The sequence below is a fragment of the Bacillus cereus group sp. BceL291 genome (genome assembly GCF_051776705.1).
In the GTDB taxonomy this organism is placed as follows: domain Bacteria; phylum Bacillota; class Bacilli; order Bacillales; family Bacillaceae_G; genus Bacillus_A; species Bacillus_A cereus.
The window spans coordinates 57,672-173,014 of the sequence record NZ_JBPWAP010000001.1 but is presented as its reverse complement, the minus strand read 5'-3'; the positions used below and the strand labels follow the sequence as shown (position 1 = coordinate 173,014).

The window sequence follows — 115,343 nt, the reverse complement described above, 5'->3', positions numbered from 1 at the left end:
ACAGAATTAATGGCTCTTACCCAATTGGCTGCGCAAGGTATGTTAGACAAATTGCCTAAAGATGCGAAAGTACAATTACAGATCAAGTCCGAAAGTAAAATCGAGGCTGTGATTATAAAAGAGAAAAACAGTGATAAACCGTTTGTTTCCTTCTTGTAAAAAAGACAGTATGTAAACTGTCTTTTTTTATTTTAAATGAAAATATACAACGTTTTTTGATGGTAATTCATTGCTGTATATCGTGTGACAATCGTATATGTATCAGCTATAATAAGTTATCTTAAAAAAGTAACATATAGGAATTTGAAAGAGGTGGCTTTCTTATGGCATCACAACAATTAGGTCGTTTACGTTCTGAAATTGATCAACTTAATTTACAAATATTAGAGTTACTAAACGAAAGAGGTCGTCTCGTACAAGAAGTTGGTAATTTAAAAGAAGTACAAGGTGTGAAACGTTTTGATCCTGTACGTGAAAGAAATATGCTGGATTTAATTGCAGAGAATAATAATGGTCCATTTGAAACTTCGACTTTACAACATATTTTCAAACAAATTTTTCAAGCTGGTTTAGAATTACAAGAAGATGATCATCGTAAAGCATTACTTGTTTCTCGTAAGAAAAAAACAGAAAATACGATTGTTGAAATTAATGGTGAAAAAATTGGTGACGGAAATCAGCATTTTATTATGGGGCCGTGTGCAGTGGAAAGTTATGAACAAGTACGTCAAGTTGCTGAAGCAATGAAAGAACAAGGTCTGAAATTAATGCGTGGTGGTGCGTTCAAACCACGTACTTCACCGTATGATTTTCAAGGTCTTGGATTAGAGGGATTACAAATTTTGCGCCAGGTAGCAGATGAATATGATTTGGCTGTTATTAGTGAAATTTTAAATCCGAATGATATTGAGATGTCATTAGATTACGTTGATGTTATTCAAATTGGCGCTCGCAATATGCAAAACTTTGATTTGCTAAGGGCAGCTGGTGCTGTAAATAAACCAGTATTATTAAAACGTGGTCTATCAGCAACGATTGAAGAATTCATTAATGCGGCAGAATATATTATGGCAAAGGGAAATGGGAACATTATTTTATGTGAACGAGGTATTCGCACGTATGAAAGAGCGACGCGTAATACGCTTGATATTTCCGCTGTGCCGATTTTAAAGAAAGAAACACATTTACCTGTCGTTGTCGATGTAACGCATTCTACAGGGCGACGTGACCTTCTTTTACCAACTGCAAAAGCAGCGATGGCAATTGGTGCAGACGCAATTATGGCTGAAGTACATCCAGATCCAGCTGTAGCTTTATCTGATGCAGCGCAACAAATGAATATACCGCAGTTCAATGATTTTATGAATGAATTAAAATCATTTGGAAGTAAATTATAAAAACTTTTAATGGGCTGTTCCAAAAAGGCATTTTGGAACAGCTTTCTCTTATTGTATAGCGACTGTCATTGTCGATTTTTGTTGGTAAGTTGATATATTTAAAAAATCGCTGATATAATTAGAGTTGCGGTCGATATATTTGGAAAATCGCTGATATATTTCGAGTTACAGTCGATATATTCGAAAAATCGCCGATATAAATTTCATTTACTATCGTACTGCTTAAAATAAGATTTCTACTTAGGAAACATCTATTTTTTTACAAAAAATGCCCTTTTTTCATAAAAAATACGAAAATACGAGAAAAGAAGCGAATTTTTTCGAAACTTTTGCGGGAAAATATTGTATGAGCCTGCGTTTTTATCGTATCATTAGTAAAAGGAAGAACTCGGGACGATTGGTGGCATCTGCAAATAGAGTTGATGTCTTTTTTTCATTCAAGTAACCGATACATAAAAATAGATAACAAAAATAGAAGGAGTGTGCGATGAGATGAACGTAACAATCTATGATGTAGCGCGCGAAGCAAACGTTTCAATGGCTACCGTATCTCGTGTTGTGAACGGTAACCCAAATGTAAAGCCTACAACAAGAAAGAAAGTATTAGAAGCAATTGATCGTTTAGGATACCGCCCGAATGCGGTAGCACGTGGACTAGCAAGTAAGAAGACAACTACAGTAGGTGTTATTATTCCTGATATCTCAAATACGTTTTATGCAGAACTTGCACGTGGAATTGAAGATATCGCAACAATGTACAAATATAACATCATTTTAAGTAACTCTGATCAAAACAAAGAGAAAGAGTTCCATTTATTAAATACGATGCTTGGAAAACAAGTGGACGGAATTGTTTTCATGGGTGAAGATATTACAGACATTCACATTGAAGAATTTAAAAAATCTCCAGTACCAATTGTATTAGCAGCGTCATTTGATGAGCAAAATGAAACGCCATCAGTAAATATTGATTATACACAAGCAGCTTATGATGCAATGAAGCACTTTATCGAGCAAGGACATAAACGTATCGGTTTCGTCTCTGGTCCTTTCATTGATAAAGCGGGAAGTGCGAAGAAGTTACAAGGTTATAAAAAAGCTTTAGAAGAAGCTGGTATTTCATATGATGAAAATCTTGTAATCGATGGAGATTACACATATGACTCAGGTATCGAAGCATTCGAAAAGCTTTGGAGCAATGATGAAAAGCCAACAGCAATCTTCGTATCTTCTGATGAAATGGCACTAGGTGTAATCCATGCAGCACAAGACGCTGGATTAAACGTACCAACTGACGTAGAAGTACTTGGTTTCGATAACACACGTCTTGCATTAATGGTTCGTCCGCAGCTGTCAACAGTTGTTCAACCGATGTATGATATCGGTGCAGTAGCAATGCGTCTATTAACAAAGTATATGAACAAAGAAAAAGTGGAAGATCACACTGTTATCTTACCTCACCGTATCCAATTTAGAGATTCAACGAAGTAAGTATAAAAAAGCTCACAGCGATTGCTGTGAGCTTTTATTCGTATTCAGGATAGTATTTTTGTACGACTGCATTTACCATTTCGTCTTTCTTAACGTGTAAAAATCTTGCGTACAGTTCTTTTCCGGTTTCAAATGGTGTATCGTCTAATTCAAACACATGCAACACTTTTCGGAACTTCCACGTTATTTGCTCACCGTACATATTATCGTACGTATCTTCAGATTGCATAGCAATTTTTTTACCAAGTTCGTGAGCATCTTCTAAATTGTTTGCTTTAACAAGAATAATACTTTCTTCAAAAAGTGTATCGTTATTCTCTTCATAATGCTCATCAATTTTCGTAGGATCAGGCTCACTACAATGAACAGATTCAAACAATAATTTTACAGCGTACATATTATGCTGCATGTTTCACTTTATAAATAATACTTGCGACAAGCGAAGCAGGTATTGTAAATACGTTACTTTGATAATGGTAATGTACTTGGGATTCTTCATAAGACATGTTATCATATAGTTCGTTTTGTGAGACACTCAATTTTTTCTGTTTTTCTTTGAGCATTTTAATGTAGTTGTACTGTATTGGGACGAGAATGATGAAATAAGCTAATACGATTAGTGAAATCCAAATTATTATGAACACTCCCCTATAAAGAATATTTCTATATAACAATTATATCAATAAAAAGAAAAAATAACCGTTTTTTTTGTTGGAGCTAATTTTCTTCTAAAAATGCGAACAGTTCCTTTTGGTTTTTTAAATTGTGATCAATACATGTTCGAGCAACATATTTCAATCCTTGTAATAATGCATCTACGTGAAAAGTATCATAATGAATTATATTTCCCTCTACCATCGTTTCGTCTTTTTGCAAGTTAATTGATATTTTTAGTACAGTTATATTACTTTGTAAATTTACAACTTCGATGTAAAAAAACTGTTTGTCTAAGTCAATCGTAACATAATCGAATCGTTCGGATAGCTCTAATTTATATGTAGTAGTATAGTCCAAATGAAAGCCTCCTTATTGTATAAGTGTATGTTATAATGCCTTCGCTATAGATGGGGCTATTCCTTGTTATATGTCACATAAGTGCAAATTTAACTATTATAGGGCAATGTCATGTATAATAGAAAGAAAAGGCTTGTGAGGGGGGGAAAGAGATGATCGTTCTTTGGATAATTACGCTTTGTATGACTGCTATTTTTGCATATATGACGTTAAAACAAAATGGTTTAAAGCGATTTGTTCCAGGAAGTATTCTTGCAGGAATTGCCCTTATCACGTATGTAATTTCTATTTTTATTGAAAGTGTATCAGTAGATATGAGCACAAGTTTAATGTTTATTGGTATTACACTATTTGCAGGTAGCATTATGGTACTTATGGTTGCTGGTATTATTTTATTTATTCATATGAATTCGGAAACGTTATAGCATATAGAAAAGGCATGTCCCGAGGGACATGCCTTTTTATCCGTTCAATTATGCTCTATCTTTAGAAGAGTTTTGCTGTTTTAGTAAGTCGCGAATTTCGCCAAGAAGAACTTCTTCTTTTGTTGGTTCTGGAATTTCTTCCTCTTTTTCTTCTTCTTCTTTTTTAGATGTTAGTTTGTTGAAAACTTTAACAAACATAAAGATAGAAGCTGCGATAATTAAGAAGTCAAAAATTGTTTGGATGAAGTTACCATACATAACAGCTGATTTACCATATCCAAATTGTAAATCTGTAAAGTCAACGCCACCTAATACCATACCAAGTAATGGTGTGATGATATCTTTTACTAAAGAACTAACGATTTTACCGAATGCAGCACCGATTACAACCCCGACAGCTAAATCAACGACATTGCCTTTGAAAGCGAACTTTTTAAACTCGTTCCACATGTGTTAATCCCATCCTTTCCACGATTCATTATGAAATTTATAATTCCTATCAACATATTCTATAGAAATTTACGAGAGAAATAAAGGGGAAATGGGAATGAAAGTAAATTCTGAAAAATGTATCCGTTTTAATTTTTGTTTACATCATCTAGTAAAGATTGCAACAGTTGCTGCGTTTTTAATCCTTCTAATCCATCTACAACGGGCTTTGTATCGCCTTGTACACACTCAATAAAATGATGAACAGCATCTTCAAAACCACGTTGTTTTAACGTCGTATCCCATGATGGGGAACCACTTTGTGAAACTGAGTTTTCCTGTTCAATTTCAAATGTATTCATATTTTTTACGCGAATGATTTTCCTTGGCGTTACAAGTTCAATTTGTTCTAAATTAGTACCGGCATTGCGATGCATTGCAGTAGAAAGTAACAGTCCACTTGGAGTTGTATATGTATGATGTCCGTAAAGAAGTTCATTCTTTTCATTGATTTGCATCATATTGTGAACGGCGTTAAGGTCATCATTAGCTAACCAGCGAGCGGTATCTACAATGTGTAAATAATCATCTAACATAGTGAAGTCGTACGTATATGGCCCGACTTTATTTGTACGATGCTTTTCAATTCGAATCCATGAAATATCATGAGCCTGTTCTTTGGCAGCGACATACATAGGAACGAATCTGCGATTAAATCCGACCATTAATTTTCGGTTATACTTCTCGCTCAACTCGACTAGTTGCTCAGCTTGTTCCACTGTAGCTGCTAGCGGTTTATCAACATAAACGTCGATCCCTTTTTTTAGAAGTTCAGAAACGATTTCATAATGCGATGCAGTTGAACTATGAACGAAGATTGCATCGCATTCCGAAGCTAACATTTCAATAGAATGAAAGTCTTGAATTCGGTATTGCTGGCAAACTTGTTTTCTTTTCTCTGCGTTAGGTGTAAACGCCCCTACAAAATTCCAATCAGTTTCTTTTGTAAGTGTTGGAAGATAGGCCTTTTGCGCAATACTTCCAAGTCCAATCATTCCGATTTTAGGTATATTCATTTTATCTCCGCCTTATTATTCAATATTTATATGCCGGAATAAATGTAGCATAGGATAGCTGAGAATGGCAAAAATGAAGAATCTATATTGAGAGATTCTTTATATCATAGTAAGTTCGCTGTCGCTTAATAATTTGTGTAGCATTTTTTCTTGATTTTGTTTAGCTGTTTTATTCCCTGTTTTAGCGTATAAGGAAATTAAATGGTGATACGTATTTTCTTCAAATGGATTCATAGATTGCATACGCATGCAAATATCAATTGCTTCAGTGTAACTCGCGCCTTCTATATAAAAACGAATAAGGGAAAAGGCGTGTTGAAAATATAAGTTTTGTAATCTTGTTCTTTCTCCTTCGCTCCACCAATAGTCCATATCAATAAGGTAATCTCCAGTATATAAAGAGAGGCATGCAATGTATTTATCTAATGTATCGCTACATATTTCTTTTGGAAGAGCGGCTGCTGCTTGTTCGAATAGATCAACATCAATCAAAATGTTTTGTAAATCGAGTTTATATCCGTCATTCACTCGAGTAATGTTTACATTCATTTCGTAAGCATGGATGGTTCTTCGAATTTGATATATGGCTGAATGTAGATTTACTCTTGCTTGTTCTAAATCAGTATTTGACCAGAGTAATTCAATTAAAGTATCTCTATTAATAACTTTATTTCGATTATGAACTAAAAATAAAAATAGTTCTTTCGCTTTTTTTGTGCGCCATTTTTCTAGGGGGATTTTTTTGTCTTTTTCATGATCTACATAATATAACTCACCAAGGCAATTGAGTATCGAAGTTTCTATTGTAGAGGAATTAGTTGTTTCAATCGTCATGCTTTGCATAAGACGTTGAATAGTGTTATGCAATCTTTCCCTCGTAATAGGTTTCATAATGTAATCCAATGCATAAATTTCAAATGCTTCAACCGCATAACGGTCGTGTCCTGTAATGAAAACTATTTTTATATTTTTATGTTTTGATTGTAGTTCGCGGGCTAACATAACGCCATTTTTTTCAGGTATCTCAATATCAAGAAATGCGACATCAATTGTATGATCTTTACTATAAAAACTAAGAGATTCACAATCATCAAAGCAAACGATATCTTTAAAAATTTGAAGTTCTTTTAACATCTTTTCAAGTCTTTGGAGTATTAATGGTTCATCATCAACAATAATTGCCCTCATAGTTCATTACCTCTTTCTTACAATCTTGTTTAATGATTTAACTCAAGTCATATCATCAATAAATATTTAGACAAAATAGGACATTTTTCATTCCTCCATAAATAACCATAAATATTCCATGGTAATTATTTGTAATTAATATTATAAATGATTCTTATTAATTGTTATATACGATAAATTATTTAAATATTTCTATTTTTTGATTTTTTGTTCAGTTTTTGTTCAGTATCCCAATTTATACTTTGAGCGTAAAAGTAATTTAGCGAAAAAGGGGGAAATGAGGCGAGATAAATTTATGTTAAGTGAGAGGATGGAACGATGAAGAAGAACGTCACATTATTTATGTTGCTTCTACTCGTATTTCAAGTGATTAGCCCAGGGATAATAGCGGTTGCTGCTAATACGGTGGAAGCGGTGCAGCATAAGGTAACAACTAAATCGACAGGGAATATGTGTTTAAGGGAGCATGAAGGGGAGCTAAGTTTTAAGTGGCCAGCACCAAAACAAAAGAAAGTTGATTTTGTTATTGTGCAAGATGCAAGTGGAAGTTTCAAAGGCACAATGCCAAATGTGAAAAAAGCATTGAGCAATATCGTAGATGAACTAAATCCTGCGACGGATCGGATTATGGTAACGAGTTATCAAGATTATAAGGGATATAAAGCTAGTGACGGGCGTGTACTTGAAAGTAGAGGTAATGGGATTAAAACAACCTTGCAAGCAGGATTAACTAATAACTTTACCTCAGCAAAGAATGGCATCAATAAAATAACTCCAGATAGCGGTACACCAACTGCCAGTGGTCTTCAGTTTGCGTTAGCTGAGTATGAGAAAGCGAAGGGACAAAATGATCCAGACCGAGAAACAGTTTTTCTGCTTGTTACAGATGGTGTTGCTAACATTCGAAAGGATGGCTATATTTACAAATTAACAAATCAACTAACGGATCAGGGCACAGGTTATAGGTCGAATGAATATGGGCAAGATTATGTAGGTGCTTTGAAGGAAGTAACTACAGAGGCTCAAAATATAAAAAACGCGGGATATAAACTTGTTACAGCTTTTTGGGAAGATAAAAGTATACTAGCAGCATCTGACCAATATTATACTAAGTACGATAAAGAAGTAGGTCCATATGCAAGGCAAGAGTTAAAAAAGATGGCAACAAAACCGGAATGGTTTGTACTGGCAAATGATATTGAAGAGTTTACAAAAAATTTAATTGAAACCGTTACAAAAGTGACAAAAAAAGAAAAAGATAAGTTGATTTTAAATATTAATAATGATTTGCTCGTAACAGGTGTGCAAGGGTCTGGTCCAAATGGTGTTAATACAAAGCCTGTTATACAAGGGAATCAGATCATTTGGGATTTAGACGGACAGCCAGAAGGAACGTATAAAGTCACTTATAAGGTGAAGGAAAAAACACCGCAATCGAAAGAATTTAATGTTGCGGATGGATATTTTATGTTCTTTGATCAAAAGTTTGATATTCAAGCCGTCAAGGCACTTCCGAATGAAAATGCTACTAAGTGTAATACGGCGGTAACGAAAAAAGTTTCTGATTCAGATCAAAAACTGGTCGATGAGGCATTGTTAAATTCATTGCATGAAGAATTTGTATATGATGTCAATTACAACTTTGGATTTGATATGGAGTCAAAACAAGAAATCGTTATACAAGATGATTTGGAAGATATTTTAGAAGTTTTAGATACGAAATTAGTAAATGAAAAAGGCGAAGTTGTAAATATAGCGCCAGTTATAGATAAAGAAAAGTCAATTGTAACGTATAAGTTGCCAAAGCAAAATGATTCGTACGCGTATTTAGCTGGTGGACAATATCGATTAACGATTAAAGCGAAGATAAAGATTGGTACAAATATCGATGTGATCAAAGGGTACCTAGATAAAGGTGGCGTTCCGAATACTGCAAAGCTCATTATAGATAACAATCCAGTTGTTTCTAATAAAGTCATTGTGAAGCCACCAATTGAAGAACCAAAATTACGCAAGACTGTATCGGATGATGATGAAAAGGACGTGGAAAAGGCTACATTATCCAATGTAAAAGAGAAGTTTGTTTGGAATGTGCAGTATGAATTTGGAAGTTCACCAAGTGGATACGATTCTATCGTATTACAAGATGATTTAGAAGATGTTTTAGACATATTAGATGTGAAGGTCATCAATAAAAAAGGTGAAGTCGTAAATATAAAACCAAAAATTGATACTGCTAAGAAACAGGTAATGATTGAAGTACCGAAGCAAGAAGGAAGTTATGTGTATTTAACAGGTGAAGTATATACGGTGCAAATTACATCTAAAATTGCTGATGGTGTAAATCAATCAGAATTAGCACGTTATATAGTAAAAGGTGGAATTCCAAATACAGCAGAGTTAGTACTAAATAATAAGTCATTGAAATCTAACGAAGTGTATGTGGTTCCTCCGAAGGAAAAACCGAAAGTAACAAAAACCGTTTCTACTCAAAATGAGAAAGAAGTGGAAAAGGGTACATTGCAAGAGAGAAATGAAGAGTTTACTTGGAATGTAGCATATCAATTTGGTAATGATACAGCAAATTTAGAGAAGGTTACCTTACAAGATGACTTAGAGGATATTCTAGATATTTTAGATGTGAAGCTTATGAATGAAAAAGGTGAAGTTGTAAAAGTAACACCGAACATTGATAAGCAAACAAAGAAAGTGACAATTGAGTTAGAGAAGAAAGATGGTTCATATGCGTATTTAGCTGGTTTAAAGTACACGATGCATATTAAAAGCAAAATAGCAGAAGGTACACCAGTAGAGGTGTTAGCGAAATATATTGCAAATGGCGGCGTGCCAAATATAGCAGAGCTCATATTTGATAATACGCCAATTAGTTCGAATAAAGTAGTTGTTATTCCGCCATCTATAGGTAAGATCGAAATTGAAAAGGTAGATGCAGCTGATGAAAATATTAAGTTGCAACATGCGGAATTTCAAGTTTTTAACCAAGAAGGAAAAGAAGTTGGAAAGTTAATTACAGATGAAAATGGCAAGGCTAGCTTAGAGAAACTACCGTTTGGAAAATATACGATTAAAGAAGTGAAAGCGCCGAATGGATATATGTTGCTCCGTGATCCAATTGAGGTCGAGGTAACGGCAGCGACACCTACACAAACGTTAAAAGTAGAAAACAAAAAAAGCGAGTGGGAAATTCCAAACACAGGCGGTGCTGGAACAAATGTATTTTATTTAATTGGTACTTTTTTAATGATTGTAGTTGTATTTTTGTTTTTCCATAAGAGAAATAGTAATTACTAGAATATTAAATTGGTAGAAGAGGAGAACGAGAAATGAAAAAATTTTTAAGTATGTTTTTAATCTTTTTGCTAGCATTTGCTTCATTGCCAAGTATGTTAATAAAAGCGGAATCGAAAAGTGAAAAAAAAGGCACGTTAACAATCCATAAATTTGAACAAGAGCCGCTTAATAATCCAGGTTTAAAAGAAAGTAGCTCTAAAGGAGTAGAAATTCCTAAAGATGCGAAGCCTTTAGCAGGAGTTGTGTATCAAATTAAACAAGTTGAATCATTTGGAACAATTTCAAACGATGGGAAAATTGTTAAAGAAGACATCAAACCAGTAAATGGAGTTCCAATTGAAGTTGAAACGAATGCGGATGGGATTGCATTTTTTGGCGATTTACCACTAGGTCGTTACGAAGTGAAAGAAATTTCTGGACCACCACATGTAAATATAGACACAAAAACATACAAAGTTGATATCCCGATGACAAGTGAAGATGGGAAAGTATTAACATATGATGTTAAAATTTATCCGAAAAATGAAACGAAACGTGGTGCAGTAGAATTAACAAAAATTGGTGTGGAAAATAAAGCGTTAAAGGGTGTTCAATTCTCTTTATATAAAGAAGATGGAACAGAGTTAGAAAAAGGTTTGGAGACAGATGGAAATGGTAAAATTCGTGTCGGTAACTTATCGTACGGGAAGTATTACTTTTTAGAAACGAAAGCGCTAGATGGTTATGTGTTGGATCCGAAAAAATATGAATTCTTCATTAAAGAATCTGGTGTAATTAATAAAGATGGTACAGTTACTTCTGGTGAAGTAGTTAAAGTTGATGTGAAAAACTATGAAGAACCAACAATTGATAAGAAGATTAATGGAGATTTAAACAATTTACCAATTAATACGAAGACGGATTATAACTATGATATTAAAACACTAATTCCAGAAGATATTAAGGATTATAAATATTATGTCGTAACAGATGTATTAGATAGTCGATTAGAAATTCAAGATCAACCAGTTGTAAAAATTGATGGTAAAGTAGTAGATGCAAGTGTTGTAGAAGTAGTTGTAGACGGTCAAAAAGTAACGGCTACTGTAAAAGATTTCTCTAAATTAGATAACAAAAAAGAGTTTCATTTGCAAATTAAAGCACAAATTAGAGATGGCGTAGAAACAGGAGTAGAGATTCCGAATACGGCAACAATTACATTTAAAAACAAAGATGATGTAACAGGTGAGAAGGCAACAAAACCAGTTATCGTTACTCCAACGACTGGTGGTATTACATTAACGAAAGTTGATGGGAAGGATGGTAAGAAATTAGAAGGTGCAGAATTTGCGCTGCAAGATACAAAAGGAAATCCAGTAGAAATCGATGGAAAGAAAGTAGTAGGTACATCTGATAAAAATGGTGTAATTACATGGAATAAGCTACCTTACGGTGAGTATCAAGTTGTGGAAACGAAAGCTCCAACTTATGAAAAAGAAGATGGTACAACAGGTAGTTATCAACAATTAAGAGAGCCAATTCATGTAAAGATTGATGCTGATCATAAAACAGTTACACTTACTGTAGAAAATAATAAGAGTGGATGGATTTTACCTTCAACAGGTGGTATCGGTACAATCTTATTTACTGTAGTAGGTCTTGTATTAATGATAATAGCAGCATTTGTTTTCTTTAGAAAAAAAGCAACAAATAATTAATAAGCGATTTAAACGGTAATGAAAAGAGGAGAGGGAGGCCTTTCCTCTTTTTCGGCATTTTAGCCCGTTATTTGAGGGCTAACAATCAGTGGGGTGAACAAAACCTACACTGATTAAAGTTTCACTTTATAGGAGGATATGATGAAACGTAACATTATATTTGGTGCTATTTTTTTATTGGGACTTTGTATTTTCTTATATCCAACAGTTAGTAATTGGTTAGCAACACGAGCTCATTATTCAGCGGTTAGTTCGTATGATAAAAAAGTAAAAGAGTTACAGCAAAAAGAAATTGAACGTAGGGAGAAAGAAGCGAATGAATATAATAAAAATGTCCAGACGACGTCACAGTCATTTTCGGATCCATTTAATGAAAAAGGGGGCGACGAGAGTGGACGTTCATATGCAGATGTATTAAATGTAGGTGAGAGTATGGGGTATATTGAAATTCCTACAATTGATGTAAAGCTTCCAATTTATGCTGGCACATCTGAAAATGTTTTGAGCCGAGGAGTAGGACATATTAATGCTTCTTCTTTGCCAGTAGGGGGAGAAAGTACGCATGCTGTTTTAACGGGGCATCGTGGTTTGCCTTCTGCTTTATTATTTACGGACTTGGATAAGGTGAAGAAGGGAGATACTTTTTACATACATTCATTAAATAAAGTGCTTGCTTATAAGGTGGATCAAATAAAAGTTGTATTACCAAATGAAACAAATGATTTATTAGTTGTGAAAAATAAAGATTACGTTACGTTAGTTACATGCACACCTTATGGAGTAAATACACATAGATTGATAGTTCGAGGGGAACGGATTCCTTTTGAAGTGAAAGAAAAGGAAGCAGTTGTGGCTCAAGTGAATCCATTTGTAGTAGAAAAGTGGATGATTGGAATAGTAATCGTTCTATTATTTTTCATTGGAATGTTTCTTTATTTTAAAGTGAAAAAACGTTAAAGTACGAGTGATGGAAATATTTTTAGAATATAGTTATTATTCACTCGATAAAGAAAGTGTGATATGTTATGGTAAAGATTTGAAAAGATTCCGTAATTTTATAAAGAGGGAATAAGTATGTCTAAAAGAAAAATATTGATAGTAGTATTCTTATTTATCCTTTGTATTGTCGGTTTTCGTTCCATTTGGTTTAAACAATCTCTTTATATAAATCAACCACATGCTGAAGAAGGGATAGTAAATTTATCAGATATAACATTTGGCGAAAAAAATTTAGTTACGTTAAATGGTGAATGGAAATTTTATCCGAATGTTTTACTTACCCCGGATCAAATGAAGGAAAATAATAAAGATTATGAATATATTAATGTTCCGGGGAACTGGAAAGAAAGAGTTGATCGTACTCATCAAAAAGAATATGGCACGTATGCGCTATCTATCAAAGTGAAGAATTCGAATGAAAATTACGGCTTAAAAATACAGCGTGTTCATAATCAGTTCGATTTGTATGTAAATGGAGAACTTGTACAGGAAAGAGGAAGTATTTTTAAACCGAATGATGTACATAAAACTTCACTTACACCAACTGTCATAAAGGTAAAAGCGAATGAACAAGGGGTAATTAATCTTCTTATTCCTGTTACGAAAACGACACAAGAATCGAAACATGGCGGGATTACAGGTGGAGTGCGTTTTGGCAGTGAAAATGCTATTGTACAGGATAGCTTTAACAATCTTATGATGCAAATTATTGCAACGACAATAGTGTTTTTACATGGTATATATGCATTTATCATTTTTGTGATGAAGCCGAAAAATGTTGAGATTCTATATTTTTCACTTGGTAGTATATTTGCAGGTATTATATTTTTAATTACGGATGAACGTTTTTTGTTCTCTTTGTATGAATTTGAATTTTCAACATATATGAAAATTATATATACATCGTTTGTAGGTTTCGCTTTATTTATTTTACTGTATATGAAAAGGTTTTTACGAGGTTATGGGGACAATAAATTTATTTTATTTACCATCGTATTATGTGGAATTTATGTTTTCGTAGTATTATTTTCTTCACCTAGACTAGTGCAAGATTTTGGATTTATATTATTTTTTACAATTATTATTCCATTCATTTTAACAGCAATTATTGTTTTACGAGTGGTGGAAAGTGGAAAGTATGATTTAATCTTTTTACTTTTTACAGTGATTAGTGCTACTTCTGGAGTATTGTGTGCGAGTTTTAAAGAGTTTGCGTTCATGTATAGCATAGGGTTTGCGAGGATATTTGATGCGGATTTTTATCCATTTGATATTTTTTTAGCAATGGTATCATTTTCGACTTTTTGGTTTATCCGATTCTTTCGCACGAGTGATGAGAATAGTGAACTGGTTGGAAAATTAAAAGAAGAGCATCATAAGAAAGATCAATTTTTAGCAAATACAGCGCACGAACTTAGAAATCCGTTACATGGGATGATGAATATTGCACAAAGTGTAATGGATGAAGAGAAAGCGATAAATGGTGAAAGTAAACAACATCTAAAACTATTAATGACAATAGGAAGGCGTATGTCGTATTTGTTGAACGATTTAATAGATGTTACAAGAATGGAGCAGAAAGGGATACCGATTCATAAGAGACCGGTTGATTTGCAACCAATTATTACAATGGTGATTGATATGCAAAAGTTTATTGGAGAAGAAAAGAAATTACAAATTATCGCGAATATCCCTGAACGGTTTCCATTTGTATTAGCTGACCAAAATCGTCTTATTCAAATTTTATTTAACCTACTTCATAATGCAGTTAAATTTACGGATGAAGGGGCTATTACAATTGATGTTGAAAAACGAAAAAATTACGCGGCTATTCAGGTTACAGATACTGGTATTGGAATTGATAAAGAAGCGCAAAAGCGAATCTTCCTTCCATATGAACAAGGTAGTGATTCATATGGTGAAAGTGGAGGATTTGGACTTGGGCTAAGTATTTGTAAACAATTAGTGGAAATGCACGGGGGAACACTTACTGTTACATCCGTTTTACATAAAGGCTCTACTTTTACATTCACATTACCACTTGCTGAAAGAGAAGAGATGCTAATTGTGTCAAAAGAAACAATTGAAAAAGTAGTGGAATTAAAACAAGTTGAAATGAAGGATAATCGAGTCGGTAATAGAAGGAGAATTCTTGCTGTTGATGATGATCCTATAAATTTAAAAGTATTAAAGAGTATATTACCACAAGATGAATATGAACTTGAAACGGTAACAACCGGAAGAGAGGTTTTGGAGCGGTTAAATATGGAGTGGGATATGATATTAGTAGATGTGATGATGCCGAAAATGTCAGGTTATGAATTAACAAAAATGATTCGTACCCAATATTCTATTGCAGAGTTGCCTATTGTACTGTTAACCGCTAGGTCGCAGCCAGAAGATATTTATACAGGATTTCTTGCTGGGGCGAATGATTACATTGTAAAGCCTATAGATGCACTGGAATTAAAAGTGAGAATTAATGCATTAACAGAGTTAAAGCAATCAATTCATGAGCGAATAAGAATGGAAGGTGCTTGGCTTCAGGCGCAAATTCAGCCGCATTTTCTTTTTAATACACTAAATACGATTGCTGCATTAGGTGAAATTGATATTGTTAGGATGGAGAAATTAATTGTTGAGTTTGGAACGTATTTAAGAGCCAGTTTTGGTGAAGAAGTGTTAGCGGAAACCGTACCTATACAGCATGAATTAGATTTACTTCAATCATACCTTTATATTGAAAGAGAGCGATTTGGAAAGAGAATACAGAGCGTGCTGGAAGTCGAAGATGGAATAGAATGTGTAGTACCACCGTTTTCTATTCAAACATTAGTAGAGAATGCTGTGCGTCATGGTATATTAAAAAAAGCAAAGGGTGGAAGCATTCATATAAAAATAGAGAGTGTGAGTGGATTTATAAACATTTCGATTGCGGATGATGGGATAGGCATGTCAGATGAAAAAATAAAAGAAATATTAGTGAAAAAACCGAATCAAAAACAGGGAATAGGTTTATTGAATACGGATGCACGATTAAAACAGTTATACGGAACTGGATTAGAAATAAAAAGTGAACTTGGAAAAGGAACGATTGTTTCATTCCAGCTTCCTGTTGTTATGGATAAATAAGGTTGTTAAAAAATCCGAAGTGATGAGCGCTTCGGATTTTTTAGTACATTTTTTACTTATTCCCCTCTAACAAAATCTTCTCTATCTCCTCAAAGTGATGAGCGCGAGCATGCTCTAGCGGAGTAACACCATCATTGTCTGGAATATTTACATCTGCACCGTGCTCAATAAGAAGGCGAATGACTTGTTGCTGTGTTTCGTTTCCGTTACTTAGTACGATGGCTTCCATTAAAGCTGTCCATCCCAGGTTATTTACATGATTTACATCAATATTTGTTCGAGTGAGGAGTTCTTTTATAACGTCAATATAGCCATGTTCTGAGGCTGGGATAAGAGCTGTTCCGCCGTAACGATTTGTAATCGTAGGATCTGCACCAGCATCAATTGTTAATTTTAAAATGTCTAAGTAACCTTCCGCACCGGCGTATAGAAAGGGATTATTTTTCATGTCATCTTGGATATTTACGTCAGCACCAGCTTCGATAAGTGCCTTTGCGGTTTTTACATCATTTTTGTATGTAGCAATCATAAGCGGAGTGCGTCCTTGACTATCCGTCGCATTTATATTTGCGCCTTGTTTTAGTAAAGATATAACAGTATTCGTTTCATTTTTTTCAGTGGCTGCTAGTAGTGCAGTCTCCATGTTTATCATCTCCTTTTTTACTTCTTGTTCTTGCGAGCATCCTTGTAAAAAAATTACGCAACATATCATACTGAATGTTTTTTTGAACATGGAATTTCAACCTCCTAATTTCAACTGTAAAATAGGAACATTAAATTTTTATAAACTGACGCTAAAATTACTATAAAATCGCTTGAGTAATTGAACATATATTTTTATGCTTATAAATAATAAGGTTTGATAAAGTGAGGATTTAAGATATGTCTATTAAAACAAGGTTTTTATTTTCTTATATTGCTGTTATCCTCGTTTCCATTACGCTTATATTAGTCGCGGGATTTTTAATCGTTTTTTCGATAACAGGTGACTTGGAAGCAGTGAAAAATTTCTATAAAAGTTCTTACATTCAAAAGCCGCTTACACCAGAAGAAGAGAATGCCTATCTTGAGTTGAAGTCAGCAGCCAAACAGCATCAATCTCAATTGCTAGATGAGTCGTTTGTCTCAGCAATAGAAAAAGAGGGTGTGAAAATAGTAGTAAGAAAAGGAGAAACACTTTCATATGCTTCAAACGTATTTGAAAGTGTATCTTTAAAAGAAGCCCTTCCGAAATTTGAATCAGCAAATATTAATAGTCGTGGTACAACGGAACTAGGCGATACATTTTATCGATATGTAAAGTTTGATTTTTATTTTCCTCAGGAAGAAGAGGGAAGTATATTTGTATTAAAAAAGCAAAGTTCATTTGTAGATCTTACACAAAAATTATTTCCAATCTTATTCGTATCGCTTTTACTACTAGCCATTTTACTCATTGGATTATTAAGTTACCTCGTTTCAAGAAGTGTAATAAAACCAATTTTTGTATTGAAAGGCGCAACGGAGAAAATTAAAGAAGGAAATTTAGATTTTCAAATACCAATTACATCACACGACGAAATAGGGCAATTAAATCAAGGGTTTGAGGAAATGAGGAAGAGATTAAAAGAATCGATAGAGATGCAAACACAGTATGAAGAAAATCGAAAAGAGCTTATTTCAAACATCTCTCATGACTTAAAAACACCGATTACATCAATTATAGGATATGTAGAAGGAATAAAGGACGGGGTAGCAAATACGCCAGAAAAAATGGATAAGTATTTAACAACTATCCATACGAAGGCAAAACATATGGACACACTCATTGATGAACTATTTTTATTTTCGAAGCTCGATTTGAATCGAGTTCCATTCCAGTTTGAAACAGTTGAATTGAATACGTTTATGCAAGAATTAATAGAAGAGATGCAGATGGATTTAAGTGAAGAAGGTATAGAAGTGCGCCTACAGTTACATGCATCACCACTATATGTAACGGCTGATTGCGAAAAAATCAATAGAGTGATATCAAATTTAATTCATAATAGTGTGAAATACATGGATAAAGAAGAGAAGAAAATTACTGTAACAGTATCGAGTGATAATAATAAAATTATTGTGAAAGTGATGGACAACGGATCAGGTATAGAATCTGATACATTGCCGTATATCTTTGAACGTTTTTATCGTGCAGAGCAATCTCGGAATTCTAGCACAGGTGGAAGTGGACTTGGTTTAGCAATAGCGAAGCAAATTGTTGAAGAACATGGCGGGGAAATTTGGGCGGAAAGCGAGCTTGGTAAAGGCACAAGCATTTTCTTCTCATTGGAAAAAGTAGAGGAATGTGGTGAGTAAATTGAAAAGAATTTTATTAATAGAAGATGAAGTAAGTATTGCAGAATTACAGCGAGATTATTTAGAAATTAATGATTTCCAAGTTGATGTAGAGCATTCAGGAGAAATAGGTTTACAAACAGCCTTGCAAGAAGACTATGATTTAATTATTTTAGATATTATGCTTCCGAAAATGAACGGATTCGAAATTTGTAAACAAATACGTGCTGTAAAAGATATTCCGATTCTACTTGTTTCAGCAAAAAAAGAAGATATAGATAAAATTCGCGGACTCGGATTAGGAGCGGATGATTATATAACGAAACCGTTTAGCCCGAGTGAATTAGTCGCAAGAGTAAAAGCACATATTGCCCGTTATGAAAGATTATTAGGAAATGTAAGTAAGCAACGTGATACGTTATATATTCACGGAATTTCTATCGATCAACGAGCGAGAAAAGTTTTTATAAACAATGAAGAAGTTGCGTTTACAACGAAGGAATTTGATTTATTAACATTCTTTGTCACACATCCAAACCAAGTATTAAATAAAGAACAGTTATTTGAACGCATTTGGGGATTAGATTCCGCTGGTGATTTAGCCACTGTTGTCGTCCACATTAGAAAGCTACGTGAAAAAATTGAAAGAGATCCTGCTCACCCGCAATATATTGAAACAGTATGGGGAGCTGGTTATCGTTTTAACGTGTAATATACCTGCCGAGTAATTGGCAGGTTTTTTTATGTTATTTGTTAAAAGGAAATAATAGGTAATTCGTGTTAAGATATAAAGAGAGATAAAACATAGTAGAGCATGAGAGGGTGTGCTACATTTTGGGAGATACATTACAAGATAATAAATCAAACAAGGTCTTAAGGATTGGAACTAATATTATAATTATTTTATTAATTATTGGTGCAATACAAATGTTTTATGATAAAGATTATACAAATGATCATTTCGGCTGGTTATTTTTAGTATTAGGTTGGATAGTTAGAAGCATTTTTAATATTACGATAGGTTTAAAAGAAGGAGATAAAAAGTCAGTGTTGTTTGATGTAGGTTTGGTGCTCTTTTCCTTTTATCTTTTATTTTTATATAGTACGAAATATTTCTTCTGAAAATTTAGCTCATAGTCTTATAGAGACTGTGAGCTTTCCTTAATAATAACGGTACTGGCGTAACGATTTATAAAATATTTGAGTAGTAGAAGTAAACAGGGTCGCTTCTTCTAAAAAAGGATAATGGTTGCTGTTTTCGAATGGAATGAAGATAGAATTACGTATCCCATCATGTATCTCGATAGAATATTGAACTGGACACTGCACATCATATCTTCCGCATATAATAAGTGTCTTTGTTTGGATGAAAGGTAAATACTCTCTTAAATCAAATGAAGGATATTCATTGGCGAAAGCGTTCATCCGGCTAACGGACATTGTTTTATTGATTGGTTTACAAAAATAAGAGTTGTAGTTTTCTGGTTTATACAATGATAATTTTGTTCTCTCAGTAGATAGTTCTTTTCGTTCTTCACTTGTAAGGTGAGGGCTTTTTAAGTTTTCGATGAGTTTTTGCATATAATGAAACTGTGGATGTGCTGGGTGATAAATGCAAAATGGTGTTTCGGTATAGTTACTTGCTGCAGCTCCTGCTACGACTAATGATTGTAAGGAATTTGGATATGTAATCGCATATAAAAGTCCAAGCATACCACCTGTTGAATGACCGGCGAAATGCCATGTTGGAAGTTGTAATGCTTCTCGTATTGCTTCTAAGTCGTGGATTGTTTCAATCATGCTTAATTCGTTTTCTGACTGGGCGGTTACAGAGCGACCAGTATCTCGTAAATTAATGAGAAATACACGATGCGTAGCAGTAAAAACATCCGCAAAGTAATCACCAGTTTCATTAAATTGTGAATAGTGATGTGTAATACAAAGCGATTCGCCATTTCCTTTTGTAAAGAGTTCAAATGTACCGCGTTTCGTGTTGATTATTTGTTGTGTCCACATAATATCACGACCTTTTCTCATAAAAGTTGGGCCAGACTGTTATAAAATGAAAATATATCAGCGATTATTAGAATATATCGGCGCAACTCGGAATATATCAGCGATTATCAAAATATATCGGCGTAACTCGGAATATATCAGCGATTATTAAAATATCTCGACTTATCGACAGAAAACGACAATAATAGCAAGCTTTAAATAAAAGGAGGCTATTCAAAAACGAGCCTCCTTTTCTTTTAGTATAAAGATTTTGTCATATTATTCCGAATAATTTCAAGGGATTTCGCTACAGTTAATGCGTTTTTTTCTTCAATTTCTGGTTTACGGGGGATAGGTTTATACATGTTGTCTGGATCTTCCCATGTGAGGGGAAGTTCTGTTTCTGCTTGTCCTTTCCAAGCTTCAATCCATTCTGGAGGGAGATAACCTGAGATGTTTTGGATGTTGTTCATTTCGAGCCAAATGAGCGCCCAAGCTCTTGGAACGACGCGCCAGTGATCATAGCCACCGCCACCGACAGCGATCCAGCGACCGTCGCAATACTCATTAGCAATTTCACGAGCGAGCTTCGGTATTTCGCGGTAAATATTCATTGTCGCACAAAGATGTGTAAGTGGGTCATAATAATGTGCGTCAGCACCATTTTGCGTTAAAATAATATCCGGTTTAAAGTACGCTGCAACTTCTTTTACAACAGTTCGATATGATTCTAAGAACGATTCATCTTCTGTAAAAGCATCGAGTGGAACATTAAAAGAATAACTATAACCATTACCTTGGCCACGTTCGTTTACAGCGCCAGTTCCAGGGAATAAATAACGACCAGTTTCATGCAGTGAAATGGTGCATACGTTAGGGTCATCATAAAACGACCACTGTACGCCATCACCGTGATGAGCATCTGTATCAATATATAAGACGCGTAAACCGTATTTCTTTTGAATATATTTTATTGCGATAGAACTGTCGTTATAAATACAAAAGCCAGATGCTTTGCCGCGAAAGCCGTGATGTAAGCCGCCGCCCAAATTAAGTGCGTGTTTTACTTTTCCGGAAAGAACAGCATCGACAGCTGTTAACGTACCGCCAACGAGCAATGCGCTTGCTTCGTGCATATTTGGGAACATCGGTGTATCTTCTGTTCCGAGTCCATATGTCATTGCAATTGATTTTTCTAACTTTCCTTCTCCAGCACGTTTTACCGCATTTATGTACTCCTCTGTATGAACGTAGGCGATCTCTTCATCTGTAGCCATCCGTGGTGAGATGATTTGAGAGGGAGAGATGAAACCGCCCTTTTGTAATAAATCATACGTAAGTGTGACGCGCAGTTGGTTAAAAGGATGATCAGGGCTAAATGAATAGCCCCGAAAGTCATCCGAATAAATAAACGCGCTACTCATGCTTGCATCCCCATGATGTTTGGCCATAATACGCGGTAACCTTCTGCTTCAAGTGCATCAATCACTTTTAGAGGATTCATCGTTTGAATGCGGAAAACGAGTACTTTATCATTCTCGTCTTTTGCTGGGTAGACGAGAACGCTCACGATATTTATTTGTAAATCACTAAAAATAGCAACGACTTTTCCAAGAATACCAGGTTCGTTTTTTACTTGAATTTCAATTTGCGAACTTGGTTGATGTGCTCCTGTTAATTTTACTAATGTGTGCAGTACTGTAGATTCAGAAATGATTCCAACTAACTTCCCGGCCTTTGTAACAGGAAGACAGCCAATTTTATTTTCAAAAAATAAAGTAGCAATTTCCTCAACGAAATCGAGAGGATGGCAAGTCATAACAGGATGTTTCATAATAAGTTCGAGCGGTTGCTGTAGCATATCGATTGAAACTTGTTCATCTAGAATAGACGGACTTGCATCTCTTACATCCCGATCAGAAATAATGCCTACGACGTCATTATTTTGATCGACAATTGGAATGTGCCGAATGCCTTTCGTGCGTATCGTTCGGATTGCTGTTTCGATTGTATCGTTTGGATGCAATGTAACTACATTTTGATTCATAATTTCTTCTACAATCATTCCAGTTGCCCCCTTTATTAATACATAAAACGATTGTGAAAACGTAGACGATCAAAAGCTTGAATAGAATCCGTATCAACGCGTTTACCGATGCGGACCATTAAACAGTTGGCAGGATGTGAACAAATTTCAGGATCGTCTGTAGCCATCCATTGTAACCCGCCAGCATTCATCATCTTCTCCATTACTTTTCGGTATTCCCACACATTCAATCCTGTTTGTTTCAAATCCCAGTGCCAATAATATTCAGTCGTCAATATAATGTAATCTTCCATATAATCGTCCATCATAGAAACCTCTAGTAAGTTCTTTCCGACAGAACTCCCGCGGAAGGCTGGGACTACTTCAATTGCCCCAAGCTCAATTAAGTTTTCCATTTTTCCTTCTGACCATCGTTCAAGTGGATCAGGATACAAGTATGTAACATATCCAACAATTGTTTGGTCATGTCTAGCAATAATGAGACGAGCTTCTGGTAATTTAGAAATTTCGACAATTGCTTTATATTGTTGCTCGGCAGGACGAAACGCAATTAAGTCTGGATGAAACTCATACATTTCTAAGTTATGTGTAGAGACAGGACCTTCAATAATTAAAGTGCCTTTCGCTGTTTTTAAGTTTCTAGCATTATATATTTTTTTATGAATCAATGTATTGCTCACCACCTTGAGGGTTTGTGAATCTATTAATATCGTACTTTATAATATATGCGATGTGAATCGAAATTTGTCATTAAAAATTTGTCTAAAAATCAACAAATATACTGAAAATTTTAAATAATGTCATTATAATAGATAATAGAATACATAGGAGGGGGATGTAAAGTATGAAAGTAGAAACGCTTCCTGTCATTAAAGGAGAAAATAATTTGCCGAATTATGATGAGGCATACGCGAATTTTAACTGGGAAGAGGTTAATAAAAACTTTACTTGGAATGAAACAGGCCGAGTAAATATGGCGTATGAGGCAATTGATAAGCATGCGAAATCCGATCGAAAGAATAAAGTAGCTCTTTATTATCAAGATGGATCGCGAAAAGAGAAATATACATTTAAGGAAATGAAGGATTTTTCTAATAAAGCAGGAAACGTCCTTAAGAATTATGGCGATGTAGAAAAAGGCGATCGCGTTTTTATTTTTATGCCACGTTCTCCAGAGTTATATTTCGCACTTTTAGGTGCAGTGAAATTAGGAGCAATTGTTGGACCGCTATTTGAAGCATTTATGGAAGGCGCAGTTCGCGATCGCTTAGAAGATAGCGAAGCAAAGGTGTTAATTACAACGCCTGAATTGTTAGAGCGCGTACCATTAAATGATTTACCGGCTTTAAAAACAGTTTTCCTTGTTGGAGATAATGTAGAAGAAGGCGGTAAAACGGTAGCGTTCAATCCTTTATTTGAACAAGCTTCAAAAGAATTACATATTGAATGGTTAGGCCGTGAAGACGGCTTGATTCTACATTACACGTCTGGTTCTACTGGTAAGCCAAAAGGTGTGCTTCATGCGCAAAACGCAATGGTTCAGCACTATCAAACGGCGAAGTGGGTATTAGATTTAAAAGAAGACGATGTATATTGGTGTACTGCTGACCCGGGCTGGGTAACTGGAACAGCTTACGGTATTTTCGCACCGTGGTTAGTTGGAGCGTCAAACGTTATTTTAGGTGGACGCTTTAGTCCAGAAGCTTGGTATGAAGCGCTGCAAGATTACGGTGTAACGGTTTGGTACAGCGCACCAACAGCATTCCGTATGTTAATGGGAGCTGGACAAGACGCAATTAAAAAATATGACTTATCACAAGTGCGCCACGTATTAAGCGTTGGTGAGCCGTTAAATCCAGAAGTAATTCGCTGGGGTATGAATGCATTTGGACTTCGTATTCATGATACGTGGTGGATGACAGAAACAGGTGGACAAGTTATTTGTAACTACCCTTGTATGGAAATCCGTCCAGGCTCAATGGGTAAACCAATTCCAGGTGTGAAAGCAGCGATTGTTGATAATGAAGGAAATGAAGTGCCTCCTTACACGATGGGTAACTTAGCAATTGCGAAAGGTTGGCCATCTATGATGCGTGGGATCTGGAATAACCAGCAAAAATATGAATCTTATTTCATGCCGGGAGATTGGTACGTATCAGGTGACTCTGCCTATATGGATGAAGATGGATACTTCTGGTTCCAAGGGCGTATTGACGATGTAATTATGACGTCAGGTGAGCGCGTTGGTCCGTTTGAAGTAGAAAGTAAATTAATTGAGCACGCTGCTGTTGCAGAAGCTGGTGTAATTGGTATTCCTGATCCGGTGCGCGGCGAAATTATTAAAGCATTTATCGCACTTCGAGCAGGATACGAACCATCTGATGAATTAAAAGAAGAAATTCGTCAATTTGTAAAGAAAGGCCTAGCAGCTCATGCAGCGCCACGACAAATTGAATTTAGAGATAAATTACCGAAAACGAGAAGTGGTAAAATTATGCGCCGCGTATTAAAAGCGTGGGAGTTAAACTTACCAACAGGTGACTTATCAACGATGGAAGATTAAGAGAGAAAGGTCTGAACGAAAAATGTTCAGGCCTTTCTTTTTGTCAATAATAAAGGAGCTAATATAGATGAAGATACCGAATTTAGAAGGAGACATAGTGTGTTTACGTTCTGTAGAACCTGAAAAAGATTACACCGAGTGGTATGAGGTAATGAAAAATCCCGATATGCATCGTTGGACGGGGAATACAGTCCCGAAAGATAGTAATGAAATTAAAGAGTTGTTATACACTTATAAAAATTTGAAAGATATTATGGCTTGGTCAATTATAATGAAACAATCAAAGGAAATGATAGGGACATATTGGATTTCTATGCCAACTGTGAATGAAAATAAAAAGTTAATTGTGAGTGCAGAGGCTCAACGGATTGCACGTAAGTTTTGGCGTACAGGTGTTAATCGAGAGGCGAGAAATTTAATATATAATTATATATTTTTAAATTTAGATGTGGATGAAGTTCATGCACAGGCTTGGGATAAAAATATCAATTCATGCAGGTCTATGGAGAAAGTAGGATTTAAATTAGAAAAACAAGTGAAACGCTCATTCCCTAAATACAATGAAATATTTTTGGAAAACCATTATGTACTATATAAAAAGGACTGGCTTACATAAAAGGTTATGGTTGAAAAAGATATTTGTTGATGTAAAATAAAAGAAACTCATATATACGAGTTAAAGGGGAGAAGAAAATGAAAACAGAAAAGGAAAAGATGATACTAGGAGAAATGTACATACCGGCTGATCCAGTTTTAGTACAAGAAAGAGAGCAAGCACGTATATTAACGAGAAAATTAAATGAAACGCCAGAAGTACAATTAAAAGAGCGTAGCGAAATCGTAAAAGAACTATTCGGAACGACTGGAGATAACATTCATCTTGAATCTTCTTTCAGATGTGATTACGGCTATAACATTCATGTGGGTGAAAATTTTTACGCGAACTTTGACTGTACCATTTTAGATGTATGTCCAGTAACAATTGGAGTGAACTGTATGTTAGCTCCAGGTGTTCACATTTATACAGCAACGCACCCGCTTGATCCGGTAGAGCGCATAAGCGGATCAGAATACGGAAAACCAGTTACAATTGGCGATAACGTATGGATTGGCGGAAGAGCAATTATTAATCCAGGTGTAACAATTGGAGACAATGCGGTGATCGCATCTGGTGCTGTCGTAACGAAAGATGTGCCTAATAATGTAGTAGTTGGCGGGAATCCTGCAAAGATTATAAAAAAACTAAAATAATATTTGAACGAAGTGCCTTCCTCGTCTGTATACATTTATGAAAGAATAGATGAGGGAGGCTTTTTTATATCTAATAAATTACTCTTTGCGACGTTGTAAAGGATTGGAGAGAAGTGAAATTCCACCTCTATTTGACACGCCTATATAAATGATGGTATAAAGAAAAGTATATGAATAATTGAGCGTGGAAAGGGAGAAGTAGTGATCATTTCCCTGTTTTAGAGAGCTGATGGCCGGTGAAAATCAGCACATAGATGATCGCGAATTACGCCCCTAGAGCATCTTTTTTCGATTGAATTGTATTCAAAAGGGAAAAGACGGTGCTAAGCCGTTATGTAAATAAGGTGGTAGGCTTTTTTGCCTGCAACTAGGGTGGTAACGCGATAATCAAAATCGTCCCTTATTTGAAGGGACGATTTTTTTATGTTTTCAACCTTCACGCCAGTAATGAACTTAAAGGAGAGTATGTAGGATATGGGTATTTTACAAGATCTTGAATTTCGCGGTCTAATTAATCAGCAAACAGATGCTGAGGGCCTTGAGCAATTATTAGAAAAAGAAAGCGTTAAATTATACTGTGGTTTTGACCCGACAGCGGATAGCTTACACATTGGTCATATGTTACCAGTATTAATGTTACGTCGTTTCCAATTAGCTGGTCACCAACCAATCGCACTTGTTGGCGGTGGTACTGGTATGATCGGTGACCCGAGTGGTAAAAAAGCAGAACGTACATTAAATACGAAAGATACAGTTGCTTACTACACAGAAAGCATTAAAAACCAACTTTCAAACTTCTTAGAGTTTGAAAACGTGGACAACCCAGCAACGATGGCTAACAACTACGACTGGCTTGGTAGCTTAGATGTAATTTCATTCTTACGCGATATCGGTAAAAACTTCGGTTTAAACTATATGTTAGCAAAAGATACAGTAGCATCTCGTTTAGAAACTGGTATTTCATTCACTGAGTTCAGTTACATGATTTTACAATCATACGACTTCTTAAACTTATACCAACAACATAATTGCCGTCTGCAAATCGGTGGTAGTGACCAATGGGGTAACATTACAGCTGGTCTTGAATTAATCCGTAAATCAGAAGAAGATGCGAAAGCATTCGGTTTAACAATTCCACTAGTTACAAAATCTGACGGTACGAAGTTTGGTAAAACAGAAGGCGGCGCAATTTGGTTAGATCCAGAGAAAACAACTCCTTACGAGTTCTACCAATTCTGGATTAACACAGATGACCGTGATGTTGTTAAATACTTAAAATACTTCACATTCTTATCTCATGAAGAAATTCTTGAGCTTGAAAAGCAAGTAGCTGAAGCGCCAGAAAAACGTGCAGCACAAAAAGCATTAGGTGCAGAAATGACAAAACTTGTTCACGGCGAAGAAGCATTAGAGCAAGCGATTAAAATTTCAGCTGCATTATTCAGCGGTTCTGTAGCAGAACTAACTGCAAGCGAAATCGAACAAGGATTCAAAGACGTACCATCTGTAGAACGTACTGCAGAAGATACAGTATTAATCGACTTACTTGTAGAAAGCAAAATCTCTCCATCAAAACGTCAAGCACGTGAAGATGTAACGAATGGCGCAATCTACGTAAACGGTGAGCGTACACAAGCATTAGACTACGTTGTAACAGAAAACGACCGCATCGAAGGGAAATTCACAATCATTCGCCGCGGTAAAAAGAAATATTTCTTAATTCGTTACTAATCAGAAACGAATATAAAACAAATAGTACCCCGAATTGTAGGCTGAAAATTCTATGATTCGGGGTTTTTTATGTATAAATTTAGATTGCCTCACGAGATCTTGTAAATAGAATATGAAGAATTAATACGAGCATATAAAGTAAGCTAATAAGCATAACAATAAATGCTGTTGGATAAAATTTTGCCGCATATATAAAGAAATCGATTTGATAAATATCTTCGTAATTTGAAACGGTGCCTTTAAAGTAATTCGTAAACTTGACACTATATTTCCATTCATCAGGATCATCTATTAAATTACTTCCCTGATACCAATTAATAAGTGCGGAAGTAATAAACAACATACATGCACTACCCAACTGAACCATTTGATTTATTGTCAAAACGAATCAACCTCCTATTTAATGGTTATTATAGCGTGCATTCATATTCCTGTAACCTTTTTGTTGTAATCTCCTTTTCGAGTTCATACGGAAATCACATGTAAGCGGTATGATAAATGTATAACAAATAGAAAGGAGTGGTAAAACAAAATGTCACTAGAAGCGCTCATTATTTTTTCTTTGCTAAACGCGGGTCAACTTGCAGAGAATTCGAAGATGGATGTACATAAAGAGCAGAAAGATGCTTATGTATATGTTCAAAAAGAGGAAAATAAATAATTTTAATATATATAAATAAAAGCTACTCGAAGTAACTGTTTTGGTGTCTTCGGTAGCTTTTTTGTATGCATAGGATTCAAATTTAGTAAGTGAGCTATTTAATAGAGGGTTTGTAGAAGAAACAAGTATAATTAATATGAACTGATAAATTGATAAAAATAAACCGTTATAAACAGGAGGATTTGTATGGAACATAGTGAGGCATCTCAAAGGCTGTTTTTTTGATTTAATCTTTTTAATATTAAGTCCCCCCTGTCAAAAAAAGTTTGTCCTCTGGGGAGGGTAGGTAGCGTAGGGGCACATCAATAGTTGCACTATTTTTTTAAAAATGAAGGGGGGTGAAATGTCTATGAAACTCTGTAAGTATTACATAATAAAAGCCACAACTCATGAAAAGACCTTCTAATTTATTGTTAGTTTATTTGATTAATATTCTTTGTCCACTTTTCGTAACTCTGACTGTGTAAGTCCATATGCCTCTGTTGTACAACCTGCTAACAACATAACAGGCATAGCTGAAGTTAATAGTTTACGTTTCATTGACATATACCCCTTTGTGTTATTTCTTTTTACTTAGTTCTTTTGTTGCTTTGTCTACTAACTCAGAAGCTTCGTCTAAATCCTTTTTAGCGAATTCAATTGTATCTTTATCATCCTCTTCTAAACCTGTCTGCATGTTTTCTACCCCTGATTTCGAGAATAACATTGCTTTACTTATGTTTATCGGTGTTTTATTGTCTTCAGCTAACTTATAATCTAGTTTATCAATCTTATCAATTAATTCGAAATAAGGTTTCGATAACTCTTTTAACTTTTCAGCCTTCTTCTTATTAGATTTTCTGCTATCTACAAGGTCTTTTATTTCTTCCGTTTGTTCAGTGTAATCTTTAAGTAAGTATGTTGCATTCTTATTATAGTCTTCTTTCTTGTTTTCTTTAACAGAAGCTTCCATTACTTCGTCTTTCTTTTTATCGTTTGACTCACAACCTACCCCTGTTATTAACAACATTGGAATCGCTAAAGTTAATAGTTTACGTTTCATTTTCTCATACCCCTTTAGTATTTATTATTCTACTTCACTTACACTTTGTTCGTCTAATGCTCGAATATCGTCTATTGCTTTACCAAACATCCCCATTGCTTCATTTAGACTCTTTGTACCAATGTCTGCCTTAGTCTCACTTATTTCGTCTACCGATTCTAATATCTTATCCCTTGACTTCTCATAAAGAATTAAAGACTTTTTCAATTCCATTTGCAAGTTTTCGTATTGTTTAGGCGGTTTAATGTCTTGTAATTTCTTAGACTCCGCATACACCTTTTCAAGTTGCGCTTTTACTTTTTCTTGGTTTGTTAGTAAAGTTTTATCCTTTTCCATAATCAGAGTTACTTTTTACATTTCCTTTGCAAAACCCTCTGCTTTAGTTTGTACTTCACCGAGATACATATTTAAAGACATGAACTTTCCCTCCCCTTACAAGAAAATAATACCAATTTAAGAGGGGGATTGTAAACGTAATATTCTGATGATTTAACGATTAAAGAGGTACTCGTCCATTAAGTTTTTTAATCTCATTCGGATGATCTGGTAATGAAGAGGTTTTTAAGGTTGAATGTAAATAGAAAAGGGAAGATATAGATTATGTGCAAATAAATACGTTGTAAAAATAATGTTAAGAAAAGGAGAGTATAGCAAAGAAAAATGAGTTATGGGATAGAATGTAGTGTTTTTAAGTGTTAGAAGAAGAGGGAGGTTTTTATTAATGTGGATAAAAAATGGATGGAATTCTAGAGAGGGGGTTAAGTTTTATTAACTATAGACTTGCAGTTCTTTTTTATTTTGTTACATTGTTCCGTTTTTATACATATACAGGCTATATTTAATAAAAAAAGCCCAGGCCCCTTGATAAACAAGGTTCCTAAGGCTTTTAATAATACTCTTTGCAGAGTACCGAGATTAACGAGAGTAGAACTCTACGATTAATGCTTCGTTGATTTCAGCTGGTAACTCAGAACGCTCAGCGTGACGAGTGTAAGTAGCTTCTAATTTGTCAGCATCGAAAGTTAAGTATTCTGGTACGAAGTTGTTAACTTCGATCGCTTCTTTAACAACAACAAGGCTGTTAGATTTTTCGCGAACGCTGATAGTTTGACCAGGTTTTACACGGTAAGATGGGATATCTACGCGAGCGCCATCAACCATGATGTGACCGTGGTTTACTAATTGGCGAGCTGCACGACGAGTGCGAGCTAAGCCCATACGGTAAACTAAGTTGTCAAGACGAGCTTCAAGAAGGATCATGAAGTTTTCGCCGTGCTTACCAGGCATTTTACCTGCTTGGTCAAATGTGCGACGGAATTGACGCTCAGTCATGCCGTACATGTGACGAAGTTTTTGTTTCTCTTGTAATTGTAAACCGTATTCTGAAAGTTTCTTACGTTGGTTAGGACCGTGAGGACCTGGTGCGTAAGGGCGTTTTTCTAATTCTTTTCCTGTGCCGCTTAGAGAGATTCCAAGACGACGAGACAGTTTCCAAGCTGGACCTGTATAACGAGCCATAGTTGACTCCTCCTTTAAAAATGTTTTTATTTACGTAAAATAAAAACAGACGTAATCGATATTTACGGGCATTTTGTTTTCATGTACCTTCGCTCCAGCAGCAGGGAGTTACGAGATACACCTCCGTAGAGGAACAAAATACAAACGATAAACTCACATTACAAGGCTGCCTTTTTATTTTACACAAACGCTATTATATCTTTTACCCAGAGTTTCGTCAAGCGAGTACGTTTTTGTTTTATGCATAAAAATTTTGGAAATTAATATAAGAAGGAATTTAAAACAATATAGAAGAAGAGATAGAAACACAAATAAAACGCTTACATAAAATAAAGGAAAACGTTCATCAAATTTTTATGGATGAATATGCGGCAATAAAAACATAAGGGGGATGTTTTTATGAAAAAGAAGCATATGGAGACAGCGTTAATTCATCACGGTTATACACCTGAGGAACATAAAGGAAGTTTAACACCACCTTTATTTCAAACTTCTACATTTACATTTGAGACTGCGCAGCAAGGAGAGGCGAGTTTTGCGGGAGTGGATTCATCTTATATTTACTCACGGCTTGGAAATCCAACTGTGAAATTATTTGAAGAACGTATGGCGGTGTTAGAAGGAGGAGAAGAGGCACTTGCCTTCGGATCTGGTATGGCAGCTATTTCAGCGACTTTAATCGGTTTTTTAAAGGCTGGAGATCATATTATTTGTTCAAATGGATTATACGGATGCACGTACGGTTTTTTAGAAGTGTTAGAAGAAAAATTTATGATTACGCATTCGTTTTGTGATATGGAGACAGAGGTTGATATTGAAAATAAAATTCGTCCAAATACAAAGCTTATTTTCGTTGAAACACCAATTAATCCGACAATGAAATTAATTGATTTAAAACAAGTGATTCGGGTTGCGAAGCGAAAAGGCTTACTTGTTATTGTTGATAATACGTTTTGTTCACCTTATTTACAAAGGCCGCTTGAGCTTGGCTGTGACGCTGTTGTGCATAGTGCGACAAAATATATTGGTGGTCACGGTGACGTTGTAGCAGGTGTAACAATTTGTAAAACGAAAGCATTAGCTGAAAAGATTCGCCCGATGCGAAAGGATATCGGCGGTATTATGGCGCCGTTTGATGCGTGGTTATTATTACGTGGGTTAAAGACGTTAGCAGTAAGAATGGATCGTCATTGTGATAATGCAGAAAAAATTGTATCGTTCTTAAGAAAACATGATGCGGTAGAAGGTGTTTGGTATCCAGAAGGGGAGTTAGCATCTCGTCAAATGAAACGCGGGGGCGGTGTTATTTCTTTTTCAGTAAAAGGCGGAAAAGAAGAGACGCAAGCGTTTATTAATGATCTTCACTTTATTACAATTGCGGTGAGTTTAGGAGATACAGAAACGTTAATTCAGCATCCAGCAACGATGACGCACGCTGCGATTCCAGCGGAACTAAGAAAAGAAATGGGCATTTTCGATAATTTAATACGCTTATCGGTCGGTTTAGAATCGTGGGAGGATATCGTTTCTGATTTAGAGCAGGCATTAAAGAAAATATCTACTGTTAATCAATGAAAAAAGAGTGAGCTATCGGTTTTGTACAGGACGTACTAAATCGATAACTCGCTCTTTTCTTTTTACATATGTTTTAGGAGTGTTTCCACAAACTTTTCTAAATAGCGCTGATCTAATTCATCAAAACGATTTTTTTCAGGACTATCAATGTCCAGTACACCAATGACAGCTCCTTCTTTCACAATCGGTACAACGATTTCCGAATTAGAAGCACTATCGCAAGCGATGTGACCTGGGAATTGGTGAACGTCCGCTACAAGCTGCGTTGTTTTCGTTTCAGCTGCAACGCCGCAAACGCCTCGTCCAAATGGAATGCGCACGCAAGCAGGCATTCCTTGGAACGGTCCAAGAACAAGCTGAGTTCCTTCTGTTACGTAAAAGCCAACCCAATTAACGCGATCTAAAAATTGGTTTAATAATGCGGACGCATTTGATAAGTTTGCGACTACGTTTGATTCGCCAGTTAATAACGCATCCAGTTGTTTAATTACTGTCTCATATTGCTGCACGCGAGATCCTGCATAACTTTCTTTAGTAAACATGGAAACAGCTCCTTTTTTATCGAGATGTGTAAAATATTAGCAAAATACGATGTATTTCACATGACTTTGTCGATAGAAAATTAAAGGAATTTGTCTTAAAAGTCAAGAAATTTAAACTATAGCTGTTCATTGAAGGGAAGTGAGCGCATGAAGCAGACGAAACAAAAAGTAATTGATGCGGCAATATCGTTGTTTAATACGAAAGGTTATGATGGAACGTCGGTGCGAGACATTGCAAAGCGAGCGGATGTGAATGTAGCGAATATTTCATATTATTTTGCTGGGAAGCAAGGTTTATTAGAACAGCTTATTACTGATTTTTTAGAAGGATATATTCATGTGATTGAAATGTCGTTTGAACAGAGAGAGTATTTGTCGGCTAAAGATGTGATGGTGCAAATGGTGCGAGGGATTTTACGATATCAATTTGAAAATAGAGAACTAACACGTTTCTTCTACCGAGAGCTTTCGCTTGATACGACATTAATTCGTGAAGTGATGACCGTTTATTTTTCTAAAGAAAGATATTATATAGAACAAATGATTAGACAAGGACAAATGAAACAAGAATTTCAGAAAGTATCATTTACAATGTTTATGACGCAATTAAAAGGTATGATAAATATGCCGTTTTTATATCCACAATATATATCAGAAGTACTGCATTCTTTCCCGTCTGAGACATTTTTTATAGAGATGTACACGAAAGAGATTGAGCAATGGATGGAACAAGCATTATGTAAAGCGAATATGTACCATGAATGGCCAAGAGCTGTTCATATGTGAAGAATCCCCACCTAACGAACTGAGGTGGGGATTTTTATGTTTACTTTTCTTTGCCATAAATTGTTACATAATAGCGCGATAATTGTTAATGCAGCTCCAGCGATTTCAATTTTATCGACTGTATAACCTCGAAAGATAGAACCAATCAGTGCAAGGATAGGAACTAAATTCATAAATAATATGCCGTTAATAGATGAAATATAGCGATTTCCCATATTCCAGCAAAATACAGCGATAACGCCTGCGATAATCGACATATAAAAGAGTTCAAAACGAACGCTCACAACTGTACGCAGTGACGGCATAGTAACTATATTTGTGTACGTTAAGAAAGTAACAATAACGATGAGTGAAATGGAGCCAAATAAACAAGTTAATGTCGTGTACCTAAGTGGTGACCAAGATTGAAAACGAGCACCCCCGTTTGTATAAATGACCCAGCAAGTAACGCCGCATAGCATCAATATATTTGTTGATAAGTGGCTTGCAGCTCCAAATAATAAGTGAATATTTCCTTTTGAAATGACAAGCATAACACCAAGTAATGCAACAAACATACAAAGGAATGTATAGTTTTGTGGGCGGCGATTTTTCGTTATCCATTGCAGTGATAAGGCAATCAGTGGCATAAGGGATTGAATCATAGCTGCATGGATTGCTCCGGAAGGTCCGGCAAGTTGTTGTCCGTAGAAAACGAGAAAACCATACCCCGCGAAACCGACTGTCCCGTAAAAGAATAGAGAAAGTGTTCTTTTTTCTAAGCGGAGTGAAGTCTTTCCTTCAGTAATTAATAGCAAAATAAGAAAAATAATAGCTGCTGATCCATAGCGAAGCGTTGTGAAGAAGAATGGATCGATAAATTGCAGAGCATTTGCCATTACAGGAAACATAAATCCCCAGGCAGTGACGGCGAGTAAGCATAGAAAGGATCCGAGTAGCATTTGTTTTTTGTTCAAGAGTATCTTTCCCCTTTACATTTCGTTATAGTAAGTTGATGAAATAAGTATAAAGAGTAATTGTTTATAGGAGGAAATATCGATTTCTTATAACGGTTATAACTTTTTGTTAGAGGTGTGTACGATGGATTTGGAGGCAGTACGATCATTTATTGAAGTGAAGCATACGCGAAGTTTATCAAAGGCAAGTAAGATTTTACATATATCGCAACCAGCGCTTAGTAAACAAATTCAAAAGTTAGAAGCGGATTTAGAGGTTACTTTACTTAAACGTTCTGCGCAAGGAGTAGAGTTAACGGAGGCAGGAGAGTTATTTATAAAAAGAATGTTACCGATTTTGGAACAAATAAATGAAGTGAAAACAGAAATGAGGGGGTATCAAGAGAACCGGAAGTTTTCAATTGGTATACTACCGAGTTTAGCGGAGCATTACATATCAGAATGTAAAGATATATTAGGTGATGAGTGCGAAGTGGAATGGCAAATCGGACATACGGAAGTATTAAGAGAGTTATTTAAAGCGCGGGAGATTGACGCGATGTTCATCGATTCAGTAGTAGAAGGTGCTACGTATATAAAAGAAGTGCAACAAGAAAAAATTGTTTGTGCCGTTTCAAATAATCATCCGTACAAAGAGAAGATAGTCATTCAAATAGAAGAGCTGCACAATGAAAAATTAATTGTATATCCAGAAATATGTGATGTAAGGAAAATGATTATGAACATGTTTCATGAAATAGGTGTAAAACCAACTATAGCTGTGGAAACATCTTACGCAGAACCGATGCTTGCAATGGTAAAAGCTGGCCTTGGTATCACGTTACTTCCAGAAAGGACAGTAGAGCAGTCTGTAAGGCAAGGAAATGTACATGTAATTTCTGTTGAACCACCACTCATGCGGAAAATTTATTTCGTATCCCATACGAAAGATTGTTTGTTATTACAATCATTTGAGGATAGGTAGTGAGGTAGGCGGAATATTGAGAAAGATTACAATCACATTGAAAGGAACATGAAATTTTTAAAAAAACTAGGTCAAAAACAAACCATTACATGGTATGATTAGTACATTGTTAGTTGTTAAATATAGGGGAATTCCCTTTTTATACATAATGCCTTCCATTTCATAAACGGAACGGACAAAAAAAGAGATATAACTAGGAGGCTTTTTTGCATGGATTCTATCCTGACGATCGTTATCATTGTAGTAAGCTCTATTCTAGTGCTGCTCATGATAGAGCTTGTGATAAGAAATCGTTCATATAAAGATATTGAAGCACTGGAGCAGTGGAAACAAGAGATAAAAGATAAACCTGTGGCAGATGAATTAAAACGGGTAAAAGATTTAAACATGACGGGTCAAACAGAAGAACTGTTTGGTAAATGGCGTGAAGAATGGGATGAAATTGTATCAACAACCCTTCCGAAAGCTGACAAAGATTTAGCGCAAGCGCGAAAATTCGCCTCGCAATTCTCCTTCCGAAAAGCAAAGCATGCGATGAACGAATCCATAAGTGGTTTAGATGACGCTGATAATCGTATTACGGACATTTTAAATGAATTACAGCAATTGTTAGAAAGCCATGAGAAAAATAGCTCGGAAATTGAAGGGTTACGTGATACATATCGTAGTATGAAAAAGAGTGTTCTTGCTCATAGACATATGTATGGAGCAGCAGAGCAGAAAATCGAAGAGATGCTAGACGCTGAATCTGAGAAATTTAAAACCTTTGAAGAAGCAACAAACAATGGCGACTATTTAAAAGCGAGAGAAATTGTTATTAGTTTGGAAGAAGGTTTAGCAGATTTAGAAATCATTATTCACCAAATTCCAGATTTATTGGTAGAGTGCCAAGCGACGTTACCAGTTCAGCTGGAAGATTTATTACACGGACATAATGATATGGTAAGACAAGGTTATGTATTAGATTATTTGGAAGTCCCTAAAGAAGTTCGCGATATGACGAAACAACTACAAACATGTTTAATGGATATACAGGAGCTTCATATAACAGAAGCGGCTGAAAAAGTAGAAAACTTAAAAACACGTTTAGATGGCTTCTACGATCAATTGGAACAAGAAGTACATGCGAGACATTATGTGGAGCAAAAAACACTTTCTGTTTACGATGACTTAGAAGAAATGCGTATCGAAACGATTGAAACGAAAACAGAAACACAACTTGTGAAACAAAGCTATCAGTTACAAGATAAAGACATTGAGTCTCAAAAAGTAATTGAAAAGCAAATGCACATTTTAACGAAACGTTTTGAAATGCTGCAATTACGCGTTGCAGAACAAGATATTGCCTTCTCTATTATTCGTGAGGAACTAGAAGAGGTTTATGAGCAATGTGAAACGTTAAAAGTACTTCATGCAGAATATAAAGAAATGCTGCAAGCGATGCGCAAAGAAGAATTTGAAGCACGTGAGAAGTTACAAGAAATGCGAAATATTATTTTCGAAACGAAACGCTTTATGCAAAAGTCGAATTTGCCAGGTCTTCCAGAGAGTATTATGGAAGATTTAAAAAGAGGGCAAATGGCAATGCAAGCTGTATATGAACAATTAGAAGTGAAGCCGTTAAATATGAACGCTGTAAATAGCAGTTTAGAAGAAGCATACACAACTGTGAACGGTGTAGCTGAAATGACAGAAGAGTTAATTGGACAAGCATATTTAGTGGAAAAATTAATTCAGTACGGTAACCGTTACCGTAGTCATGATGAAAACCTAGCAGAAAGTTTAAATTATGCTGAGAAATTATTCCGTGAATACCAATACGATGCAGCTTTAGAACAAGCGGCTTCAGTGTTAGAGCAACTTGAACCTGGCGTTGTTCAAAAAATAGCTGAATATGTAGACAATGAACAAACCCTTTCATAAAAGGGTTTGTTTTTTTATGTAATTTTGCAGGCGATGTTGCTATAATGAATAGCGGAATACAGCAAGGTTATTCGTTTCAAAATAAAGTGAAACTGTAATCGGTGGGAAGATTCATCCCCACTGATTACTAGCCTTCACCAATCGGGCATTTACGGGCAGTTAATCTCCCATCTAACTTCTTTGCTCTAACTGGATTTTGAGGTGAGAGTCTTATTGCCCGTTAACGCGGGATAAAGTGAAACTGTAATAGGAGGGCATCCTCGCCAATTATTAGCCTTCACCAATCGAGATAAAACGGAACCTTTGCGTAGTCTTAGCGTAATGACACGTATTTATGATATGATTATACGATGTGATAGCGCTGAAAGGGGAAGAACGATGATCTATTTTGATAATAGTGCGACGACTAAGCCATATCCAGAAGCTCTTCAATCGTACGTGACGGTTGCTGGGAAATATTTTGGTAATCCTTCTTCTATTCATTCGCTTGGAGGAGAGGCAGAGCGTCTATTAACACAATCAAGAACGATTGCAGCGCAGCTTCTTCGTGTTAAACCTTCTGAAATTATTTTTACATCAGGTGGAACGGAAGGGAATAACCTTGCGATTAAAGGGATAGCGATGAGGAATCGTTCGCGTGGTAAACATATCATTACAACAAATATTGAACACGCGTCTGTGTTTGAAGCATATAAGCAATTAGAAGAACTCGGGTTTGATGTAACATACTTACCGGTTAACGAGCATGGTGTTGTATCGGTAGAAGATGTGAAACGAGCGCTTCGTGAAGATACGATTCTTGTGTCAATTATTCATGTGAACAACGAAACTGGAGCAATTCAGCCTGTTGCTGAAATTGGAACGTTATTATCGAATCATCCGAAAATAAGATTCTATGTAGATCATGTACAAGGGATAGGAAAAGTACCGCTTGATTTATATGCTTCTCATATTGATCTTTGCTCAATATCTGGACATAAATTCCACAGTGTAAAAGGAACAGGTCTTCTTTATGTACGCGATGGCGTAAGATTAGATCCGATTTTATCAGGTGGTCAACAAGAGCTTAAGTATCGCTCTGGTACAGAAAATTTACCTGGCATTGTAGCGATGGTGAAAGCACTTCGCATGACAATGGAACAAGTGAAAGAAAAGGTAGCTCATTTGCAAAGTTTACAAGCAGAGCTTGTTCGTTTCTTTAAAGAGATGGAAGATGTAACGATTAACACGTCGCTTGCATATGCAGCACCGCACATTTTAAATGTATCATTTGTTGGTTTAAAACCAGAAGTAGTCGTTCATGCTTTAGAAGAACACGGTGTATATGTGTCAACGAAATCTGCTTGTTCTTCAAAAGCAAATGAAGTGAGCAGAGTGTTAGTGTCAATGGGAGTGCCGCATGCAGCAGCTGCAAGCGCTATTCGTATTAGTTTGGCACCAGAAAACACAATGGAAGAAGTAAAACAATTTGAAGGTATTGTAAAAGAGACGCTGCCAAAATTATATGAAGTGATGAGGTAAAGAAATTATGTTGAAATATGAATATATTTTAGTGCGTTATGGAGAAATGACGACAAAAGGTAAGAACCGTTCTAAATTTGTAAGCACATTAAAAGATAACGTGAAGTTCAAACTGAAAAAATTCCCAAATATTAAAATCGATGCAACACATGACCGTATGTACATCCAATTAAATGGCGAAGATCATGAAGCAGTCTCTGAAAGATTGAAAGATGTATTCGGTATTCATAAATTTAACTTAGCGATGAAAGTACCATCAGAATTAGAAGACATTAAAGAAGGTGCATTAGCAGCTTTCTTACAAGTAAAAGGTGATGTGAAAACATTTAAAATTACTGTACACCGTTCTTATAAGCATTTCCCAATGAGAACGATGGAATTATTACCTGAGATTGGCGGACACATTCTAGAAAACACAGAAGATATTACAGTAGATGTTCATAATCCAGATGTAAATGTACGCGTAGAAATTCGCAGTGGTTATAGCTACATTATGTGTGATGAGCGTATGGGAGCTGGCGGTTTACCAGTTGGCGTTGGCGGAAAAGTAATGGTACTTCTTTCTGGTGGTATTGATAGCCCAGTAGCAGCTTACTTAACGATGAAACGCGGCGTATCTGTGGAAGCAGTTCACTTCCATAGTCCACCTTTCACAAGTGAGCGTGCAAAACAAAAAGTAATCGATTTAGCGCAAGAGTTAACGAAGTATTGTAAACGAGTAACGCTTCACCTTGTTCCGTTTACAGAAGTGCAAAAAACGATTAATAAAGAAATTCCATCTAGCTATTCAATGACGGTTATGCGCCGTATGATGATGCGTATTACAGAACGTATTGCTGAGGAGCGTAACGCACTTGCAATTACGACTGGTGAAAGTCTTGGACAAGTAGCAAGCCAAACGTTAGATAGTATGCATACGATTAACGAAGTAACAAACTACCCAGTTATTCGTCCGCTTATTACGATGGATAAATTAGAGATTATTAAAATCTCTGAAGAAATCGGCACGTATGATATTTCAATTCGTCCATATGAAGATTGCTGTACTGTATTTACACCAGCAAGCCCAGCGACGAAGCCGAAACGTGAAAAAGCAAATCGTTTTGAAGCGAAATACGATTTCACACCATTAATCGATGAAGCTGTAGCGAACAAAGAAACAATGGTATTACAAACGGTAGAAGTAGTGGCGGAAGAAGAAAAATTTGAAGAACTTTTCTAAAACCATAAATTACCATATTTAAAACGTGTATGAAGTCATGTTATTTATCACACTCTATACTCACAAGGAGGTGATATAACATGTCACGTAGCACAAATAAATTAGCGGTTCCTGGTGCTGAATCAGCATTAGACCAAATGAAATACGAAATCGCTCAAGAGTTTGGTGTTCAACTTGGAGCTGATGCAACAGCTCGCGCTAACGGTTCTGTTGGTGGTGAAATCACTAAACGTCTAGTTTCACTAGCTGAGCAACAATTAGGCGGTTACCAAAAATAATCCCATATGATGGCTTAGAAAGAGCGGGTTCTCCCGCTCTTTCTTTTTTGTGTTGCCATTTGTCGGTAAGTTGATGTAATTTCATTTAGTAATTCGACAGAACTGAAAAATTTGTCAAAAGAAGAGGGTTCAAAATTAACAGAAAATTCTTTATTATATAAAGGAGGCATAAAGAAAAGGGAGGATATTTTATGAAGAGAGAAGAATTGTTGGCGCCACCGTCTTATAATTTAGTTTCTGAAATAGAGAAATATACAGGTGATAAAGAGAAGTTAGCTTTAATTTGGCAAGATGATAAAGGGAATCGAAGGGAAGTTACATACGCTGAATTAATGCAAGGTGCGAATAAAATTGGGAACGCTTTTATAAAAAGTGGTTTGCAAAAAGGGGACAAGCTTCTCATTATGATGCCGCGTTTAATTGAAGCGTACATGACGTATATTGCTGCTATTAAAGCAGGATTTGTCGTAATTCCAAGCTCGGAAATGTTACGTAAAAAAGATATAGAATATCGAATTGAACATGGAGAAGTAAAAGCGATAGTAAGCTATGAGCCGTATATTAGGCAGTTTGATGATATAGAAGCGATGGAATCTCTTCGAAAATTTGTCCTGAGCGAGCAGTCAGTAGATGGATGGATTAATTTAAAAACAGCGTTAGAAACAGAGAGTGACAGGTTAGAAATGGCGAAGACAGATAAAGAAGATATGGTTTTTTTATCTTACACGTCAGGAACGACAGGAAATCCAAAAGGTGTCGTTCATACACATGCGTGGGCATACGCTCATTTACGTACGAGCGCTCCAAATTGGCTCGGAATTGAAGAGAATGATATTGTATGGGCAACAGCTAGTCCAGGCTGGCAAAAGTGGATTTGGAGCCCGTTTTTAGCAACGCTAGGATCAGGGGCAACAGGATTTGTATATCACGGTAAGTTTGAACCGAAAACGTACCTGAACTTATTAGACGATAATAAGGTGAATGTGCTTTGTTGTACACCGACTGAGTATAGATTAATGGCAAAGGTAGAAGATTTAAGCCAGTACAATTTAGAGGCGTTACATAGCGCTGTATCCGCAGGTGAGCCGTTAAATAGAGAAGTCATTGGAACGTTCCAAAAGCACTTTCATATTACAGTAAGAGACGGCTATGGGCAAACGGAAAATACATTACTTGTTGGTGTAATGAAAGGGATGGATATTAGACCAGGATCAATGGGGAAACCAACGCCAGGTAACCACGTCGATATCGTAAATGAGGAAGGTACTCCGGTTAAAGTAGGTGAAGTTGGTGATATTGCAGTTCACATTGAAACACCGGCCCTCTTTAAACAATATTACAAAGACGATGAACGTACAGCGATGCAATTCCGCGGTGATTATTATATTACAGGTGATAAAGCGAAGAAAGATGAAGACGGCTACTTCTGGTTTGAAGGGCGCGGTGATGATATCATTATTAGCTCTGGTTATACAATCGGGCCGTTTGAAGTAGAGGATGCACTTGTAAAACATCCTTACGTAAGAGAATGTGCAGTTGTCGCAAGTCCTGATGAAATTCGTGGAAGTGTCGTGAAGGCATTTATCGTATTAAGAGAGAATATAGAAAAGAACGAAGAAACATTAATTCCAACACTCCAACAACACGTCAAAGAACTCACTGCACCATATAAATACCCTCGCAAAATTGAATTTGTAGATGAACTACCAAAAACGATTTCTGGAAAAATTCGCCGTATTGAACTTAGAAAACAAGAGATGGAGATTCCGTCAAAATAATTTTGAAAACAGTGAAGTAAATAGTTGAATGAAATGCAAAACAATGATAATATAAAAACGAACACAAGTTCGATTTTATAAACTTAAAAAAGAGGTGTCCGTATGATTTTAGGTATTAATCCGTACTTAGTTTTAGATGGTAGTGGGCAAGAAGCTGTACAGTTTTATAAAGAGGCTTTAGATGCAAAAGTAGAAGTCATGCAAACTTTTGGTGACATGCCTGAAAATCCAGAATACCCGATTCCAGCTGAAGCGAAAGAGCGCGTTTTACACGCTACTTTAAAAGTTGGTAATACGGATCTTATGATTTCTGATACATTCCCAGGTCAAGGACATGCAAACGGATCTCAAGTAACAATCGCAATTCAAATTAGTAATGCAGAAAAAGCAAAAGAAGTATTCGATAAGTTACAAGAAGGTGGAGAAGTTATCATGCCACTTCAAGAAACATTCTGGAGCCCAGCATACGGACAAGTAAAAGATAAATTTAATATTGAATGGCAAGTTACAACGTCTACTACTGAACAAAAGTAATTTTTAGAAAAGCACCATGTTTTGAAATGGTGCTTTTTTTTATACAATAAAAAATAAAGGAGATGGGATATATGGGAGAAATTTGGTATGGCGGCACCATTTACACAATGAGAGAAGAAAATGAAAAAGTGGACGCTGTTTACGTTGAAAACGGCATAATTGTTGATGCTGGTAATAAGGGAGAATTAGAAAGCAGATATTCAAACGTAAAGTTACATGACCTAAAAGGAAAAACAATGATCCCAGGTCTCGTTGATAGCCATATGCATCTTATTGGGCATGGAGAGAGATTACTCCGTCTAGATTTATCAAATTGTACATCTTATAGCGAAGTACTGACTCTTGTTCAGAAGCGAGTGGAAGAAGCTCCAAAGGGCTCTTGGATTATTGGAGAAGGATGGAATGAAAATAACTTTACAGATACGAAAGATGTTCACGCGCGTGATTTAGATGAAATTTCGAAAGACCATCCTATTTTATTAAAGAGAGTTTGTCGTCACGTTACATGGGTGAATTCATACATACTGCAAGAAGCGAATATAACAGAAGCGACAGAAGATCCAAAAGGCGGGAAAATTGGCAGAGATTCATCAAATAAGTTAACAGGACTTTTATATGAACAAGGGCAAGAATTAATTAAACATGTTCAGCCAGAAATTGATGAAGCTTATTTACAAAGAGCTCTGCAAACAGCGATTAAAGATTGCTGGAAATACGGACTTGTTGGCGGGCATACGGAAGATTTAAATTATTATGGTGGTTTTAGAAAAACGCATAATGCGTTTTCTCATGTGATAAAAGAAATGCCATTTAAAGCCCATTTGCTCGTTCACCATGAAGTAGCACATGAACGAAAAGAATATGAAAATGAACATTATATTGAATTTGGGGCAATGAAAATTTTTTCTGACGGTTCTTTTGGCGGAAGAACAGCATTATTAAGTGAACCGTATGAAGATGCGAAGGAAACGAATGGGGTTGCGATTTTCTCATGTGAAGAACTTGCAGAATTAGTGAAGAAAGCACGAGATTTACATATGCCAGTTGCGATTCATACTATCGGTGATTTATCGCTTGAATATGTCATTGATGCACTCGAATTATATCCACCAGCAAAAGGGTTACGTGACCGCATTATTCATTGTCAGCTTGCTCGTGAGGAGTTAATTGAAAGAATGAAAAACTTGCAAGTCATTATAGATATACAGCCAGTCTTTCTTTCATCAGATTTTCCGTCAGTCATTGAAAAACTAGGAGAGCGCCGTCTTCGTTATGCGTATGCTTGGAAGACATTACTGGAAGCAGGGCTACATTGTAATGGTGGCTCAGATGCCCCCATTGAACAAGTAAATCCGTTTCTAGGTATATATAGCGCTGTTACACGTAGAAGTTTTATTGACGGTGTATGCTATATGCCTGAGGAGAGATTAACGGTTTATGAGGCTGTTTCTTTATTTACAACAGGAAGTTCCTATGCAATCGGAAAAGAAGCGAAGCGAGGGCAAATTACAAAAGGATATGAAGCAGACTTTACAATATTAAAACGCAATATTTTTGAAATTGAGGCAGAAGAAATAAAAGAAGTAGAAGCAGAAATGACCGTAATAGATGGCCAAGTTGTCTATAGAAAAAATGCGTAAAAATATATCAGCGATTTTCGGAATATATCGACTGTAACTCGAAGTATATAAGCGATTATTGAAATATATCTACCGTAACTCGAAATATATGAGCGATTATTAAAATATATCGACTTACCGACAAAAACTGACAAGAATAACGGGTGGATAGTAAGAGAGTATTGTCCGCGCCAATCGGGGTAAATAAATAACCGCAGAATTATGGAATTCCATAATTCTGCGGTTATTTTAATCCTATAAAAACGTTCTCTGTACTTTTTCCCAGAAAGAATTGTTTTTTAATTTAACTGTTTTAATTTGTTTATCGCTTAAGCGTACAACAGCTTTTTCCACTTGTTTAATGCTAAGCGCTTCGTTATCCATGCCGATAACAGGATAATCGTTACCGTCTGGTCTTAGTTTTAAAGTTAATGTACGTTCGTGATTTAAAATGAAAGGTGAACCGAGCGTACGGTAAGTGTTGTTGTTTAAAGATGCTAGTTCGCTTACTTGGAAACATGGAATAAGTGGGTCAACAACTGCGCCATGCAATGATTTATTGTAAGCAGTACTTCCTGTTGGGGTAGAAACTACTAAACCGTCACCTCTAAATGTTTCGAAATATAAATCATCAACGTGAACATCTACAACGAATGTTTTTATAATACTAGAACGTAATGAGAACTCATTTAAACAATGGAAAGATGTACTGTGATCTACATCTACCTGAATTGTTGGATATTTACGCACTTCAATTTCATTTTTTGTAATTTCTTGAAGGGCTGTATCAACGTGATCAATATGGAAATCGCAGTAGAAAGAAGTTTCATTTTTCGTAGAAATCCCTGCGTATAAGCAATCTTCCCTAAAACCAGTTTTACGAACGGCTTGTAAGAAGGTTGCATCATCTCCAACACTGACGATAGCGTTTGCATTTTTTGGATGATCTAATATGGTAAATCCATTCTCTTCTAAAATACGATAGATTGGTTTCATTTTTTCAACGAGCGTTGCTTTGTCATCACCATAAAAGAAAAATAAATTGCGACGATCTGCCATTATGTATCCCTCCACTGCAGTTAAATTTTCTGTTTTTCGTGCTACATATCATTAGAGTCCGTTCCCTGATGATATGTTCAAATAATATATTTCGATATAAAATGTCAAAATACCTTTTTATTTTTAGAAAAATTTTTATATTCAATCTTATAGAACTCTGTTTAATGATGAATAAAGTTGTCGATAATGGGTACGGAGTGAAAGGATGATACGTATGAAGTGGCTCGTAATTGGAATAATAATTCTTCTTCTTTTTATTTTGTTTATACTATTGTCAAAAATAAAGCTTAAGGTGACATTTTTATATTCAGAAATGGAAAAGAAATGTTTGCTTCAAGTGAAAATATGGATGATTCGATATACATTTGATGTGTTGGAAAGAATTGAAAAACAGCAGAAAAAGACAGGACAGAAAATCGAAAAAGCTGAAGAGGACGGCGGACTCGATAATAAAATTATGGCGCAACTTGACAGCATTGGTGAACTGATAAAAAAGCTTCAAGAAGTTCATACTATTGTTAAAGATTTTCTCAAACGAGTGAAAATCAATGGTTGGAAATGGCATACACAAATTGGAGCAGGCGACGCAGCTAGTACTGGAATTGTCACTGGATATGCATGGGGGACAAAAGGTATGGCTGCTGGAGTTGTCGGACAATATATGCATATTGTCGATGTACCAGAATTTGAAATTACCCCAGTTTTTCAAGGAAAAGGATTTGCATCAAGATGTGAGTTAACAGCATCTTTTCGTATATTCCGCACTATAAAAACAGCGGTGAAATTGCTCATATTTATGAGGAAGCAAAGATCTGGTATGACAGAAAAATCTGTTCAAGCATAGGGGGGATATAGAATGGAACATCCAATTCAAGGTTTAATGACAACAGCAATGCAGCATTTAAAACAAATGACTGATGTAAATACAATTGTTGGTGACCCAATTAAAGCGGCAGATGGAAGTGTAATTCTTACTGTTTCGAAAGTAAGTTTCGGATTTGCTGCTGGTGGAAGTGAATTTGGTAAAGTAGAACATTCAGGCCGCCATCCATTTGGCGGGGGAAGTGGTGGAGGAGTTTCTATTAATCCTGTTGCTTTTCTTGTTATAAATGGAGATGGTGTGAAAGTATTGCACTTAGATAAACAAACACATGTCATCGATAAAATAATTGAATTAGCGCCACAAGCTGTTGATAAAGTGAAAGAAATGATGGATAAACGAAAAGAAGATGATCCTGAATTTCAAATTTAACGAATAAAGAAGCTAATCAATAGGTTAGCTTCTTTAATTTTTTTGTAAATAAAGCGATTTTATTTGCATTATCGATAGGGACAAACTATCATTTACATTGTACATATTTTGTTTAAATAAGGGAGGATTTTCAAGTGGCAAACGTAACTTTTAAAGGTAATCCAATGACTTTAGTTGGAACAGAAGTTAAAGTTGGCGATCAAGCGCCAAACTTCCAAGTATTAGCAAACGACTTATCTCCAGTAAGTTTAGAAACATACAAAGGCGAAGTGAAATTAATTAGTGTTGTACCTTCAATCGACACAGGTGTGTGTGATGCACAAACACGTCGTTTTAACCAAGATGCAGCAGGTATTGAAAACGCGAAAGTATTAACAATTAGCGCTGATTTACCATTCGCTCAAAAACGATGGTGTGCAGCAAACGGTTTAGAAAATGTTGTAACACTTTCTGACCACCGCGACCTTTCATTCGGTGAAGCTTACGGCTTAGTAATGAAAGAACTTCGTTTACTTGCTCGTGCAGTATTCGTAGTAGATAGCAATGACAAAGTAGTTTACGTAGAATACGTAAGCGAAGGTACAAGCCATCCAAACTATGAAGCAGCATTAGAAGCAGCTAAATCTGCGAAGTAATGTGAAGAAAATGACCTCTTATAAAGAGGTCGTTTTTTCTCATATATTGCTCTGTAACGGCATCGATATATGAGAAAAAACGTTATATCATATATAACTAAAGGGGAGCTCTTTACAGGAGGTCGCTTTTTCTTTTTGGAAAAAATCACTTTGTGGTATGATATAAGTTATGTGTAAAAGAGAGAAGGAGGAATGTACGTGAGTCAGACAGTAGAAACATTATTTTCTATTTTTGATTCTTCTGCGGTAGTTTTACGTAAAGAATTAGATGTAACATATTTAGAGGCGCTTGTAGAAACAGGTGATAACTTGTTTGAGGGAGCGATTTTACAAGAGGAATTATCCGAATCAGCAATTGAAAGGCTGAATCGTGAATATAGTACGTTTAATGAAGAAACATATAAAGGTGAAGAAATTCGTAAAGCATTTCAGTTAGCCATCTTAAAAGGAATGAAAGAAGGCGTACAAGCGAATCACGAAATGACACCTGATGCAGTTGGGATGTTCATGAGTTACTTATTCCATAAATTTATGCAAGGTCAAAATGAAATTACAGTTTTAGATCCTGCAATTGGAACAGGTAACTTAATGACTACAGTGTTTAATAGCGCTAAAGAAGGACTAACAATGAGTGGATTTGGTGTAGAAGTGGATGAAGTGCTAATTAAACTTGCTTTAGTAAATGCAAATTTACAAAAGCATGCAATCGAATTCTTCCATCAAGATGGACTAGCACCACTTTATATCGATCCAGTTGATGCAGTCGTTTCAGACTTACCGGTTGGTTATTATCCAAACGAAATCGGTGCAAGTGAATATAAATTAAAAGCAGATGAAGGAATGTCGTATGCCCATCACTTATTTATTGAACAAAGTGTGAAACATACGAAAGAGGGCGGTTACTTATTCTTCTTAGTACCAAACTTCATTTTTGAAAGTGACCAAGCACCGAAATTACATGCATTTATTAAAGAAACATGCTTTATTCAAGGGTTATTACAGCTTCCTGTTTCCATGTTTAAAAACGAGAAAAATGCAAAAAGTATATTTGTTCTCCAAAAGAAAGGCGCTAATGTAACAATGCCAAAACAGGCGTTATTAGTGGAGTTGCCTAAATTCTCTAACATGAAGGCGATGGAAGACATTATGGATCAATTAAATACTTGGTTTGCAACACATAAATAAAGCTAGGTATATGTAACAGCATTAGTGATTTATGTAGTACAGTTTTATATAATATGTCATATTTTTAAATATATACAAGATTTAACTGAATTTTTTTGAAATCTGTAATATATATTTTTTCTTGGTGTTACAATTTTTTCACTTGAAATATATGTCGGACGATGTTTAAATTAAAATCGTGAGTATAAAATTTGCTAATGATGAAACGTTTTCATATTTAGTGAATTTGATCAGATAAAATCGAGCGGTTTGTGGAAACATCCACACAACTACCAAGAGAAAAAGGGGCGAAAGACTAGATGTCAAAAATCATCGCGATTAACGCAGGAAGCTCTTCCTTAAAATTCCAATTATTTGAAATGCCAAGTGAAACAGTATTAACAAAAGGTTTAGTAGAACGTATCGGTTTAGAAGATAGTATCTTCACTATTACTGTAGATGGCGAAAAACAAAAAGAAATTACAAACATTCCAGATCACGCAGTAGCAGTTAATATGCTTCTTAAAAAGTTAACTGAAAACGGAATCGTTAAATCTCTAGATGAGATTGGCGGTATCGGTCACCGTGTTGTTCACGGCGGCGAAAAATTTGCTGACTCTGTTTTAATTACTGATGAAGTATTAGCTGATATCGAAGAATTAAGCGATTTAGCACCACTTCATAACCCAGCAAACGTTGTTGGTATTAAAGCATTCCAAGAAGTATTACCAAACGTACCAGCAGTAGCAGTATTCGATACAGCATTCCACCAAACAATGCCGGAATCTGCATTCCTATACAGCTTACCATATGAGTACTATGAAAAATTCGGCATCCGTAAATACGGTTTCCACGGAACTTCTCATAAATATGTAACTGAGCGTGCGGCTGAATTATTAGGTCGTCCAATTGAAAGCTTAAGCTTACTTTCTTGTCACTTAGGTAACGGTGCAAGTATCGCAGCAGTAGAAGGCGGTAAATCTATTGATACTTCTATGGGCTTCACTCCACTTGCTGGTGTAACAATGGGTACACGTTCTGGTAACCTTGACCCTGCGTTAATTCCATACATCATGGAAAAAACAGGCCAAACAGTAGAAGAAGTAGTTAACGTATTAAACAAGAAGAGTGGTATGTTAGGTCTTACTGGTTACTCTAGTGACCTACGTGACATCATTGCGAAAGAAGAAGAAGGCGACCACCGTGCGAAAGTAGCACTTGATGTATTCGTAAGCCGTATCCACAAATACATCGGTTCTTACACTGCTCGTATGAAAGGTGTAGACGCAATCATCTTCACAGCTGGTGTAGGTGAAAACAGTGCGATTATTCGTGAGCGCGTATTAGAAGGCCTTGAGTACATGGGCGTATACTTCGATGCAAAACGTAATAACGTATTCGGTGAAGAAGCATTCATCAGCTTCCCACACTCTCCAGTAAAAATTATCGTAATTCCAACTGACGAAGAAGTTATGATTGCTCGTGACGTACTACGTCTTGGAGATATTGGTTAATATATGAAAAAAAGACGAGATCCTATAGGATTTCGTCTTTTTTCTTTTGGATGTATTTTAAAACTCCATCCGGATATAATATTTTTTCTTTCTGAATGAATGCCGTAATAGGAATCCATTTCGCATATGCTACTGTTTCCTCATCTTGTATATTTAATATTTTCATTTCATATAGTGACGTGTCTAATAAACGCAAAGAATATAGTTGAATAATTTCATGACCAATGTCTCCATCTAGATGAAAGACATTTTCTAAACAACCTAAATAATTGGTGATTTCCACTTCTGTATGAAGCTCTTCCCTAAATTCACGAATAACGGTATGTGCTGATTGTTCACCAAGTTCAATTGAACCACCAAGAGGTCGGTAAAATGTTTCATCGGCTGAATGATATTCTTGTACGAGAAGACGCCCGTGATGTATAGCAATGCCAAAAGCCTTTGCACGTGGATACATATACAATCACTCCTTATTTTTTTGTATAAGGAAGATTATAATATGTTTTGTAGTAAAGGTGTCATGTATTTAAGAATGTGGTCTAATCGTAATTCCATCAAATAAGTCTTTCCAAAATGCTTCATTGTATTGGTATACATCCATAATAGGACATTTCATAACGCAAACACGTTGTAATCCCCAATCTTCTTGGGTGATAGTTGGTATATCGGCAGGAATTAGTAACAGGACAGAGAATGTATGTGTAACGATTTGAGATAAAATTTGTTCTAGGGAACATGCTTCTTCATATGTTCCTCCAGTTCGAATAAATAATATGGATTCGGCCGTTTCAATTGTAGCTAGAAAACGATTAATACGATGTTCATAATTTAACTTAATTTCTGTATAAGAAGGCCAAGAAGTTGGTGTGTTTACATCTGTTTTAAAGTCATGACAGGAGTCAATTTCATAAAGGTTGTCCCTTAATCTTAATTTTGCATCATCATCCCAAAATGAGATGAAGGATAAATTTTCGAAATTTAAAAAGCGGTCAAATCGATTTTGTAATAATACATTCACTTTTTCTAATGAGGGGCTTAGCATAAAATCAATAACGCCAAAAAATGGTGATAATTCTAATTGATATAATGCCCAAGCAGGCCAGCAGTTTTGTCCTAAGCTGAATACCGCATTATATTCTTTTTTTATATCGGATAGATTCATGTGATTTATCTCATCCTTTTTGTTAATATTTTATGCCATTCAAAAATGGTATGTGAATAAAGATAGACAAGCATATTTGCAAAGAATAAGCAGAAATATGTTACAATAGAAAAAAATCGAACGAGGTGGTTGTTACGATGCGATCGAAGCGAGAACAAGCCATTTTAGACAATATAAAAGAATGGGAAGCGCAATTAGTTGAGCAAGAAGCGACCGATTTTCAAAAAGTGTTTGATAAATGGTTACATACTACAGTTGCGAAATTACCTGAGAAAAAGCGAAAAGAATTCTTCACGAAAGCAGATGGATGGCTCTTTCATTTGCATGCATTTATTCAAAGTTCACAAGCACAGTTAGATGCACGTAATCGGATTTTAGGAACATCAAGATTATTTGATGAATCGATTGAACAGCTTGAAGATTTGAAAGCATTATCTATTGATCAATTAACATACATAGCAGAGCAGCAAACAGCACGTCATCGTCTATATTCATTTGTACAAGGCGGGGCAACAGGTGCTGGAGGTTTATTATTATTAACGGCGGATTTTCCGGTTATGATCGCATTAAATGTGAAGGCAGTCCAACTTATTGCAACATCATTTGGACATGATGTGAACAAGCCGTATGAAATGATGCTTGCGTTAAAGGTGTTTCATGCGTCATTACTACCAGGAAGACTTCAGCAATACGCATGGTACAATTTATTGCAAGAGCTGGAGCAAGAAGATTCGTTCTTCTACGAAGGAGACGAAGCAGTGCTACAAACAGCTTCTACTGAGGTTGTGTTAAAACAAATTTTGAAGACATTTTCGATTTATGCTCTTCGTCGTAAATTATTCCAAGGTATACCGGTAATTGGAATGGCAATTGGATCTACAGTGAATTATCGTTTAACAAGAAACGTTACTGAATTTGCAAATAGATTTTATCAAGTGCGCCATATAGTCGAGAAAGAAAAAAGAGCATAAAAAAAGCGAGAGGCCGAAGCCTTTCGCTTTTTTAATTTGTTGCATGTTTTTTGGACATTGGAACAGATACTGGCTGCTTTTCTGCTGTTTTTTCTGTTTTTGGATAATAAATTAAATCCAATGTTTTTGCCTGTACGGCAATCGAAAGAATAGTAAAAGCAATTTCTGTCCAATTTAAATAATATAATGAAAGCGCAAGAACAATCGCGTCAAAGACGAAGAAAATTTGCCCAATTGTAAAACGAGTTCGTTTACTTAATACAATTGTTAAAATATCGTCTCCACCGGTTGCACCGCCAAATCGCAATATAAAACCGAGTCCAATACCAGCTAACGCACCGCCAACTACTGCAGCTATAAATAAGTTATTTGATAAATCTACCGTAAATGGAGAATAATTTTCCATAAAGGAATAAAATACTCCGAATGAAATTGAACCTAGGAATGAATAGCCAACCATTTTTCTACCTAAAAATGAAGCACACAGTAAAATAATTGGGATATCCATTAATACAGTTGAAATAGATGGTGAAATATCATAAAAGTTTTGAATGAATAGTGCAATTCCTACAAAGCCACCTTCTGTTAAGTGGTTTTGGAAGTGAATGTGATATAGCGCTGCTGCTAAAATAAATGAACCGATTAAAACCATAAAAATTTCTTTAATAATTTGCCGACTTTGGATGTTCCTCATCGTTATTCCTTCTTTCCGTAGTTAGTAGTCCTTTTTGTGTTGTAAACTAACTACGAGCTCACATGTAGCTTTCAGTTAGTTTACGAAAAAACTAACTACGCTATATGTCGCTGAAGAAATAACGAATAATCCTCTCGTCCATCAATTCTCCCTACCTTCGTTTTAGTTTAAGTCTTAAAACGACTAAACAAAACGTGGAGTAGGATTCTTCATTTAGCAATCCTGCTCTTCTTTGTTTTGTTTAGTTAGTAACAATTAAGTCCTAAACAAAACGCTATGTGTAAGAAGAGTCTTTTTTTTGCCAAATTATCCTTCGGGCAATCATAATTTCCCCACTCTCGTATTTTTTTCGCTAGACTAAAGTATCTGAGCTGAAAAATACGCTACGTGTATGATTCGTCAATACGATGCCACATGCTCCTTCGAGCGATCATGATATCAAAATCCCTTCCTTCAAGATTTATACTATTATATCATACTTTTAAAAAATGTATGCGGATGGAAACCGACAATAAACGGAGGGAATCTACAAAAAATGTTATGTTTAAATATTTTTGTAGAAAAGCCTAAGTTATTTCGGAGGATTGGACAGTTTGTAACGGTTTGTCCAATAAGTAAGAAAAAAAGGTTTTATTCCGTTGTATTCTTTTCATCACTTTTATCTTTGAAAAACGCATCCCAACTAATCACACTTAAAAAAGTTAAAGCGATAATAACGAAAGCACGCATAAGCTGTAGAACTCCTTTTGTACATAGTATATGAATCATTCGATTCGGAATGTGTCATTTTTTTACAAGTCTTAACTATTATGAGAGTATATTAATATAGATAGATGAAGGGGAGAATGAAGGTATGCTAAAAGAAATGTTCAAAAGAAAAGAATTAATATGTATTTCATGTCAGAAAAAAATTCAATATGAAGAAGAGCTTGTTGCTTTTGTAAAGTTGCCGAAAGAAAGAAGTATATTAGTTGGCCCTTTTGATGTGTGTTTGGCAAAAACAGCACAAGAGATATATTGTAAATCATGTTACGACAAAAAAAGCATGACCCAAAGTAATTGAGGGGCATGCTTTTTTCATTGGTGTGCTTTCCCCTCAGATACATTTTGAGTGAGTCGATACCAAAGCCAAAGGTCATTAATGATGGAAGCAAGATCGGCAATTTCTGAATTTAGTTTACAAGAAACTTCGAAGTCTTCTTCGCTATTTAAATAATGTTGTTTTTTATTAATATAGTGCTCAAGTTCTTTTATACGATCAGGAATTTTCCCGCGAACTTGTTCCCATTTTAGTAAAATAGCATGTTGCATTTTTTCGGGGATTTCTTCCCAGTCTTCTTGTAAATGTGGAATTTCAATTCCTAGATGTTCATCGTATAAGAAATACTTTTCCATAAGTTCACCCCCGTTTTCCTGCTTATATTGTACAGAAAAACAGAAAGAAGTTCGACGAAATTGTTTGAAAAAATTTGAAAATGACTCTTGATACATTTTGTGAAAGGTGTTAAAGTGTGAATTATTATAAAGTAAAATGAATATTTATTCTTTAGGGGGATGCAAAATGGAGAAGAAAAAAGTTGTATTAGCATATTCCGGAGGTCTTGATACTTCCGTTGCAATTAAATGGTTACAAGAGAAGAATTATGATATTATCGCGCTTTGTTTAGACTTAGGGGAAGGTAAAGACTTAGCATTTGTAAAGGAAAAGGCACTTTCAGTAGGTGCAATTAAATCATATATGATTGACGTTCAAGAAGAATTTGCAAGCGAATATGCATTGATGGCGATGCAAGCACACACATTATACGAAGGAAAATACCCTCTTGTCTCTGCATTATCTCGTCCGCTTATTGCGAAGAAATTAGTAGAAATCGCAGAACAAGAAGGCGCAACTGCAGTTGCACACGGATGTACAGGAAAAGGAAATGACCAAGTTCGTTTTGAAGTTTCTATCCAAGCATTAAATCCTTACTTAGAAGTGATTGCGCCTGTACGTGAATGGAAATGGTCACGTGAAGAAGAAATTGCATATGCAAAAGAAAACGATGTACCAATTCCGATTAATTTAGATAGCCCGTTTTCAATCGATCAAAACTTATGGGGACGCAGCAACGAATGTGGAATTTTAGAAGATCCATGGGCAGCGCCGCCAGAAGATGCATATGAGATGACATTAGCGTTAGAAGATACACCGAATAAACCAGAGTTTGTAGAAATCGGATTTGAAGCGGGCGTACCGACTACTTTAAATGGCACTGCATATTCACTTGCAGAATTAATTAAAACGTTAAATGCGCTTGCTGGAAAACACGGCGTTGGACGTATTGATCACGTAGAAAATCGTCTTGTCGGTATTAAATCTCGTGAAGTATACGAATGCCCAGCAGCAATGACGTTAATCACTGCGCATAAAGAGTTGGAAGATTTAACACACGTAAAAGAAGTAGCGCATTTTAAACCAGTGATTGAACAGAAAATAACAGAACTTATTTATAACGGTTTATGGTTCTCACCTTTAAAACAAGCGCTTCATGCATTTTTACAAGAAACGCAAAAGAATGTAACAGGTACAGTGCGTGTGAAATTATTTAAAGGTCATGCGATTGTAGAAGGACGTAAATCTGAATACTCTTTATACGATGAAAAATTAGCAACATATACTGCCCAGGACGAATTTAATCATGATGCAGCAGTTGGATTCATTTCATTATTTGGTTTACCGACGAAAGTATACAGCCAAGTGAATCAAAAGAAGGTGGAAGCGTGAGCAAACTTTGGGGCGGACGTTTTACTGAAGAAGCGGAAGCGTGGGTTGAAGAGTTTGGAGCATCCATCTCTTTCGATCAACAATTAGTAAATCAAGATATAAACGGGAGTATTGCACACGTAACGATGCTAGCAAAGCAAGGCATCGTTACGAAAGAAGAAGCAGAGAAAATAAAGATAGGTCTTCAATATTTATTGAAAGAAGCAAAAGAGAATAAGCTACAATTTTTAGTAGAAGCAGAGGATATTCATTTAAACATCGAAAAAATGTTAATTGAACAAATTGGCGAAGTAGGAGGAAAACTTCACACTGGCCGAAGTCGTAATGATCAAGTAGCGACAGATATGCATTTGTATTTAAAAGAAAAGGTAGAACATATTATAAAAGCTACAAAACAATTGCAAACTGTTCTTGTTCATCAAGCAGAAAATAATATTGAAACGATTATGCCTGGCTATACGCATTTGCAACGTGCTCAGCCGATTTCATTTGCTCATCATATTCTCGCTTACTTTTGGATGTTAGAGCGTGATGTAAATCGTTATGAAGATTCGTTAAAGCGTATTAATATCTCCCCATTAGGAGCAGGAGCGCTAGCTGGGACGACATTCCCGATTGACCGAGAATATAGTGCGGAGCTTCTTGGATTTAATGGAATATATGAAAATAGTTTAGATGCAGTAAGCGATCGTGATTTCATCTTGGAGTTTTTAAGTAACTCATCTCTGCTTATGATGCACTTATCGCGCTTTTGTGAAGAACTTATTTTATGGAGTAGCCAAGAGTTTCAATTTATTGAAATGAGCGATCAATACGCAACTGGAAGCAGCATTATGCCGCAAAAGAAAAACCCGGATATGGCGGAACTAATCCGTGGTAAAACAGGCAGAGTATACGGTAATTTATTCAGTTTACTTACAGTAATGAAAGGATTACCGCTCGCTTACAATAAAGACTTGCAAGAAGATAAAGAAGGAATGTTTGATACAGTAAAAACAGTAGAAGGATGCCTTCATATTATGGCGGGCATGCTTGAAACGATGACTGTAAACAAAGAAAAAATGGGGCAAGCTGTGACGCAAGATTTCTCCAACGCAACAGAAATTGCCGACTATTTAGCGAACAAAGGACTACCATTCCGTCAAGCTCATGAAATTGTTGGGAAGTTAGTGCTATATTGCACACAAAAAGGAATTTATTTATTAGATGTCCCGCTTGAAACATATCAAGAAATGAGCTCTTTATTTGAAGAAGATTTGTATGAAGTTCTTTCACCATATGCGGCTGTAAAGCGTCGTAATAGTTCGGGTGGAACAGGATTTGAACAAATCAAAAACGCTTTGGAGAAGGCGAAGGGGTTAACGAAAGAATTTATTAAGAATTGAGTTAGGAAGTACGCCAGTCTAGTAAAGTCTGGCGTACTTTGTTTTTTAATAATATTTAAGTTACAATATAGTAAAAAATAACAATTTAGGGGAAGTCTATGAAAAAAATAGTGTTTATCATTGTACTGGTAATTAGTTTAATTGCAAATGCTAAAGTGTTTCTTTTGGACAAATATATGTATGTTGGTGAAAAAGAAAAGCGAGAAGAAGCGATTATCGCAACGATGTGGCATTTGCAAGATAAAGGATATAAAGAAAGTGATATTTTATATATAAAACCGGCCTTTTATAGCAAAATGGATTCGTATGGAATGAATGTGCAGTTTAAAGATGAACCAAATGAATCATATACATATAGAGTTTTAAAAGATACGAAAACAAATAAACTAACTGTACACCAAGATAGCAATGAGCAAGGTGGTATGGGCGGGAAGCATCAAGAGCTTAAATAAAGAAAGAAAACGACTGATGGCATTCGCCTGCAGTCGTTTTTCTTTTAATCATACTTATGTCGATCTTCCGTAATTCGAATATACTCAATATCCATCAAATCTCTAAGTAATGCACCGTTACTTAGTTCAACGCCATGTTTCTCTTTAAAATGAGTACGAATCGTATCTAGCATTTCGAGTTCTTTCCCATTCACATCTAAAATAATACGTTCAGAATCATCCATGTTGCATCCTCCTTTTTTACACATATATATTTTGTCCGTCTATTTCTAAAAAATGTATGTTAACGTAATGTTAGGAAATAAGAAAGGGATGAAAAATGAGACGTATTTATTTTATAGGGTTAATTTTGTACACGCTAATTGTATTACACGTTGCATTCCCAAATATCTTTTCATTTGAGGATTTAGAAACAGTACACGTTGCGATATTTATTTTTGCTCTATTTGTAGTAGATTGCTTTATTTCTATATGGATTTCGAAAAGAAAAGATATACAAGGTGAAAAAGAAATGGAACGGAAAAAGAGAAAACATTCATTTTGGATGATGACATACTGTTTGTCTTTAGTGCTTACTGCTGCTTTTTTTTAGTGAACATATTCCATTAGAAAGATTAAATATTGGATTTGGAGCGTTCGTATTTGCATACTATTTTTTTATGCACTTTCTTCCTTATATGAAAGAAAAGCGAGGAGAAGAGGAAGACCAGCTTGTAGAAGAAGTGAAAGAACAAGAGAGTAAGAGAATTGAAGGAGATATGAAGAAACTTGGAGAACAAAAATGGTATTTAAAATCAAAAATCATATATGTTCTTTGCTTCATTACGCCGCCAATCGGCTATTTGTACGTTTTCTTACTTCGTAAAAAAATGACAGAGGGTGCAAAGCAAACGTACTTAACAATCGCGACAATCATGATGGCGTTATGGTCTTTGAAGTTTCTTCCGCCTTATGTGTTGGCAATTACCGTTGTTGTCGTAGCATGTCTTGTGTTTATAGTGAAGTTTATAAAATGAAAAACACCAAGCCTATGTGGACTTGGTGTTTTATCTATAAATTAAAGCTCACCTTGCTCTTCATCACCACGAACAACAAGGACATCGCATTTCGCATAGCGAATAATATGTTCAGAGACGCTACCAATTAGGAAACGCTCAACAGCATTTAAACCAGTCGCACCACACATAATTAAATCTACTTTATGGTTTGGAGCGATTTCTTTTGAAATTTTTGATTTAGGATTACCGAATTCTAATACAGTTTCAATTTTTTCAAGACCAGCTTCAAGCGCAGTTTTTTTGTAGTCTTCTAATAAGTCTTCTGCAAATAGATTTGCCCGTTCAGCAATTGCACGGCTATAAGCTTCTACTGCTGAGTATGCTTTTACATCAACGATATGAGCAATTGTTAATGTTGCATTGTTGCGCTTTGCGACTTGAATTGCTTTTTTAAAGGCTTTTTCTGCTTCTTTAGAACCATCCACCGCGATTAAAATATTTGTATATGTATTATTCATAGTAAATTCCTCCCAATCTGTTTTATAACTGTTTACAACTTAATTATAAAACAAATTTTGGTAACGTGCTTGCCAGAAACGTTACAGAATTTTGAAAACTCTGTTTCAATTCATTTTAGTTGTAATTGGAGCGAGAACTTGTTACATATGAAGTATAGCAATTTAAAAGGGGGCAGTTTTGTGAGACATGCGCTCATTACAGCCGGTACGAAAGGTTTAGGAAAGCAAGTAACAGAAAAGTTATTGGCTAAAGGCTATTCAGTAACAGTAACGTACCATAGCGATACCACGGCTATGGAAACGATGAAAGAAACATATAAAGATGTGGAAGAGCGTCTACAATTCGTGCAAGCGGATGTCACGAAAAAGGAAGATTTACATAAAATAGTAGAAGAAGCGATGAGCCGTTTTGGCAAAATTGACTTTTTAATTAATAATGCTGGTCCATATGTATTTGAACGAAAAAAGTTAGTTGATTATGAAGAAGATGAATGGAATGAAATGATTCAGGGAAATTTAACAGCGGTATTTCATTTATTAAAACTTGTCGTTCCGTTCATGAGAAAACAGAACTTTGGCCGTATTATTAATTACGGATTTCAAGGGGCGGATAGTGCACCGGGATGGATTTATCGTTCAGCTTTTGCCGCAGCGAAAGTAGGACTTGTTTCATTAACGAAAACAGTTGCTTATGAAGAAGCGGAGTATGGTATTACTGCGAACATGGTATGTCCTGGTGATATTATAGGCGAGATGAAAGAGGCAACTATTCAAGAAGCACGTCAGCTGAAAGAGCATAACACACCGATTGGTAGATCTGGAACAGGTGAAGATATTGCAAGAACCATTTCGTTTTTATGTGAGGACGATTCCGATATGATTACCGGTACAATTATTGAAGTTACTGGTGCAGTGGATGTTATTCATAGACATCGATAGAATAAAATAAGATGAAGTTTCGAATAATTGGACAGTTTATCCATTGTGCTGAGAGGTGCGGATAATACTGTCCTTTAATATAAAATTAAATCTATCGGAAAACTCGTGTTATTTTTTTGTCAAATATTGAGATATTATGTTAAAATATAAGAGCGTAGAAAGCGCTTTAAAAAAATGATTCAGGGGTCATTTCATAACTCAAGGGGGAACTAATCATGCGTATCGGTATTCCAACAGAAATTAAAAACAATGAAAACCGTGTGGCAATGACGCCAGCGGGAGCAGTACATTTAGTACAAAATGGTCATGAAGTTTTTGTTCAAAAAGGAGCAGGTTTAGGATCTGGCTTTACGGATGAAGAATACGTACAAGCTGGTGCGAAACTTGTAGAAACTGCTGAAGAAGCATGGAATCAAGAGATGGTTATGAAGGTAAAAGAGCCAGTAGCAAGTGAATACGGCTATTTCCGTGAAGGTTTAATTTTATTCACATACTTACACTTAGCTCCAGAGCCAGAATTAACGAAAGCATTAATCGATAACAAAGTTGCATCAATCGCATACGAAACAGTACAATTAGACAATCGTTCTTTACCATTACTTGCACCTATGAGTGAAGTAGCTGGTCGTATGTCTGCACAAATCGGTGCACAATTCCTTGAGAAAAACAAAGGTGGTAAAGGTATTTTACTTGCAGGCGTTCCAGGGGTAAAACGCGGCAAAGTAACAATCATCGGCGGTGGTCAAGCTGGTACAAACGCAGCTAAGATTGCAGTAGGTTTAGGTGCAGATGTAACAATCATCGACTTAAGTGCAGAACGTCTTCGTCAATTAGATGATATTTTCGGTAACCAAGTAAAAACATTAATGTCTAATCCATACAACATTGCAGAAGCTGTTAAAGAATCTGACCTTGTTATTGGAGCAGTATTAATTCCAGGTGCAAAAGCGCCAAAACTTGTAACTGAAGAAATGATTCAATCAATGGAACCAGGTTCTGTCGTTGTAGATATCGCGATTGACCAAGGTGGTATTTTCGAAACAACTGATCGTATTACAACTCATGACAACCCAACTTACGAAAAACACGGCGTTGTTCATTATGCAGTTGCTAATATGCCAGGTGCAGTTCCACGTACGTCAACTCTTGCATTAACAAACGTAACAGTACCATATGCAGTACAAATTGCGAACAAAGGTTACAAAGATGCTTGCTTAGGCAACACTGCATTACTAAAAGGTATTAACACATTAGATGGCTATGTAACATTCGAAGCAGTTGCAGAAGCGCACGGCTTACAATACGCTGATGCGAAAGAGCTTCTTGAAAAAGCTCCTGCTTTATCATAATAGAAATACATTCGAGACCTTCCTTTATGAGGAGGGTCTTTTTTTATGGAGAAATAACATGTGAATAATTGTTATTTATTGGTGTAAATCATTTTTTATTATGATAATTTAGAATTATATAATAAAAAGAGGGGATTCAATGGGGAGTAAAAAGAGGAAGAAAAAGCAAGCAAAGAGACAAAAGTACATAAAGAAAAAACAGGAGCAGAACATACCTTTTTCACAAAAAGTAGTCCTTATGATAGAAAAAGTATTTCGATATATTTGTATGTTCTTGTATGTGATTTTTTGTGTGTTTTTATGTGGGATGGTTAAATGTTTGGGGATAACACCTAATGTTATTGAAGGTATTTTTGGCGTTATGCTTGTTATGGTAGAAGGAATCTTATTCTTTATATTATTTGATAAGGTTTGGCCTAGTCATGAAAGTAAAAAAGATAGAAAAAGAAGCAAAAAATCTTCATCCAATTCAAGCTCATCAAGTGGATTCGGTGACTACAGTAGCAACGATTGTAGCAGCTCAAGTGATGGCGGAGGAGATTGCGGAGGTGGTGGAGACTAAGTTGGTTTTTCAGAAGAACGACTAATGGAAGGATGGGATGAAATATGGAAACTGTGAACTTAATAGAATTAACAAAAGACATTCAAGATCAACATAAAAACTTCGTCGTTTCAAACATAAACAGTCATTGCTTACGCATCGCTGTATTTACTGGTGAATATGATTGGCACTATCATTCTAATTCGGATGAATTATTTATTGTGCTAGAGGGAGAGTTACTTATTGATTTTGAAGATGGAGAAACGGCGGTTTTAAAGCCAAATGATTCTATTTTAATTCCAGCATGTACGATTCATAGAACGAGAGCATTAAAGAGGACGGTAAATCTTTGTTTTGAACATATAGAGGCTGATACGATTATAGTGGAGCGATTATGAAAAAATTATCTGTAGCCGAGTATAGAAAAATCATTCCGATTTTGGAAAGTAATACAAGAACGATGACATTTGCTTATGCGGTATGTGATCAAATGGTAGATGGTGAGGTTTTTGTAAACGGGCAATTAACAGCAGGGTTAATTATTACAGCTAACGGTATTTATTATTTATTTGGTGATACTGATGATCAAAATTATAACGAAGAGTTATTTTCATATTTAAAAACAGCTATTGAGAAAACAGAGAAGAGATTTACACTCTTTACTTCAAGTGAAGAGTGGGAAATGATGTTAGAAGAGCGTTTTAGTAATACACTTCGGAACATCCCGCGAATGAAATTTCAAAGAGTAACCTTTGAGGAGAGAAAACGAGATTGTAACAAAAATACATATGAAGTGAAGCGTATTGATAGAAGAGATATAGAGCGAAGCAGTGAATTTAAAGAGAAGTACTACAAAGAATATTGGGGATCAAAAGAAACGTTTTTGAATAGTGGTTTTGGATTTTGTATAGAACAAGATGGGATAATTGTAGCTGAATGCGTCTCAATATTTAGCGGGAATGGTTATGCTGAAATAGATATCGCAACACATGAAGCGCATCAAGGGAAAGGATTAGCTCAAGCTGTTGCAACACGGTTCATTGAACATTGCATGCAAAATGATATTATACCGAGCTGGGATTGTTATGTAGACAATATTCCTTCGCGAAAATTAGCTAGTAAATTAAGTTTTTATCATCCAATAGAATATAGTTTGTTTGTACGTAAGAAAACGGGGGAATAAAAATGAATGTAGAATTAACGAGATTTAAAGTTAAGCCTGGTAAGAGTCATCGAGTAGATGAATGGATGCAGCTTCTTAATGACAATATGAAAGAAGTCCTTTTGACATTAAACGACGAAAAGATGTACGTTGAGACAATTTTCCGGGAAATAAGAGATGGAGAAGAGTACTTATATTGGTATTCTGTGCAAGGAGAAGGCGGGGCTCTTGTCGAAAATTCTCATTATGAAATCGATAAAAAGCACTTAGCGTTTTGGTATGAATGTATTGATGAAGAAGCAATGTCTATTGATATGAAAACAGAAGTTGTTATGATTCAAGATGTTGTGAGGGAAGCGATGGAATAATAGAGTAATATTTTGTGAACAAAAAACAGTCTTATTTTTTTGCTGAAATATATATTATTGGAGATGCTATAGGATGAGAATTAGTAATAAATATATCACTCTCGATGAAATAGAGATAATAAGAGAATCCTTAAATAAATTGCATGAACATCATAATAATAAATCAAAATATTTTTCTGGCGATTACCCAAGAATGACATTTGAGGAACGTATTGAAAATTATAAAAAGAACTCAAAGTACGGAGAATATAGAATTGAATTATTGATTGAGTCAGAAACAGATAATATATTAGGATTTTGTATAGCGTATAGTAAAAGCGTAAGCGGAAAGATTGAAGTTTTATTTGTTGATGAAAAATACCGAAGAAACGGATTCGGTTTGAAATTAATGAATAGTGCAGTGGAATGGTTTAAAGTGAAAAAGATAGATGAAATTGAATTAACAGTAGTGTATGGAAATGAAGCTGTATCATTTTATGAAAAGCTGGGATTTTATCCTCGTTCAATTATTATGGCAACTAAGTCATAACGATAGTATGGGGAGAGATGAGTGGGAGTTTTTGTTTCAAAAAAATGGTTCATATTTTACTAAATTATATGTGAAGAGCACATCAAAATAAATGTGCTTTTTATTATGGAAAAATTTATAAAAGCTGTATTTGGATATCTTTAAGTGAAAATAAAGAGGGATATCGAGAATATTTTAGGATAAACTATAAAGTGAAACTTTAATCAGTGGGGGGGCATCCCCTACTGATTATCAGCCCTCACCAATCGGGCTTTTACGAGCAGTCCGCCCCCCCTAACTTCTTTGCTTCCGCTGAATTTTGATGTGGGGTCTTACTGCCTGTTAATGCGGGATAAAGAAATAAAAAACACCAAAACAAAAGACTTACCAATATACGGTGTAGTCGTAACAGGAAAACAGAGGATTTACAAAGTTTACAAGGGTCACCGTATATTAAGGCTGCTGTAAGAGGTGTAACAGTTGAGAAATATTGATTACGAGTAATTAATGTGAATAATCAGAAAACTTATGTTATAATATGGGAAAAGGAGGTTTATATGAGGCAAATACATGGAGCAATTTATATTTACATAACAATGTTTTTCGTGGCGATATCCTATGGATTGGGGCACGTGTATTCGCATCCTATACTAACTTTTTTAAGCGGAGCATGTATGGCGTTTGCGCTTCTTGTCCACCTTTTCTCAGTTTGGATCGTGAAATTTCAATTAAATATTAGTGAAATAGAAGAAGGCACTTTCTAAGTGGCCTTCTTTTTTTAATAATATTTTGGAAGGTCTTGCAGCAATTTTTCAATTTTGCATTCGGTTTCTTCACATATAGACAGTGTGCGTAGTCGGAAAAACAAACTACGTAAGAAAGATTTTATATTTCCGTATAGGTACTCGTACGATTCAGTATGTAATGTCTGTTTTTTGACGGGTAATTGAGCTACTAATTCATGAAGGGCTAATAGGAGTACCTCTTCCTTTAGACCATTTTGTAGCATTGCGACAATCGGATAAACGAGACGTTCGTCTTCTTCATATTTGTAGTAAATAGAATGGACACAAACTTTGTTTAATAAAGTTTGTAATATTTCTTCGTAATATAAAGTTTCCAGTTTAGGACTACGAACAAGCGCCTCAAATGTATCAGAAGCGTGAGCGATACTATGTGCCCAGCCGTGGTCTTGCACATATCCGCGGAAATCATGCTCGTTGTTCATATATAACACTAATCGATCTTTTACATGTAAAAGATCAGCCTGTGATAAGAAATTATGATTTGTATCGGCATCAATAATGAGTGCAATTAATAATGTTGTAAATGCACGGGTAAATACCGCATCTTCGTCATCCGAATGAATCTTATACAATAAATATTTGTCACTGATGCTTTCTAATAATAGTTTCTGTAATTGTGTGTGTGAAAGGTAGTCCTTTTTGATGAGATGGTAAAAAGTAGAGCAAATAAGTTTGTCCCTTAAATAGCTATCGGTAACACCGATATGTTTAAGCATATTGGAAATTAAAGAATCCATGTTAATTGTATCCATTACGTAATGATTATTACGAATTTCTTCTAACTGTTGTTGTAACATATAAACCACCTGTTTTAGAAAATTCTGTATTTTAATAGTATAATAAGAGGAAGAAATAGACAATAAATAAATGCTTTTGAATGGAGGGGGGCATTATGAAGAGAGCATTATTCTTTTTCATTAGTATTTTCTTTTTAGGAAGCTGTTCCATTTCGTATGTTACTTTTTCTAGCGAGAGCAAAAGTTGGACTGGACAATATAAAGGGCATATTAAGGATGACAGTGAAGATGGGATGTTTACGTTTCAATATAAGGGCGGGGATGGAAAGACAGAATTTAAAAACTTAGAGATTGCTATTAATGGAGCCTTTAGTACAATGACACAAACGTCAGAAGTTCATAGAGGAGCAAAGATTGAAATGAAGTCTTCTTGTGTAAGTTGCGCGCCTATCTCTAAAGATGAACCTATAGAAGTTGTGATTAAATGGGATGATAAGTATGAGGAGAAGATGGTGCTAAATTTGAAATAGTAGAGAAATAGAAAAAGGCAGCAATCCCGCTGCCTTTTTTATTATTTTACAAATTGTAATTCTTTCGGGAATTTCGTTAAAATTTCTGATCCGTCTTTTGTGATGTAAATATCATCTTCAATACGAACGCCACCTACGTTTGGTACGTAAATACCTGGCTCGATTGTGAAGACCATACCTTCTTTTAATGGAGACTCGTTGCCAGCTTTTACATCTGGATATTCGTGTACGCTAATTCCAAGTCCGTGACCCAGGCGGTGTGGGAAGAAGTCACCGTAACCTGCATCTGCGATAACAGAACGAGCAGCGTTGTCGATTGCGCCAAGTGTAACACCTGGTTTACATGCTTCAACTGCTTGTAGTTGTCCAGCAAGTACAGTGTTGTAAATGCGAGTTTGCTCTTCAGAAATTTCACCGAATGCTACTGTACGTGTAATATCAGAGCAATAACCATCAATGATTACGCCTAAATCAAATAGTACGAAATCGCCGCGTTTCATTTTGTTTGCGCCAGGAATACCGTGTGGAAGAGCAGAGTTCGCACCTGCTAATACCATCGTATCAAATGACATTTTATGTATGCCTTTTGTTTTTAATTCGTGTTCAATAATTGCTAATACTTCTAGCTCGCTGCGGTTTTCTTTAATTGCATTTACACCAACTTCAACAGCATAGTCCGCCATTTTAGCTGCTTCGCGTAAAATAGAAAGTTCTTTTTCATCTTTAATTAAACGAAGTTCGCGAACTTTCTCCTCAGCTGATTTGAAAGCTGCATTTGGGAATAATTTCGTTAATTCTTCGTAGCGCTCTACGTTTAAATGTTCTTTTTCAATTGCAACTGCATTTGCATTGATGCCGCGGTCTTTAATTGCTTTTGCAATCATATCCCATGGTCTGTCAGTATCAGTAAATCCGATAATTTCATGTGCCCAGCCAGCGTTACGCGCTTGACCTTCTTCCATTTTAGGGCAAATTAAAATAGGTTCTTTTTCTTGGAATACAAACATACCAAGTAATCTTTCGTGTGGTTCACAGTGGAAGTTTGTCATGTAGAAGACGTTCGGTGTAGAAGTTAAGAACGCAGCTTCTACGTTTTTTTCTTTTAGCCATTGCATTAAATTTTCTAATCTAGCATTCATCGATTGGCACCCCCGAGATATTTAATTACAAATATAACTTTAACTCGGAAGAAAGTGTTATGACAAGTAAATAGATGTTAGAAAAGACAGGGAATTGAAAAATCATGTAGAATAAAAAGTGAGAATGTGAATAGGGGAGGAATGTAATAATGAAAGTATCTTATCATGGACATTCAGTTGTGAAAATTGAGGCGAATGAAAAAGTTATTTTAATTGACCCGTTTTTAACAGGTAATCCGAAAACAGATTTAAAAGCTGAAGATGTAAAAGTGGATGCAATCCTTTTATCGCATGGACACGGTGATCATGTTGGAGATACAGTAGAGCTTGCGAAGAAAAATAATGCAGTTGTTGTAGCGCCATTTGAACTAGCAACATTTTTAAGTTGGCAAGGTGTAAATACACACCCGATGCATATTGGTGGTTCACATGAATTTGACTTCGGAAAAGTGAAGTTTACACAAGCATTCCACGGCTCTAGTTATATTGATGAAGAAAATAAGACGATTACATATACAGGTATGCCAGCAGGTATTTTATTTACAGCAGAAGAGAGAACTGTATACCACGCAGGAGATACTGCACTATTCTCTGATATGAAGTTAATTGGGGAATTAAATAAAGTTGATCTAGCATTTTTACCAATTGGTGATAATTTCACAATGGGACCAGAAGATGCTGTACTAGCGGCAAAATGGATTAATGCGAAAACTGTTGTACCGATGCATTACAATACGTTCCCAGTTATTGAACAAGATCCATATCAATTTGTAGAAAAGCTACAAAATTGTACAGGGAAAGTATTAGAAGCTGGAGAAAGTATTACACTATAGAAAAGAAACCCTTCATTTGAAAAGAAAAGTGAAGGGTTTTTACGTGTGTAGGACAGCTTTTAATACTTGTATTTGTTTTGGTGATTCTTTTCTTTTGGTACGTGGCTGCTCAGGTGTTTCATTCAATTCCATTGTAACTTTTTTCCCATCTACGAAAGCTAAAAATACAGCACCTACAACCTCTAAAAGTTTTTTCATCATGTGTTCGCTCCTTTGTTTTATTTCTTGTCTTAATTGTATAGGTAATCAAGTGTGCGAACTATCGAATGAGATGACAATAGCATTACATTGTTGTAATAGAATGACTGGTGGAATGTAAGAGTCATTTTGTTATAAAAAAAATAGTACAGGTATGCAAAGAGAGAGTGTAACAGTTTTGAAAATATAGTATACTGAAAGTACAACACATGAAGAATTTAGGGAAAAGAAAGTATGGTGAAACCATTTGGCTACCAAGCATAACCAAATTTTAGAACATATTAATAGCCTGCCAGTAGGCCATAAAATTTCTGTAAGACAAATTGCGAAAGATTTGAGTGTAAGTGAAGGGACCGCTTACCGTGCAATTAAAGATGCAGAAAATAAAGGGTATGTTAGTACAATTGAACGTGTCGGAACAATTCGAATTGAACAAAAGAAGAAAGAGAATATCGAAAAACTGACATATGCAGAAGTCGTTAACATTGTCGACGGTCAAGTACTTGGAGGCAGAGAAGGACTACATAAAACGTTAAATAAATTCGTAATCGGGGCAATGAAATTAGAAGCGATGATGCGCTATACAGAAGCTGGGAACTTACTTATTGTCGGTAACCGTACGAACGCACATCAATTAGCGTTAGAAACTGGAGCCGCTGTATTAATTACGGGCGGATTTGATACGGAAGATCATGTGAAGAAATTAGCAGATGAATTAAAACTGCCGATTATTTCAAGTAGTTACGATACCTTTACAGTTGCAACGTTAATTAACCGTGCGATTTACGATCAGCTTATTAAGAAAGAAATTGTACTCGTTGAAGATATTTTAACGCCAATTGAAGAAACGTTATATTTAAAGCCAAATGATACAGTGCAGCAATGGCATGCCTATAATGAAGAGACGATGCACGGAAGGTATCCGATTGTTGATGAAAGTAACAAAGTGCTAGGAATCGTGACTTCAAAAGATATGATCGGTGTAGCGAAAGAAACACCAATTGATAAAGTGATGACAAAACACCCAATTACAGTGAACGGTAAAATGTCTGTCGCAGCTGCGGCACGTATGATGGTGTGGGAAGGTATTGAGTTACTTCCTGTTGTTGATGAAGGAAATAAACTACAAGGTATTATTAGCCGTCAAGATGTACTTCAGGCACTGCAAATGATTCAACGTCAGCCACAAGTTGGAGAAACCATTGATGATATTGTAACGAATCAATTTATGACGCCGAAAGAAGCGAAGAATGAGCATCTATATCAATTTTCGGTGACGCCGCAAATGACGAACTCAATCGGAACGTTATCGTACGGTGTATTTGCAACAATTGTGACAGAAGCGACAAATCGCGTCATTCGTGCGCAAAAGAAAAGCGATTTAATTGTTGAAAACTTAACGATTTATTTCGTAAAGCCGGTTCAAATTGATAATGTTGTATCTGTTCATCCGAAAGTATTAGAAATTGGGCGTAAATTTGGTAAGGTCGATGTAGAGGTGCATCATGAAGGTAATGTTGTTGGAAAGGCATTACTTATGGTGCAGTTAATCGATAAATAAAAAGATGGAACAAATCGTTTTGATTTGTTCCATCTTTTTTTGTTGTTTTAAATTTGAAAGGCATGATTTTAGATGGGAGTTTTAGTGAAATATGTATGGAGTGGAGTGGAAAAGTAACGTAAGAAAAGACAGAATAGTAATTCAATTTGGTTGTATATTGTGTTATGATTATATTGTAAGAAAATGGATTTCTGAAAGGTGGTATGCATTATGTCGTCAGCCGTACTCTTTTTTGGTAGTATCGCACTATTTTACTTTCTTGTAATGATACCGATCCAATATTTATATTTACAAGGTTTACATGAAAAAAAGGAAAAGACAGGATTATCTCAGCGAGAGCTATATGAAAAAATGTCTTTTGGAGAAGAACAACTACATTTTCATGTACAAGGTAACCCATTTAATATACCATCTGCGTTTGTTGCATATATGATTTTGAAAGTTAAGGGACGTAAAAAAGCATCACAATATTGATGCTTTTTTATGTTGCTTCATAGACTTCGGCTTCTTTAACTGCTAATGGCAAGAAATGTTTGTATTGGCGAAACCCGTTAAATACACTTGCACTACCAAATAGAACGAATAAAACACCAACGATAATACGAGCGGTTGAAAGTTCTAAAAAGAATTGGTTTATCCCGAAAAATAAAACGAATGAACCGAGTGCCATTGCGGATTTTCCTGAGAGCCAACCTTTCTCCATTGGGCGGTTTGTACGAAAGTATTTTGTTTTGTAAAAGAGGTACAACATAAATGAGACGATAATACAGAAGACTAATACTGGCATAGTGAACACTCCCATCGCTTTGTGAAAAATAATAGAAAAGAAAAAGAAATATCTAAACTTTCTAACTTTTATTATAAAGCAATTGTTCGCATGTATGAAATACTTTCCGTTATAATGGAGGATAAAGTGAAGAAGTTGATTAAAAAGGAGATTATACATATGCATGAGCAAATTTTAGGAGCAATTAAAGAGTTTGATACAATTATTATTCATCGCCACGTGCGTCCGGACCCAGATGCGTTAGGTTCACAGGGTGGTCTTGGTACAATTCTACAAGAATCGTTTCCAGAGAAAAATATTTATACGGTTGGGTACAATGAACCGTCACTAGCATACTTACGAGTAATGGATGATATTGAAGATAGTGTATACGAAAATGCGCTTGTTATTGTTTGTGATACTGCGAATCAAGAACGGGTTGACGATCAACGCTATACAAAAGGGAAGATGTTAATTAAAATTGATCATCATCCAAATGAAGATCCATATGGAGATATTACGTGGGTAGACACGACAGCGAGTTCTACAAGTGAAATGATTTATGAGTTTTATAACTATGGAAAAGATAAAGGATTAAAAATAACAAAAGAAGCAGCTCGCCTTATTTTAGCAGGAATTGTTGGAGATACAGGTCGTTTCTTATTCCCAAATACGACAGCAAAAACACTTCGTTACGTAAGTGAGCTTGTTGATATGGGTGTGAAATTCACAGATTTATACAATGAAATGTATAAGACAAAAGAAAAAATTGCTCGTTTAAACGGTTATATTTTACAAAACTTTACGATGGTAGAAGAAGGAGCAGCTTACATTAAATTAACGAAAGAAGTATTAGAAGAGTTTGATGTACTTCCTTCTGAAGCATCTGGTGTTGTTGGAGCGCTTGGCAATATTGATGGATTAAAGGCGTGGGTTCTATTTTTAGAGGAAGATGACGTAATTCGTGTTCGTCTTCGTTCAAAAGGACCAGTTATAAACAAATTGGCAATGCAATATAACGGCGGAGGGCATCCGATGGCTTCTGGTGCCAAGGCATCTTCTTGGGAAGAAGCGGATCGTCTTTTTGCTGATTTACGTGAGATTTGTAAATAAAAGACTATATGTTAGAACGAAAAGAAGGAGCGGCGCTAAAGCCCTCCTTCTTTATTTTTCTTTCTCTATAGTAATGCTAATTTCAAGCACTGTATCAAAAGATATTGTATCGACTTTAAAACGGTATAGCCGATCGTAATGTTTGTATGTTTTATTTTCGATTACCTTTTTTAGTAGGTCTTTATTTTTTGCGATACTTTGAATGTTTTTCGTTAAAAGATGCTGGAGATCATTATGAATAGATGTAGTCATATTTTCGAGTGTAAGATTGTCTAAATCGTATTTTTCTCGATTGATAAGTTTTATTTTAATCTCTTGAATGGTTAAGAGCCGTTTATTTTCAGTGTTCAATTTTTCTTGATCTTCGAGAAGGACGTGGAGCTTTGCTTCTTGTTTTTCTATAATTTCTCTTTGTTCTGCTATTTTACTAGCTTGTTCTTGTTGAAAAACACCGTATATGTATAAAAAAATAAACCAGCTCAACACGCCTCCAACAGCAGCACCAGCTAATACTAAGTACCATCTTTTTGCTGTATTGGCACTTGGTACTCTCATACATGTTCCTGCGTTAGCCATTTAATAATAATGAGACCTGTTTGCATACCACCAGTTGCGAAAAAAATAAGGAGAATTTGTTTTACGATATCTTTCATATCTCCGCCAAAGAAACTTCTTTCAAAGCTATAAAAGGTATCGAATGTTCCGCCGATTGCTGCAACGAGTGCCCAAATTCTTAAATTTTGGGCGAATTGATTAATGTAAGTTAGAGCTGGTTTTCCGATAAGAAACGCACCAAATCCACCAATTAATGAACCGCCAAGTATAACCCCAAAGGCAATAAAATAACTAATAATAAGCAGAGAGAAAAAAGTATGTTCTCTTACATCCATCGTCATTCCCCTTTCTTCTTCATATATATGGACAAAGTATAAGAAGTATGTTTTGATTTCCGCTTTCCTCATCACCTATAATAAAAGTAGTCAAATAGGTAAAGAGAGGGTACAACAGTGAAGTTTGTGCATTTACAATGTCAAACCGTTTTTAGTTTATTAAAAAGTGCTTGTAAAATTGATGAGCTTGTAGTCAGGGCGAAAGAACTTGGTTTTTCATCGCTAGCTATTACGGATGAAAATGTTATGTATGGTGTTATTCCGTTTTATAAAGCATGTAAGAAACATGGTATACAGCCTGTTATTGGATTAACCGCTTCTATTTTTAGTGAAGAAGAAGAAAGGTCTTATCCGCTTGTATTACTTGCTGAGAATGAAATAGGCTACCAAAATTTATTAAAGATTTCTAGCAGTATTATGACAAAGTCCAAAGAAGGTATTCCTAAGAAGTGGCTTGCGCATTATGCGAAAGGATTAATTGCTATTTCGCCAGGTAAAGATGGCGAAATTGAGCAATTATTACTAGAAGACAATGAGAGTCAGGCTGAAGAAGTAGCTCGCACGTATCAAAATATGTTCGGCCATTTTTATATGAGTTTGCAGCATCATGCAATTCAAGATGAGTTGCTTTTACAAGAGAAACTACCTGAATTTATTAGTAGGGTTAATATTCCAGTCGTTGCAACAAACGATGTGCGCTATATCAATCAAAGTGACGCGCTTGTTCATGAATGTTTACTATCTGTTGAAAGTGGAACGAAAATGACTGATCCAGATAGGCCGAGGCTGAAAACAGATCAGTATTATTTAAAGTCATCGGATGAAATGGAAGCACTATTTTCCCATGCGCCGGAAGCAATCCGAAATACAATAAAAATTGCAGAGCGTTGCCAAGTAGAAATACCGTTCCATGTAAATCAACTTCCGAAGTTTCCTGTTCCGTCTAATGAAACGAGTGATATATACTTGCGTCGTGTTTGTGAAGAAGGTTTGCGGAAACGATATGGTGAACCGAAAGAAGTGCATATAAAGCGTTTGGATCATGAATTAAATGTTATTTCTCGTATGGGATTTAGTGATTATTTCCTCATCGTATGGGATTTTATGAAGTATGCACATGAAAATCATATTCTAACAGGACCAGGTCGTGGATCGGCAGCTGGTTCACTCGTTTCATACGTATTAGAAATTACAGATATTGATCCAATTGAATACGATCTATTATTTGAAAGGTTTTTAAATCCTGAACGTGTGACGCTTCCTGATATTGATATTGATTTTCCAGACGTAAGACGTGATGAGATGATTCGCTATGTGAAAGATAAATACGGTCAGCTCCGTGTTGCGCAAATTGTAACGTTTGGTACGCTTGCAGCAAAAGCGGCAATTAGAGACATTGCCCGCGTAATGGGGCTTCCGCCGCGAGATATTGATATATTTTCAAAACTTATCCCATCAAAGCTTGGTATAACGTTAAAAGATGCATATGAAGAATCACAATCACTTCGTGAGTTTATACAAGGGAATCTTTTGCATGAGCGTGTGTTTGAAATCGCAAAACGTGTAGAAGGTTTACCACGTCATACGTCTATTCATGCGGCTGGTGTTATTATGAGTCAAGAACCGCTAACAGGCAGTGTAGCAATTCAAGAAGGACATAACGATGTTTATGTTACGCAATATCCAGCCGATGCGCTAGAAGAACTTGGGTTGCTTAAGATGGACTTTTTAGGATTACGTAATTTAACGTTACTTGAAAATATTATAAAATTTATCGCGAACAAAACTGGGAAAGAAATCGATATAAGAAACTTACCTCTTCAAGATGAAAAGACATTCCAATTATTAGGGAGAGGAGATACAACAGGTGTATTCCAGCTTGAGTCAGGCGGTATGCGAAATGTACTTCGCGGGTTAAAACCGAATGAGTTTGAAGATATCGTAGCTGTTAACTCGTTATACAGACCAGGACCGATGGAACAGATACCGACTTTTATTGAATCGAAACATGGAAAAAGAAAAATCGAATATTTACATCCGGATTTAAAGCCAATTTTAGAAAGAACATACGGCGTCATTGTATACCAAGAACAAATTATGCAAATTGCATCGAAGTTAGCAGGGTTTTCGCTTGGAGAAGCAGATTTACTGCGCCGTGCAGTGAGTAAAAAAAATCGTGATATTTTAGATCAGGAACGTAAGCATTTCGTCCAGGGATGTTTGCGAAATGGATATGATGAGACGTCTGCTGAAAAAATTTATGATTTAATTGTAAGATTTGCGAATTACGGTTTTAACCGAAGTCACGCTGTAGCTTACAGTATGATCGGATATCAGCTTGCCTATTTGAAAGCGAACTATACGCTGGAATTTATGACGGCATTATTATCAAGCGCAATTGGAAATGAAGATAAAATTGTACAGTATATACGAGAAACGAAGCGGAAAGGTTTTCACGTTTTGCCGCCGTCTCTTCAGAGAAGTGGTTATAACTTCCAAATAGAAGGGAATGCGATACGTTACAGTTTACTTTCGATCCGAAATATTGGAATGGCTACAGTGACGGCATTATTAGAAGAACGAGAGAAAAAAATGTTCGAAGATTTATTTGAATTTTGTCTCCGTATGCCGTCAAAGTTCGTAACGGAGCGTAATTTAGAAGCTTTCGTCTGGTCGGGATGTTTTGATGATTTTGGTGTTTCGAGAACGAATTTATGGAAGAGTATTAAAGGGGCGTTAGAGTACGCGAATCTCGCACGTGATTTAGGAGATGCTGTTCCAAAATCAAAATATGTACAAGGAGAAGAGCTATCTTTTATTGAACAACTAAATAAAGAGAAAGAAGTACTTGGCTTTTATTTATCAAGTTATCCGACAGCGCAATATGTGAAGTTAGCAAAAGAATTAGAAATTCCATCTCTCGCTCAGGCGATGCGACACAAGAAAAAAGTACAAAGAGCTATTGTGTATATAACAAGTGTTAGAGTGATTCGTACGAAAAAGTTTCAAAAGATGGCATTTATTACATTCTGTGATCAAAATGATGAAATGGAAGCGGTCCTCTTCCCAGAAACGTATATACATTTCTCGGATAAGTTGCAAGAAGGAGCAATTGTTTTAGTTGACGGTACGATTGAGCTAAGAAATCATAAGCTGCAATGGATTGTAAATGGACTATATCTGCTAGAGGAAATGGATGTTTATGAAGAAAAGAAAGACGTATCTGTTTACGTGAAATTGCCATCTCAGTATGAGAAAAAGCTTTTAAATCGGGTTACGAAAATATTGTTCGACTATTCAGGTTTTGCGAAAGTACTAATTTATTATGAAAAGGAACATAAAATGGTACAATTATCTCGGAGTTTATCGATTCATCCAAGTGAAGAATGTTTAGGAGCACTTCGTGAAATTGTCGGGGAAGAAAATGTAGTTGTGAAAATATAATGGACAATTTCCCTACACTTCGATTATTATAGTAGTAGTGTTCGTGGTCAGACCACTTGGAGAAATTGATATCAGCAAGAATAATTTGAGGAGAGTGGATAGTTTGTCAACACTTCGTGAAGAAGCACTTCACATGCATAAAGTGCATCAAGGAAAATTAGAAACTGTATCAAAAGTAAAAGTAGAAAATGCAAAAGATTTAAGTCTTGCATATTCTCCAGGGGTTGCAGAACCTTGTAAAGAAATTTATGACGATAAAAGTAAGGTATATGAATATACGATGAAGGGAAATATGGTAGCAGTTGTGACAGATGGAACAGCTGTACTTGGTCTTGGTAACATTGGACCTGAAGCATCTCTTCCAGTAATGGAAGGTAAAGCTGTATTATTCAAGAGCTTTGCTGGTGTAGATGCATTCCCAATTGCCTTAAATACAAACGATGTAGATAAAATTGTTGAAACTGTAAAATTAATGGAGCCAACTTTTGGCGGCGTTAACTTAGAAGATATCGCAGCACCAAACTGCTTCATTATTGAAGAGCGTTTGAAAAAAGAAACAAATATTCCTATCTTCCATGATGATCAACACGGAACAGCTATTGTAACAGTAGCAGGTCTTGTAAATGCACTGAAATTAGTTGGAAAGAAAATGTCTGACATTAAAGTTGTCGCAAATGGCGCAGGTGCAGCAGGTATTGCAATTATTAAACTTTTATATCGCTATGGTGTACGCGACATTATTATGTGTGACCGTAAAGGGGCAATCTATGATGGTCGTCCTACAGGTATGAATCCGGTGAAGGATGAAGTTGCAAAATATACAAATAAGAATCGTATAGAAGGTTCTTTAGCTGATGTTGTACAAGGTGCAGACGTATTCATTGGTGTATCTGCAGAAGGTGCATTAACAGAAGAGATGGTTCGTACAATGAATGACGATGCGATTATTTTTGCAATGGCGAATCCAGTTCCAGAAATTATGCCAGAATTGGCAAAAGCAGCGGGCGCAGCTGTTGTTGGAACAGGTCGTTCTGACTTCCCGAACCAAGTAAATAATGTACTGGCGTTCCCTGGTATTTTCCGCGGTGCACTTGACGTACATGCGACACAAATTAACGAAGAAATGAAGATGGCAGCTGTACAGGCTATTGCTGAGCTTGTAGCAGAAGATGAGTTAAATGCAGACTATATCATTCCGGCACCATTTGACGCGCGTGTAGCGCCTCAAGTATCGGCTTACGTTGCAAAAGCAGCAATGGAGACAGGAGTAGCTCGCCGTCAAGTAGATCCAAATGAGATCGCTGAAAAAACAAAACAATTAGCGCTGATTGGTAAAGAATAAGCGAGGAAATTCCATTGACATCATCAAATACAAAAGTATATCTCGAAATTGTAAAAAAAATCCGTTCCATTATGGAAGAGGATGGATTGGTGGCGGGGGATCGTTTGCCGTCTGAGCGTGAGTTAAGTTCACGCTTAAACGTAGGACGTTCCTCTGTAAGAGAAGCATTGCGTGCTTTAGAACTGGTAGGATTGATTGAAACGAGACGTGGTGAAGGGACGTTTATTCGAAACTTTTATGATAACGGTCTTGTACAATTAATTGCTCCGTTCTTATTGCAAGATGAGAAAACAATTCGTGATTTATTACAAACGAAACGATTACTCGAGAAAGATATGATTCGAATTGTATGTAATTTACCGAAAGAAACGTTTTCTAAAGTGCTAAGTAAATTACACCAAGTACTTGAAGGAAATGAAAACTCAATCCCAACGCTTCATCAAACGTTCTTTAAAACACTTATTGAACAAGTCGATAATTATTTACTATATCGCATTTGGATGATCGTAAATGATTACGTATCAACGCTTTCTTGTAAAGTTTCAAGAGATTCTATCGATATGTATAGAAAGCTTTACGCTACTTTGGAAGAAAAACAAGAAAATGATGCACTAAAAATTTACGATGAATTAGTAGAGAATATACAGTTTCACTCGTAATGTATAAAATTTGTCGAAATGACCATGACACGTTATGACAAACATTCTACCGCGTAGCGGTTAAAGTTAAACGTAAAGAGTGAGGTTATTAGACAGATTGAGAAGATAAGGCTAACATCAAACTTTGGTGTTAGCCCCATTTTCTTCTTACGCTAACCTTAGCTCTCAACGAAGGGGGTCAAATTGTGCTAAGAGATTTATTCGTGAAAAAGAAAAAGTACGCTGCAATACCTTCAGAACAAGTACGAAAAGATGTGCCAGATGGCGTTATGACAAAATGTCCGGAATGTAAAAAAATCATGTATACGAAAGAACTTCTAAAAAATTTAAAAGTATGTGTGAATTGTGGATATCATCATCCTATGAATGCATGGGAACGTCTTGATAGTATATTGGACGAAGGGTCATTCCGTGAGTATGACAAAGAAATGGTTTCATTAAATCCACTCGAGTTTCCAGGTTATGAAGAGAAACTAGAGAGCGATCGTAAGAAGACTGAATTGAACGAAGCGGTTGTAACTGGTGAAGGAACAATTGATGACATGCTTGTTGTTGTTGCAGTAATGGATTCTCGTTTTCGAATGGGGAGCATGGGCTCTGTAGTAGGAGAAAAAATCGCCCGTGCGGTTGAAAAGGCGTACGACTTACAAGTTCCATTTATTATCTTTACTGCTTCGGGTGGTGCCCGTATGCAAGAAGGTATATTAAGTTTAATGCAAATGGCAAAAACAAGCGTAGCTTTGAAAAAGCATAGTAATGCAGGAGGATTATTTATTTCTGTTATGACTCACCCAACGACGGGCGGGGTTTCAGCGAGTTTCGCTTCACTTGGTGATTATAATCTTGCAGAACCGGGTGCACTTATCGGATTTGCTGGTAGACGTGTAATTGAACAAACGGTGCGTGAGAAACTACCGGAAGATTTCCAAACGGCAGAATTCTTACTAGATCATGGTCAATTAGATGCGGTGGTGCATCGTGATGATATGAGAGAATCGCTTCGTAAGATTTTAGAAGTTCATCAAGGAGGGGAAGTGGCTGTATGGCAGAGCTAGAATTTGAAAAACCAGTTGTTGAGCTAAGAAATAAGATTCGTGAACTGAAAGACTATACGAAAAACAGCCAGATGGACTTCAGTGAGGAGATTCGTATTTTGGAAGAAAAGCTAGAAAATTTAGAGGAAGATATATACGGCAATCTAAAAGTATGGGACCGTGTTCAAATTGCTCGTCATGCAGAACGACCGACAACGCTCGATTATATTGAGCACTTATTTACTGATTTTTTCGAATGTCATGGAGATCGTCTATTTGGCGATGATGCAGCGATTGTCGGCGGCATTGCGAAATATAAAGGGATGCCTGTAACTGTAATTGGGCATCAGCGCGGAAAAGATACAAAAGAAAATATTCGCCGTAACTTTGGAATGCCTCATCCAGAAGGATATCGAAAAGCACTGCGTCTCATGAAACAAGCGGAAAAGTTTAATCGTCCTATTATTTGTTTCATCGATACGAAGGGAGCTTATCCTGGTAAAGCAGCTGAAGAACGTGGACAAAGTGAAGCTATTGCCCGCAACCTATTTGAGATGGCAGGTTTAACGGTACCAGTTATTTGTATCGTTATCGGTGAAGGCGGTAGTGGTGGTGCGCTAGGCCTTGGAGTAGGAGATTACATTCATATGCTAGAAAATTCCACTTATTCTGTTATTACACCAGAGGGTGCAGCGGCAATTCTTTGGAAAGATGCAGGAAAAGCAAAGGAAGCTGCAGAGGCAATGAAAATTACAGCAGCAGATTTGAAAGAATTAGGTGTAATTGATGAAATTATTCCAGAGACAAAAGGTGGAGCTCACCGTAATATTTTGAAACAGTCAGAAAATATAGACTTAATAATTAGAAAAACTTTTGAACAATTAAACGGAATTTCGAAAGATGAATTAATCGAAAAACGTTATGAAAAATATATGAAAATTGGGCAAGTTTCGTTTTCAAACGCTTCCATTGGGATAAAATAAGAAAAGCGTGCGTTCCTCTTCGCGAATGCACGTTTTTATTATGAAAAGACACATCTTCTCCATTGTGTTTTTATATTTTTTCGTGTTATTTTATTATAAGGCAAATAATCTTTATGAGGTGAGTACAAATGAAACGTATTGGTGTATTAACAAGTGGTGGAGATTCACCTGGTATGAATGCTGCCATTCGTGCAGTTGTTCGTAAAGCGATTTTCCATGATATTGAAGTATATGGTATTTACCATGGATACGCTGGATTAATTTCTGGTCACATTGAAAAATTAGAACTTGGTTCTGTTGGCGATATTATCCACCGCGGTGGTACGAAATTATATACAGCAAGATGTCCTGAGTTTAAAGACCCAGAAGTACGACTAAAAGGTATCGAGCAATTAAAGAAACATGGTATCGAAGGACTTGTTGTTATTGGTGGAGATGGTTCTTACCAAGGCGCTAAAAAATTAACTGAACAAGGATTCCCATGTGTTGGTGTACCAGGTACAATCGACAATGATATCCCTGGAACAGACTTCACAATTGGTTTCGATACAGCTTTAAACACTGTTATTGATGCAATTGATAAAATCCGTGATACAGCTACATCTCATGAACGTACATATGTTATCGAAGTAATGGGACGTCATGCTGGAGATATCGCATTATGGGCTGGTTTAGCTGATGGTGCAGAAACAATCTTAATTCCAGAAGAAGAGTATGACATGGATGATGTAATCGCTCGTCTAAAACGTGGTAGCGAACGTGGTAAAAAACACAGTATTATCATTGTAGCTGAAGGTGTTGGAAGTGCAATTGACATCGGTAAGCACATTGAAGAAGCAACAAACTTTGATACTCGTGTAACTGTATTAGGTCACGTACAACGTGGTGGATCACCAAGTGCACAAGACCGTGTATTAGCAAGTCGTCTTGGTGCAAGAGCAGTTGAGTTGTTAATTGCTGGTAAAGGTGGACGTTGTGTAGGTATTCAAGATAATAAACTTGTTGATCATGACATTATCGAAGCGTTAGCTCAAAAGCATACAATCGATAAAGATATGTATCAATTATCTAAAGAATTATCCATCTAATCGGCGTAATGTCAGATATTTGGGAACGGTTTCATAATTTTCGGAGGTGCAATATGCGTAAAACTAAAATTGTATGTACTATAGGTCCTGCTAGTGAAAGTATTGAAAAATTAGAGCAATTAATCGAAGCAGGTATGAACGTTGCTCGTTTAAACTTCTCTCATGGTAGCCATGAAGAGCACGGAGCTCGTATTAAAAACATTCGTGAAGCTTCAAAGAAAACTGGTAAAACAGTTGGTATCTTACTTGATACAAAAGGTCCAGAAATCCGTACTCACGACTTCGTAGACGGACAAGCTGAGCTTGTAACAGGTGCAGAGGTAGTTCTTTCTACTGAGCAAGTATTAGGTACTGCAGAGAAGTTCTCTGTATCTTATGCTGGTCTTTATGACGATGTAGACCCAGGTTCTCGTATTCTAATCGATGACGGTCTTATCGAACTAGAAGTAATCGAAAAAGCTGATGGAAACATCCGTACAAAAGTTCTTAACAGCGGAACTGTAAAAAATAAAAAAGGTGTTAACGTACCAAACGTAAGCATTAAGCTTCCTGGTATCACTGAAAAAGACGTAAAAGATATCATCTTCGGTATCGAGCAAAAAGTTGATTTCATTGCAGCTTCATTCGTACGTAAAGCGTCTGACGTATTAGAAATCCGTGAATTATTAGAAGAGCATAACGCTCAATACATCCAAATCGTACCAAAAATCGAAAACCAAGAAGGTATCGACAACATCGATTCAATCTTAGAAGTTTCTGACGGTTTAATGGTAGCTCGTGGTGATATGGGTGTAGAAATTCCACCAGAAGAAGTACCGTTAGTACAAAAACGTCTAATTAAAAAATGTAACGTGTTAGGTAAACCGGTTATTACTGCAACACAAATGTTAGATTCTATGCAACGTAACCCACGTCCAACTCGTGCGGAAGCAAGTGACGTAGCTAACGCAATCTTCGATGGTACAGATGCAATCATGCTTTCAGGTGAAACAGCTGCTGGACAATATCCGGTAGAAGCAGTAACAATGATGGCTAACATTGCGGTACGTGTTGAAAAATCATTACAATATGAAGATATGTTCAAAAAACGTATTAAAGAGTTCACTCCAACAATTACAGATGCAATTAGCCAATCTGTTGCGCATACAGCACTTGCTCTTGATGTAGCTGCAATCGTAGCTCCAACAGAAAGTGGATATACTGCGAAAATGATCTCTAAATACCGTCCAAAATCTCCAATCGTAGCTGTAACATCTGACGAGCAAGTAGGACGTCGTCTTGCACTTGTTTGGGGTGTACAAGCATTTATGGCTGAGAAGCGCGCAGCTTCAACTGACGAAATGTTAGATACAGCAATTCAAACAGGTATGGATGCGGGTCTAATTGGACTTGGAGATACTGTAGTGATTACTGCGGGTGTTCCAGTTGCTGAAACTGGTACAACAAACTTAATGAAAATCCACGTTGTTGGTGAAGAAATTGCTAAAGGACAAGGAATTGGTCGTAAAGCTGCAAAAGGTAAAGTAGTTGTAGCAAAAACAGCTGCTGAAGCTGTAGCGAACGTAAACGAAGGTGATATCCTTGTTACAACAAGCACTGATAAAGATATGATTCCTGCAATCGAAAAAGCTGCGGCTTTAGTTGTAGAAGAAGGTGGCTTAACAAGCCATGCAGCTGTTGTAGGCGTATCAATCGGTATTCCTGTTATCGTTGGTGTAAACGGCGTAACAGCAACTTTAAAAAATGGCCAAGAAGTAACAGTTGATGCAGCACGCGGAATTGTTTATAATGGACATGCGGAAGTGCTATAAGTAATACGGAGAGAAGGATCGGAGTCCTTCTCTTTTTTTTACACAAAAACGAGATAGAATTAGCTTAAAGCGCCTAGAATTGCTTTTAAAAGCTGTTTGTTATGTGTTTTAATATGAAAGAGTATCTATATTTCATATGATGTATATAGGCGTTGTGAGGACGTTAAAAGTGAGTTGTGAGAGAGGTGTAGAACTATGAAGTGGTTACTATTCTTGTTTATTTTAATACCGGCGATTGAGATTACGGTCTTAATTGGATCAAGTCATGTAATAGGTTTATGGTCTACGTTCGCTATGATTGTATTTACAGGTGTTGTAGGTGTGTATTTGGCGAAAAGACAAGGGTTTAAAGTGCTTGGAGAGATTCAATCTAAGTTGAATAGAGGGGAAATGCCAGGTGAGGCGGTACTAGATGGTATTTTTGTATTTGTAGGAGGTATTCTCTTAGTGCTTCCTGGGTATGTGACAGATGTGCTAGGGTTTATCTGCGTGATCCCTATTACGAGAGCTTTATTGAAGCCGTTTGTTATGAAGTGGATGGAATGGAAATTTAGAAAGAACTCTACTATTATTATTCAGAAATAGCACTTAGATTGTAGAAATCTAAGTGCTATTTTTTGTGTTGTAAGAGGAGAGGAACTTTCTGGTTGAAGCTTTGCTTTGCCGCGCTATTTGTGGGGTGGAATTTCTATCTCAAAGCTGGGCTGCTCGTAAGTGTCTGGTGTGGGGCGAATGATGAGTGGGGATGAACAAAACGTTCGCTTATTATATGTGCTATATAATTTTCGTTTGAATTCTTGTGTGTACTTCGATTAAACTTGTGATTTTTTAGTGCTATTAATTTAGATGAATAAGATGGAGGGAACGCTGCTGAATTAAATTTTTGCTTTCTTATATAAAGGAACGATTGGTGTAAAAAATTCATATAAAAAGGCGGAGATTGTTAGTTGAAGTCTTGTTTTATGCTATTTTGTATATTTATTCATTTACATAAAAAGTAATAAATGTAAATGATAATTATAAAATAAATAGAATAAATATGTAAAAACACCACGAAATATGCGTTTTTCATGCAAAAAAACAAGAGAATTATCTTTTTTGAGTGCAATTCTCTTGTTTTATGTAATGAGTATGAAAAATAAGTACAAGGAATAATCAGTGGGAAATTCCCACTGATTACATGTAAGTTTTTTGTTGTGTATGAATTAGAAACTATTATTTTGAAGGTGAACCTTTAATATATTTCCACAAGTCATGGAAGACATTAGCTTTGTGTAATGTATTAAGTAGTACTAAGGTGACTGGGCCGATGATTAATCCTAAAAAGCCAAAAAGTTTAAAGCCGACAAATAGAGCGACGAGTGTTGCTAATGGATCGAGACCGATGTTAGATGAAAGTACTTTCGGCTCCATAATTTGTCTTTGGACAATCACGACGATGTATAAAATGAGAAGACCAATGGCGAATGCGGTATCGCCAGTGAAAAATACGTATATAACCCATGGAACGAAGACTGCGCCTGTTCCTAAGTATGGTAGTAAATCTACAACTCCTGTAATAATCGCAATAGTAATGGCGTATGGTACGCGTAATATTAAAAGTCCGATTAGTACAATGACGGTTGTCATAGATACGAGTGTAAGTTGTGCTTTCACAAAACCAAACAAAGCTTTTCTTAAGTCGACAAAAATAGTTTTTCCATAGCCATGTACACGATTCGGTAGCAATTTTCTTGCCTTCTGAGCAAGACGGTGCCAATCGTAACTAATGAAGAAAGTGGCTAATAAAATGAATACAAGAACAGTTAAAGTTGTTGGCAGTGCACTAATGAAATTCGTTAACCCGCTTATAATGGCGGTTAAAAGTTCTTTCATTTGTGTTGTTGCTTCTGTTCCTAAGTTTTGAATGTTTTGTGTAATTGTATAGCGCTGTGGTTCTCCAAGATGATTAAATTTAGAGATTAAATCATCGTAGAGAGGCATAATATGATTAAGTGCAAATTGCTGAGCGAATGTAACGATATCTGGAAACTTTACTGTAACAAGTTGTAGTAAGTATGTTGTGGCAGATATTGCTTCAGTCACAAGATATGTAACAAGTCCAACGATAGCTCCAAATACGAGAATTAAGCTAACGAGTACTGCTAGTGCGCGAGGAAATTGTAGTTTTTGATTAAGGAAATTGACGACAGGATTAATCAAATAAGCAAATGCAAAAGCGATAATAAAAGGATAGATAAGCCCTGACATGTATAGTAATACATAGAACCCAGCTACCGTTGCTACAATGACAAATATGAGTCTCAATATCATATATAGTAAGTTTCGGTTCAAAGATGTATACCTCCCATTCCAATTTGGATTATCCTAATTCGTTCAACTTATAACGAGTGTGCTCCACTGATTAAAGTTTCACTTTACCCCGCATTAACGGGCAGTAAATCTCCTACCCGAAGTGCGGCTGGATCAAAGGAGTTAGCTGGAGATAAACTGCCCGTAAAAGCCCGATTGGTGAAGGCTAATAATCAGTGGAAAATGCCCCACTGATTAAAGTTTCACTTTATGTTATAGTGGAATGATGGATTTTTCCTGCTTTTTCAGTATGTGAGTGACTGTGAAAGCTTGGTGTTGATGCTTCTACTATATGGTAAAAACTTCATTTTCTCTTCTTTTTATTTTACCTGTTTCTAATTAGAAAAGAAAGAAGAGACGCCCGTTTTTTAAAATGTATACATGCTTAAATTTTGATGGTGAAAGTCTCAGTTTGTCATTTTAAAATACATAAAAAATGAAGTGATTCATGTTGAATAGGCATCGATATAGCATGTATAACGATAGGTTTAAAGGTATTTTTGTTTGGAAATGAGTTCATTATTTTCAGAAAGGAAGTGCAAACATGATTAGTCAGTCAACGTTATTTTTATTCATACTACTTATTATAGGACTTATTGCTAAAAACCAATCGCTTACTGTAGCTATTGGTGTGTTATTTTTATTGAAGTTTACGTTTTTAGGAGATAAGGTCTTTCCTTATTTACAAACGAAAGGAATTAACCTAGGTGTAACGGTCATTACAATAGCGGTGCTCGTACCGATTGCGACAGGGGAAATAGGTTTTAAACAACTTGGAGAAGCGGCGAAATCTTATTATGCGTGGATTGCTTTAGCTTCAGGTGTAGCGGTCGCTTTGTTAGCGAAAGGCGGCGTACAATTGTTGACGACGGATCCTCACATTACAACTGCGCTTGTTTTTGGGACAATTATAGCGGTTGCGCTATTTAATGGGGTTGCTGTTGGTCCGTTAATTGGGGCTGGAATTGCCTATGCGGTTATGAGTATTATACAGATGTTTAAATAAGGAATTTTATAGTAATATAAAATTTTTGAATTCTTTCTGTTCACAAAAGTCAGATAATTGTTTATAATAGGATTAGAAACTTTGAAAAGTTACATAACAGCAGAGACTTTACACCAGATAAAATAAAAACAACATAAAACAATTTTATAATGATATTGTTTTATGTTGTTTTTATCATAAAACTCTTCGGAATGTATTTTCCTCACTAACTTGTTGTTTTGAGCGTGAGGATTCGGGGAGACATTCACGCTCATGCTTTCCATGTAAACAATGGACAATAAGAGGGGAACATCGCAACAAATTTGCATGATCGTGCATTTTGCTTGCCTAAAGAGTGAACGGGCGTTCATAATTCATAAGGGGAGCAAATAGATATAAGGAGCAAGGTTGGGAGAATTTTCAGGAAAAGGAGAGAATGTCATGACTGTTATTCGAGGTTTAGAAGGGGTAGTAGCAACAACATCATCTGTGAGCTCTATTATTGATGATACATTAACTTATGTTGGGTATAATATTGATGATTTAGCTGAGAATGCTACGTTTGAAGAAGTAGTGTACTTATTATGGCACCGCAAGCTTCCTAATGAAAAAGAACTAGCGGAATTTAATGAAATTGTATCTGAATACTATAAAGTTCCAGGTGAGATTTTAACATATTTGAAACAAGTAGATTTAAAAATTGCACATCCGATGTCTGTTTTACGAACTGCAATTTCCATGCTATCATTATACGATGAGAGCGCTGAAATTATGGATGAAAAGTCCAATTATTTGAAAGCGGTTAAATTACAGGCGCAAGTCGGAACTTTAGTTGCTGCTTACGCGAGAATCCGTAAAGGTTTAGATATTGTTGAGCCAAGAAAGGATTTATCATTAGCTGCAAACTTCTTGTACATGTTAAATGATCGCGAGCCAAATGAAGTTGAAATTGAAGCTTTTGATAAGGCGCTTGTACTTCATGCAGATCATGAGTTAAACGCTTCTACATTTACTGCACGTGTTTGCGTAGCTACACTTTCAGATGTATATTCTGGTATTACAGCAGCAATCGGTGCATTAAAAGGTCCTCTTCACGGTGGGGCAAATGAAAATGTAATGAAGATGTTAACTGAGATTGGTGAAGAAGAAAATGTAGAGTCATATATTCATAATGCTCTTCAAAATAAAGTGAAAATCATGGGCTTTGGCCACCGTGTGTATGAGCAGGGTGATCCACGTGCAAAACACTTACGTGAAATGTCTAAGAGATTATGCGTGCTTTTAGGAGAAGAGAAATGGTATAATATGTCTATCAAAATTGAAGACATTGTAACAAAAGAAAAAGGTCTTCCACCAAATGTTGATTTCTATTCAGCTTCTGTATACCATTGTTTAGGAATTGACCATGACTTATTTACACCTATTTTTGCAATTAGCCGTATGTCAGGCTGGTTAGCTCATATTCTAGAACAATATGAAAACAACCGTTTAATTCGTCCGCGTGCTGATTATAATGGACCAACGCATCAAGTGTATGTTCCAATTGCACAACGATAAGCGAATAACACTATTTTGATAGTGAAAATACGCTTTTAAAAGTCTGATTTTTTCGGAAAGATGTAATGATTAGAATATTTTAATTTGACTAACGGTTTGAACTGAGGGGTTATTCCCTCAGTTTCATACATATGAAATTTCAAACATGGGGGTTATCACATTGACGACAGGTGAAAAAATTACTGTAACTAATGGTGTTATGAATGTACCAAACAATCCGATTATTCCATTTATCGAGGGAGATGGAATTGGTCCTGATATTTGGGCGGCTGCATCTCGCGTACTAGAAGCAGCAGTTGAAAAAGCTTATGATGGTGAGAAGAAAATCGTTTGGAAAGAAGTGCTTGCAGGGGAAAAAGCATTCAACCAAACAGGCGAGTGGTTACCAGAAGAAACTTTAAACTTAATTCGTGAATATTTAATCGCGATTAAAGGTCCACTTACAACTCCAGTTGGCGGTGGTATTCGTTCTCTAAACGTAGCACTTCGTCAAGAATTAGATTTATATGTATGCCTACGTCCAGTTCGTTATTTTGAAGGTGTTCCTTCACCTGTAAAACGTCCGGAAGATACTGATATGGTTATTTTCCGTGAAAATACAGAAGACATTTATGCTGGAATTGAATATGCACAAGGATCTCCAGAAGCAGAAAAAGTTCTTGCTTTCTTAAAAGAAGCAATGGGTGTTAATAAAATCCGCTTCCCAGAAACATCTGGTATTGGTATTAAGCCGATTTCAGAAGAAGGGACAAAGCGTCTTGTTCGTGCTGCAATTCAATATGCAATTAACGAAAAACGCTCTTCTGTTACATTAGTTCATAAAGGAAACATTATGAAATTTACAGAAGGTGCTTTCAAAAACTGGGGTTACGAAGTAGCGGAACAAGAATTCGGCGACAAAGTATTTACTTGGGCTGAATACGATCGTATCGTTGAAAAAGATGGTAAAGATGCAGCGAATAAAGCGATGGCAGACGCTGAAGTGGCTGGAAAAATCATCGTAAAAGATTCTATTGCAGACATCTTCTTACAACAAATTTTAACTCGTCCACGTGAGTTCGATGTTGTTGCAACAATGAACTTAAATGGTGACTATATCTCTGATGCACTTGCTGCACAAGTAGGTGGAATTGGTATTGCACCTGGTGCAAACATTAACTATGTGACTGGACATGCTATCTTTGAAGCTACACACGGTACAGCTCCAAAATATGCAGGTTTAGATAAAGTAAACCCATCTTCTGTTCTTCTTTCAGGTGTATTATTATTAGAACACTTAGGATGGAACGAAGCTGCGAAATTAGTAACTGCTTCTGTTGAGAAAACAATTGCTTCAAAAGTAGTAACTTATGATTTCGCACGCTTAATGGAAGGTGCAACAGAAGTGAAATGTTCTGAGTTCGCTAATGAACTTATTAAAAACATGGATGTAGCGATAATCAAAAACGCATAATTAAAGCGGGGGGTAAATTATGACAATCAAACGCAAGAAGGTTTCAGTCATCGGTGCAGGATTTACAGGAGCAACAACGGCATTCTTATTAGCACAAAAAGAACTGGCAGATGTTGTATTAGTGGACATTCCACAACTGGAAAATCCAACAAAAGGGAAAGCGTTAGATATGTTAGAAGCGAGCCCAGTACAAGGTTTTGATGCTAACATTATTGGAACATCTGATTACGCAGATACTGCTGATTCTGACGTTGTCGTTATTACAGCAGGTATTGCACGTAAGCCTGGTATGAGCCGTGATGACTTAGTAGCAACAAACTCTAAAATTATGAAAAGTATTACGCGCGACATTGCAAAACATTCACCAAATGCAATTATTGTTGTGTTAACAAATCCAGTTGATGCAATGACATATTCTGTATTTAAAGAAGCAGGATTCCCGAAAGAGCGTGTTATCGGTCAATCGGGTGTATTAGATACAGCTCGTTTCCGTACATTCATCGCACAAGAATTAAATCTTTCTGTAAAAGATATTACAGGATTTGTTCTTGGTGGACACGGTGACGACATGGTACCTCTTGTGCGTTATTCATATGCAGGCGGTATTCCGTTAGAAACGTTAATTCCGAAAGAGCGTTTAGAAGCAATCGTAGAACGTACACGTAAAGGTGGCGGTGAGATTGTAGGCTTATTAGGAAACGGTAGTGCATATTACGCACCAGCAGCTTCTTTAGTTGAAATGACAGAAGCAATCTTAAAAGATCAACGCCGTGTATTACCGGCTATTGCGTACCTTGAAGGTGAGTATGGTTATAGTGACCTTTACTTAGGGGTACCAGTAATTCTAGGTGGTAACGGAATTGAAAAAATTATTGAATTAGAACTTCTTGCAGATGAAAAAGAAGCGTTAGATCGCTCTGTAGAATCTGTACGTAACGTAATGAAAGTTCTTGTTTAATAATTGAATAGTAGTGAAAAAGATTCGGGATTCCGAATCTTTTTCTACTATTTACCGAATTGTTTTTTTGGAATAATATGAAAACGCTATCATTTGTAATATCCTATAATGAAACTGTAGATTTATACTATACATTGCCCTCATCATAGTAAATTTCGGATAAGGTATCGCTTTTAGTAGGATAATAAGGTGAAAAAATCGGAGGGGGTTGTAACATGTTAAAGAAAAAAGTTCAAATTGGTCGTAAAATGGATGAAATTACAGTAGGAGAGAAATTATCTATCACTGAAAAAATTGAGGATAAAGATTTGTTATTGTACTTAGGGTTAACGAATGATGCCAATCCATTATATATTCAGCATGATTACGCATCCCAAACTCCGTATGAAAAGCCGATTGTACCAAGCATTATGCTAACGGGAATGATTACAACGGCGGTTACGAAATATTTACCGGGTCCAGGAAGTCATATTACGAGAAAGGACCTTACATTCGTGAAACATGTTCACCATTATGAAACGTTACAAATCCACTTTGAAGTTGTGGCTGTTTCTGAGGAGGAACATACAATTGATATGCTTGTATCTGCTCATGATGAAAAAGGAGAAACTGTTGTGAAAGGTTCATTAACAGTAACGCCACCTTTTAAATCTGTTTCCATTATGGAAAAAGCATTAGATAATTTTTAAAAGATGAAAATATGAATAGCGCTAGCATACCTTTAATAAGGATGCTAGCGCTATTTTTAGTTGAAGAACCCTTCTTTGAACCCTTCAGCAAATTCTGAGCAACCCGTTTTAATCGTATCCCAGCTAGGAGCGTTAAAAGCAAGGATACATGTGATTGCTAAAGATAGAATGGATAGTATTAGTCGCATAATAGACCTCCAAATATTATTAATTTATATATTAATATTAATAATATTTGGAGGTAATTGAAGTCAATTAAAGGAGTGATTTTTTAGGTGAGGTGGAAAAGAGAAGACGCGATCTTTGAAACGGTAAGAGAAGCTGAAGTGTGGGCAGACGGGTTTGTGAATGAAATGTACGGGAGAGTATTTGATGGATATGAAACACCAGATTATAAAATAGCGTATGCTTTATCTTTTCTCTTAGCACAAAATCGAGAACTCAATATTCATACGGAAGTAGAATTTAATAACGATATGGAAGTATATAAAGTATGGATAACAAAACATAATTGAGGCGAACGTAATTGTTTTTAGGAATAACAATAGCACAATCCGAATCCATGAATAGACAATTATATTGAGAGGGACCTTGTTTTCTAGTATGATGAGAATAACGGGGAAAATACTAGGATGAAGAAGGTTTCAAGTCTATAACTTGGAGGAAAAGAATGAACAATCGTATTTTAGTAGTTGATGATGAGGAATTTATCTTAACTTTAATCGAATTTAATTTACAACAAGCTGGGTTTGAAGTTATAACAGCGATGGATGGAGAAATGGCGCTTCAAAAAGCGACAACAGAACGCCCAGATTTAATTATATTAGATTTAATGCTTCCGAAAATGGATGGTATGGAAGTGTGTAAAGAATTACGATTGCAGCGCGTTATGACGCCGATTTTAATGTTAACGGCAAAAGATGATGAGTTTGATAAGGTGCTAGGCCTTGAACTTGGGGCAGATGATTATATGACAAAGCCATTTAGTCCAAGAGAAGTAGTTGCTCGTGTGAAGGCGATTTTGCGCCGTACGAAATTACAACAAGAAGAACAAGTTGCAGAAGCGCCAGATGAAGATAGCATCACAATTGCAGAACTTAAAATTTTACCGGAGTTTTATGAGGCTTATTTCCAAGGAAGAAAGCTTGAATTAACACCAAAAGAATTTGAACTACTTGTGTATCTTGCGAAAAATAAAAGTCGCGTGTTGACACGTGATCAATTATTAAGTGCTGTATGGAATTATGATTTTGCTGGTGATACACGAATTGTTGATGTTCATATTAGCCATTTGCGCGATAAAATTGAACAAAATACGAAAAAACCGACGTACATTAAAACGATACGTGGTTTAGGATATAAATTAGAGGAGCCAAAAGGGAATGAATAAATTTCGTTCCAGGCTTCTTTTTACATTTGTTTCTCTTATTGTATTTATTTTAGTTGGACTAGGTTTATTACTAGAAACTGTGTTTGAAAACTACTATATAGATCATGCTAAAGAGAGAATGGTAAAAGAGACGGAGTATGTTGCGACGTTAGCAGAAGAGCAAGGTTTTAATAATGTCTTAAAAAATCCATACGTATTTGAAAAGTTAGAAGAAAAAATACCAGCTTCTATCGTATTTTTGGATGAAAAAAAGAAAGTTCAATATAGAAAAGGACAAGAATTGGCATTTAGTCCAGAGACGATTAAAGAACTTTCTTCGGAAGTGGCAAAACAACGAAGTAAAGTAATTACGAAAGAAACGGATCGAAAGAATGAATTTTATCATGCGGTGTTCGTTCAAGATGTAGAAGGAAAACAAGGATACATTTTGGTAAAAAGTATAATTGATCCTTTAAGAGACGTACATCAAAAAACGTGGGGATTATTAATTATCGGATTTGTCATTGCTTGTCTCGTAGTTGTATTTTTAGGTATGAAAATTACAGGGCAATATATTAGGCCAATTGAATCGGTTACGAAAGTTGCAATTGAATTGGCAAAGGGTAATTATAAAGCACGTGCATACGAAAGTCATTCGGATGAAACAGGAATGCTGAGTAAAGCGATTAATATTTTAGCACGAAATTTACAAGAGATGACACTTGAACAAGAAATGCAGCAAGATCGTCTGCATACGTTAATTGAAAATATGGGAAGCGGAATGATTTTAATTGATAGCCTAGGATATATAAACCTTGTAAACCGCTCTTATAAGGAAACTTTCCACGTAACAGATGAAGAATATTTAGATCGCTTATATTATGAATCGTTTCATCATACAGAAATTATTGAGCTTGTAGAAGAAATCTTTATGACAGAAGTGAAAGTGCGTAAACAAATGTTATTACCACTTGGAATTGAACGGAAGCATTTCGAAGTATATGGAGCGCCTATTATCGGGACAAACCATGAATGGAAAGGGATTGTTCTCGTATTCCATGACATAACAGAGTTAAAGAAATTAGAACAAATGAGAAAAGACTTTTTAGCGAATGTTTCTCATGAATTAAAGACACCGATTACTTCTATTAAAGGTTTTTCAGAAACACTCTTAGACGGAGCGATGGATAATAAAAAATTCTGCGAACATTTCTTGCACATTATTTTAAAAGAAAGTGAGCGCATGCAAGGATTAATTGAAGATTTATTAGATTTGTCGAAGATCGAACAACAAGGATTTAAATTAAATATGGGAACCGTTGACATGAAGGGGCTACTTGAAGATATTCATATGGTGCTTGATAATAAAGCAGGAGAAAAAGAAATCTCTTTACAAGTGAATGTATTAAAACGTGCCTCTGTTATTGGAGATCCAAGTCGTTTGAAACAAATCTTTATTAATTTAATTAATAACGCAATCGTATATACACCGGCTGGAGGCGTTGTTTCAGTAGAGTTAGCGGAAGATAAATATAATGCTTATATAAAAGTATCGGATACTGGAATTGGTATTAGTAAAGAGGAAATTCCGCGTATTTTTGAACGTTTCTACCGGGTGGATAAAGCAAGAAGTAGAAATACTGGTGGTACCGGCCTTGGATTGTCGATCGTAAAGCATTTAGTTGAGGCGCATCAAGGTACGATTACAGTAGATAGTGAAGTTGGAGAAGGAACAACGTTTACAGTTGTTTTACCGAAATCAGCAACTGAAAAATAGGATGAAGGATGTTTACAATATATTAACAATGGCTTAATTAAATATTAATAAAGCTCTGTTAATATAATACATGAAAACCCCTTCATCCAAGGAGTAATTTTGGACGAGAATAGTTAAGCTGTTCTCGTCACTTCCCTTTATGCCAATATAAGTCTGTTTTATATATGAAAGAAAATAGCCGTTATTTTTCTTCTCTCTATTAGTCATGTTAATATAGAGAGAGGAAAGGAACGGTTTTTTTCTGTGAAAAAAATCATTTCAAATTTGTATGGGGAGGTTTCAATTTTGGAAAAAAAGGTCGTATTAGTAGATGGTAATAATATCGCGTATCGTGCATTCTTTGCACTACCGCTTTTAAATAACGACAAAGGTATACATACGAACGCAATTTACGGTTTTACAATGATGTTAATGAGAATATTAGAGGAAGAAAAGCCAACTCATATGTTAGTGGCGTTTGATGCAGGCAAAACAACGTTCCGTCATAAAACGTATAGTGAGTATAAAGGAGGGCGTCAAAAGACTCCACCTGAATTATCAGAGCAGTTCCCGTTTATTCGTGAGATGCTGGATGCGTTCAATGTACCGCGTTATGAATTAGAAAATTATGAAGCGGATGACATCATGGGAACGTTAGCGAAAGAAGCGAGTGAGCAAGGGGCAAGTGTAAAAGTTATTTCAGGAGATAAAGATTTACTTCAACTTGTTTCTGATAACACGCTTGTATGTATTCCGCGAAAAGGGATTACAGAAGTGGATGAATATACGAAAGAAGCTTTATTTGAAAAATACAGCTTATCACCAAAGCAAATTATCGATATGAAAGGTTTAATGGGAGACCAGTCAGATAATATACCGGGTGTACCAGGAGTTGGTGAAAAAACGGCAATTAAATTGTTAACACAGTTTGGAACGGTTGAAGCGGTGTATGAAAATATAGATCAAGTAAGTGGGAAGAAATTAAAAGAAAAACTGGAAGAAAATAAAGAACAAGCTCTTATGAGTAAGGATCTTGCAACTATTATTACAGATGCGCCGATTACAGTTCATGTGGATGATATGGCGTATAAAGGATATGAAGCAAGTGATGTCATTCCAATGTTCGAGAGTTTAGGATTTACATCCCTTTTAAATAAATTAGGCGTTACGCCAGAAGAAACTGCTCCAGCTGAATTAGATGATATTACATTTGATATTGTGGAAGAAGTTACAGAAGAAATGCTTCAGCAAGATAGTGCGCTTATCGTTGAAGTACAAGAAGATAACTATCATAAAGCAGACATTCAAGGTTTCGGTATTCAAAATGAAAATGGATGTTACTTTATTCAGACAGACATTGCTCTTAAGTCAGATGCTTTTAAAGAGTGGCTTGCAGATGGAGAAATGAGAAAGCATACATTTGATGCGAAGCGTGCAATCGTTGCACTGAAATGGAATGGGATAGATATGCAAGGGATTGACTTTGATCTATTAATCGCTGCTTATTTACTTGATCCAGCTGATACGGATAAAGACTTCCGTACTGTAGCGAAAATGAAAGAAACGCATGCTGTGAAATCTGATGAAGAAGTTTACGGAAAAGGTGCGAAGCGTGCTGTTCCAAAGTTAGAGGTAGTAGCGGAGCATGTGGCTCGTAAAGTGCATGTATTATATGATGTAAAGCAAACATTCGTTGAAGAGTTAAAGAAGAATGAGCAATATGAACTGTTTACAGAGTTAGAATTGCCGCTTGCACGTGTATTAGCTGATATGGAAGTAAAGGGTGTAAAAGTTGATACAGAGCGTCTTCGTAATATGGGAGAAGAACTTGCGGGTAGATTAAAGGAAATGGAACAGGAAATTTATAAGCTTGCGGGAACAGAATTTAATATTAATTCACCGAAGCAGCTTGGTGTAATTCTGTTTGAGAACTTAAACTTGCCGGTTATTAAAAAGACGAAAACAGGTTATTCTACGTCAGCTGATGTACTAGATAAGCTTATGAATCACCATGAAATTATTCCAAATATTTTACATTATCGTCAATTAGGGAAACTAAATTCAACTTACATTGAAGGTTTACTGAAAGTTGTACATGAAGATTCATCTAAAATTCATACTCGCTTTAATCAAGTGTTAACGCAAACAGGTCGATTAAGTTCAACGGATCCGAACTTGCAAAATATCCCAATTCGATTAGAAGAAGGAAGAAAGATTCGTCAGGCATTTGTTCCGTCAGAAGAAGGATGGATTATGTATGCGGCTGATTACTCACAAATCGAACTGCGTGTATTAGCTCATATTGCAAATGATAAAGGGCTAGTTGAAGCATTCCAACATGATATGGATATTCATACGAAAACAGCTATGGATGTATTTGGCGTTAAAAAAGATGAAGTAACTTCAAATATGAGACGACAAGCGAAAGCTGTTAACTTCGGAATTGTATATGGTATTAGTGATTATGGTCTTTCACAAAACTTAGGAATTACAAGAAAAGCAGCAGCGGAATTTATTGAAAAGTATTTAGAAAGTTTCCCTGGTGTACAAGAATACATGGAGGACATCGTAAAAGATGCGAAACAAAAAGGATATGTGGCTACATTATTAAATCGTCGCCGTTATATTCCAGAAATTACGAGTCGTAATTTCAATTTACGTAGCTTCGCTGAGCGTACAGCGATGAATACACCAATTCAAGGTACTGCCGCAGATATTATTAAAAAAGCGATGATTATTATGGCGGATCGTTTAGAAGAAGAAGGATTACAAGCACGTCTTCTTCTGCAAGTACACGATGAATTGATATTTGAAGCGCCAAAAGAAGAAATTGAAAAATTAGAGAAGCTTGTACCTGAAGTAATGGAGCATGCAATTGAACTTGCAGTTCCGCTGAAAGTTGATTATTCTTACGGTCCAACTTGGTACGACGCAAAATAAGGAAGTGATGAAATGCCTGAATTACCAGAGGTTGAAAACGTCAGACGGACACTTGAAAATCTTGTAACAGGAAAAACGATTGAAGATGTTATTGTTACTTATCCAAAAATAGTGAAACGACCGGATGATGCAGAAATCTTTAAAGAAATGCTAAAAGGCGAGAAGATTGAAAATATAAAGCGAAGAGGAAAGTTTTTGCTTTTATATGTAACGAATTATGTTATTGTTTCACATTTGCGTATGGAAGGTAAGTTTTTACTACATCAAGAGGATGAGCCAATTGATAAACATACGCACGTCCGTTTCTTATTTACAGATGGAACGGAATTACATTATAAAGATGTGAGAAAGTTTGGTACGATGCATCTCTTTAAGAAAGGTGAAGAAATGAACCAAATGCCTCTTGCGGACTTAGGTCCGGAGCCATTTGATGCTGAAATGACACCGCAGTATTTACAAGAAAGATTACAAAAGACAAATCGTAAAATAAAAGTTGTGCTACTGGATCAGCGTCTTTTAGTAGGGCTTGGAAATATATATGTAGATGAAGTTTTATTCCGTTCTCAAATTCATCCGGAACGAGAAGCTTCGTCTTTAACAGTAGAAGAAATTGAGCGAATTTATGAGGCTACCGTTACAACGCTAGGCGAAGCAGTAAAGCGTGGCGGAAGTACAATTCGGACGTATATCAACTCACAAGGGCAAATTGGTTCGTTCCAAGAACTCCTAAATGTATATGGGAAAAAAGGAGAGCCGTGCGTAACTTGTGGCACGATATTAGAAAAAACAGTTGTTGGCGGGCGAGGAACGCATTACTGCCCAATTTGTCAGCCTAGAATATAGAAAAGAGATAACATCGGATAGGCATTTGTCATATACATACAGCAGAGCTATGTATAAGGGAGGAGCTTACCGATGTACCTTTATTTATCTCTTATTTTATTAGCTTTTACATTAAGCTTGGATAGCTGTAGTGTAGGGCTAACATATGGTTTAAGAAGCGTAAGAATTCCACTAAGATCAATTATAATTATCGGAATGTGTTCAGCGGCTGTTATGCTTGTTTCAATGGGAATTGGACATATGATCGCGAAAGTATTTTCACCTGTTATCGCAACGCGTATCGGTGGGCTTGTTCTTATTGGAATAGGGATTTGGGTATTATATCAATTTTTTCGAAGTGAGAAAAAAGAAGAACCGAAGCAAGAGGAGAAGGTCTGGAAATTAGAGATTGCCTCGCTAGGGCTAGTGATTCAAATTTTACGGAAACCGACTGTAGCAGATTTTGATAAATCAGGAACCATTTCTGCAGGAGAAGCATTGCTTCTTGGTATCGCTCTTTCTGTAGACTCATTTGGTGCCGGAATTGGTGCATCTTTATTAGGGTATGTACCCGCTATGATGGCGATATTAGTTGCAATTATGAGTTCTTTGTTTTTATTTATTGGAATGAAACTTGGAACGGTTTTATCGAATATGAAGTGGTTACAAAAATTTACATTCCTGCCTGGAGTATTACTCATTATTATTGGAATTTGGAAAATGTAAGTATGGGCGTGGAACATTAGTTTCGCGCCTTTTATTATGAGGAGGATTATGATGACAGTAGTAATTGGATTAACAGGAGGCATTGCAAGTGGAAAAAGTACAGTGTCTCAAATGTTTCGTGAACTGAGCATACCAGTTATTGATGCAGATATTATTGCACGAGAAGTTGTAGAGCGAGGAAAACCAGCATATAACAAAATAGTAGAAGTATTTGGAACGGAAGTGTTACAAGAAGATGGAGAACTAGATCGTCCAAAACTAGGAAGTGTCGTTTTCTATAATGAAGAAAAACGATTGGAGTTAAATAAAATTGTTCATCCTGCAGTGCGTGAGGAAATGAATAGGCAAAAGGAAATGTACATAAAAGAAGGTATGCAAGCGGTTGTGTTAGATATTCCTCTCTTATTTGAAAGCAAATTAACAAGTCTCGTTGACCGAATTTTAGTTGTAGCGGTTAAGCCGCATACGCAATTAGAACGTTTAATGAAACGAAATAACTTTTCAGAAGAAGAAGCAACAGCTCGTATTCAATCTCAAATGCCGTTAGAAGAAAAAGTGAAAAATGCAGATGAAGTGATAAATAATGATGGCACAATTATGGGAACGAAAACACAATTGCAGGTAATTTTAAAGAAGTGGAACATTATTGACTAAAAAATTGTGAAATTAATGAAAATGCTTAGTGACATATCCCCTTTTTGTGTTATACTATTATTGGGATTGGAGATAAATAGTATAACGCATTCAAGGGGGATAACATATTATGACTCGTGTGGCAATTAATGGATTTGGACGTATTGGGAGAATGGTATTTCGTCAAGCAATAAAAGAAAGCGCATTCGAAATTGTAGCAATCAATGCAAGCTATCCATCTGAAACGTTAGCACACTTAATTAAATATGATACAGTTCATGGCAAGTTTGACGGAACAGTAGAAGCATTTGAAGATCACTTATTAGTTGATGGGAAAATGATTCGCCTTTTAAACAACCGCGATCCAAAGGAATTGCCTTGGACAGATTTAGGTGTTGAAGTTGTAATTGAAGCAACTGGTAAATTTAATTCAAAAGAAAAAGCAATTCTTCACGTTGAAGCTGGAGCGAAAAAAGTAATTTTAACAGCGCCTGGTAAAAATGAAGATGTAACAATTGTAGTTGGTGTGAACGAAGACCAATTAGATATTACAAAACATACTGTTATTTCAAATGCATCTTGTACAACAAACTGTTTAGCGCCTGTTGTGAAGGTGTTAGATGAGCAGTTTGGAATTGAAAACGGTTTAATGACGACAGTTCACGCCTATACAAATGACCAAAAAAATATTGATAACCCACATAAAGATTTAAGAAGAGCACGTGCTTGCGGACAATCAATCATTCCGACAACGACAGGTGCTGCGAAAGCGCTAGCAAAAGTTCTTCCACATTTAAACGGAAAACTTCATGGTATGGCACTTCGTGTACCAACACCAAACGTGTCTCTTGTTGATTTAGTAGTAGATGTAAAACGCGATGTGACAGTTGAAGCCATTAACGATGCATTCAAAACTGTTGCAAACGGTGCGTTAAAAGGTATTGTAGAATTCAGCGAAGAGCCTTTAGTATCTATCGACTTTAATACAAATACACACTCAGCTATTATTGATGGTTTATCTACAATGGTAATGGGTGATCGTAAAGTGAAAGTACTTGCTTGGTATGATAACGAGTGGGGCTACTCTCGTCGTGTTGTAGATCTTGTAACGTTAGTTGTTGAAGAGTTAGCGAAACAAGAAAATGTGCAACACATTTAAGTGAATAAGGGAGGAGAGGGCAAGGCAACATTTGCCCTCTTTTTTTAATTTTTTCTGAAAAGGAAAAAAATTATATAAGTATATTTAAAAAAGTGGACATACCACGAAGCGTTGTGATTACTGCATTTGTGAATCGTTTATTTTTTTTAGGGAAAAGTAAAGAGGAAAATATGACAGAAAATCGAAAAAACTGTTGTTGCAAAATGAAAATAAACAAAGTATACTAACACTCGTAAACTTAAGAGCTGAGGTACGTAGTCACTACTTAAAGGGTTAGGACCTCTCTGGACTAACTTTCCCCCGTGGTAGTGGAGCAAGCCAAATTGCAAATTAGTTTTCAATTCGAACAGTTAGAATAAATTTACAAGGGGGAACTGTAGAATGGATACTATGGATACGATGGGTCGTCACGTGATTGCTGAACTTTGGGATTGCGATTTCGACAAACTGAATGACATGCCGTATATTGAACAATTATTTGTGGATGCAGCACTAAAAGCTGGTGCTGAAGTGCGTGAGGTTGCTTTCCATAAATTTGCACCACAAGGTGTAAGTGGAGTAGTAATTATCTCGGAATCACATTTAACAATTCATAGCTTTCCGGAGCACGGTTACGCAAGTATTGATGTTTATACTTGTGGGGATCGTATTGATCCAAATGTTGCTGCAGAATATATTGCAGAAGGTTTAAACGCGAAAACGCGTGAGAGCATCGAGCTTCCTCGAGGAACTGGTAGCTTCGAAATTAAGCAGAGAGAAACAAAAGCTCTTTAAAAAAGAACATAATTGATTTAAAATGTAAAGAGGTGTATAATGCACCTCTTTTTTAGTTTATAAAAAAGGAAAAATATAACGTACTCGTTAGTTGAATAAATTGGATTCTTGCAAATGAGGTAGTGCTCTATATACCATCTTATTTTTAAGGATGAGATGATAAAGTGATGCGCTGAAACTTAAAGTGGTAAGAGAGTTAGAATGAGTTATATAATATTGTATATATATTTTAGGTGAAGTGAGTAGAGAAAAATAAAGAGTATAGTGTAAAGGAGTGAATGTATTGCGTTGTCCATCCTGTTCTCATAATGGTACAAGAGTGTTAGATTCGCGTCCGGTAGACGAGGGGCGCTCTATTCGAAGAAGGAGAGAGTGTGAAAGCTGCTTAAGTCGCTTTACGACCTTTGAAAGGGTAGAAGAGTCACCTCTTATCGTTGTAAAAAAAGAAGGCACACGAGAAGAGTTTAATAAAGAAAAGATTTTACGTGGTTTAATTAAAGCGTGTGAAAAAAGACCAGTATCTTTAAGACAATTAGAAGAAGTAACACAAAGCGTGGAACGTGAACTGCGTAATTTAGGTATATCAGAAGTGAAAAGTGATATGATTGGTGAAATTGTCATGGAAGAACTTCGCGATATTGATGATGTTGCTTACGTACGTTTTGCTTCTGTATATCGTCAATTTAAAGATTTAAATGTATTTATTGAAGAATTAAAAGATATACTGCAAAAAGAAAGAGAGTAGAAGTTGTATTTTATTCTCTTTACATACCGTAAGTAATAGGATAAGAGAGCTAGAAGCGCAAGCTAATAGCTCTTTTTCACTAAGAATTTATATAATGAAGATAGAACGAATGAAGTAGAGGATAGATTGGATGAGAGAAAGGAAAAGCAAGAATGGAAAAACAGTCATGGATGGAGCTATTGCCGATTGATCGTTATAAAGTAAGTGCGAAAGGGCTACTGCACAATTACGACCGAAAAGTGTTAACGATGTTGTATCAGCCGTTAATAGGTAGTAGAGCTTTTAGCTTATACATGACACTATGGGGAGAGCTAGAGCAAGATCGTGTATTTGGAAAAGAGAATACGCATCATTCCCTTATGGTGACTATGCAAATGCAACTTCCTGAAATATATGAGGAACGAGTAAAGTTAGAGGCAATTGGGCTATTGAGGGTATATATTAAGAAAGAAAAAGATATTCGAATGTTCATATATGAGTTGCAACCACCTTTATCTCCGAAGCAGTTTTTTGATGATATTGTTTTAAGTATCTTTTTATACAATCGATTGAGCCGGACAAAATATAATCAAGTAAAGCAATATTTCTTAGAAGAAGAATTTGATTTTGCTTCTTATGAAAATGTTACGCGTTCTTTCAATGATGTGTTTGGTTCGTTTAATCCAGGACAGCTTGAGCATGCGCAAGAAGACCTTCGTATTCCAAAAACGACAACTATGCCAAGTAACGAGAAGGGAGACGCTCCGAAAGTTTGGAATGATTTCTTTGATTTCTCTTTATTTGTAGATGGATTGTCCGCTCTTGTTCCTAAAAAGGCGATTACAGATCAAGTGAGAGACTGCGTTATAACACTTGCTTACGTGTATGGTGTAGATGTGTTATCGATGCAAAATATCGTTCTTGGTGCAGTGACAGAGATGCAAACAATTGATACGGAAAGGCTTAGAAAAGGAGCGCGCGATTGGTATCAATTTGAAAATGGTCAAGCATTACCGGTATTAAGTGAAAGAGTACAGCCTCATGCTGCACGTACGATGAAAGAGAAAGAGCCTTCATCGCAAGAGGAGATGTTAATAAAGCAGCTAGAGGAAATCTCGCCAAAACAACTATTGAAAGAGATTTCTGGTGGTGCAGAGGCAACGAAAGCGGACTTGCAGATCGTTGAAGATGTCATGATTAATCAAAAATTGACACCAGGAGTTGTGAATGTACTTATTTATTACGTTATGCTACGCTCAGATATGAAACTTGCGAAAACGTATGTCGAGAAGATTGCTGGGCATTGGGCACGTAAAAAGGTCGGTACAGTAGCGGACGCGATGGCGTTAGCGAAAGAAGAGAACCGTCAATATCAAGAGTGGGCTGAGACGAAGAAAAAAGGCCGTACGGCGAAGAAAACGGTGCGGAAAGAAATGGTGCCAGATTGGCTTAAGGAAGAAGAGCCGAAAGAACAAGAGAAAGAAACAGAGAAGAAAGATACAAGTGTAGAAAAAGATGCAAGTACGCTAGAAGATGAAAGAAAACGACTAGAAGAAGTGTTAAAAAAATATAAGCGTGATTAATAGAAGAGAATGAACGCTCTTTGAGGTGAGAAAATGGAGCATATTCAAAATTCATTTGCAAAATTAATGGAAAATGAAAACTTTAAAAATAGATATGAAGTACTAAAGGCAGAAGTAATGGCGCATCCGCGGGTGAAAGAATTTATAGACGAACATAAGGGTGAAGTAACGACTTCTATGATTGAGCGCAGTCTTGTGAAGTTATATGAATATATTGGACAAAGTGTAGGTTGCGTGGATTGTCCGGATTTAGGTTCATGTAAAAATATGCTACAAGGTTATGAGCCAAAGCTTGTTATTCAAGGGAAGATGATTGATATTCAATACGATCGCTGCGTTAGAAAAGTAGCGCATGACGAGAGAAAGAAATATGAAAAACTCGTTCAAAGTGTATATATGCCAACGGATATTTTGCAGGCAACTATGGAAAACTTAGACCCTTCTGATTTAAATGCACGTATCGATGCAATTGGTGCAGCGAATGAATTTTTAAGTACATATGAACCAGGTAAAAAAGCACAAGGTTTATATTTGTACGGTAAATTTGGTGTAGGAAAAACGTACCTTTTAGGAGCAATAGCGAACGAGCTTGCTCGAAAGAAAATAAGTTCGATGCTCGTATACTTCCCGGAATTTTTACGTGAAATTAAAAGTTCAATTCAAGATAATTCGATTGGTGAAAAGATTGATGCGGTTAAACGCGTACAAGTTTTAATGTTAGACGATATCGGGGCAGAAGCGATGTCAAGCTTTGTGCGTGACGATGTGCTTGGTGCAATCTTGCAATTCCGTATGTTAGAAAACTTACCGACGTTCTTTACGTCTAATTTTGATTTTAAACAACTGGAACACCATTTAACGTATACGCAGCGTGGTGAGGCTGAAGAAATGAAAGCAGCACGTATTATGGAAAGAATTAAATATTTAGCGAAACCAGTTCCAATTGGTGGGAAAAACCGTCGTCATAAGTAAAAGAGTAAGCTTCTCAGCTTGCTCTTTTTTTGTATTATAGTGATATTTTCTTTTCGAATATGAGATCGAAATATTCAGGTTGTCCAGAACTGCCAAACGTAGGGGCAACAATCTGTACGAACCTCCAGCCATCTCTAGCATGTTCTTGAATAATTTCTTGGTAGTCTTCAGCTGGTTTTGAGCGAGTGAACCCCCAATGTAATTCGACTTTTACGAATTTATATTCAAACATTCAGATACCCCCTTTTATTGATAAGTAAAGTATACAATAAAAATTCATAGTAGCTTGTATCATTTTTTTCTCCCTCCCTTAATATATATAAAATTAGCAAGCCATATTGAGTGGATTTTCTAACGATAGGAAATGTGATTCTACTAAGAGTGAAATTCACGCGGGACGGACTCTTATAGGATTTGTAACGTATAGATACAGTCCTTTAGAGCGGGGATAAAAGGGGGGACAAAAGTGATTGAAATTTGCTTCGAAGAAAAAAATGATGCTATGCACGTATATAGACAATTGCTGAAAAGAGCGGAAGTGTTATATAAGGAAACGAGTGTGTATTTACAGGAACAAAAAGTGGTGATTCACATACCAGTACGTGAATCGAATTATATTGAAAAAATCTTATTGCCAGTAATGGTGTATTTCATTGTGAATGTGAAACAAAATGAGTGGATTTATACGATTTTAAAAGAAAAGTTTTTTTATGAAGAACAAGAAGAGTGTCATCAAATATTGCACATGGCACATGAGATTTTAAAGGGAAGAAGAAAAGGTGTAGCTCAGGATTTAACGCGTAACGCATTTGAGTCATATATTAAGTCTTCTTTAAATAATTGGCTTTGTGATCCGCTCTCATTCTCGTTTTCATCATATATCCGTTTTCGTCTTCGTACATATAGGGAAATGGTGACTAAACTTGCGGAAGTGGCAATTGATGAATATAAGATGGAGCAAGAATACCAAATGTTCATTGAGACGCTTCGGCAACAAGTAAGTAGCCGTAAATCACGTTTGTCTTGCGTGCATCTTATTTTTGATGAAAGCTTTATCTTTTATGATGATAAAGGTAGACGTTTAAAACAGGAGAAGTTGGTCCAATATATAGATGAGGAATTATTAAAGCAAAATGATGTATATATTGATACGAAAGTAATTGCGCCGCTTCTTTCTATTTCGCCTAAAAAGATTTATTTATATACGAAAGAACAAGACCATAATATGATTATTACTTTGCGAAATGTGTTCCAAGAACGGGTCCAATTACATGGATTACATGATTTTGAGCGCAATGTGAAAAATTTAAAAAATAAAGGTAACGCCCTTGATTTTCTAAGTTTTTGAGCATATAATTACCTACATAAATGAAATATATTGAAATGTCATGATGAGGACATGAGTAGTTTTCTACGATTTTCAGAGAGGGAAGCCTTAGGGTGTGAGCTTCCTAGTACGGGATTATTACTTACCACCTCTAAACTTTAGCAGTGAACGGTTTTTCTAGTAATTGCTAACGGACAACACCGTTATGTTGAACTTGAGCAATTAACAATTATGTTAATTGGAACAAGGGTGGAACCACGAATTCAACACTCGTCCCTTTTTACGGGATGAGTGTTTTTTATTTTGAGAAAAAGAGGAGTGACCAGTGATGGCAGATGTAGTTAAAATTACTTTCCCTGATGGAGCTGTGAAGGAGTTTCCAAAAGGCGTAACAACTGAAGAAATCGCAGCTTCTATTAGCCCAGGCTTAAAGAAAAAAGCTGTAGCTGGAAAATTAAACGATGAGATGATCGATCTTGTTACACCAATCGAAGAAGATGGTGCAGTTTCTATCATTACATTAGATTCTGAAGATGGCCTATATATTTTACGCCATTCAACAGCCCACCTTTTAGCACAAGCGTTAAAACGTTTATATAAAGATGTTAAGGTTGAGCTTGGCATTGGTCCAGTAATTGAAAATGGCTTCTACTACGATATTGATATGGAAGAAGCAATTACAGTTGAAGACTTCAAGAAAATCGAAAAAGAAATGCAAAAAATCGTGAACGAGAACTTAGAAATCGTTCGTCATGAAGTACCACGTGCAGAAGCAATTCGTCGCTTTGAAGAAATCGGCGATGAGTTAAAATTAGATTTAATTAACGATCTTCCAGAAGATGCAGTTATTTCAATCTATGAGCAAGGCGAATTTTTCGACCTTTGTCGTGGTGTTCACCTTCCATCTACAGGGAAAATTAAAGTGTTTAAATTATTAAGCGTTGCAGGTGCTTACTGGCGCGGCGATAGCAATAATAAAATGCTACAACGTATTTACGGTACTGCATTCGTTAAGAAAGCAGAATTAGATGAGCACTTACGTATGCTTGAAGAAGCGAAAGAGCGCGATCACCGTAAATTAGGTAAAGAATTAAAACTATTTACTAATAGCCAAAAAGTAGGACAAGGTTTACCACTTTGGTTACCAAAAGGTGCAACAATCCGCCGCATTATCGAGCGTTACATCGTTGATAAAGAAGCAAGCTTAGGCTATGATCACGTATATACTCCAGTACTAGGGAGCAGAGAGCTTTATGAAACTTCTGGTCACTGGAACCACTACCGTGATGGCATGTTCCCATCAATGGAAATGGATAACGAAGAATTAGTTCTTCGTCCAATGAACTGTCCTCATCATATGATGGTTTATAAAAATGATATTCACAGCTACCGTGAATTACCAATCCGTATTGCAGAACTTGGAACAATGCACCGTTATGAAATGTCAGGTGCGTTATCTGGATTACAACGTGTACGCGGAATGACTTTAAACGATGCGCACATTTTCGTTCGTCCAGATCAAATTAAAGAAGAGTTAAAACGTGTTGTAAACTTAACTCTAGAAGTGTACAAAGATTTCGGTTTAGAGAACTACTCATTCCGTCTATCTTACCGCGACCCAGCAGATACTAAAAAGTATTATGCGGATGATGAGATGTGGGAAAAAGCACAAGGTATGTTAAAAGAAGCTATGGATGAAATGGGTCTTGATTACTATGAAGCTGAAGGTGAAGCGGCATTCTACGGTCCAAAACTTGATGTTCAAGTTCGTACTGCTCTTGGAAAAGACGAAACACTTTCAACTGTACAATTAGACTTCTTACTTCCAGAACGCTTTGAATTATCATACGTTGGTGAAGACGGTAAACAACATCGTCCAGTTGTAATTCACCGTGGTGTTGTATCAACTATGGAACGTTTTGTAGCCTTCTTAATTGAAGAATACAAAGGTGCATTCCCAACATGGTTAGCTCCAGTTCAAGTACAAGTAATTCCAGTTTCTCCGCAAGTACATTTAGACTATGCGAAGAAAGTACAAGACGAATTGCGTCGTGCTGGTATCCGTGTTGAATTAGACACTCGTGAAGAGAAGATCGGTTACAAAATCCGTGAAGCACAAATGCAAAAAATTCCGTACATGCTTGTAGTAGGTGACAATGAAGTAACTGAAAACGGCGTAAACGTACGTAAATATGGTGAACAAAAATCAGAAACAATCGCATTAGATGCTTTTGTTGACATGATTAAAGTAGAAGGAAAACGATAAGAAAAAGCCGCGGTATACCGCGGCTTTTTTATGTAATATACTCGAGAGAAATTAGAAAAAATAACCATGTGACACTTATCATAAAAAAGTATTGCAAGTATGTTAGTTGTTTGTTACAATATTTCTTGTTGTTAGTAAAACACATCGCGTCTTCTTGACAGACGTCATGTCCTATGATAAACTCATCAAGGATAATAGAATATTGTTTTGTGGAACAAGTAGAAGCACCCGCTTCTCACCTGATGGACGCATTCGCAGTTAACAGGTAAATGTATTTCTTACTTAAGATTTTACAAGTGTGGGTGTCGTATGCCCGCACTTTTTTTGTTCGGGTTCTATGACTACAAAATATGTTCTGAGAAAACCTTGGAGGTGGCTTACTATTAGCAAGGATATGATGATTAACGAGCAAATTCGTGCACGTGAAGTACGTTTAGTTGGCGCAAATGGCGATCAACTTGGAATCAAGTCTCGTAATGACGCTTTAGACTTAGCTGCAAATCTTAATCTTGATTTAGTATTAGTTGCTCCAAATGCGAAACCGCCAGTATGCCGCATTATGGACTACGGTAAATTCCGCTTTGAGCAACAGAAGAAAGAAAAAGAGCAGCGCAAAAATCAAAAAGTAATTAGCATGAAAGAAGTTCGTTTAAGTCCAACAATTGATGAACACGACTTTAACACAAAACTTCGTAATGCTATCAAGTTTTTAGAGAAAGGCGACAAGGTTAAAGCGTCAATTCGCTTTAAAGGACGTGCCATTACTCATAAAGAAATCGGTCAACGTGTTTTAGATCGCTTCTCAGAAGCTTGTGCTGAAGTTAGTACAGTTGAATCTAAGCCTAAAATGGAAGGACGCAGTATGTTCTTAGTTTTAGCACCGAAAAACGATAAGTAATAGATAGAGGAGGAAATACCTATGCCTAAACAAAAAACTCATCGCGGCGCTGCAAAGCGTTTCAAAAAGACTGGATCAGGTAAACTGAAACGTTCTCACGCTTACACAAGCCATTTATTCGCTAACAAATCTACAAAAGCTAAACGTAAACTACGTAAAGCTGGTGTAGTAAGCGCTGGTGACTTCAAACGCATTCGTCAAATGCTTGACAACTTAAAATAAGTTCGGCTGATATATAGAACAATTAGGAGGTAATATTATGCCAAGAGTAAAAGGTGGTACAGTTACTCGTCAACGTCGTAAAAAAGTAATTAAATTAGCAAAAGGTTACTACGGTTCAAAAAATACATTATTCAAGGTTGCTAACCAACAGGTTATGAAATCTCTAATGTATGCATTCCGTGACCGCCGTCAAAAGAAACGTGACTTCCGTAAATTATGGATTACACGTATCAACGCAGCAGCTCGTATGAATGGTCTTTCTTACAGCCGCTTAATGCACGGTCTTAAAAATGCTGGCATCGAAGTTAACCGCAAGATGCTTGCTGACTTAGCTGTTCATGACGAAAAAGCTTTCGCTGAATTAGCAACAGTTGCAAAAAACAACATTAACTAATTAATTAGTTGAAACCTTAGAAGAATTTTCTTCTAAGGTTTTTTATTTGTATTCAAATAGAAGTTAGAAGTGAAAGAAATTCTAAAGATTAACGACTATGTCGTTATCAATATGACAAAATCAATATAAAAGTTATAGCAGTATAGAAGAATATACATATGAAGTCAGGAGAATACTCCTGGCTTTTTTCAATTCTGCTCGTTTGGAAAGAAGAGTATCTTTCCTAGCCGAAACGACACTGCTATAATGGAAAGATGATATGGAACTTTCATCAGATGAACAATTTAAGAGCGATGACTGAAACGTATTTGTAAATTAAGGACAAGCTATTTTATAAAGAGTTAGATAGCTGACTTATTCATAAGAACTGAAACATAATAATGAACTTTGAGATGAAACAACATTGTTGCGTAAAATGCGATGTTGGAGGAGGACAATAGAATGGACTTACTACAACTATTTAAATTACAAAAAGAATTAGATGACCGTATTGCAAAAGAACATGACTTACAACCGAAAAAATTGTTAAAAGAAAAAATGTTAGCTCTTCTTGTAGAAATTGGAGAACTTGCAAATGAAACACGTTGTTTTAAATATTGGAGCAACAAACCAGCTTCGGAACGTGAAGTAATATTAGAAGAGTACGTAGATGGTTTGCATTTTATTTTATCAATCGGAATTGATTTAGGTATTGATAAAAACTTCCTATTCTATAAATGTGCACAAACGAATAAAACACAAGTGGAAATTTTCTTAGACACATATGCGAAAGTAATTCGTTTTACAGATCAACCATCTATTACAAACTATATTGAATTATTTACGAGCTATCTTCGACTTGGACAAGCACTTGAATTTGAGCAAGAAGAGATTGAAAAAGCATATTTAGATAAAAATGAAGTAAATCATCAGCGTCAAACACAAGGATACTAATTTAATTTTTGAATATTTCAATTTAATTATTGTATAATAAATTGACTGAAGAAAAAGGAGGGTGTTGGCAATGACAAAATTAGACGCGACATTGACAATGCTAAAAGAATTAACAGATGCACGTGGTATTGCCGGTAACGAGCGTGAACCACGTGAAGTAATGAAGAAATATATCGAGCCGTTTGCGGACGAACTTTCTACTGATAATTTAGGGAGTTTAGTTGCGAAAAAAGTAGGGGAAGAAAACGGTCCGAAAATTATGGTTGCAGGTCATTTAGATGAAGTTGGATTTATGATTACACAAATCGATGACAAAGGTTTCCTTCGCTTCCAAACGGTTGGTGGCTGGTGGTCACAAGTTATGCTTGCGCAGCGCGTGACGATTGTAACGCGTAAAGGAGATGTAACAGGTGTAATTGGTTCAAAACCACCGCACATTTTACCTCCAGAAGCTCGTAAAAAGCCAGTTGAAATTAAAGACATGTTCATCGATATCGGTGCTTCTAGCCAAGAAGAAGCAATGGAGTGGGGCGTACGACCAGGAGATCAAGTTGTACCTTACTTTGAATTCCAAGTGATGAAGAATGAAAAAATGTTACTTGCAAAAGCATGGGATAACCGAATCGGTTGTGCAATTGCAATTGACGTATTAAAACAATTAAAAGATGAAAAGCATCCAAACGTTGTATACGGCGTTGGAACTGTACAAGAAGAAGTTGGTCTTCGTGGCGCAAAAACATCTGCGAATTATATTAAACCAGATATCGCGTTCGCAGTAGATGTTGGTATCGCTGGAGATACACCGGGTGTAACGTCAAAAGAAGCGCAAAGTAAAATGGGCGATGGACCACAAATCATTTTATATGATGCTTCTGTTATTGGACATACAGGTTTACGTGATTTCGTAGTTGATGTTGCTGATGAATTACAAATCCCGTATCAATATGATTCAGTAGCGGGCGGAGGAACGGATGCGGGTGCGATTCACATTGCTGTAAATGGTATTCCTTCTATGGCAATTACAATTGCAACGCGCTATATCCATTCTCATGCGGCAATGTTACACCGTGATGATTATGAAAATGCAGTAAAGTTAATTGTAGAAGTTATTAAACGTCTTGATAAAGAGGCTGTACATAACATTACATTTAATTAATAGAAAAAGCGAAGGACATTCTCCTTCGCTTTTTTATGTTTTAAAAAGGCCGTTCTAATCCCGCTGCAGTATGAGCACCTAAAATAATTAAACGAGTTAATTGCATCGCCATAAAATGCGGGGTATATATCATCCCTCTTTTTAGCCATGACATAATCATCCCTAGATGGGCACCAGTAACATAACTAATGAGAATATCGCGTGGAACCATTAGTTTTTCATCGTTAGGTTGTGAAATAGAGAGGCTTAATGTTAAATGCGTTTGAATTGCTTTCATCATCTTATACGTATAGTTTCCGGCCGCTTTATCACCAAGCATGACGTTATAGAAGTTAGTGTTTTCTGCAATATGTTCGAACAAGGCCAAAAAACTTGGATGTGGCGAATCAAATGTTAGTTGGAAATCTTCTTTATTTCTATTTCTTGGTTTAATTACTTCAGTTAGCTTTTCTAACATTTCTTCAATGCTTTTGTCTAGTAAGTCATATTTATCGTGGTAATGGCTATAAAATGTAGCGCGGTTTACAGGAGCGCGTTCTGCAATATGTTGAACAGTTACATTTTCAAAACCTTTTTCGCCTACTAAAGCGACAAAAGCATCCTGTATGAGTTGTCTCGTCCGTTTTACACGTGGATCATTTGTATTTTTAATAGACATTTTTATTTCCCCTCGTTTAATTTTCTATACTTAAACAACATATTGGTATTATATTGTTGTTTAACCGACATTTCATACATAAATTGTCGGTTGTAGATTCAAAATAATTATTTATAATTATAAACGATAGTCCTTCAGAAATCAGCACCGCTCGCAGGTAGATAAATTTCGATTTACGCTGCAAATGGTGTGATTTTTTTGTTAAAAGGTTAATATAATTAACAATTAAACAATCTAAACAATAAGGACATAAATAGTTTAGAAAAAAATTATATGCGATATAAGGAGAGGAATGCAATGAATCAGTTTCGAAGAATGGTAATTATCAACATTATCACATTAATTGTACTAGTTGGCGGCGGTATTGGCGGTTATTACTATTACAATCAAACGGAAAATTACTTAAAAACAGACAATGCAAAGATTGATGGAAAGGTAATTCCGGTTGCTTCACCAGTAGCAGGTAAACTAACTGAATGGAAAGCTGAAGTAGGAAAAAATTATAATGAGAACGATAAATTAGGTACTGTTACTGTAGCGGCAGCTAATGGAGAACAAACAGTAGATGTAACAATTCCACAAAATGCAACAGTTGTACAATCAAACGCGACAACAAATGCTTTCGTTGGAGCAGGTAGCCCGATTGCTTATGCATTTGATATGAACAATTTATGGGTAACAGCAAACATTGAAGAAACAGATGTTGATGATGTTCAAAAAGGTCAAAATGTAGATGTGTATGTAGATGCATACCCAGATACAACGTTAACAGGAAAAGTAGAACAAGTTGGCTTAACAACAGCGAATACATTCTCTATGTTGCCATCAAGCAACGCAACAGCGAACTATACGAAAGTAACACAAGTAGTACCAGTTAAAATTTCTTTAGATCATAGCAAATCAGTAAATATTGTTCCTGGCATGAATGTGACAGTTCGTATTCATAAGTAAGGGGGAGATGAGATGTCCTCAATTGTAATTGCAGGATATGCACTATTTTGTATAATCGTCTTCTTCCTTGTAAATCGTCTTTTACGAAAGAAAAAAACGAAAATGGGAGAAGAACAAGTCCCAGCCGTAAGTAAAATAGAAATAAGTAAAGTTGAAACAGAAGAGAAAGAAATTGAACGAAAGCAAGAATCGGAAATTTCTAATGTAGTTGAGTTAGAAACAGGAAAGCAAGAAGAAGTAAAACAAGAAAAAGAAGTGCCGAAAAAACAAATGTCTACGCCTGTAGAGAATGTGAACGTAAAAGCAGTTGTAGCTGTATTAATTCTCGGCATGTTCGTTTCTATTTTAAACCAAACAATCATTAACGTTGCATTACCTCCGTTAATGAATGAATTTAACGTATCAACTTCAACAGCACAATGGTTAATTACAGGCTTCATGCTTGTAAATGGTATTTTAGTACCGATTAGTGCATTTTTAGTTTCACGATTTACGTATCGTAAATTATTCGTAGCAGCAATGTTATTCTTCACGGTAGGATCTATCATTTGTGCTACTTCCGGAAACTTTACGATGATGATGACGGGCCGCGTAATTCAAGCAGTTGGTGCGGGTATTTTAATGCCGGTTGGTATGAATATCTTTATGACATTGTTCCCGCCTCATAAGCGCGGAGCAGCGATGGGGTTACTAGGTGTAGCGATGATTTTAGCTCCAGCTATCGGACCGACTGTAACAGGTTGGGTAATTGAAAATTACAGCTGGAACTTAATGTTCTATGCGATGTTTATTATCGGTTTAATTATTACGTTCCTATCTTTAAAATTCTTTACACTAGCTCAGCCAGTGTCTAAAACAAAATTAGATGTATTTGGTGTTGTTAGTTCAAGTATTGGGCTAGGAAGCTTGCTGTACGGATTTAGTGAGGCTGGAAATAATAGTTGGACTAGTGCAGAAGTTGTTATTTCACTTATCATTGGTGTAATTGGTTTAGCGTTATTTATTTGGAGAGAGTTAACAACGGACAATAAAATGCTTGATTTACAAGTATTTAAATATCCAGTATTTACTTTCACTTTAGTAATTAACGCAATCGTTACGATGGCATTATTCGGAGGTATGTTATTGCTTCCAGTATATCTGCAAAACATTCGTGGCTTTACGCCAATTGAATCTGGTTTACTACTTCTTCCAGGATCATTAATTATGGGGATCATGGGACCAGTAGCGGGTAAATTATTCGATAAATATGGCATTCGTCCATTAGCGATAATTGGATTGGCAATTACGACGTATGCGACATATGAATTTACAAAATTATCGATGGATACACCGTATAGCGTTATTATGACGGATTATATTATACGTTCAATTGGTATGTCATTCATTATGATGCCAATTATGACGGCTGGTATGAACGCGCTGCCGATGAAATTAATTTCTCACGGTACAGCAACGCAAAATACGTCAAGACAAGTAGCGGGTTCAATCGGAACAGCGATTTTAATTACACTTATGACGCAACAAACGACTGCTCACGTAGCAGATTACGGCAACATGTTAACAACATCAAACCCAATTTTAGTTGATAAAATACATGGCATGGGGCAAAGTTTAGCGGCCTTAGCTGGATCAGCTCAAGCAGGAGACGCGATGAGCACACAACTATTATATGGACAAATTTCAAAGCTATCTGCAATTAACGGTATTAACGATGCCTTCTTAATCGCAA

Annotated in this window: 117 protein-coding genes, 2 pseudogenes and 3 other annotated features (2 of these 122 cut by a window edge); of the genes and pseudogenes, 85 read left to right on the top strand and 34 right to left on the bottom strand. The window is 36.1% G+C overall.

Features of this window, described 5'->3' with window-relative positions:
- The 3 genes from ACS2CR_RS00910 to ccpA all read left to right on the top strand — a co-directional run.
- A protein-coding gene (locus ACS2CR_RS00910) for a CamS family sex pheromone protein (RefSeq protein WP_000738024.1) crosses the window boundary here: on the top strand, positions 1 to 159 show its final stretch. 864 nt of this gene lie to the left of the window's left edge; only the last 159 of its 1,023 coding nucleotides appear in the window; its start codon lies beyond the left edge, outside the window; it ends in the stop codon at positions 157 to 159.
- 164 nt (positions 160 to 323) lie between these two features.
- Positions 324 to 1,397, top strand: coding sequence for a bifunctional 3-deoxy-7-phosphoheptulonate synthase/chorismate mutase (locus tag ACS2CR_RS00905; RefSeq protein ID WP_016110801.1), 1,074 nt, complete (start codon positions 324 to 326; stop codon positions 1,395 to 1,397).
- Between the two features lie 492 nt (positions 1,398 to 1,889).
- Positions 1,890 to 2,888 carry a catabolite control protein A gene (gene ccpA / locus ACS2CR_RS00900; protein WP_001103297.1) on the top strand — a complete coding sequence of 333 codons (999 nt, stop codon included), beginning with the start codon at positions 1,890 to 1,892 and terminating at the stop codon, positions 2,886 to 2,888.
- A 34-nt stretch (positions 2,889 to 2,922) separates the two neighbouring features.
- Here the strand turns inward: ccpA and ACS2CR_RS00895 are convergent, their stop codons facing one another.
- The 3 genes from ACS2CR_RS00895 to dhp61 all read right to left on the bottom strand — a co-directional run bounded on the left by ACS2CR_RS00895 (position 2,923) and on the right by dhp61 (position 3,902).
- The gene (locus ACS2CR_RS00895; protein ID WP_053514569.1) at positions 2,923 to 3,285 is read right to left on the bottom strand and encodes a DUF4288 domain-containing protein; all 363 of its coding nucleotides are present in this window, start codon (positions 3,283 to 3,285) and stop codon (positions 2,923 to 2,925) included.
- A 1-nt stretch (position 3,286) separates the two neighbouring features.
- Positions 3,287 to 3,523 carry a DUF3949 domain-containing protein gene (locus tag ACS2CR_RS00890; protein ID WP_000637897.1) on the bottom strand — a complete coding sequence of 79 codons (237 nt, stop codon included), beginning with the start codon at positions 3,521 to 3,523 and terminating at the stop codon, positions 3,287 to 3,289.
- 82 nt (positions 3,524 to 3,605) lie between these two features.
- Positions 3,606 to 3,902, bottom strand: a complete 297-nt coding sequence (gene dhp61, locus ACS2CR_RS00885) for a protein Dhp61 (protein ID WP_000386756.1) — start codon at positions 3,900 to 3,902, stop codon at positions 3,606 to 3,608.
- Between the two features lie 152 nt (positions 3,903 to 4,054).
- Between dhp61 and ACS2CR_RS00880 the strand changes: the two genes are divergently transcribed.
- Positions 4,055 to 4,327: a DUF3917 domain-containing protein gene (locus ACS2CR_RS00880; protein WP_000636589.1), complete on the top strand. Its 273-nt coding sequence runs from the start codon at positions 4,055 to 4,057 to the stop codon at positions 4,325 to 4,327.
- A gap of 48 nt (positions 4,328 to 4,375) precedes the next feature.
- Here the strand turns inward: ACS2CR_RS00880 and mscL are convergent, their stop codons facing one another.
- The 3 genes from mscL to ACS2CR_RS00865 form a co-directional block, all read right to left on the bottom strand.
- The gene (gene mscL, locus ACS2CR_RS00875) at positions 4,376 to 4,777 is read right to left on the bottom strand and encodes a large conductance mechanosensitive channel protein MscL (RefSeq protein WP_053514549.1); all 402 of its coding nucleotides are present in this window, start codon (positions 4,775 to 4,777) and stop codon (positions 4,376 to 4,378) included.
- A gap of 128 nt (positions 4,778 to 4,905) precedes the next feature.
- Entirely contained in the window at positions 4,906 to 5,832 is a 927-nt protein-coding gene (locus ACS2CR_RS00870; protein ID WP_053514548.1) for a Gfo/Idh/MocA family protein, read from the bottom strand.
- Between the two features lie 99 nt (positions 5,833 to 5,931).
- Positions 5,932 to 7,020: a response regulator gene (locus ACS2CR_RS00865; RefSeq protein ID WP_001201607.1), complete on the bottom strand. Its 1,089-nt coding sequence runs from the start codon at positions 7,018 to 7,020 to the stop codon at positions 5,932 to 5,934.
- Positions 7,021 to 7,338: 318 nt separating this feature from the next.
- On the opposite strand from ACS2CR_RS00865, the gene ACS2CR_RS00860 reads away from it, so the two are divergent.
- The 4 genes from ACS2CR_RS00860 (at position 7,339) to ACS2CR_RS00845 (ending at position 16,160) form a co-directional block, all read left to right on the top strand.
- Entirely contained in the window at positions 7,339 to 10,332 is a 2,994-nt protein-coding gene (locus ACS2CR_RS00860) for an isopeptide-forming domain-containing fimbrial protein (protein WP_153602463.1), read from the top strand.
- Positions 10,333 to 10,364: 32 nt separating this feature from the next.
- On the top strand, positions 10,365 to 12,029 hold the full coding sequence (locus tag ACS2CR_RS00855) for a SpaH/EbpB family LPXTG-anchored major pilin (protein ID WP_053514546.1): 1,665 nt from the start codon (positions 10,365 to 10,367) through the stop codon (positions 12,027 to 12,029).
- A gap of 141 nt (positions 12,030 to 12,170) precedes the next feature.
- A complete protein-coding gene (locus ACS2CR_RS00850; protein WP_053514545.1) occupies positions 12,171 to 12,986 on the top strand; it encodes a class C sortase in 816 nt (271 codons plus the stop codon).
- Positions 12,987 to 13,103: 117 nt separating this feature from the next.
- Positions 13,104 to 16,160 (top strand): hybrid sensor histidine kinase/response regulator, encoded by a 3,057-nt coding sequence (locus tag ACS2CR_RS00845; RefSeq protein WP_000044276.1) that lies wholly within the window; start codon positions 13,104 to 13,106, stop codon positions 16,158 to 16,160.
- 52 nt (positions 16,161 to 16,212) lie between these two features.
- On the opposite strand, the gene ACS2CR_RS00840 is transcribed toward ACS2CR_RS00845, so the two are convergent.
- Positions 16,213 to 16,893, bottom strand: a complete 681-nt coding sequence (locus ACS2CR_RS00840; protein ID WP_053514544.1) for an ankyrin repeat domain-containing protein — start codon at positions 16,891 to 16,893, stop codon at positions 16,213 to 16,215.
- 149 nt (positions 16,894 to 17,042) lie between these two features.
- On the opposite strand from ACS2CR_RS00840, the gene ACS2CR_RS00835 reads away from it, so the two are divergent.
- The 3 genes from ACS2CR_RS00835 (at position 17,043) to ACS2CR_RS00825 (ending at position 19,598) form a co-directional block, all read left to right on the top strand.
- The gene (locus tag ACS2CR_RS00835) at positions 17,043 to 18,497 is read left to right on the top strand and encodes a sensor histidine kinase (protein ID WP_048568508.1); all 1,455 of its coding nucleotides are present in this window, start codon (positions 17,043 to 17,045) and stop codon (positions 18,495 to 18,497) included.
- A 1-nt stretch (position 18,498) separates the two neighbouring features.
- Entirely contained in the window at positions 18,499 to 19,188 is a 690-nt protein-coding gene (locus tag ACS2CR_RS00830; protein ID WP_001986686.1) for a response regulator transcription factor, read from the top strand.
- A gap of 122 nt (positions 19,189 to 19,310) precedes the next feature.
- A complete protein-coding gene (locus ACS2CR_RS00825) occupies positions 19,311 to 19,598 on the top strand; it encodes a hypothetical protein (RefSeq protein WP_000502934.1) in 288 nt (95 codons plus the stop codon).
- Positions 19,599 to 19,637: 39 nt separating this feature from the next.
- On the opposite strand, the gene ACS2CR_RS00820 is transcribed toward ACS2CR_RS00825, so the two are convergent.
- From ACS2CR_RS00820 to acuA, 4 genes are all read right to left on the bottom strand, one after another.
- Positions 19,638 to 20,513: an alpha/beta fold hydrolase gene (locus ACS2CR_RS00820; protein WP_135238130.1), complete on the bottom strand. Its 876-nt coding sequence runs from the start codon at positions 20,511 to 20,513 to the stop codon at positions 19,638 to 19,640.
- A gap of 215 nt (positions 20,514 to 20,728) precedes the next feature.
- On the bottom strand, positions 20,729 to 21,895 hold the full coding sequence (gene acuC / locus ACS2CR_RS00815; protein ID WP_074642441.1) for an acetoin utilization protein AcuC: 1,167 nt from the start codon (positions 21,893 to 21,895) through the stop codon (positions 20,729 to 20,731).
- Complete coding sequence (locus tag ACS2CR_RS00810; RefSeq protein WP_053514542.1) at positions 21,892 to 22,536, bottom strand: acetoin utilization AcuB family protein; 645 nt, start codon at positions 22,534 to 22,536, stop codon at positions 21,892 to 21,894. Before ACS2CR_RS00810 ends, acuC begins: the two co-directional genes overlap by 4 nt.
- 17 nt (positions 22,537 to 22,553) lie before the next feature.
- A complete protein-coding gene (acuA, locus tag ACS2CR_RS00805) occupies positions 22,554 to 23,186 on the bottom strand; it encodes an acetoin utilization protein acetyltransferase AcuA (protein WP_000581388.1) in 633 nt (210 codons plus the stop codon).
- 176 nt (positions 23,187 to 23,362) lie between these two features.
- Here acuA and acsA point away from each other — a divergent pair, with 176 nt between their 5' ends.
- The 4 genes from acsA to tyrS all read left to right on the top strand — a co-directional run bounded on the left by acsA (position 23,363) and on the right by tyrS (position 28,063).
- Positions 23,363 to 25,081 carry an acetate--CoA ligase gene (gene acsA / locus ACS2CR_RS00800; protein ID WP_000862049.1) on the top strand — a complete coding sequence of 573 codons (1,719 nt, stop codon included), beginning with the start codon at positions 23,363 to 23,365 and terminating at the stop codon, positions 25,079 to 25,081.
- 67 nt (positions 25,082 to 25,148) lie between these two features.
- A complete protein-coding gene (locus tag ACS2CR_RS00795) occupies positions 25,149 to 25,697 on the top strand; it encodes a GNAT family N-acetyltransferase (RefSeq protein WP_053514541.1) in 549 nt (182 codons plus the stop codon).
- Positions 25,698 to 25,774: 77 nt separating this feature from the next.
- Complete coding sequence (locus ACS2CR_RS00790; RefSeq protein WP_000845595.1) at positions 25,775 to 26,332, top strand: maltose acetyltransferase domain-containing protein; 558 nt, start codon at positions 25,775 to 25,777, stop codon at positions 26,330 to 26,332.
- 176 nt (positions 26,333 to 26,508) lie between these two features.
- Positions 26,509 to 26,736 (top strand) — a binding site (T-box leader).
- A 70-nt stretch (positions 26,737 to 26,806) separates the two neighbouring features.
- Positions 26,807 to 28,063 (top strand): tyrosine--tRNA ligase, encoded by a 1,257-nt coding sequence (gene tyrS, locus ACS2CR_RS00785; RefSeq protein WP_000512086.1) that lies wholly within the window; start codon positions 26,807 to 26,809, stop codon positions 28,061 to 28,063.
- Between the two features lie 79 nt (positions 28,064 to 28,142).
- Here the strand turns inward: tyrS and ACS2CR_RS00780 are convergent, their stop codons facing one another.
- Positions 28,143 to 28,445, bottom strand: coding sequence for a YjdJ family protein (locus tag ACS2CR_RS00780; RefSeq protein WP_053514540.1), 303 nt, complete (start codon positions 28,443 to 28,445; stop codon positions 28,143 to 28,145).
- 150 nt (positions 28,446 to 28,595) lie between these two features.
- On the opposite strand from ACS2CR_RS00780, the gene ACS2CR_RS00775 reads away from it, so the two are divergent.
- The gene (locus tag ACS2CR_RS00775; protein ID WP_053514539.1) at positions 28,596 to 28,724 is read left to right on the top strand and encodes a hypothetical protein; all 129 of its coding nucleotides are present in this window, start codon (positions 28,596 to 28,598) and stop codon (positions 28,722 to 28,724) included.
- Between the two features lie 559 nt (positions 28,725 to 29,283).
- Here ACS2CR_RS00775 and ACS2CR_RS00770 read toward each other — a convergent pair.
- From ACS2CR_RS00770 to rpsD, 3 genes are all read right to left on the bottom strand, one after another.
- Positions 29,284 to 29,766, bottom strand: a complete 483-nt coding sequence (locus tag ACS2CR_RS00770; RefSeq protein WP_000823777.1) for a hypothetical protein — start codon at positions 29,764 to 29,766, stop codon at positions 29,284 to 29,286.
- Positions 29,767 to 29,790: 24 nt separating this feature from the next.
- Entirely contained in the window at positions 29,791 to 30,102 is a 312-nt protein-coding gene (locus ACS2CR_RS00765; RefSeq protein WP_049106949.1) for a hypothetical protein, read from the bottom strand.
- A gap of 579 nt (positions 30,103 to 30,681) precedes the next feature.
- The gene (gene rpsD / locus ACS2CR_RS00760; RefSeq protein ID WP_000135317.1) at positions 30,682 to 31,284 is read right to left on the bottom strand and encodes a 30S ribosomal protein S4; all 603 of its coding nucleotides are present in this window, start codon (positions 31,282 to 31,284) and stop codon (positions 30,682 to 30,684) included.
- 399 nt (positions 31,285 to 31,683) lie between these two features.
- On the opposite strand from rpsD, the gene megL reads away from it, so the two are divergent.
- Positions 31,684 to 32,859, top strand: coding sequence for a methionine gamma-lyase (gene megL / locus ACS2CR_RS00755; protein ID WP_053514538.1), 1,176 nt, complete (start codon positions 31,684 to 31,686; stop codon positions 32,857 to 32,859).
- Positions 32,860 to 32,921: 62 nt separating this feature from the next.
- Here the strand turns inward: megL and ACS2CR_RS00750 are convergent, their stop codons facing one another.
- Positions 32,922 to 33,401, bottom strand: a complete 480-nt coding sequence (locus ACS2CR_RS00750; protein WP_000494341.1) for a GAF domain-containing protein — start codon at positions 33,399 to 33,401, stop codon at positions 32,922 to 32,924.
- Between the two features lie 147 nt (positions 33,402 to 33,548).
- Between ACS2CR_RS00750 and refZ the strand changes: the two genes are divergently transcribed.
- The gene (gene refZ / locus ACS2CR_RS00745; protein WP_000814921.1) at positions 33,549 to 34,187 is read left to right on the top strand and encodes a forespore capture DNA-binding protein RefZ; all 639 of its coding nucleotides are present in this window, start codon (positions 33,549 to 33,551) and stop codon (positions 34,185 to 34,187) included.
- Positions 34,188 to 34,198: 11 nt separating this feature from the next.
- On the opposite strand, the gene ACS2CR_RS00740 is transcribed toward refZ, so the two are convergent.
- Complete coding sequence (locus ACS2CR_RS00740) at positions 34,199 to 35,143, bottom strand: DMT family transporter (RefSeq protein ID WP_016110795.1); 945 nt, start codon at positions 35,141 to 35,143, stop codon at positions 34,199 to 34,201.
- 124 nt (positions 35,144 to 35,267) lie between these two features.
- On the opposite strand from ACS2CR_RS00740, the gene ACS2CR_RS00735 reads away from it, so the two are divergent.
- The 8 genes from ACS2CR_RS00735 to ACS2CR_RS00700 all read left to right on the top strand — a co-directional run bounded on the left by ACS2CR_RS00735 (position 35,268) and on the right by ACS2CR_RS00700 (position 45,003).
- Positions 35,268 to 36,107: a LysR family transcriptional regulator gene (locus ACS2CR_RS00735; RefSeq protein WP_053514537.1), complete on the top strand. Its 840-nt coding sequence runs from the start codon at positions 35,268 to 35,270 to the stop codon at positions 36,105 to 36,107.
- A 210-nt stretch (positions 36,108 to 36,317) separates the two neighbouring features.
- A complete protein-coding gene (ezrA, locus tag ACS2CR_RS00730) occupies positions 36,318 to 38,030 on the top strand; it encodes a septation ring formation regulator EzrA (protein WP_000377299.1) in 1,713 nt (570 codons plus the stop codon).
- Between the two features lie 378 nt (positions 38,031 to 38,408).
- Positions 38,409 to 39,551 carry a cysteine desulfurase family protein gene (locus tag ACS2CR_RS00725; RefSeq protein WP_153602464.1) on the top strand — a complete coding sequence of 381 codons (1,143 nt, stop codon included), beginning with the start codon at positions 38,409 to 38,411 and terminating at the stop codon, positions 39,549 to 39,551.
- A 7-nt stretch (positions 39,552 to 39,558) separates the two neighbouring features.
- Positions 39,559 to 40,773: a tRNA uracil 4-sulfurtransferase ThiI gene (gene thiI, locus ACS2CR_RS00720; RefSeq protein WP_000922338.1), complete on the top strand. Its 1,215-nt coding sequence runs from the start codon at positions 39,559 to 39,561 to the stop codon at positions 40,771 to 40,773.
- An 80-nt stretch (positions 40,774 to 40,853) separates the two neighbouring features.
- A complete protein-coding gene (locus ACS2CR_RS00715) occupies positions 40,854 to 41,051 on the top strand; it encodes an alpha/beta-type small acid-soluble spore protein (protein WP_000091640.1) in 198 nt (65 codons plus the stop codon).
- 191 nt (positions 41,052 to 41,242) lie between these two features.
- On the top strand, positions 41,243 to 42,829 hold the full coding sequence (mbcS, locus tag ACS2CR_RS00710; RefSeq protein ID WP_053514536.1) for an acyl-CoA synthetase MbcS: 1,587 nt from the start codon (positions 41,243 to 41,245) through the stop codon (positions 42,827 to 42,829).
- A 102-nt stretch (positions 42,830 to 42,931) separates the two neighbouring features.
- On the top strand, positions 42,932 to 43,363 hold the full coding sequence (locus tag ACS2CR_RS00705; RefSeq protein ID WP_000600356.1) for a VOC family protein: 432 nt from the start codon (positions 42,932 to 42,934) through the stop codon (positions 43,361 to 43,363).
- Positions 43,364 to 43,434: 71 nt separating this feature from the next.
- A complete protein-coding gene (locus ACS2CR_RS00700; RefSeq protein WP_053514535.1) occupies positions 43,435 to 45,003 on the top strand; it encodes an amidohydrolase in 1,569 nt (522 codons plus the stop codon).
- A 234-nt stretch (positions 45,004 to 45,237) separates the two neighbouring features.
- Here ACS2CR_RS00700 and ACS2CR_RS00695 read toward each other — a convergent pair whose 3' ends face one another.
- Complete coding sequence (locus ACS2CR_RS00695) at positions 45,238 to 46,041, bottom strand: NAD kinase (RefSeq protein WP_053514534.1); 804 nt, start codon at positions 46,039 to 46,041, stop codon at positions 45,238 to 45,240.
- A 205-nt stretch (positions 46,042 to 46,246) separates the two neighbouring features.
- Here ACS2CR_RS00695 and ACS2CR_RS00690 point away from each other — a divergent pair, with 205 nt between their 5' ends.
- From ACS2CR_RS00690 to ackA, 5 genes are all read left to right on the top strand, one after another.
- Positions 46,247 to 46,885, top strand: a complete 639-nt coding sequence (locus tag ACS2CR_RS00690; protein ID WP_002101410.1) for a DUF2953 domain-containing protein — start codon at positions 46,247 to 46,249, stop codon at positions 46,883 to 46,885.
- Positions 46,886 to 46,897: 12 nt separating this feature from the next.
- Complete coding sequence (gene ytfJ / locus ACS2CR_RS00685; protein ID WP_000400935.1) at positions 46,898 to 47,293, top strand: GerW family sporulation protein; 396 nt, start codon at positions 46,898 to 46,900, stop codon at positions 47,291 to 47,293.
- 134 nt (positions 47,294 to 47,427) lie between these two features.
- On the top strand, positions 47,428 to 47,928 hold the full coding sequence (tpx, locus tag ACS2CR_RS00680; protein ID WP_000024529.1) for a thiol peroxidase: 501 nt from the start codon (positions 47,428 to 47,430) through the stop codon (positions 47,926 to 47,928).
- A 198-nt stretch (positions 47,929 to 48,126) separates the two neighbouring features.
- The gene (locus ACS2CR_RS00675; protein WP_000084367.1) at positions 48,127 to 49,113 is read left to right on the top strand and encodes a class I SAM-dependent methyltransferase; all 987 of its coding nucleotides are present in this window, start codon (positions 48,127 to 48,129) and stop codon (positions 49,111 to 49,113) included.
- A 299-nt stretch (positions 49,114 to 49,412) separates the two neighbouring features.
- Positions 49,413 to 50,606 carry an acetate kinase gene (ackA, locus tag ACS2CR_RS00670; RefSeq protein WP_000034575.1) on the top strand — a complete coding sequence of 398 codons (1,194 nt, stop codon included), beginning with the start codon at positions 49,413 to 49,415 and terminating at the stop codon, positions 50,604 to 50,606.
- A 22-nt stretch (positions 50,607 to 50,628) separates the two neighbouring features.
- Here ackA and ACS2CR_RS00665 read toward each other — a convergent pair whose 3' ends face one another.
- Both ACS2CR_RS00665 and ACS2CR_RS00660 read right to left on the bottom strand, forming a co-directional pair.
- Positions 50,629 to 51,063: an NUDIX hydrolase gene (locus tag ACS2CR_RS00665; RefSeq protein ID WP_000283468.1), complete on the bottom strand. Its 435-nt coding sequence runs from the start codon at positions 51,061 to 51,063 to the stop codon at positions 50,629 to 50,631.
- 69 nt (positions 51,064 to 51,132) lie between these two features.
- Positions 51,133 to 51,768: a DUF1796 family putative cysteine peptidase gene (locus tag ACS2CR_RS00660; RefSeq protein WP_001053732.1), complete on the bottom strand. Its 636-nt coding sequence runs from the start codon at positions 51,766 to 51,768 to the stop codon at positions 51,133 to 51,135.
- A 137-nt stretch (positions 51,769 to 51,905) separates the two neighbouring features.
- Between ACS2CR_RS00660 and ACS2CR_RS00655 the strand changes: the two genes are divergently transcribed.
- Positions 51,906 to 52,739, top strand: coding sequence for an EcsC family protein (locus ACS2CR_RS00655; protein ID WP_001256853.1), 834 nt, complete (start codon positions 51,906 to 51,908; stop codon positions 52,737 to 52,739).
- 31 nt (positions 52,740 to 52,770) lie between these two features.
- Here the strand turns inward: ACS2CR_RS00655 and ACS2CR_RS00650 are convergent, their stop codons facing one another.
- Complete coding sequence (locus ACS2CR_RS00650) at positions 52,771 to 53,433, bottom strand: YitT family protein (protein ID WP_001244515.1); 663 nt, start codon at positions 53,431 to 53,433, stop codon at positions 52,771 to 52,773.
- Positions 53,434 to 54,286: 853 nt separating this feature from the next.
- On the opposite strand from ACS2CR_RS00650, the gene ACS2CR_RS00645 reads away from it, so the two are divergent.
- The gene (locus ACS2CR_RS00645) at positions 54,287 to 54,496 is read left to right on the top strand and encodes a hypothetical protein (protein ID WP_000910674.1); all 210 of its coding nucleotides are present in this window, start codon (positions 54,287 to 54,289) and stop codon (positions 54,494 to 54,496) included.
- A 14-nt stretch (positions 54,497 to 54,510) separates the two neighbouring features.
- On the opposite strand, the gene ACS2CR_RS00640 is transcribed toward ACS2CR_RS00645, so the two are convergent.
- A complete protein-coding gene (locus tag ACS2CR_RS00640; protein ID WP_053514532.1) occupies positions 54,511 to 54,828 on the bottom strand; it encodes a hypothetical protein in 318 nt (105 codons plus the stop codon).
- Between the two features lie 166 nt (positions 54,829 to 54,994).
- Between ACS2CR_RS00640 and ACS2CR_RS00635 the strand changes: the two genes are divergently transcribed.
- From ACS2CR_RS00635 to ACS2CR_RS00625, 3 genes are all read left to right on the top strand, one after another.
- Positions 54,995 to 56,200, top strand: a complete 1,206-nt coding sequence (locus ACS2CR_RS00635) for an argininosuccinate synthase (RefSeq protein WP_053514531.1) — start codon at positions 54,995 to 54,997, stop codon at positions 56,198 to 56,200.
- Positions 56,197 to 57,585, top strand: coding sequence for an argininosuccinate lyase (argH, locus tag ACS2CR_RS00630; RefSeq protein WP_053514530.1), 1,389 nt, complete (start codon positions 56,197 to 56,199; stop codon positions 57,583 to 57,585). The genes ACS2CR_RS00635 and argH overlap by 4 nt, the downstream gene beginning before the upstream one ends.
- Before the next feature lie 98 nt (positions 57,586 to 57,683).
- On the top strand, positions 57,684 to 58,037 hold the full coding sequence (locus ACS2CR_RS00625; RefSeq protein WP_000724675.1) for a DUF3139 domain-containing protein: 354 nt from the start codon (positions 57,684 to 57,686) through the stop codon (positions 58,035 to 58,037).
- 44 nt (positions 58,038 to 58,081) lie between these two features.
- Here ACS2CR_RS00625 and ACS2CR_RS00620 read toward each other — a convergent pair whose 3' ends face one another.
- The gene (locus ACS2CR_RS00620; RefSeq protein WP_000342765.1) at positions 58,082 to 58,261 is read right to left on the bottom strand and encodes a hypothetical protein; all 180 of its coding nucleotides are present in this window, start codon (positions 58,259 to 58,261) and stop codon (positions 58,082 to 58,084) included.
- 95 nt (positions 58,262 to 58,356) lie between these two features.
- Here ACS2CR_RS00620 and ACS2CR_RS00615 point away from each other — a divergent pair.
- Positions 58,357 to 59,053 (top strand): annotated as a pseudogene (locus ACS2CR_RS00615) (hypothetical protein).
- A 41-nt stretch (positions 59,054 to 59,094) separates the two neighbouring features.
- Here the strand turns inward: ACS2CR_RS00615 and ACS2CR_RS00610 are convergent.
- Positions 59,095 to 59,553: a universal stress protein gene (locus tag ACS2CR_RS00610; protein ID WP_001066673.1), complete on the bottom strand. Its 459-nt coding sequence runs from the start codon at positions 59,551 to 59,553 to the stop codon at positions 59,095 to 59,097.
- 147 nt (positions 59,554 to 59,700) lie between these two features.
- Here ACS2CR_RS00610 and ACS2CR_RS00605 point away from each other — a divergent pair, with 147 nt between their 5' ends.
- From ACS2CR_RS00605 to ACS2CR_RS00565, 9 genes and pseudogenes are all read left to right on the top strand, one after another.
- Positions 59,701 to 60,492, top strand: a complete 792-nt coding sequence (locus ACS2CR_RS00605) for an SDR family oxidoreductase (protein WP_053514568.1) — start codon at positions 59,701 to 59,703, stop codon at positions 60,490 to 60,492.
- A 215-nt stretch (positions 60,493 to 60,707) separates the two neighbouring features.
- Positions 60,708 to 61,841 (top strand): alanine dehydrogenase, encoded by a 1,134-nt coding sequence (gene ald, locus ACS2CR_RS00600; RefSeq protein WP_053514529.1) that lies wholly within the window; start codon positions 60,708 to 60,710, stop codon positions 61,839 to 61,841.
- A 139-nt stretch (positions 61,842 to 61,980) separates the two neighbouring features.
- Entirely contained in the window at positions 61,981 to 62,403 is a 423-nt protein-coding gene (locus ACS2CR_RS00595) for a hypothetical protein (protein WP_000534936.1), read from the top strand.
- Positions 62,404 to 62,447: 44 nt separating this feature from the next.
- Positions 62,448 to 62,780 (top strand): cupin domain-containing protein, encoded by a 333-nt coding sequence (locus ACS2CR_RS00590; protein ID WP_000450932.1) that lies wholly within the window; start codon positions 62,448 to 62,450, stop codon positions 62,778 to 62,780.
- On the top strand, positions 62,777 to 63,565 hold the full coding sequence (locus tag ACS2CR_RS00585; RefSeq protein ID WP_053514528.1) for a GNAT family N-acetyltransferase: 789 nt from the start codon (positions 62,777 to 62,779) through the stop codon (positions 63,563 to 63,565). The genes ACS2CR_RS00590 and ACS2CR_RS00585 overlap by 4 nt, the downstream gene beginning before the upstream one ends.
- Before the next feature lie 2 nt (positions 63,566 to 63,567).
- Positions 63,568 to 63,912: a DUF6176 family protein gene (locus ACS2CR_RS00580; RefSeq protein WP_001100208.1), complete on the top strand. Its 345-nt coding sequence runs from the start codon at positions 63,568 to 63,570 to the stop codon at positions 63,910 to 63,912.
- A 73-nt stretch (positions 63,913 to 63,985) separates the two neighbouring features.
- Positions 63,986 to 64,441, top strand: a complete 456-nt coding sequence (locus ACS2CR_RS00575; protein ID WP_001222921.1) for a GNAT family N-acetyltransferase — start codon at positions 63,986 to 63,988, stop codon at positions 64,439 to 64,441.
- A 333-nt stretch (positions 64,442 to 64,774) separates the two neighbouring features.
- Positions 64,775 to 64,914: pseudogene (locus ACS2CR_RS00570) on the top strand (anti sigma factor C-terminal domain-containing protein); the annotation flags it as partial.
- Between the two features lie 63 nt (positions 64,915 to 64,977).
- Complete coding sequence (locus tag ACS2CR_RS00565) at positions 64,978 to 65,184, top strand: hypothetical protein (RefSeq protein WP_001248905.1); 207 nt, start codon at positions 64,978 to 64,980, stop codon at positions 65,182 to 65,184.
- A gap of 14 nt (positions 65,185 to 65,198) precedes the next feature.
- On the opposite strand, the gene ACS2CR_RS00560 is transcribed toward ACS2CR_RS00565, so the two are convergent.
- Positions 65,199 to 66,023 carry a DUF2785 domain-containing protein gene (locus ACS2CR_RS00560; RefSeq protein WP_000941455.1) on the bottom strand — a complete coding sequence of 275 codons (825 nt, stop codon included), beginning with the start codon at positions 66,021 to 66,023 and terminating at the stop codon, positions 65,199 to 65,201.
- 95 nt (positions 66,024 to 66,118) lie between these two features.
- Here ACS2CR_RS00560 and ACS2CR_RS00555 point away from each other — a divergent pair, with 95 nt between their 5' ends.
- Positions 66,119 to 66,493 (top strand): hypothetical protein, encoded by a 375-nt coding sequence (locus tag ACS2CR_RS00555; protein ID WP_000816708.1) that lies wholly within the window; start codon positions 66,119 to 66,121, stop codon positions 66,491 to 66,493.
- Between the two features lie 41 nt (positions 66,494 to 66,534).
- On the opposite strand, the gene pepQ is transcribed toward ACS2CR_RS00555, so the two are convergent.
- Positions 66,535 to 67,632: a Xaa-Pro dipeptidase gene (gene pepQ / locus ACS2CR_RS00550; RefSeq protein ID WP_000994032.1), complete on the bottom strand. Its 1,098-nt coding sequence runs from the start codon at positions 67,630 to 67,632 to the stop codon at positions 66,535 to 66,537.
- A gap of 149 nt (positions 67,633 to 67,781) precedes the next feature.
- Here pepQ and ACS2CR_RS00545 point away from each other — a divergent pair, with 149 nt between their 5' ends.
- Positions 67,782 to 68,465 (top strand): metal-dependent hydrolase, encoded by a 684-nt coding sequence (locus ACS2CR_RS00545; protein ID WP_000868920.1) that lies wholly within the window; start codon positions 67,782 to 67,784, stop codon positions 68,463 to 68,465.
- Between the two features lie 39 nt (positions 68,466 to 68,504).
- Here the strand turns inward: ACS2CR_RS00545 and ACS2CR_RS00540 are convergent, their stop codons facing one another.
- Positions 68,505 to 68,666 carry a hypothetical protein gene (locus ACS2CR_RS00540; RefSeq protein WP_000976306.1) on the bottom strand — a complete coding sequence of 54 codons (162 nt, stop codon included), beginning with the start codon at positions 68,664 to 68,666 and terminating at the stop codon, positions 68,505 to 68,507.
- Between the two features lie 244 nt (positions 68,667 to 68,910).
- Between ACS2CR_RS00540 and ACS2CR_RS00535 the strand changes: the two genes are divergently transcribed.
- Both ACS2CR_RS00535 and ACS2CR_RS00530 read left to right on the top strand, forming a co-directional pair.
- Positions 68,911 to 70,224 (top strand): CBS domain-containing protein, encoded by a 1,314-nt coding sequence (locus ACS2CR_RS00535; RefSeq protein WP_000201590.1) that lies wholly within the window; start codon positions 68,911 to 68,913, stop codon positions 70,222 to 70,224.
- 210 nt (positions 70,225 to 70,434) lie between these two features.
- Positions 70,435 to 70,698: a DUF3949 domain-containing protein gene (locus tag ACS2CR_RS00530; RefSeq protein WP_000093045.1), complete on the top strand. Its 264-nt coding sequence runs from the start codon at positions 70,435 to 70,437 to the stop codon at positions 70,696 to 70,698.
- Positions 70,699 to 70,705: 7 nt separating this feature from the next.
- Here ACS2CR_RS00530 and ACS2CR_RS00525 read toward each other — a convergent pair whose 3' ends face one another.
- On the bottom strand, positions 70,706 to 71,011 hold the full coding sequence (locus ACS2CR_RS00525; protein ID WP_001144776.1) for a YtpI family protein: 306 nt from the start codon (positions 71,009 to 71,011) through the stop codon (positions 70,706 to 70,708).
- A gap of 159 nt (positions 71,012 to 71,170) precedes the next feature.
- On the opposite strand from ACS2CR_RS00525, the gene ACS2CR_RS00520 reads away from it, so the two are divergent.
- Positions 71,171 to 72,103, top strand: a complete 933-nt coding sequence (locus tag ACS2CR_RS00520) for a DHH family phosphoesterase (protein WP_000545136.1) — start codon at positions 71,171 to 71,173, stop codon at positions 72,101 to 72,103.
- Positions 72,104 to 72,154: 51 nt separating this feature from the next.
- Here the strand turns inward: ACS2CR_RS00520 and ytrI are convergent, their stop codons facing one another.
- Positions 72,155 to 72,658: a sporulation membrane protein YtrI gene (gene ytrI, locus ACS2CR_RS00515; protein WP_001265740.1), complete on the bottom strand. Its 504-nt coding sequence runs from the start codon at positions 72,656 to 72,658 to the stop codon at positions 72,155 to 72,157.
- Positions 72,655 to 73,068: a YtrH family sporulation protein gene (locus ACS2CR_RS00510; RefSeq protein ID WP_002005839.1), complete on the bottom strand. Its 414-nt coding sequence runs from the start codon at positions 73,066 to 73,068 to the stop codon at positions 72,655 to 72,657. The genes ytrI and ACS2CR_RS00510 overlap by 4 nt, the downstream gene beginning before the upstream one ends.
- Positions 73,069 to 73,110: 42 nt before the next feature.
- On the opposite strand from ACS2CR_RS00510, the gene dnaE reads away from it, so the two are divergent.
- From dnaE to ACS2CR_RS00470, 8 genes are all read left to right on the top strand, one after another.
- Positions 73,111 to 76,437, top strand: coding sequence for a DNA polymerase III subunit alpha (dnaE, locus tag ACS2CR_RS00505; protein WP_053514526.1), 3,327 nt, complete (start codon positions 73,111 to 73,113; stop codon positions 76,435 to 76,437).
- Between the two features lie 133 nt (positions 76,438 to 76,570).
- Entirely contained in the window at positions 76,571 to 77,779 is a 1,209-nt protein-coding gene (locus ACS2CR_RS00500; protein WP_162230567.1) for an NAD(P)-dependent malic enzyme, read from the top strand.
- A 14-nt stretch (positions 77,780 to 77,793) separates the two neighbouring features.
- Positions 77,794 to 78,438 carry a FadR/GntR family transcriptional regulator gene (locus tag ACS2CR_RS00495; protein WP_000204440.1) on the top strand — a complete coding sequence of 215 codons (645 nt, stop codon included), beginning with the start codon at positions 77,794 to 77,796 and terminating at the stop codon, positions 78,436 to 78,438.
- A 185-nt stretch (positions 78,439 to 78,623) separates the two neighbouring features.
- Positions 78,624 to 79,493: an acetyl-CoA carboxylase, carboxyltransferase subunit beta gene (gene accD, locus ACS2CR_RS00490; protein ID WP_000942857.1), complete on the top strand. Its 870-nt coding sequence runs from the start codon at positions 78,624 to 78,626 to the stop codon at positions 79,491 to 79,493.
- Positions 79,481 to 80,455 carry an acetyl-CoA carboxylase carboxyl transferase subunit alpha gene (accA, locus tag ACS2CR_RS00485; protein WP_000818807.1) on the top strand — a complete coding sequence of 325 codons (975 nt, stop codon included), beginning with the start codon at positions 79,481 to 79,483 and terminating at the stop codon, positions 80,453 to 80,455. The genes accD and accA overlap by 13 nt, the downstream gene beginning before the upstream one ends.
- A 128-nt stretch (positions 80,456 to 80,583) precedes the next feature.
- Positions 80,584 to 81,543 (top strand): 6-phosphofructokinase, encoded by a 960-nt coding sequence (gene pfkA / locus ACS2CR_RS00480; RefSeq protein WP_000821156.1) that lies wholly within the window; start codon positions 80,584 to 80,586, stop codon positions 81,541 to 81,543.
- 53 nt (positions 81,544 to 81,596) lie between these two features.
- Positions 81,597 to 83,354: a pyruvate kinase gene (gene pyk / locus ACS2CR_RS00475; RefSeq protein ID WP_001232673.1), complete on the top strand. Its 1,758-nt coding sequence runs from the start codon at positions 81,597 to 81,599 to the stop codon at positions 83,352 to 83,354.
- A gap of 195 nt (positions 83,355 to 83,549) precedes the next feature.
- Positions 83,550 to 83,939 (top strand): FxsA family protein, encoded by a 390-nt coding sequence (locus ACS2CR_RS00470; RefSeq protein WP_000871630.1) that lies wholly within the window; start codon positions 83,550 to 83,552, stop codon positions 83,937 to 83,939.
- 630 nt (positions 83,940 to 84,569) lie between these two features.
- Here the strand turns inward: ACS2CR_RS00470 and ytvI are convergent.
- Positions 84,570 to 85,688: a sporulation integral membrane protein YtvI gene (ytvI, locus tag ACS2CR_RS00465; RefSeq protein ID WP_001081388.1), complete on the bottom strand. Its 1,119-nt coding sequence runs from the start codon at positions 85,686 to 85,688 to the stop codon at positions 84,570 to 84,572.
- A 562-nt stretch (positions 85,689 to 86,250) separates the two neighbouring features.
- Here ytvI and ACS2CR_RS00460 point away from each other — a divergent pair.
- The 5 genes from ACS2CR_RS00460 (at position 86,251) to ACS2CR_RS00440 (ending at position 91,348) form a co-directional block, all read left to right on the top strand.
- Positions 86,251 to 86,712, top strand: a complete 462-nt coding sequence (locus ACS2CR_RS00460) for a DUF441 domain-containing protein (protein ID WP_000625507.1) — start codon at positions 86,251 to 86,253, stop codon at positions 86,710 to 86,712.
- Positions 86,713 to 87,099: 387 nt separating this feature from the next.
- Positions 87,100 to 88,248, top strand: coding sequence for a citrate synthase (citZ, locus tag ACS2CR_RS00455; RefSeq protein ID WP_000503652.1), 1,149 nt, complete (start codon positions 87,100 to 87,102; stop codon positions 88,246 to 88,248).
- 160 nt (positions 88,249 to 88,408) lie between these two features.
- Positions 88,409 to 89,701, top strand: a complete 1,293-nt coding sequence (icd, locus tag ACS2CR_RS00450) for an NADP-dependent isocitrate dehydrogenase (RefSeq protein WP_000206898.1) — start codon at positions 88,409 to 88,411, stop codon at positions 89,699 to 89,701.
- Between the two features lie 19 nt (positions 89,702 to 89,720).
- On the top strand, positions 89,721 to 90,659 hold the full coding sequence (gene mdh, locus ACS2CR_RS00445; RefSeq protein WP_000153232.1) for a malate dehydrogenase: 939 nt from the start codon (positions 89,721 to 89,723) through the stop codon (positions 90,657 to 90,659).
- Between the two features lie 215 nt (positions 90,660 to 90,874).
- Positions 90,875 to 91,348: a MaoC family dehydratase gene (locus ACS2CR_RS00440; protein WP_000914180.1), complete on the top strand. Its 474-nt coding sequence runs from the start codon at positions 90,875 to 90,877 to the stop codon at positions 91,346 to 91,348.
- A 56-nt stretch (positions 91,349 to 91,404) separates the two neighbouring features.
- Here ACS2CR_RS00440 and ACS2CR_RS00435 read toward each other — a convergent pair whose 3' ends face one another.
- Entirely contained in the window at positions 91,405 to 91,536 is a 132-nt protein-coding gene (locus ACS2CR_RS00435; protein WP_001237020.1) for a hypothetical protein, read from the bottom strand.
- 87 nt (positions 91,537 to 91,623) lie between these two features.
- Here ACS2CR_RS00435 and ACS2CR_RS00430 point away from each other — a divergent pair, with 87 nt between their 5' ends.
- From ACS2CR_RS00430 to dnaI, 12 genes are all read left to right on the top strand, one after another.
- On the top strand, positions 91,624 to 91,863 hold the full coding sequence (locus ACS2CR_RS00430) for a hypothetical protein (RefSeq protein WP_001267373.1): 240 nt from the start codon (positions 91,624 to 91,626) through the stop codon (positions 91,861 to 91,863).
- 155 nt (positions 91,864 to 92,018) lie between these two features.
- Positions 92,019 to 92,738 carry a two-component system response regulator PhoP gene (phoP, locus tag ACS2CR_RS00425; RefSeq protein ID WP_001065220.1) on the top strand — a complete coding sequence of 240 codons (720 nt, stop codon included), beginning with the start codon at positions 92,019 to 92,021 and terminating at the stop codon, positions 92,736 to 92,738.
- Positions 92,731 to 94,494: a sensory box histidine kinase PhoR gene (gene phoR, locus ACS2CR_RS00420; protein WP_153602465.1), complete on the top strand. Its 1,764-nt coding sequence runs from the start codon at positions 92,731 to 92,733 to the stop codon at positions 94,492 to 94,494. The genes phoP and phoR overlap by 8 nt, the downstream gene beginning before the upstream one ends.
- 285 nt (positions 94,495 to 94,779) lie before the next feature.
- Positions 94,780 to 97,413 (top strand): DNA polymerase I, encoded by a 2,634-nt coding sequence (polA, locus tag ACS2CR_RS00415; RefSeq protein WP_000412804.1) that lies wholly within the window; start codon positions 94,780 to 94,782, stop codon positions 97,411 to 97,413.
- A gap of 12 nt (positions 97,414 to 97,425) precedes the next feature.
- A complete protein-coding gene (gene mutM / locus ACS2CR_RS00410) occupies positions 97,426 to 98,256 on the top strand; it encodes a DNA-formamidopyrimidine glycosylase (RefSeq protein WP_001114478.1) in 831 nt (276 codons plus the stop codon).
- A 72-nt stretch (positions 98,257 to 98,328) separates the two neighbouring features.
- On the top strand, positions 98,329 to 98,961 hold the full coding sequence (gene ytaF, locus ACS2CR_RS00405; protein ID WP_000281745.1) for a sporulation membrane protein YtaF: 633 nt from the start codon (positions 98,329 to 98,331) through the stop codon (positions 98,959 to 98,961).
- Positions 98,962 to 99,012: 51 nt separating this feature from the next.
- Entirely contained in the window at positions 99,013 to 99,615 is a 603-nt protein-coding gene (gene coaE / locus ACS2CR_RS00400) for a dephospho-CoA kinase (protein ID WP_000219309.1), read from the top strand.
- 109 nt (positions 99,616 to 99,724) lie between these two features.
- A complete protein-coding gene (locus ACS2CR_RS00395) occupies positions 99,725 to 100,753 on the top strand; it encodes a glyceraldehyde-3-phosphate dehydrogenase (protein ID WP_000198974.1) in 1,029 nt (342 codons plus the stop codon).
- 390 nt (positions 100,754 to 101,143) lie between these two features.
- Positions 101,144 to 101,527: an adenosylmethionine decarboxylase gene (gene speD / locus ACS2CR_RS00390; protein WP_098413228.1), complete on the top strand. Its 384-nt coding sequence runs from the start codon at positions 101,144 to 101,146 to the stop codon at positions 101,525 to 101,527.
- A 283-nt stretch (positions 101,528 to 101,810) separates the two neighbouring features.
- Positions 101,811 to 102,272, top strand: coding sequence for a transcriptional regulator NrdR (gene nrdR / locus ACS2CR_RS00385; RefSeq protein ID WP_001203687.1), 462 nt, complete (start codon positions 101,811 to 101,813; stop codon positions 102,270 to 102,272).
- Positions 102,273 to 102,424: 152 nt separating this feature from the next.
- Entirely contained in the window at positions 102,425 to 103,834 is a 1,410-nt protein-coding gene (locus ACS2CR_RS00380) for a replication initiation and membrane attachment family protein (protein ID WP_016110776.1), read from the top strand.
- 33 nt (positions 103,835 to 103,867) lie between these two features.
- Positions 103,868 to 104,806: a primosomal protein DnaI gene (gene dnaI, locus ACS2CR_RS00375; RefSeq protein WP_000400105.1), complete on the top strand. Its 939-nt coding sequence runs from the start codon at positions 103,868 to 103,870 to the stop codon at positions 104,804 to 104,806.
- A gap of 34 nt (positions 104,807 to 104,840) precedes the next feature.
- On the opposite strand, the gene ACS2CR_RS00370 is transcribed toward dnaI, so the two are convergent.
- Positions 104,841 to 105,038 carry a DUF4177 domain-containing protein gene (locus ACS2CR_RS00370; RefSeq protein WP_000464456.1) on the bottom strand — a complete coding sequence of 66 codons (198 nt, stop codon included), beginning with the start codon at positions 105,036 to 105,038 and terminating at the stop codon, positions 104,841 to 104,843.
- A gap of 234 nt (positions 105,039 to 105,272) precedes the next feature.
- Here ACS2CR_RS00370 and ytxC point away from each other — a divergent pair, with 234 nt between their 5' ends.
- The 7 genes from ytxC to ACS2CR_RS00335 all read left to right on the top strand — a co-directional run bounded on the left by ytxC (position 105,273) and on the right by ACS2CR_RS00335 (position 112,002).
- A complete protein-coding gene (ytxC, locus tag ACS2CR_RS00365) occupies positions 105,273 to 106,154 on the top strand; it encodes a putative sporulation protein YtxC (RefSeq protein ID WP_000569630.1) in 882 nt (293 codons plus the stop codon).
- A 31-nt stretch (positions 106,155 to 106,185) separates the two neighbouring features.
- Positions 106,186 to 106,414: a binding site (T-box leader), on the top strand.
- Positions 106,415 to 106,461: 47 nt separating this feature from the next.
- On the top strand, positions 106,462 to 108,399 hold the full coding sequence (gene thrS, locus ACS2CR_RS00360) for a threonine--tRNA ligase (RefSeq protein ID WP_000786083.1): 1,938 nt from the start codon (positions 106,462 to 106,464) through the stop codon (positions 108,397 to 108,399).
- A 210-nt stretch (positions 108,400 to 108,609) separates the two neighbouring features.
- Positions 108,610 to 108,730, top strand: a sequence feature (ribosomal protein L20 leader region).
- A gap of 63 nt (positions 108,731 to 108,793) precedes the next feature.
- Complete coding sequence (infC, locus tag ACS2CR_RS00355) at positions 108,794 to 109,297, top strand: translation initiation factor IF-3 (RefSeq protein WP_000973215.1); 504 nt, start codon at positions 108,794 to 108,796, stop codon at positions 109,295 to 109,297.
- A gap of 21 nt (positions 109,298 to 109,318) precedes the next feature.
- Positions 109,319 to 109,519 (top strand): 50S ribosomal protein L35, encoded by a 201-nt coding sequence (rpmI, locus tag ACS2CR_RS00350; protein ID WP_001125945.1) that lies wholly within the window; start codon positions 109,319 to 109,321, stop codon positions 109,517 to 109,519.
- A 37-nt stretch (positions 109,520 to 109,556) separates the two neighbouring features.
- Positions 109,557 to 109,913 carry a 50S ribosomal protein L20 gene (gene rplT, locus ACS2CR_RS00345; protein ID WP_001138362.1) on the top strand — a complete coding sequence of 119 codons (357 nt, stop codon included), beginning with the start codon at positions 109,557 to 109,559 and terminating at the stop codon, positions 109,911 to 109,913.
- Positions 109,914 to 110,354: 441 nt separating this feature from the next.
- Complete coding sequence (locus ACS2CR_RS00340) at positions 110,355 to 110,846, top strand: dUTP diphosphatase (RefSeq protein WP_000365050.1); 492 nt, start codon at positions 110,355 to 110,357, stop codon at positions 110,844 to 110,846.
- Between the two features lie 70 nt (positions 110,847 to 110,916).
- A complete protein-coding gene (locus tag ACS2CR_RS00335) occupies positions 110,917 to 112,002 on the top strand; it encodes a M42 family metallopeptidase (protein WP_000163555.1) in 1,086 nt (361 codons plus the stop codon).
- Positions 112,003 to 112,042: 40 nt separating this feature from the next.
- On the opposite strand, the gene ACS2CR_RS00330 is transcribed toward ACS2CR_RS00335, so the two are convergent.
- Positions 112,043 to 112,660 carry a TetR/AcrR family transcriptional regulator gene (locus tag ACS2CR_RS00330; protein WP_000023672.1) on the bottom strand — a complete coding sequence of 206 codons (618 nt, stop codon included), beginning with the start codon at positions 112,658 to 112,660 and terminating at the stop codon, positions 112,043 to 112,045.
- 297 nt (positions 112,661 to 112,957) lie between these two features.
- Here ACS2CR_RS00330 and ACS2CR_RS00325 point away from each other — a divergent pair, with 297 nt between their 5' ends.
- Both ACS2CR_RS00325 and ACS2CR_RS00320 read left to right on the top strand, forming a co-directional pair.
- Positions 112,958 to 113,611 carry an HlyD family secretion protein gene (locus tag ACS2CR_RS00325; protein ID WP_001071421.1) on the top strand — a complete coding sequence of 218 codons (654 nt, stop codon included), beginning with the start codon at positions 112,958 to 112,960 and terminating at the stop codon, positions 113,609 to 113,611.
- A gap of 12 nt (positions 113,612 to 113,623) precedes the next feature.
- A protein-coding gene (locus tag ACS2CR_RS00320) for a DHA2 family efflux MFS transporter permease subunit (protein ID WP_000095272.1) crosses the window boundary here: on the top strand, positions 113,624 to 115,343 show its 5' portion. Its footprint extends 80 nt past the window's final position; the window shows 1,720 of its 1,800 coding nt (coding positions 1–1,720); the start codon lies at positions 113,624 to 113,626; its stop codon lies off the right edge, out of view.

What these genes read in the sequence shown, in the direction of transcription:
- ACS2CR_RS00905 (WP_016110801.1), top strand. Translation starts at nt 324, where the DNA reads ATGGCATCACAACAATTAGGTCGTTTACGTTCTGAAATTGATCAACTT.
- ccpA (WP_001103297.1), top strand. Translation starts at nt 1,890, where the DNA reads ATGAACGTAACAATCTATGATGTAGCGCGCGAAGCAAACGTTTCAATG.
- ACS2CR_RS00895 (WP_053514569.1), bottom strand. Translation starts at nt 3,285, where the DNA reads ATGTACGCTGTAAAATTATTGTTTGAATCTGTTCATTGTAGTGAGCCT.
- ACS2CR_RS00880 (WP_000636589.1), top strand. Translation starts at nt 4,055, where the DNA reads ATGATCGTTCTTTGGATAATTACGCTTTGTATGACTGCTATTTTTGCA.
- mscL (WP_053514549.1), bottom strand. Translation starts at nt 4,777, where the DNA reads ATGTGGAACGAGTTTAAAAAGTTCGCTTTCAAAGGCAATGTCGTTGAT.
- ACS2CR_RS00870 (WP_053514548.1), bottom strand. Translation starts at nt 5,832, where the DNA reads ATGAATATACCTAAAATCGGAATGATTGGACTTGGAAGTATTGCGCAA.
- ACS2CR_RS00865 (WP_001201607.1), bottom strand. Translation starts at nt 7,020, where the DNA reads ATGAGGGCAATTATTGTTGATGATGAACCATTAATACTCCAAAGACTT.
- ACS2CR_RS00860 (WP_153602463.1), top strand. Translation starts at nt 7,339, where the DNA reads ATGAAGAAGAACGTCACATTATTTATGTTGCTTCTACTCGTATTTCAA.
- ACS2CR_RS00855 (WP_053514546.1), top strand. Translation starts at nt 10,365, where the DNA reads ATGAAAAAATTTTTAAGTATGTTTTTAATCTTTTTGCTAGCATTTGCT.
- ACS2CR_RS00850 (WP_053514545.1), top strand. Translation starts at nt 12,171, where the DNA reads ATGAAACGTAACATTATATTTGGTGCTATTTTTTTATTGGGACTTTGT.
- ACS2CR_RS00845 (WP_000044276.1), top strand. Translation starts at nt 13,104, where the DNA reads ATGTCTAAAAGAAAAATATTGATAGTAGTATTCTTATTTATCCTTTGT.
- ACS2CR_RS00840 (WP_053514544.1), bottom strand. Translation starts at nt 16,893, where the DNA reads ATGTTCAAAAAAACATTCAGTATGATATGTTGCGTAATTTTTTTACAA.
- ACS2CR_RS00835 (WP_048568508.1), top strand. Translation starts at nt 17,043, where the DNA reads ATGTCTATTAAAACAAGGTTTTTATTTTCTTATATTGCTGTTATCCTC.
- ACS2CR_RS00820 (WP_135238130.1), bottom strand. Translation starts at nt 20,513, where the DNA reads ATGAGAAAAGGTCGTGATATTATGTGGACACAACAAATAATCAACACG.
- acuC (WP_074642441.1), bottom strand. Translation starts at nt 21,895, where the DNA reads ATGAGTAGCGCGTTTATTTATTCGGATGACTTTCGGGGCTATTCATTT.
- ACS2CR_RS00810 (WP_053514542.1), bottom strand. Translation starts at nt 22,536, where the DNA reads ATGATTGTAGAAGAAATTATGAATCAAAATGTAGTTACATTGCATCCA.
- acsA (WP_000862049.1), top strand. Translation starts at nt 23,363, where the DNA reads ATGAAAGTAGAAACGCTTCCTGTCATTAAAGGAGAAAATAATTTGCCG.
- ACS2CR_RS00795 (WP_053514541.1), top strand. Translation starts at nt 25,149, where the DNA reads ATGAAGATACCGAATTTAGAAGGAGACATAGTGTGTTTACGTTCTGTA.
- ACS2CR_RS00790 (WP_000845595.1), top strand. Translation starts at nt 25,775, where the DNA reads ATGAAAACAGAAAAGGAAAAGATGATACTAGGAGAAATGTACATACCG.
- tyrS (WP_000512086.1), top strand. Translation starts at nt 26,807, where the DNA reads ATGGGTATTTTACAAGATCTTGAATTTCGCGGTCTAATTAATCAGCAA.
- ACS2CR_RS00775 (WP_053514539.1), top strand. Translation starts at nt 28,596, where the DNA reads ATGTCACTAGAAGCGCTCATTATTTTTTCTTTGCTAAACGCGGGTCAA.
- ACS2CR_RS00770 (WP_000823777.1), bottom strand. Translation starts at nt 29,766, where the DNA reads ATGAAACGTAAACTATTAACTTTAGCGATTCCAATGTTGTTAATAACA.
- ACS2CR_RS00765 (WP_049106949.1), bottom strand. Translation starts at nt 30,102, where the DNA reads ATGGAAAAGGATAAAACTTTACTAACAAACCAAGAAAAAGTAAAAGCG.
- rpsD (WP_000135317.1), bottom strand. Translation starts at nt 31,284, where the DNA reads ATGGCTCGTTATACAGGTCCAGCTTGGAAACTGTCTCGTCGTCTTGGA.
- megL (WP_053514538.1), top strand. Translation starts at nt 31,684, where the DNA reads ATGAAAAAGAAGCATATGGAGACAGCGTTAATTCATCACGGTTATACA.
- ACS2CR_RS00750 (WP_000494341.1), bottom strand. Translation starts at nt 33,401, where the DNA reads ATGTTTACTAAAGAAAGTTATGCAGGATCTCGCGTGCAGCAATATGAG.
- refZ (WP_000814921.1), top strand. Translation starts at nt 33,549, where the DNA reads ATGAAGCAGACGAAACAAAAAGTAATTGATGCGGCAATATCGTTGTTT.
- ACS2CR_RS00735 (WP_053514537.1), top strand. Translation starts at nt 35,268, where the DNA reads ATGGATTTGGAGGCAGTACGATCATTTATTGAAGTGAAGCATACGCGA.
- ezrA (WP_000377299.1), top strand. Translation starts at nt 36,318, where the DNA reads ATGGATTCTATCCTGACGATCGTTATCATTGTAGTAAGCTCTATTCTA.
- ACS2CR_RS00725 (WP_153602464.1), top strand. Translation starts at nt 38,409, where the DNA reads ATGATCTATTTTGATAATAGTGCGACGACTAAGCCATATCCAGAAGCT.
- thiI (WP_000922338.1), top strand. Translation starts at nt 39,559, where the DNA reads ATGTTGAAATATGAATATATTTTAGTGCGTTATGGAGAAATGACGACA.
- ACS2CR_RS00715 (WP_000091640.1), top strand. Translation starts at nt 40,854, where the DNA reads ATGTCACGTAGCACAAATAAATTAGCGGTTCCTGGTGCTGAATCAGCA.
- mbcS (WP_053514536.1), top strand. Translation starts at nt 41,243, where the DNA reads ATGAAGAGAGAAGAATTGTTGGCGCCACCGTCTTATAATTTAGTTTCT.
- ACS2CR_RS00705 (WP_000600356.1), top strand. Translation starts at nt 42,932, where the DNA reads ATGATTTTAGGTATTAATCCGTACTTAGTTTTAGATGGTAGTGGGCAA.
- ACS2CR_RS00700 (WP_053514535.1), top strand. Translation starts at nt 43,435, where the DNA reads ATGGGAGAAATTTGGTATGGCGGCACCATTTACACAATGAGAGAAGAA.
- ACS2CR_RS00695 (WP_053514534.1), bottom strand. Translation starts at nt 46,041, where the DNA reads ATGGCAGATCGTCGCAATTTATTTTTCTTTTATGGTGATGACAAAGCA.
- ACS2CR_RS00690 (WP_002101410.1), top strand. Translation starts at nt 46,247, where the DNA reads ATGATACGTATGAAGTGGCTCGTAATTGGAATAATAATTCTTCTTCTT.
- ytfJ (WP_000400935.1), top strand. Translation starts at nt 46,898, where the DNA reads ATGGAACATCCAATTCAAGGTTTAATGACAACAGCAATGCAGCATTTA.
- ackA (WP_000034575.1), top strand. Translation starts at nt 49,413, where the DNA reads ATGTCAAAAATCATCGCGATTAACGCAGGAAGCTCTTCCTTAAAATTC.
- ACS2CR_RS00665 (WP_000283468.1), bottom strand. Translation starts at nt 51,063, where the DNA reads ATGTATCCACGTGCAAAGGCTTTTGGCATTGCTATACATCACGGGCGT.
- ACS2CR_RS00660 (WP_001053732.1), bottom strand. Translation starts at nt 51,768, where the DNA reads ATGAATCTATCCGATATAAAAAAAGAATATAATGCGGTATTCAGCTTA.
- ACS2CR_RS00655 (WP_001256853.1), top strand. Translation starts at nt 51,906, where the DNA reads ATGCGATCGAAGCGAGAACAAGCCATTTTAGACAATATAAAAGAATGG.
- ACS2CR_RS00650 (WP_001244515.1), bottom strand. Translation starts at nt 53,433, where the DNA reads ATGAGGAACATCCAAAGTCGGCAAATTATTAAAGAAATTTTTATGGTT.
- ACS2CR_RS00645 (WP_000910674.1), top strand. Translation starts at nt 54,287, where the DNA reads ATGCTAAAAGAAATGTTCAAAAGAAAAGAATTAATATGTATTTCATGT.
- ACS2CR_RS00640 (WP_053514532.1), bottom strand. Translation starts at nt 54,828, where the DNA reads ATGGAAAAGTATTTCTTATACGATGAACATCTAGGAATTGAAATTCCA.
- ACS2CR_RS00635 (WP_053514531.1), top strand. Translation starts at nt 54,995, where the DNA reads ATGGAGAAGAAAAAAGTTGTATTAGCATATTCCGGAGGTCTTGATACT.
- ACS2CR_RS00625 (WP_000724675.1), top strand. Translation starts at nt 57,684, where the DNA reads ATGAAAAAAATAGTGTTTATCATTGTACTGGTAATTAGTTTAATTGCA.
- ACS2CR_RS00620 (WP_000342765.1), bottom strand. Translation starts at nt 58,261, where the DNA reads ATGGATGATTCTGAACGTATTATTTTAGATGTGAATGGGAAAGAACTC.
- ACS2CR_RS00610 (WP_001066673.1), bottom strand. Translation starts at nt 59,553, where the DNA reads ATGAATAATACATATACAAATATTTTAATCGCGGTGGATGGTTCTAAA.
- ACS2CR_RS00605 (WP_053514568.1), top strand. Translation starts at nt 59,701, where the DNA reads ATGAAGTATAGCAATTTAAAAGGGGGCAGTTTTGTGAGACATGCGCTC.
- ald (WP_053514529.1), top strand. Translation starts at nt 60,708, where the DNA reads ATGCGTATCGGTATTCCAACAGAAATTAAAAACAATGAAAACCGTGTG.
- ACS2CR_RS00595 (WP_000534936.1), top strand. Translation starts at nt 61,981, where the DNA reads ATGGGGAGTAAAAAGAGGAAGAAAAAGCAAGCAAAGAGACAAAAGTAC.
- ACS2CR_RS00590 (WP_000450932.1), top strand. Translation starts at nt 62,448, where the DNA reads ATGGAAACTGTGAACTTAATAGAATTAACAAAAGACATTCAAGATCAA.
- ACS2CR_RS00585 (WP_053514528.1), top strand. Translation starts at nt 62,777, where the DNA reads ATGAAAAAATTATCTGTAGCCGAGTATAGAAAAATCATTCCGATTTTG.
- ACS2CR_RS00580 (WP_001100208.1), top strand. Translation starts at nt 63,568, where the DNA reads ATGAATGTAGAATTAACGAGATTTAAAGTTAAGCCTGGTAAGAGTCAT.
- ACS2CR_RS00575 (WP_001222921.1), top strand. Translation starts at nt 63,986, where the DNA reads ATGAGAATTAGTAATAAATATATCACTCTCGATGAAATAGAGATAATA.
- ACS2CR_RS00565 (WP_001248905.1), top strand. Translation starts at nt 64,978, where the DNA reads ATGAGGCAAATACATGGAGCAATTTATATTTACATAACAATGTTTTTC.
- ACS2CR_RS00560 (WP_000941455.1), bottom strand. Translation starts at nt 66,023, where the DNA reads ATGTTACAACAACAGTTAGAAGAAATTCGTAATAATCATTACGTAATG.
- ACS2CR_RS00555 (WP_000816708.1), top strand. Translation starts at nt 66,119, where the DNA reads ATGAAGAGAGCATTATTCTTTTTCATTAGTATTTTCTTTTTAGGAAGC.
- pepQ (WP_000994032.1), bottom strand. Translation starts at nt 67,632, where the DNA reads ATGAATGCTAGATTAGAAAATTTAATGCAATGGCTAAAAGAAAAAAAC.
- ACS2CR_RS00545 (WP_000868920.1), top strand. Translation starts at nt 67,782, where the DNA reads ATGAAAGTATCTTATCATGGACATTCAGTTGTGAAAATTGAGGCGAAT.
- ACS2CR_RS00540 (WP_000976306.1), bottom strand. Translation starts at nt 68,666, where the DNA reads ATGATGAAAAAACTTTTAGAGGTTGTAGGTGCTGTATTTTTAGCTTTC.
- ACS2CR_RS00530 (WP_000093045.1), top strand. Translation starts at nt 70,435, where the DNA reads ATGTCGTCAGCCGTACTCTTTTTTGGTAGTATCGCACTATTTTACTTT.
- ACS2CR_RS00525 (WP_001144776.1), bottom strand. Translation starts at nt 71,011, where the DNA reads ATGCCAGTATTAGTCTTCTGTATTATCGTCTCATTTATGTTGTACCTC.
- ACS2CR_RS00520 (WP_000545136.1), top strand. Translation starts at nt 71,171, where the DNA reads ATGCATGAGCAAATTTTAGGAGCAATTAAAGAGTTTGATACAATTATT.
- ytrI (WP_001265740.1), bottom strand. Translation starts at nt 72,658, where the DNA reads ATGAGAGTACCAAGTGCCAATACAGCAAAAAGATGGTACTTAGTATTA.
- ACS2CR_RS00500 (WP_162230567.1), top strand. Translation starts at nt 76,571, where the DNA reads ATGCATAAAGTGCATCAAGGAAAATTAGAAACTGTATCAAAAGTAAAA.
- accA (WP_000818807.1), top strand. Translation starts at nt 79,481, where the DNA reads ATGGCAGAGCTAGAATTTGAAAAACCAGTTGTTGAGCTAAGAAATAAG.
- pfkA (WP_000821156.1), top strand. Translation starts at nt 80,584, where the DNA reads ATGAAACGTATTGGTGTATTAACAAGTGGTGGAGATTCACCTGGTATG.
- pyk (WP_001232673.1), top strand. Translation starts at nt 81,597, where the DNA reads ATGCGTAAAACTAAAATTGTATGTACTATAGGTCCTGCTAGTGAAAGT.
- ACS2CR_RS00470 (WP_000871630.1), top strand. Translation starts at nt 83,550, where the DNA reads ATGAAGTGGTTACTATTCTTGTTTATTTTAATACCGGCGATTGAGATT.
- ACS2CR_RS00460 (WP_000625507.1), top strand. Translation starts at nt 86,251, where the DNA reads ATGATTAGTCAGTCAACGTTATTTTTATTCATACTACTTATTATAGGA.
- mdh (WP_000153232.1), top strand. Translation starts at nt 89,721, where the DNA reads ATGACAATCAAACGCAAGAAGGTTTCAGTCATCGGTGCAGGATTTACA.
- ACS2CR_RS00440 (WP_000914180.1), top strand. Translation starts at nt 90,875, where the DNA reads ATGTTAAAGAAAAAAGTTCAAATTGGTCGTAAAATGGATGAAATTACA.
- ACS2CR_RS00435 (WP_001237020.1), bottom strand. Translation starts at nt 91,536, where the DNA reads ATGCGACTAATACTATCCATTCTATCTTTAGCAATCACATGTATCCTT.
- phoP (WP_001065220.1), top strand. Translation starts at nt 92,019, where the DNA reads ATGAACAATCGTATTTTAGTAGTTGATGATGAGGAATTTATCTTAACT.
- phoR (WP_153602465.1), top strand. Translation starts at nt 92,731, where the DNA reads ATGAATAAATTTCGTTCCAGGCTTCTTTTTACATTTGTTTCTCTTATT.
- mutM (WP_001114478.1), top strand. Translation starts at nt 97,426, where the DNA reads ATGCCTGAATTACCAGAGGTTGAAAACGTCAGACGGACACTTGAAAAT.
- ytaF (WP_000281745.1), top strand. Translation starts at nt 98,329, where the DNA reads ATGTACCTTTATTTATCTCTTATTTTATTAGCTTTTACATTAAGCTTG.
- coaE (WP_000219309.1), top strand. Translation starts at nt 99,013, where the DNA reads ATGACAGTAGTAATTGGATTAACAGGAGGCATTGCAAGTGGAAAAAGT.
- ACS2CR_RS00395 (WP_000198974.1), top strand. Translation starts at nt 99,725, where the DNA reads ATGACTCGTGTGGCAATTAATGGATTTGGACGTATTGGGAGAATGGTA.
- speD (WP_098413228.1), top strand. Translation starts at nt 101,144, where the DNA reads ATGGATACGATGGGTCGTCACGTGATTGCTGAACTTTGGGATTGCGAT.
- ACS2CR_RS00380 (WP_016110776.1), top strand. Translation starts at nt 102,425, where the DNA reads ATGGAAAAACAGTCATGGATGGAGCTATTGCCGATTGATCGTTATAAA.
- dnaI (WP_000400105.1), top strand. Translation starts at nt 103,868, where the DNA reads ATGGAGCATATTCAAAATTCATTTGCAAAATTAATGGAAAATGAAAAC.
- ACS2CR_RS00370 (WP_000464456.1), bottom strand. Translation starts at nt 105,038, where the DNA reads ATGTTTGAATATAAATTCGTAAAAGTCGAATTACATTGGGGGTTCACT.
- thrS (WP_000786083.1), top strand. Translation starts at nt 106,462, where the DNA reads ATGGCAGATGTAGTTAAAATTACTTTCCCTGATGGAGCTGTGAAGGAG.
- infC (WP_000973215.1), top strand. Translation starts at nt 108,794, where the DNA reads ATGATGATTAACGAGCAAATTCGTGCACGTGAAGTACGTTTAGTTGGC.
- rpmI (WP_001125945.1), top strand. Translation starts at nt 109,319, where the DNA reads ATGCCTAAACAAAAAACTCATCGCGGCGCTGCAAAGCGTTTCAAAAAG.
- rplT (WP_001138362.1), top strand. Translation starts at nt 109,557, where the DNA reads ATGCCAAGAGTAAAAGGTGGTACAGTTACTCGTCAACGTCGTAAAAAA.
- ACS2CR_RS00340 (WP_000365050.1), top strand. Translation starts at nt 110,355, where the DNA reads ATGGACTTACTACAACTATTTAAATTACAAAAAGAATTAGATGACCGT.
- ACS2CR_RS00335 (WP_000163555.1), top strand. Translation starts at nt 110,917, where the DNA reads ATGACAAAATTAGACGCGACATTGACAATGCTAAAAGAATTAACAGAT.
- ACS2CR_RS00330 (WP_000023672.1), bottom strand. Translation starts at nt 112,660, where the DNA reads ATGTCTATTAAAAATACAAATGATCCACGTGTAAAACGGACGAGACAA.
- ACS2CR_RS00325 (WP_001071421.1), top strand. Translation starts at nt 112,958, where the DNA reads ATGAATCAGTTTCGAAGAATGGTAATTATCAACATTATCACATTAATT.